Source organism: Mangrovimonas sp. CR14 (assembly GCF_011764015.1).
GTDB classification, from domain to species: Bacteria; Bacteroidota; Bacteroidia; order Flavobacteriales; family Flavobacteriaceae; genus Mangrovimonas; species Mangrovimonas futianensis.
On the sequence record NZ_JAAFZY010000001.1, the window covers coordinates 634387 to 745142 of the forward strand.

Sequence of the window (110756 nt, forward strand, 5' to 3'; positions counted from 1 at the left end):
AAGGTGAGGTTGTTATGTTTGTAAACCGAAGAAAGTCCTACCAAACTTGCTTGGGTTTCTTCATATTGATCAGTTGCAGATGGGGTAGAATAAAAACCATTGGCACCAAATTTACGCTCCTGAAATGTTGCAATGAGATCAATAGGCATATGGTTCTTGTTGAAGCTACTTTTGATAAAATAGTTCTGGTTGTCATAATCGGTATTGTAGCGATATCCTTCAGAAGTGTTTCTGGAATAGTGCACCAAATGAGAGGTGTTCTGTAAATTACTGCTCACCGTAACTTCTGCATTTTTTTGACCAAAAGAGCCACCTTGAACTCCTAATTTTACCTGGTTTTCCAAAGCTTTTTTAGTAACAATGTTTACTGCACCAGTAAAAGCATTTTGACCAAAAACTCTGGCTGCCGGTCCTTTTATAATTTCTATGCGTTCTATGACATCTAAAGGTAAGATAAGGTTCATGGTATGATGACCTGTTTGAGCGTCTTCCAGTTTTATTCCATCTATTAAAAGAAGGGTTTGGTCAAAACTCCCACCTCTAATGTATAAATCAGCTTGGGAACCGGCGGTACCTCTACGTCTTATATCGACCCCGGCTACCTGCTGCAATAAATCTACTACGTTGGTAGCGGCACTTTTTTGGATCATTTCCGAGTTGATGACGGTGATGGTTCTAGAATTTTCTTTAAATGGAAGTTCAATTCTGGAAGAGATAATCACCACTGAGTCTAAATCTTGTTGAGGGAAATCCTGAGCTTGTGTCAAGAAGATACCTGCGAGAAAACTAGCTAAGAGGAGATTTAATTTCATTGTATATTTCATTAGGGATTTTTAAAAAACGATGCAAAATTCGTAATTTTCCGGATTAGTAAGCTAGTCCAGTTTTAAATCAATGAATAGTCCGGATTTAGATCGAGTAAAACAATTAATACAAGTCGATAAATCGGCTACCCAGGCCGTTTATGTTCAAATTTCCCAACAAATAATCAATGCTATACAAAGGGGATATATTACTAAAGGTACAAAACTTCCGGGTACACGGGTGTTTTCCAAAGCTTTAAATATACATAGGAACACGGCTGTGGCTGTTTACAATGAATTGGCAGCGCAAGGATGGGTAGAAATCTTGGCAAATAAAGGATCTTTTGTATTGGTTCCAGAAAGGAAGAAAGAAGCGATTGTAGCACATGGATTTCAAGTAGATCAAATCAATAGGTATCCCGATAAAACAGGTTTTCCATTTCAAGCTTCTTTTCATTTGGCTTCTACCAGAGAATATTCAGAAGCAAAAATTAGTATCAATGATGGTCAGCCAGATTTGAGATTGCATCCTACCCATCAGTTTTCTAGATGGTACAATTCGACTTTAAAACGTAGAAACTTGCCGAGTAAATGGCATCAAAATGAGGACTCCTTCTATTTTAATTATGAGACTCAGTTGTGTAACTTTTTGAATGCTACTCGTGGGTTCAATATGAAGCCTCAAAATTTGATTAGTACCAGAAGTACCGAAATGAGCTTGTATGTGGTCTCTCAATTGCTTTTGAAAAAAAGGGATGTGGTTTTGGTAGGTGATTTAAGTAACTATTCTGCCAATAGAATCTTTCAACAAGTAGGTGCCAATGTAAAAATAATTCCGGTTGATCAAGATGGTTTGGATGTCAATTATATAAGAACCCATTTTATCAAGAAATCTATTAGGTGTGTCTATATAAATCCGCAAAGGCATTATCCCTCCAATCAAACATTAAGTGCTGAAAGGCGTCTGCAGCTTTTGGAGTTGGCCAAAGAATATCAATTTGCCATCATTGAAGATGATTTTGATTATGATTTTCAGTATGAAGGGTCTCCTATGTTGCCTTTAGCAAGCTCTGATACACACGGAATGGTAATTTATTTGGGCAAGTTTGGTCAATCTTTATTTCCGAGTTTTCAAACCGGTTTTGTAGTGGCTCCTAAAAACTTGATTTCTGAGGCTAAAAATTATTTGGAGTTACTAGATGCCCAAGGCGATATGATTCAGCAACAAATGCTATCTGCGCTTATCTATGAAGGTGAAATCCACCGCTATTTAAAAAAGAATGTGTTGCTTTATAAACAGCGACTGGAGGTTTTATGCAACCAATTAGATTTTCATTTTGGAGATATTTTAAAATGGGAAAAACCAACTGGTGGACTTGCGATTTGGCTCCAATTTACTAAGCCAATTTCCTTGGTTCGTTTTACAGAAGAGAGTGTCAAGGAAAATGTCTTTCTTCCCAAAACTATTTTATATCAAGATAAGCATACTTGTGCCATCCGTTTTGGGTTTGGTCACCTTAACGAAACAGAAATAGAGTACGTTATAGATAGCTTGAAAAGCGCCTATTTAAGGACAGTAAAATCTCACTAGGCTGAGAATATTATTGAATGAAATCAAATTGTGGAATGCTTGAAGTTTGTATTATATTTAGCAGATAAATAAACGCTTTCATGATTCATCTTTCTTCCTTAGACTTTGTTATAATTGCTTTGTTCTTTGCATTTTCTATCCTAATTGGTATTGTAGTCTCCAAAAAATCAGGGGAAAATAGCTCTGAGTTTTTTCTTTCTGGACGAAACATGCCGTGGTGGCTGTTGGGGGTATCTATGGTAGCAACAACCTTTGCAGCTGATACACCTGGATTGGTTACTGAATTAGTGAGAACCAATGGAGTTTCTGGAAACTGGGTTTGGTGGGCTCTGTTGCTTACAGGAATGCTCACTGTTTTCTTTTATGCCAAACTATGGCGAAAGTCTGGAATTACTACGGATTTAGAATTTTATGAATTGCGGTATTCCGGGAAACCAGCTAGTTTTTTAAGAGGATTTCGAGCTATTTATTTGGGGGTTATTTTTAATATAATCACCATGGCAGGTGTTTGTTTGGCCGGCTCTAAAATTGCCAATATTTTATTGGGATTATCCCAACAAGAAACGCTGCTATATTCTTCAATTATAGTGGTGATTTATTCCTCGTTAGGAGGTTTAAAGGGGGTATTGATTACAGATTTCTTTCAATTTCTTTTGGCCATGGTTGGGTCTGTTTGGGCCACAATTTATATTGTTAATCTACCTGAGATTGGTGGAATGGGAGAACTTTTGCAACATGAAAATGTTTCAGGAAAACTTAATATTCTTCCAGACTTCTCCAATACTGAAACATTAATAACGTTGTTTATCATCCCATTTGCGGTGCAATGGTGGAGTACTTGGTATCCCGGAGCAGAACCCGGAGGTGGTGGATATATTGCACAACGTATGTTAGCTGCTAAGGATGAAAAGCACGCCACTTGGGCGACTCTGTTTTTTAATTTTGCCCATTATGCTTTACGTCCGTGGCCATGGATTCTAGTAGGTTTGGCTTCGTTGGTTGTGTTCCCTTCCTTAGAAAGTATTGGAGTCGCCTTTCCCGGTTTGCATGAGGATATGCACGGTCATGATGTGGCCTATGCGGCTATGATGACTTATTTGCCTGCTGGCTTAATCGGTTTGGTGATTACCTCTCTCGCAGCCGCTTTTATGAGTACGATTTCCACACAATTGAATTGGGGTAGTTCCTATATTGTTAACGACTTTTATGGAAGATTTATAAATGAAGGTGCTAGCGAAAAGCAGAAAGTGCTTGTCGGAAGAATTTCAACAGTCCTTTTGATGGTTTGTGCTGCTTTATTCTCCTTTTATATCAAATCAGCTAAAGACGTTTTTGATCTGTTGCTTCAAATAGGAGCGGGGACTGGACTGTTGTTTATTCTCAGATGGTTTTGGAAACAAATTAATCCGTACAGCGAGATTGCCGCCATGGTGATTTCATTCATTATTGCGGTAGTGTTTTTTGTTAATGGAAAATTGGAACAACCTTGGTTTGAGTTACAAGGCTATATGCAACTGATTATTGGTGTGGTCTTAACAACTATTGGGTGGATTGTTGTGACCTTAATGACCCCGCGAAGTAATCAAGAAACACTTGACCATTTTGAAAATGTAGCCTTTGGTAATGAAAGTAAATTCAAAAATATTGGTTATAAGATATTAGCTTTCTTTCTTGGTGTCATAGGAACTTATAGCGTGTTGTTTGCTACTGGTTATTATATTTATGGGAAAACCTTGGCAGCATTCTTATTGACTGTTGTAGCAATCATATGTGCCTTTGTTTTGAAAAGAATTTGGAACAAGGTTCTTGATGAGGTTGAATAGATTTAAGAAATGTACTTTATTTCTTTAGTAAATTTGAAATGGTCCATATCAATAAATTTATTATCACCTTTGTTTGTGGCATCCAAAACATCAGCAGATAGGGTTTCTGCAATCTGAATAGCCACATCAAAGGCCTCGATTTTATCTTGTGTGGAATAGGCCTCAATCTTTTGGTTTCTGCTGTGAAATAAGTTCAATTTAATTATGTCTTGATTTCTACTAGATTGGGCAGAGACTGCTCTCATAGTTACTGTTTCTGTTGTGGCAAATACAGAGACATAGTCTATTTCTGGTAAGTCCTGCCAATTTCCAAAACTGAGACCTAAAAAGGAGGTGATATTGCGATATTTTTTTGAATTTAAATCGATTTCAGTGCCTTGTCGCTTGAGGGTTTGGAAAACCAAGACTAATGGCACAATGGCTAATATCCCAAATAGAAGTATAAATAGTGGGATATTAATAAGAAAGGTGACTCCTAAGATGGTTTTCCAAAGGGGTACTTTTTGGATAAATTTAATGGTTGGGGACATGGCTAGTTGATTTGTTTGGTTCTGGCTAAAATAAAAAAACCGTAAAGAAAAACTTTACGGTTTTAAAAATTATAGCGAAATAAAGCTTACTCGACTAGAATAATGGCTTTATTATCTTTCATTTCTAAAGTTCCAGAGTTAATTTTAAGTTTTAAAAGTTTGTCTTCTGGTACCAAAGACCCATGCAGTTCATCATAAACCAATTTACTATCGGAATGCGTATGAATTTTAATGGTTCCTTCTTTCAATAACGACACAATAGGTGCGTGGTTATTTAACATTTGAAACTCTCCCATAGCTCCAGGCACAACTACAGAATCAACTTCTGAACTGAAAATGGTGGCTTCTGGTGATACAATTTCTAAATACATAGTTTCTTAGTATTTAGTAATCAGTAATTAGTAATTAGTGGATTAAAGCCAACTGCATACGGCATACTGCTTACTGTTTTACGCTTCCGCTAACATTTTCTCTCCAGCTTCAATAGCATCTTCAATAGTTCCTTTAAGGTTGAAAGCTGCTTCAGGTAGGTGATCTAATGCACCGTCCATAATCATGTTGAAACCTTTGATGGTATCTTTAATATCTACCAAAACTCCAGGAATACCAGTAAACTGCTCAGCTACGTGGAAAGGTTGTGATAAGAAACGTTGTACACGTCTTGCTCTTGATACGGCCAATTTATCTTCTTCAGATAATTCTTCCATACCTAAGATGGCAATAATGTCTTGTAATTCTTTATAGCGTTGTAATAACTCTTTTACTCTTTGTGCACAGTCATAGTGCTCTTTTCCTAAAATGTCTGCAGTCAAAATTCTAGAAGTAGAATCTAACGGGTCTACCGCTGGATAAATACCAAGCTCAGCAATTTTACGAGACAATACGGTTGTAGCATCCAAGTGGGCAAACGTTGTTGCAGGCGCGGGATCCGTTAAGTCATCCGCAGGTACATAAACCGCTTGTACTGATGTAATAGAGCCTCTTTTGGTAGAAGTAATACGCTCTTGCATCGCACCCATTTCTGTTGCTAAAGTTGGTTGGTAACCTACCGCAGATGGCATACGACCTAGAAGTGCAGATACCTCGGAACCAGCCTGTGTAAAACGGAAGATGTTATCAACGAAGAAAAGTACGTCTTTTCCTTGTCCGTCTCCAGCTCCATCACGGAAATACTCAGCAATGGTCAAACCAGATAAAGCAACACGTGCACGTGCTCCTGGTGGCTCATTCATCTGTCCGAATACGAAAGTCGCTTTAGAGTCTTTCATAACGGCTTTATCTACTTTTTGAAGATCCCATCCTCCGGCTTCCATAGAATGGATGAAGTCATCACCATACTTGATAATTCCAGACTCAAGCATCTCTCTTAAAAGGTCATTTCCTTCACGAGTTCTTTCACCTACACCAGCAAATACTGATAAACCACCGTGACCTTTTGCAATATTGTTAATCAACTCCTGAATCAATACCGTTTTACCTACACCGGCACCACCAAATAATCCAATTTTACCTCCTTTTGCATAAGGCTCGATCAAATCGATTACTTTAATACCTGTAAATAAAACTTCGGTAGAAGTTGATAAATCTTCAAACTTAGGGGCTTCCCTGTGAATTGGAAGTCCGTTGTCTCCAGTTTTTGGTAAGTTTCCTAATCCGTCGATGGCATCACCCATTACGTTGAAAAGACGTCCGTAAACATCGTCTCCAATTGGCATTTGGATAGGAGATCCTGTTGCAATAACTTCAGTCCCTCTACTCAAACCATCGGTAGAGTCCATCGCAATAGTACGAACAGTATCCTCACCAATGTGAGATTGAACTTCAAGTACTAATGTGGAACCGTCTGGTCTGCTAATTTCTAATGAATCATAAATCTTTGGAAGTGCAGTCTCAGAACCAAATTCAACATCGATAACTGGACCTACAATTTGTGCAACTTTACCTGTAACTTTTGACATTACTTATGTATTTAATATTATGCAATTTAATTGAATGAAAACGCCTCTGGTTTTCGCGCTGCAAAGATATGTTTTTTAATTTAATATAAAATATGTTTTTAGGGTTTTTGGCTTCAAAAAAAAACGCCCACTTTTAAGGGGCGCTTTTTTTTATGCAATGTGTTGGATTACTGAATGTAAACTCCTGTAAAATCTACTGGATTAACCCCTTGAATATTCGATCCGTATTTGGCGTTTATCACTTCCAAAATTTTGTTTGCAATTACCGAATAACCTCTTGGAGATGGGTGAATTCCATCTAAAGAAAAGGTTCCTCCAGTCACGTAATCTGCAGTCATAAATGCACTTCCAGCTTGATATCCAGTGTTGGCCACTTCTGTAAAAAAGCTATTGACATCAAAAAATGCCAAATCGTTGGTCATCGCTGCATTTTCAATGATATTGTTAAAGGCCGAAATAGCATTGTTGACATCTTCTTGTTCTTCTGGTAAAAGGACCCATTGGTCATCCATGGCATAGGTAATTCCTTCTAAGGAAAACATGCCTGCCAATTGTTGGGCGGAGGCAGCTGGAATACCATTATTAATCAATTGGGTGGCCAAAGCGGTTGCCGATGCCATATTTGGAGTTCCAATAACTGAACTGCTCGTTAAGACAACTAAGTCTTCAGCAGTGGCTTGTCTACATTGTCCGTACTGTTGCCCTAAAATATTTGCGATAAGTGGCGCTGCTTCTGGAGGTAAACCAAATTGACCAATAAAAGCAGGAAAAGTAGGACTGCTGTTCAACGCAAATTCAATAGAGGCTGAAATATCTGTTAAATTTTCATCTTTGATGACAATGGCACTTGCTGCATTTTCATTGAATATAATGGCTCTTTCTGGTTCGCCTAATGCAGTGAAAACACCATTTAAAGCGCCAAAGATCATATTTAGAGTCGGTATTTGCGGACCAAAATCTGGATTGGTTGGGTCTAATGGCGCATATGGCACGGTATTGAAATATGGGGTAGAAGTCACATCAGGAATATTCATAATGACCCCTTCTGCACCTCCTGAAACCATGGTTTGAACCAAGCCATTGTATACTTGGGCAAAGACATTGGAGTTAGTAATATCATTAGAAGCATAGGTCGATGGGTCTAAATTCCCAGTCACATTATGATCTGTCCCAGACCCACCAGATGCTGCGTAACCCAAAACGTCATTATTTCCTATCCAAAGAGAGAAAAAGGTTGGATTCATAGCCATGGCATCAGCTATAACAGTCGTGTTTGGTGATGTTGCCATTCTCACAAAATAAGGATTAGCAGCTCCAACAGCTAAATTGGCAAGGTTCCCATAGCCAGGAGCTACCAAGTGGTATGTTTTGGCTCCAGGAACTCCCATGTTGTTGAATGGACCGTTTAAAATATTTGATACTTCAGTAGAAGGCGTACCGCTAACCACTGAAGGTGTTTGTGTAGCGATATCGAAAAACATTCTAGGAGAAGCAATCGGATTTCCTCCTAGTAAAAGACCTCCAATGTCGTCATTCATATAGGGTTGTGTAAAATCTCCTCCTCCAGCCAAGGCAAATTGACCAGCCAATAGGTTTGGGAAGGATACCTCTTGTCCCATAGCAAAAAGGGCATTGTCAGAGTATCCTGCTGTTAGTGAATTTCCAACACTTACAAAGGTTGAAAAGTCTGCCGATCCACTACTGTATTGAATGTCCGGATTCCCTTCTACAACCTCATTGTTGACAGGGTCTGAAAGAGCGTCTATGTCGCTGTCACAGGCATAAAGTGCTAGTGAAGCAGTTAGAATTAAAGAAATATATTTAATTTTCATAACCAGTTTTTTTAATTGTTGAATGTCCAAGAAATGTAATAAAGAGCTCCTACTGCTCCGGAACCTGGAGCACTTACATATTCATAGCCCAAAATGTTGGAGCCTCCTAATTTAAAAGTTGATTTGATACTTGGAATGGTATAATTAATTTGGGCATCAACGGTACTTCTAGCGGGTAAATATGCATCAGCAAAGGATGATTGCCATAGGTAGGTGTCATTCCATCTCCAATTCACATTAAAACCAAAATTTTTAAACAATTCGTTGTGACCTAGACTTGCTTTGACTTTATGTTCAGGGGTATTGAAGGATGTTTCAAATCCTGGGTCGCTTGCTTCATCAAAATCCAATTTGGCATAGGTATAGTTGACACCAAAATTAAACCCATTCCATACTTTGGTATTAAACCCAATAGAGGCACCATAAGAATTGATATCTGCCGTTGAATTTGTATAGGTTTGGTAAGCTTGGTAGTCACCATTTTGTAATGCTAATAAGGATAAACCATTATCTCCAGCTTGTCCGTATAAAGGAGTTAGAACCGTTTTATTAGAAATAAAATCTTCATATTGGTTATAGTAAACACTCAAATCAATATTGACGCGTTCTACAATACCACGATACCCCACTTCATAAGCGGTCACTTTCTCCGGTTTAACTAGACCCACATTAATAGCTGTTGGATTACCAGCATTAACAGATGCCAAGTCAAATGCATTAGAATAAGCATCACCTCCATTCAACTGTACATTTGGAGCTCCTACTATGGCAGCACCGTTCGTACTTAAAGGTGCGCTTGTAGCTGTATATCTGTCTAGATTCGATGGAGAAGAACCGACCAATATGGCACGACCTGCATTTAAACCAATAAATAAATCTTGAGTTGTTGGATTTCTAAATCCTGTTTGGTAAGAAGCGCGAATGTTGTGCTTTTCAGCTTCATCTGCAGCATAAACAAAAGACACTCTTGGAGAGAAGAAACCATCGAAAAATTCTGATTTGTCATAACGAACAGACCCAGTGAATTTTAATCGGTCACTTAATAATTTTTTCTGAAGTTGAACATAGGCTCCATATTCATTATAATCAATAGAACCATCATAGTCTGTGTAGATAGTACCTCCAGAATTCAAGGAATATTGTCTGTAAGAACCTCCAACCATGATGTCAACTACATTAATTAAATGACTTAAATTGTAATTGGCATCCACGTGGTAAATTTTGGAGTTGTCCTTAAACTTGGCACCAGTTTCTAGGTTAGGATCAGAAGTAACTCTGTCGAAAGTATTGTTAAATGCATCCGTTCCAGGTATCAATCTTCCAGTATCTGCGGCAGAACGTGCTGCAAGGTGTGCTGCCGCTTCTTGTTCTGAAGTTGGGTCAAATATACCTTGTCCCGCTAGATATCCCAAATAGGCACCAGCATAATCGGTGAACCATTGGGTATCTCCTTTCCATGCTCTGTTCATATTAATCGCTGCAAAACGAGAATCATATGAATTACCAGCCTTTTCCGCGGTAGTGTATCCTCTTACAAAAAAGTTCTTGTTTCTTATTTCCAACTTATGTTGTTGCATTAAGAAATCTTTGATGGAATATCTATTGGCTCCTTGATAGATGGTGCTTCCTCGCCCTATTTTGGAATTCCATATGATTTCGAAATCATTTTCCCAAGGTCTATAATATAGTCCAAAGTCAGCCTTTAAACTTTCAGCATCGTAATTCATTAAATCTACTTCGTTATAACCAGTCCTTGATACCATTGAAGAACCATAATTAGTTGCTACTGGTATTGGCAGTGCTCCAGCAGCAATTTCATCAAAATTTAAAGTAGTGGATACTTCATCGCCGTATACATTTAATCCGTCATATCCAGGATCATTTCTGTTCCAACCTGGATTGTTGAAGTCTCTATAATCTGTAGCATACCATTCCGTACCATTTAAAAATGATAAAGATGCTTTAGCTGCAAATTTTTCACTGAATTTATAAGCAGCTCTTATTCCTACGTCAACATATGTATTATCCCCGGCATTTTGACTAGAAGTCATCCCTGTTTTGCCATAAACACTAATACCAGAATGCTCAAAAGGATTCTTACTGGTCATGAACATGATACCATTGAAAGCATTTGCTCCATATAGTGCAGAAGAGGCACCAGGCAATAATTCAACGGAATTAACATCTAATTCTGACATCCCCAATAGATTCCCAATCGGGAAGTTCAAGGCTGGCGATGAATTATCCATGCCATCCACCAATTGCATAAATCTTGAATTGGCAAACGTGGCAAATCCTCTAGCATTTACCGATTTAAAAGTTAAACTATTGGTGTTTATGTCAATACCTTTTAAATTTTCTACAGAATCATAGAAGGATGCCGACGCTGTATTCTTGATTTCCGTGAGATCCATTCTTTCGATGGTCACTGGGGATTCCCTTATTCTTTCGGGAGTCCTTGATGCAGAAATAACAACTTCATCCAAAGAAGTTCCTTCTTCAAGGATAAAATTGACTTCCTGACTATTTTGTGTGATTTCCATGGTTTCAGAAGTGAATCCTACGCTACTTGCTTGGATTGTAAACGGAGGGTCCTGTTCTACTGAAAAGGTAAAACGACCGTCAAAATCGGTTGCCGTTCCTTGAGACCTTCCCATTACCACTACATTTGCTCCAGGTATGGGTTGTCCATTATTGTCCGTAACCGATCCTGAAATTGTTGTTTGAGAATATGTTGTAAAACATAGTAACAACAAAAACATCGATAGAATTGATTTCATTTGTGAGTCTTGGTTTTTGATTAATTCGATTAGCAATATATATAAATATGGGGCAAAATAATGCATTTTTCTCAAAAAAGTATGCATGCATAGTAAATTTTCTCAAAAAAGATATGTTAAATTTGATTATTTACTATTTGATAGGCCTTTAAAATAAAAAAATCCCGAAGAATTCGGGATTTTATATAATTGAAAATCAGTAAGTTATTCAACTGTGACTGACTTGGCTAAATTTCTTGGCTGGTCAACATTTTTTCCAAGCATAACTGCTATGTGATAAGATAAAAGTTGCAATGGAATAGTTGTTACCAATGGCGAAAGGAATTCTGATGTTTCTGGAACCTCGATAACATGATCTGCTAATTCCTTTACGTGAACATCCCCTTCAGTAACAATACCAATTATTTTCCCTTTTCGAGATTTGATTTCCTGAATGTTACTTACAATTTTTTCGTAATGCCCCTTTTTAGTAGCAATAACCACAACGGGCATGTGCTCATCGATCAATGCAATAGGACCGTGTTTCATTTCCGCAGCTGGATAACCTTCGGCATGGATGTATGAAATTTCCTTAAGTTTTAAGGCGCCCTCTAAAGCTACTGGAAAATTAAAACCTCTTCCTAAATACAAGAAATTTCTAGAGTCTTTATATATATCTGCAATGGTTTTTACTAAATCGTCTGATGTCAAAGCTTTTTCCACTTTAGAAGGAATGCCTTCCAGCTCAAATAGATAGCGCCTAAAGTCACTGCTCGATATGGTGCCCTTAGCTCTAGCTAATCTTAAAGCCATTAAACTTAAGACGGTAATTTGGGTCGTAAATGCTTTAGTAGAGGCTACCCCAATTTCAGGACCAGCATGAGTGTATGCTCCAGCGTTCGTCTCTCTGGCAATAGAAGAGCCCACCACATTACACACGCCAAAAACAAAGGCTCCTTTAGATTTGGCCAATTTAATGGCTGCTAGGGTATCTGCTGTTTCTCCAGATTGCGAAATAGCGATAATTAAATCTTTTTCTGATATGACCGGGTTGCGATACCTAAACTCAGAGGCATATTCAACCTCTACTGGAATTCTAGCTAAATCTTCAAAAATATATTCAGCTACAATACCCGCATGCCAAGAGGTTCCACAGGCCACTATGATGATTCTTTCGGCATTGAGGAATTTTTTCATGTTGTCCTCAACTCCTGCCATTTTTATAATGGCCTCATCGGTCAAAAGTCGCCCTCTAAAGGTATCTAAGATAGCACTTGGTTGCTCGTAGATTTCTTTGAGCATAAAATGCTCATAGCCTCCTTTTTCAATTTGCTCCAAATTCATTTGAAGTTCTTGAACATAGGGATCTACTAGGCTATCATCTTTTATTTTGCGTACTTTTATTTCTTTACCTAAACGTACAATAGCCATTTCTTCGTCTTCAAGATAAATGGCATTTTTGGTATACTCTAGGAAAGGAGAGGCATCACTAGCAATAAAAAATTCGTTGTCTCCAATTCCGACAGCCAATGGACTTCCAAGTCTGGCAATAACGATTTCTTCTGGTCTGTTTTTGTCAAAAACAGCAATGGCATAGGCACCAACAACTTGGTTAAGGGCTGTTTGAACAGCTTTTCCTAGTTTGACATTTTCTTGCTTCTTAACATCTTCAATTAGGTTTACCAAAACTTCTGTGTCAGTATCTGACTTAAAGTGGTATCCTCTTGAAATCAATTCCTTTTTAAGGGACTCATAATTTTCAATTATCCCGTTATGAATGATGACTAAATCACCAGAATTTGAATAATGTGGATGGGCATTAACATCATTGGGTTCCCCGTGGGTTGCCCATCTAGTGTGCCCTATCGCTAATTTTCCTGTACTTGGGATTTCTTTTGAAACACGATCTTCTAAATCAACTACTTTACCTTTGGTTTTACAGACGTTTAAATCGGTACCATCAAATAAAGCAATACCAGCACTGTCATAACCTCGGTATTCCAATCGCTTCAAGCCTTCCATGACTATGGGGTAAGCTTCACGGTGTCCTAAGTAACCAACAATTCCACACATAGATTTTTAATTTTGATCTGGTTCTGAATAAAATATTTCTAATTCTACCCTTTTATCATCAGGTACGTTTGAATTACCACCATGCAAAATAGTTCCTTTCGGGGATAGAACTGTTCCAGGAGAAATTTCTTTTACCTCTTCCCCATTTTTTATTTCAGAATTTAAAACACTATTCCTATTAACGCCATTTATGACTTCTGGAGCATATAGGATATTCGTAGTGACCATCAAGCCAAGGCTGAAATTAGTTGAATCACGAAGTAGAATATTATTTAGGTGTTCAGTAATCCTTAACTTATATCGATAACCTCTACCATTTTCATCTTTCTCCAAAATGGTAGAATGATAAACTTTTGAATAAAGAGGTGAATTAGCAACAGCTGAAGTGAGATCGTAATTATAATCTATTACAGGTATATTATTTTTTAGGTCATAGAGAATTACCCGCTCTGGCTCTTGAGATTCCTCTTGCGCAAAAACGGCATCTTGATCTACATAGAACACCATGTTGGCCTCATTAATAAGTCTGGTAGGGTTGCCATTATCATCCTTAAAGGAGCTAATAAAATCATCATATACCGCCTCATCTTTGAATAGGTCAATGATTGCAACTGAGCCTTCTCCTCCTTTTAAAAATAACTGCTCGTCACCATTGAATTCATCTGCATTGGCATCGGCATTTTCAATCAGGGTATTTGAGGGATCATTTTTAATAATGGATACTCGGTTACCAGAAAATGACATTTCAAAAATATCCTGATCTCTTACAGTGTCTTCTTCATCATTGGTGTAATATAAATTAACACTAGCGCTTGAAGCTTCAAAATTCAACATGAAATAGCTTCCTTGACCATTCACTGGCTCTACTTTAAAGTATAAACCTCTGAAGAAATTGGTAAAATTATTTCTATTGCTCAACTCTGGCTGAAAAGGAGCTTCTGTATCTGGCTCTTGTGGTTGTGGAGGAAAAAACAATTCCTGCCAAAATGAATCTGGTTGTTCGTTTAATTTTAGCCTTAAACTTGGAGCAATTCTTCTATCTTCAATATATGTAGGCAGACCATCGTCGTCATATATAATCTCACCGTTATCATCTCTTTCATAATCTCCCAGGCTTATGGCGTTTGGGTTAATTGTGAAATTCTCATTAACATAAAGTAATTCACCTTCGTTATTACCATTGTCAAAAGCACTTAAATCAGAATAGTAGAGTTGTTCTACCACTGGTTCTGATGCTTGGTCGTAATCACTTAAAAAATAATTAGACCTGTAAACTGACAATTTCATTGGCGCTTCGTTAAAGATTGAATCCAATTCATAGATTGAATTTCCTTCCGAGTCAGTACCAGTGACATTTGAAAAATAAGGAATGGTTACTACAATCGAGTCAAAAACAGGTTCGGTACCCCAATCTGGATTGTAGCTATCAGGTATAATTTGGGTAACCACATGGGTTGTGGTTTGCCCAAAGACAGGATCATCATAAATTCCTAAGCTGTTGGCAGGTAATCCAGATGTTTGCACTGCGTTGAGCATCTTGTTATACGTTGCAATAGGATATCTAACACTAGAAGTGTTGAAATTATGGTTTCCTTGCAAGTCACTATCTGACGATATAAATTCTTTTTTACAACCTGTTAAAAGGAGTGAAAATATAGCAAATGCACCAACTGTTTTTAATAGATTCATGTTTCTTTTCATAGAGGTTTTAGGGGTAAAACGTTTAACCTAGCAATTCATTGTAAAACTCGGTATAAGCATCTGAAAAATCATCAAATGGTTTAAAATCCAATACCGGTTTGTTGGAGTTGGTTAAGTAGTTTTCCAATTCATCAGGGATGACTTCAGAACCTACAATTAAGGCATCAGAATTGTCTATGGCTACCTTCATTAAGTTGTTGTAGGTTGGTTCTTCCAAGGTATTGACCATGGCATCACTGATATTGTCAAATTTAATTTTCCCAGACATGCCTTTATTCAATGTACCATCAAAGCTCTGTCCGTAAATAGAAGTTACTATTTTACTTTCGTTAAATAAGGGTTCGTCTTGATAGTATTCTTTTAGATAAAGAGGCAATAAAGAAGCTAGCCATCCGTGTACATGAATAATGTCTGGAGACCAATTTAATTTCTTAACCGTTTCAATAACACCTTTTGCAAAAAATATGGCGCGCTCATCGTTGTCTGGAAAGAGATTACCTTCTTCGTCGGTTAATGTTGCTTTTCTTTTGAAATATTCGTCGTTGTCAATAAAGTAAACCTGAATACGTTCCTTTGGGATGGAGGCTACTTTAATGATAAGTGGCATATCTAAATCATTTATGACCAAATTAATCCCTGAAAGTCTAATCACCTCGTGTAGTTGGTGTCTTCTTTCATTAATATTACCATATCTTGGCATAAAAATCCTAATTTGCCCACCTTGTTGGTTTACCATCCTTGGGGCTTCAAACGACATGGAAGAGATTTCGGTTTCGGGTAAATAAGGCACTACTTCAGATGATACATACAATATCCTCTTATCTTTCATAAACTTGTAAGTTTTTGGCAATTCAGAATAAAAAACATGCGAAATTACAAAATTTTATGCAGATTCCCTTTAAAATATTAATTTTGCGCCCGTTAATTTTTTACTAAATATGCCGATTTTCAAGGATAAGAAAAGTTTGCAGAAGGTTATTCATGCCTACAAGTCTAAAGGAAGTAAAATAGGTTTAGTGCCTACTATGGGGGCTTTACACGAGGCCCATCTGTGCCTAGTTAGGGAAGCTTTGAATGATAATGATTGGGTGGTGGTGAGTATTTTTGTGAACCCAACCCAGTTTGATAAAAAGGAGGATTTGGATAATTATCCACAAACTTTGGAGCAGGATGTTACTTTGTTAAAGGAGGTTTCCCAAGATATTTTGGTTTTCGCACCATCTGTTGAGGATATGTACGAAGGAAACACGGTGGCAGAGCATTTTGATTTTGGCGGTTTAGAACACGAAATGGAGGGTAAATTCAGGACTGGCCATTTTGATGGTGTGGGAACCATTGTAAAGCGCTTGTTTGAAATCGTTGAACCAGATGTCGCCTATTTTGGAAAGAAGGATTATCAGCAGTTACGGATTATTGAGAAAATGGTCGAAAAGCATCAGATTCCCGTATTGATTAAGGGTTGTGAAATTCACAGAGAGCCCAATGGATTGGCGATGAGTTCCAGAAATATGAGGCTTACTCCAGATCAACGAGAAAAGGCTTCTGTAATCTATAAGATCTTGAATACTGCCAAAGAAAAGTTTGGCACAAAAAGTGCTAATAAAATTACGGAGTGGGTTGAAAAACAGTTAGCTAAGCATGCCATGTTTCAATTGGAATATTTTACTATTGCTGATTCGGAAACCTTAAAACCAATTCAAAGAAAGTCTAAAAACAAACATTACAGAGCGTTTATAGCGGTATACGCTGATAAAATAAGATTGATTGATAATATCGCTTTAAATTAATTACCTTTGCCACATGCAAGTACACGTAGTAAAATCTAAGATTCACAGGGTAAAATGTACAGGTGCAGACCTAAATTACATTGGGAGTATCACTATTGATGAAGACCTAATGGAGGCTGCTAACATTATCCAAGGTGAGAAGGTTCAAATAGTGAACAATGATAATGGAGAACGATTAGAAACTTATGTGATTCCTGGACCAAGAAATAGCGGAGAAATTACATTGAATGGAGCGGCAGCAAGGAAAGTATCGGTTGGAGATACTTTAATCCTAATATGCTATGCCATTATGGAATTTGAGGAGGCCAAAACGTTTCAGCCTGCTCTTGTTTTTCCGGATGAAAGCACCAATTTATTGAAATAATTTGAGCTCCACATTAAAGAAATATTCAAAAATCATACTCCCAATTTTATTGGGAGTTTTTTTAATGTGGTTTTCACTGCAGCAAGTGTCCTTCCATGAATTGTTGGGATACTTTAAAAATGCCAATTATACTTGGGTTGGTTTAGGAGTTCTTTTTGGGATATTAAGTCATTTATCAAGAGCCTATCGATGGAAATACCTATTAGAGCCTTTGGGTTACAGAGTAGATTTTTGGAATAGTGTGATGTCTGTATTTTCAGGATATTTAATTAACTATACCATTCCTAGAGCGGGTGAAGTTGCTAGAGCCTCCTTACTTACCACTTATGAAGAGGTGGAATTTGAAAAGGTTTTTGGGACCATTGTGGCTGAAAGAATGGCCGATTTACTTATGATGGTTGTAGTCATATCGATGACCCTCTTCATTCAATTTGATTTTATTTCCAGTTTTTTTATGGGTAAGATTCAAAGTCAAAATTTGGGTATTGGTTTGGTTTTGTTGCTTTTAGCATTTGGAGCGTTCGCTTTTCTAGTTTTTAAAAGTTCTTCCAAATGGGCTATTAAAATAAAGCACTTCGTTAATGGTTTGGTTCAAGGGGTTCTAAGTATTACAAGAATGGAAAATAAATGGGCTTTTATGGGGCATACCGTATTTATTTGGGTGATGTATATACTCATGTTTTATGTAGTAACCTTTGCAGTTGATGAATTGCGAGGTGTCACTCTAGGTATGGCTTTGTTAGGTTTCATTTCTGCTAGTTTTAGTATTGCAGCAACCAATGCGGGCATAGGTGCTTACCCATTAGCTGTATTTGCAGCTTTTTCCCTTTATGGGCTGGCAAAAGCTCCTAGTTTGGCATTTGGTTGGATCACCTGGGCCTCCCAAACTTTTATGTTGGTGCTTTTGGGTGGATTGTCTCTAATCTTATTGCCAATTTATAACCGATTGAAAAATAACTGATTCCGAAACATTTTTATTTTAAAACCTACTTCAAATTTGCTATCTTGCCATAAGGTACGAACTTAACCCCTATTCATGAAAAGATTTATCTGCCTCACTTTTGTTCTGCTTTTATTTCAGTCGTTGACTGCCCAAGTTATTTATGAGCCTTTCAATTCGGCCAAATTAGGGCGTAATTGTGAAATTAAAATCCAATTACCTCGCGGATACGATTCCGAAGAGAAAATTGAATATCCATTGATTGTGGTTCTTGATGGAGACTACTTGTTTGAGCCAGTAATAGGTAATGTAGATTATCAGTCTTATTGGGACGATATGCCTGGTTGTATCGTGGTAGGGATTAATCAAGATCAAACACGTACCGATGACTTTTCGGTTACAGAGGAGAATTATTTTCCATCGATGGATGGGGCTAAGTTTTTTGAATTTGTAGGACAGGAATTGGTGCCCTATATCAATGATACGTATCACGCATCTGATTTTAGAATCATAGTAGGTCATGATTTGAGCGCCAACTTTTTGAATTTTTATTTGTTCAAGGAATTGCCTCTGTTTAGAGCTTATGTATCTTTAAGTCCAGACTTGTCACCTATGATGGTTGAAAGGTTGGGAGAAAAGATGCCAGCTGTCCAGACAGATACATTTTACTATTTGGCTACTGGAGAAGAAGATGCCTCTGCTTTAAAAGAAGGAATTGAGTCTTGTAATGCAGTTTTATCTGCCGTCGAAAACCCTAAATTTCATTACCGTTTTGATAATTTTGAAGCCACAAACCATTATTCATTGGTGGGGTTGGCATTGCCAAAAGCCATTAGTCAAATATTTAATTTATACAAGCCTATTACTAAAAAGGAATATCAAGAAGACATCCTTACATATGAAGGGTCGCCTTATGATTATCTTGTTAAAAAATATGAAAGTATTGAATCTTTCTACGGATTCAAGAAAAAGCTGATTGAAAATGATATTCGAGCTATAGCAGCTGCTTCTAATAAAAAGGATGATATTGAATCTCTTGAAAATTTGGCTAAATGGGCAAAAAAGGAATACCCAGATTCTATGATTAGTTCGTACTATATGGGTATGTGGCATGAAAAGGCTGGCGATTTGAAACGTGCCTTACATAGCTACCAAAGTGGTTTGCTTCTTCAATCATCCCAGTTTATTGATAAGGATATGTTGCTTGAAAAGATGTACGAAATTAAGGGCGAGAATTAATCAATATTGTATTTCGTCGAAAAAATTTAGCATTTTAACTAATAAGTAGTATGTTTACGTCGCAATCTAACTCTACTTATCATGAAAAAAGCTTTAATCCTAACACTAGCTTTAACCATTATTGGTGTTACTTTCGCCCAAACATCTACCAAAGTTTTTGAGTCTTCTAAGCTGAATTCTAAAAGAACACTTAAAATTCATTTGCCAAAGAATTATGACCCAAGCTCAAATTTGAAATATCCTTTGGTTTTTGTATTTGACGCAGATTACCTGTTTGAGCCAGTAGTGGGACAAACCAAGTTTCAATCTTACTTTGATGAAATGCCAGGTTCCATTATTGTTGGTGTAGTTCAAGGAAATGAAAGAGTTTATGACAGTTTTTTTGATGATGTAACTGGATTACCATTAGAGTCTGGGGCTCGTTTTTTTGAATTTGTTGGACAGGAATTGATTCCGTATTTGGATTCTAAATATAAAACAAGTGATTTTAGAGTGGCTGTTGGTCACAACATTATGGGGAACTTCATCAACTCCTTTATGTTAAAAGACAAGCCCTTGTTCCATGCCTATGTGAATTTAAGTCCAGATTTGAAAGGGTCTATGGGAGACAATATCGTTCATAGATTATCTAATGCAAGAAGTGAATTTTTCTATTATATGGCTACGAGTACAGATGATAAGCGCATGTTGCATGAGACTATCATGGAAACTAATGGAAAGATCAAACAAATAGAAAATACCAATGTCACCTATTATTTTGATGAATTTAAAGACGAATCCCATTATACTTTAGTAACGGGAGCTATTTCTAGGGCTTTTGACAAAATATTTGAATTGTATAAGCCATTGCAAGAAAAGGAGTTAAAGGAAAAAGTGCTTCCTTATGAAGGTACTTTAGATAAATATTTAGTGGATCGATACAAAAAGATTGAAGACCGTTTTGGAATCGTTAAACCTATTGCTGAGGAAGAGTTTCAAAAAGTAGTAGCTGTGGCTGAAGAACGTGAAGACTTGGAATCCTTGGAAAAATTAGGAAAATTGGCCAATAAGGAATATCCAGAATCCATGTTAGGTGATTATTATCTGGCGCAGCATGCAGAGAAAATTGGGAAACCTAAAAAAGCAGTTAAATTTTATGAAGAAGCTCTGTTATTAGATGCGACAACCAGTATCACTTATGAAGATGTTTCTTTAAAATTACAGGAGATTAAGGCCACTCTAGAAGAACAGGATATTGAAGATCCAGACTTGGAAGGAGAGGGCGCTGAAATCTTGACAGAAGAGCTAACAGAAGGGGTAGCTGTCGAAGGTAGCACTGAAGATTAAAATTCTCAAGTTACTCCACAATAATCCATAAATATCGCTTATTTTTAGTCCAAATTTTATTTTGTGGCTAAAGTCAAAACAACCTTTTTTTGTCAAAATTGTGGTAGTCAGTTTTCCAAATGGCAAGGGCAGTGTACTACTTGTAAACAATGGAACACCATTGTGGAAGAAGTCGTTCAAAAATCTGAAAAAAGCGATTGGAAATCTTCTACATCTTCATCCGCAAAACGCGTTTCAAAGCCGTTAAAAATTGCAGAAATTGATTCAACAGAAGAATCAAGGTGGAACACTTTAAACCAGGAGTTCAACCGGGTTCTTGGTGGCGGTTTGGTTCCTGGGTCTTTAACGTTACTTGGAGGGGAGCCTGGAATTGGAAAGAGTACACTTCTCTTACAAATTGCCTTAAAACTTCCTTTTAAAACCCTTTATGTTTCTGGGGAAGAGAGTCAAAAGCAAATAAAAATGCGTGCCGAACGAATCAATCCTCAAAACACAACCTGTTTGGTACTTACAGAAACAAACACCCAAAACATTTTTAGGCAAATTGAGACGGTGGAACCAGATATTGTGGTCATTGATTCGATTCAAACCTTACATAGTGATTTTATAGAATCTTCTGCGGGTAGTATTTCTCAGATTAAGGAATGTACGGCTGAATTGATCAAGTTTGCAAAAGAAACGGCAACTCCGGTTATATTGATTGGGCACATTACAAAGGATGGAACAATTGCTGGTCCGAAAATATTGGAACATATGGTAGATACGGTTCTTCAATTTGAAGGTGATAGAAACCATGTGTTTAGAATCCTAAGGGCACATAAAAACCGATTTGGCTCAACTAATGAATTAGGCATTTATGAAATGTTGGGTTCCGGCCTAAGGGAAGTGAATAATCCAAGTGAGATTCTTATTTCTGAAAAAGATGATGAGTTGAGCGGTCATGCTATTGCAGCAACTTTGGAAGGAATGAGGCCTTTGATGATTGAGGTACAGGCCTTGGTTAGTACCGCTGTATATGGCACGCCACAACGTTCTGCAACTGGATTTAATGCAAAGCGTCTCAATATGCTTTTGGCGGTATTAGAGAAACGTGCCGGCTTTAGGTTGGGTGCTAAAGATGTGTTCTTGAATATCACTGGAGGTATTACGGTAGATGACCCTGCTATTGATTTGGCAGTAGTGGCATCAATTTTATCGTCAAATGAAGATGTCTCTATACCACAAGACTATTGTTTTGCAGCGGAAGTAGGCTTATCTGGTGAAATTAGACCCGTTCAGAGAGTGGAGCAACGCATCTTGGAAGCAGAGAAGTTGGGCTTTTCTACTATTTTCATCTCAAAATTCAACAAGCTATCTTTAAAACACACCAAGATTAAAATTCAATTGATTGCCAAAATAGAAGATTTGGTTGGATGGTTGGTTTAATTCCTTAGAACTTTAATATTCATCTTAAATCATTTATATTTAGGGAGATATTGTTTTATATTATGAAAAGAACACTTTTGCCTCTAGTTTTTCTTGGCGTCTTTATTTCCTTAAGTTTTATTTTCTATCCTATTGACGGGTATGAAACGACTGGTATTAAACGATTATACCAAATTCAAAAGTTTAAAGAGGATAGTATTCCATATAAACGTATTCCGCCAGGGGCTTATAAAAATTTGGCAGATATTAAATTGAATCTAACTAACATAAAGGAAGATAGTGTTGATTTGATATTGGTGGAGAATAAAGATTTTGAAAGTCGGGTCAATAAGCTATTTCCTAGTGGGAAATATTCAGCCGCTGTACTGGATATGTCTGATCCCGAGAACCTCAAATATGCGGCTTATAAGGAGAATGTGGGATATCAGCCCGGTAGTGTAGGTAAGATAGCTGTTTTAAATGCTGTGTTTTATCAACTGGGGAAATTATGTCCAGATTCTTGGGAGGATAGGGTTCGTTATTTGAAAAACAGGAATGTGTCGTCTCGATATTGGGGTACTGGTGACCATCATACCATACCAGTTTATGATATAGAAAAAGATAAATTGGTTAAGAGAAAAGTACAGGCAAGTGATGTCTTTTCTTTATATGAATGGTTGGACCATATGGTATCTGTAAGTAACAATGGCGCCGCTAGTGTAATGTACCGCGAAGCAATGTTAATGGCTGCTTTTGAAGAATATTATTTTACGTTGACTGAGGAAGAGGCTGAAAATTATTTTAAGGAAACACCTCGAGATTCATTAACCAATTTGGCAAATATGGTGGTTAATGAACCATTAAGAGAATTGGGTATTAGTGAAGATGAATGGCGCTTGGGAGGTATGTTTACCAGAGCTGCAGAAAAATATGTTGGCCGAAAGGGAGGAAGCATAGGGACGCCACAAGGCTTGATGAAATATTTAGTCAAATTAGAACAGGGTAAAGTAGTTGACGCGCAATCAAGTTTGGAGATTAAGCGTTTACTTTATTTGACAGACCGACGTATTAGGTATGCGAGATCACCTAAATTGGATAGCGCCGCTGTTTATTTTAAATCGGGAAGTTTTTATAAATGTGATAGGGAAAAAGATCCAAATTGTAAGCAATACGCTGGCAATGTCTACAATTATATGAATTCAGTTATCATTGTCGAACACGATGATGGTACCAAGTATATAGTTTGTTTAATGACCAATGTTCTCAACAAAAATTCGGCAGGAGCTCACATGTATTTAGCTGGAAAAATTGACGATTTGATTACTAAAGATCATTTGGATAGTATGCCCTCCGAACTTGATGTAGATTATAGGGATGATGAAGATCAAGGTGATGGTTAAGCAGAATTGGCAAACTGTTTCATAGTTTCAGCTGCATAGATTCTTATGGCTCTATTGGTGTGTTTTTGCATGTCTGAAACTTCCGATGAAAGAGTGGATAAATTTAGAACTTTTATCAAGTGTAAAACTTCTAACTTAACACGATTATCTCTTTTCTTGAGTAAAAGTTTGAGGTAGGCCATCTCTGGAACAATATTGATTTTTAAAGGGACATGCTTCAATTCTTGCTCTTCAACAATATAATATTCCACTAATGGTAAAATTCTATTGCTTAGTTGACTTTGTAATAAATTGTCCAAGAATTCCAAAGCGTTGATTCGTGCTTCCTTTGTTTCACTCAGAATACCCGAGTAGCTCACATTCATATCTGCCTCTTCGTAGAGAATGCTCAATAGTTTGAAAATGCAAAGAAAGCTTTGATCTAATTGTTTTTCCAAAAGGTCCTTTAAACTTTCCTGAGCGATTTTTATTTCGAATTGGTCGTCATCTTCCTGGTGCTGAATATCTTGTGATTTCAACACGTAAATTATGGAACTTAAAACATCCAAAGTTTCCTTGGCAAACTCACATTCCCTTATTATTGATTTTTTGAAAGATCTACGGTTGAAAATGAGATTCTCGTTTTTTGATTTTAATTTTACCAATGCTTTTGAAGCTTCAAGTCTGATATAAACATCCTCGTTTTTAAGTAACCTGGATAGCATTTGCACTGAGTTTTGTGTTTCAAATGCCCCGATTATTTTTGGAATAAATCGCTTGATTTCATCATCTAAATTAATTTCATCATCTATATGTAGTAAGCGAGTTGAAATATCGGGGCCATAAGTTTTTAAAGCTTTTATGGCTTGATTTCTGAAAGCTTTTTCCTTTAAAAATGGGGTTAATAACGGAATGTAATCTTTTTCCAATGTAATAGCAGCTGCTTTAATGGCACGTTTTACGATATACTTACTTTTGTTGTATAAATGAATATTGATGAATGGGTAATATTTTTGAATGCCAGAATAGGCTATGGTTTCCAATAGTTCTGCAACTTCCACTTTATTAGAAAATCCATCGGGAGCACTTAATTCTTGGACCCAATCTGAAATTCGTGATTCCAAATGATATTTTTTAGCCAATTTTTTGTTTTGTGATGTTTCCTTGGCTAAACAAAGTAATGCTGCCCTCGCTATTCTTGGGTCATGATGGTTTAAAAATTGATCAAAAAATGCTGTTTTACTTTTATAAGAGAAATCCAATAAATATTCAAGGGCATAATAAATTACTTCTGGGTCTGGTTCCTTTAATAGTGCTTCAATCTTTTCTTTAGATACGTCCGATTTAAAATGATGTAATTGCCGAATTACAGCTTTTTTAATTTTGTTTGAAGGGTGTTTTAACAACTGAATTATTTCTGGTCTGAGTGCCGAAATTTTATAGGGGCTTAATCTTCCCAATAAATCAATTATTTCCTTTGGGGTAGCTGAAATAAAAACTTTTCTAGCATATGCCAATGTAGAAGCTTTATTATGCTTCTTTTCTTCATGATGATCATAGTTCAAGTTGCGTTGGATATTGAGTCTAAAGGAATTAAAATAAGTCTCCCGGAGTTTATAGATTAGAATAATCCAAAGGAGGGAGAAGAACACTACCAATAAGGTGAGATGGAAGGACTCTAATTTTAGTTTCCTAACCATTATAAAAAGCATAAGACCAGCAAAACCTGTTGCCATACTATCAACGGCCACATCTATAAAAGATTTCGCTTGATTTTTAATTTGGAAGGGTATCGGCATGATTGATAATTCCGTTGCCGCTTTATTTAAACTTTGTTTAAAACTACCATCAATACCTTTGATTAATATTAAAACCCATAATTCTGGAATGGCAATGAGAAGCAAACTTCCTAATGCGATGCCCAATGGTAGGATTAATAGGGATGAAGATACGCCTAGTCTACTAAGTAATTTATTGGTTAAAAACAATTGAGTCCCTAAGGCTATGACATTGAAGGTAGAAAACCAAAACCCAAAAAATGAGGCAAGTTTATCTGGGTCTGTAATGGACTTTTGGGCCAAATCACTAAACTGGAAATCTACTATTTTGGCAACAATCACGCCCAGTCCAGTAATAAGGGCTAAATATGATAAATGCTTTGATTTTAAAACAATTTTAAATGCTGATTCATGTGATGAAGTTTCAACTTGTATTCGCTGTTTTTTAGTGAATTCATTTAGTTTTTTAACCCTCCAATGCCAGATTTGTTGAATAACTGGGATGCAGCACAAAATAAAGAAGGACGCCAATAGGATGGCATCTCCGTTACTATATCGAGAAACAATAATACTTGTAAGATAACCACCAAAAATACCACCGGCTATAGCTCCCGCTCCTATAAAACCAAAAAGGCGTTTTGCTTCTCTTGCATTAAAAACCAAATTGGCTAACATCCAAAATTGAGAAGTAGCAATCACGGCAAATAGAGCAACACCTACATAATAGATATACAAATAGTATTCCCCTAAGTTTCCAGAGTTCATGATTAAATAGAGGGAGATAAACCCTAAGCTAAAGAAAATTAGGGTTGTAGTAATTACCTTGTTCAATGAGAATCTAACAACAGCACGATTGTAAAAGTAGGTGATACAAGTAGCAATCACGGCCACTAAAATATATCCCAAGGGCAAGTGTTCGGCTCCCAATTTTGACAAGAACAAAGCATTAACAGTGGGTTTTACGATTAATAAAACGGTAATTATTAAAAAGATATAAAGCTGCATTAGGAATGAAATGCGAATTTCTCCGTCTCGCAGCCCAAATGTTTTGTTGATTAAGGCTCTTATCAAAATGTAAGAATGATTATTCACTTAATATTAAGCATTCTAAATCAATGCGTATAGGGAATTAACAAAATTTAAACTTTCTAAGGAGGGGTGTTTTTGGGTTTGTTAGCAAATGAAACCGTTTAATCAGCGTCAGTCATTCTAAAATCCCATATTTTATCAGCTTATTTCTCTAAAAATCATTAATTTCGCACGTCGATTTGAATACATGTAACAATGAGTAAGAAATTCCCTGAATATAAAGGCCTTGACTTGCCAAATGTGGCTAGTGAAATCCTTGATTATTGGAAAGAAAATAACATATTCGAAAAGAGTGTCACCACACGAGAAAACGCTAAGCCATTTGTGTTTTTTGAGGGTCCACCGTCAGCTAATGGCTTGCCTGGTGTTCACCATGTTTTGGCACGAGCTATCAAAGATATATTCCCTCGATACAAAACCATGAAGGGATTCCAAGTAAAGCGTAAAGCTGGTTGGGATACACATGGTTTGCCTATTGAGTTGGGTGTTGAAAAGGAGCTGGGAATTACTAAAGAGGATATCGGTAAAACCATTTCTGTTGAGGATTATAATGCTGCCTGTAGAAAAGCTGTAATGCGTTATACTGATGTTTGGAATGACCTTACAGAAAAAATGGGGTATTGGGTTGATATGGATGATCCATACATCACCTATGAGCCTAAGTATATGGAAAGTGTTTGGTGGTTGTTGAAGCAGATTTATGACAAGAACTTATTGTATAAAGGCTATACCATTCAACCCTATTCGCCAAAGGCAGGAACGGGTCTAAGTTCACACGAATTAAACCAGCCAGGAACCTATCAGGATGTTACTGATACAACAGTAGTGGCTCAATTTAAAGCTAAACCAGAAAGCTTACCTGATTTTCTTCAGGGAGAAGGGGACATTCATTTCTTAGCATGGACTACAACACCTTGGACGTTACCAAGTAATACAGCTTTAACTGTAGGGCCAAAAATAGATTATGTATTGGTCGAAAGTTTTAACCAATATACTTTTGAGCCAATAAAGGTGGTTTTAGGGAAGCCTTTAGTTAACAAGCAGTTCTCTGGTAAGTTTTTTGAGGCTGAATCGGCCGAAGATATTGCCAATTATACCCAAGAGGATAAAAAGATTCCTTTCCGCATTCTTAAAGAATTTAAAGGGAGTGATTTGGTAGGAATCAAATATGAGCAATTGTTGGCCTATGCCCTACCTTTTGAAAACCCAGAAAATGCGTTTAGGGTAATTTCTGGAGATTTCGTAACTACTGAGGATGGTACTGGAATTGTGCATACGGCACCTACTTTTGGTGCAGATGATGCCTTAGTAGCCAAACAGGCGACCCCAGAAGTGCCTCCTATGTTGGTCAAGGATGAAAACGACAATTTAGTTCCGTTGGTGGATTTACAGGGTAAATTCCGTCCTGAAATGGGTGAATTTGCTGGTCAATATGTGAAGAACGAGTATTATGCAGATGGAGAGGCGCCAGAAAAATCTGTTGATGTTGAGTTGGCCATCAAATTGAAAATTGAAAATAAAGCCTTTAAGGTTGAAAAATATAAGCACAGTTACCCGAATTGTTGGAGAACAGATAAACCAATTTTGTATTATCCATTAGATTCTTGGTTTATCAAGGTGACTGATGTGAAAGAACGTATGGTAGCCTTAAACAATACCATTAACTGGAAACCTAAGGCTACAGGTACAGGGCGTTTTGGAAATTGGTTAGCCAATGCCAATGATTGGAACCTGTCGCGTTCGCGTTATTGGGGTATTCCTTTGCCTATTTGGAGAACTGAAGATGGAAGAGAAGAATTGTGTATAGGTTCGGTTGAAGAATTAAAGTCGGAAATGACCAACGCAATCGAAGCGGGGGTTCTGGGTCAAGATATTTTTGCCGACTTTGAAGTGGGGAATATGACTGATGACAATTATGACAAATTAGATTTACATAAAAATATTGTTGATCAGATTACTTTGGTGTCCCCTTCAGGGAAACCGATGAAAAGAGAAAGTGACTTGATTGATGTTTGGTTTGATTCTGGTTCCATGCCATATGCACAGTGGCATTATCCGTTTGAGAATAAAGAGAAAATAGATGGTCATACTTCTTATCCGGCTGATTTTATTGCCGAAGGAGTTGATCAAACCAGAGGTTGGTTCTATACATTACATGCTATTGGAACTATGGTGTTTGATTCGGTAGCTTATAAAAATGTGGTATCAAACGGACTCGTTCTTGATAAAAACGGACAGAAAATGTCCAAGCGTTTGGGGAATGCCGTTGATCCTTTTGAAACACTTTCCACTTACGGGGCAGATGCTACCCGTTGGTATATGATTAGTAATGCCAACCCGTGGGACAATCTTAAATTTGATATAGAAGGAATTGAAGAGGTGAAACGTAAGTTCTTTGGAACCCTTTATAACACCTATTCGTTCTTTTCTTTATATACCAATTTAGACAATTTTACTTATAGTGAGGCGGATTTGCCTTTGGAAGAACGCCCAGAACTGGATCGATGGATTTTATCGGAATTGCATACTTTAATTCAAAAAGTGGATGCGTTTTATGCCGATTATGAGCCTACCAAAGCGGCTAGAGCTATTTCAGATTTTACTCAGGAATACCTGAGTAATTGGTATGTAAGGTTAAGTAGAAGGCGCTTCTGGAAAGGAGATTATGAAACAGATAAGATCTCTGCTTACCAGACACTTTATACTTGTATGGTGACTTTGGCTAAGTTGGGAGCTCCTATTGCTCCATTCTTTATGGATAAGCTATATCAAGACTTGAATGGTGTGACCCAAAAGGAACCATTTGAAAGTGTACATTTAGCGGAGTTTCCACAGTTTGATGAGATGTTTGTTGACAAGGAATTGGAACGCAAAATGGAAGCTGCACAAACTATTTCTTCATTGGTACTTTCTTTAAGAGCCAAAGAGAAAATCAAGGTACGTCAACCATTGCAAAAGATTATGGTTCCCATAGATAACCAACAACAAAAAGAAGAAATCTTGGCAGTTGGGGATTTGATTAAAAGAGAAGTTAATATCAAAGAAATAGACCTTCTAGAAGATGCTTCTGATATTTTGGTTAAGAATATCAAGCCAAACTTTAAAGCTTTGGGGCCTAAATATGGTAAGGATATGAAGTCTATAGCGGCTAAAGTGGCTCAATTTAATGCGGATGACATCAAAAAAATAGAGCAAAATGGCGAAATTGACGTTGATATTAACGGAAAAAATATTACTTTAGGCAGCGATGATTTTGAAATAACGTCACAAGATATTGAGGGTTGGTTGGTTGCCAACGAGGGTTCATTAACCGTTGCCCTTGATGTTACCATTAATGAAGATTTACGTGAAGAAGGTATTGCCCGTGAGTTGGTAAACCGAATCCAAAACCTCCGTAAAGATTCAGGATTTGAAGTAACCGATCGTATTGATGTTTCCCTGCAATGGGAAGAAAACATTGAAAAGGCAGTCGCTTCAAATATGGAATATATAAAAGAAGAAACACTAACTGAAGAACTTGAAATTTTAGATCAAGTGAATGATGGTATAGAAATTGCTTTCGACGAAATAAATACCAAGTTGTTCATACAAAAACATTAAGATTATGTCAGTAGATGCAAACGTAAGATACTCAGATAAGGATTTAGCAGAATTCAAAGCCATAATACAAGAGAAAATTGAAAAGGCCAAACATGATTTGGAGCTGATTAAGAGCGCTTATATGAATGATTTGAATAATGGTACAGATGATACGTCTCCAACATTTAAAGCCTTTGAAGAGGGAAGCGAAACCATGAGTAAGGAAGCCAACTCCCAATTGGCCATTCGTCAAGAGAAGTTTATTAGAGACTTAAAGAATGCCTTGATTCGAATTGAAAACAAGACCTATGGTATTTGTCGTGTTACTGGAAAACTAATAAGCAAAGAACGCTTGAAATTGGTACCTCATGCAACTTTAAGCATTGAAGCCAAAAACATGCAATAAAAAATATATTTAAAAGATCTAAAGCGCTTCAAATTTATATTGAAGCGCTTTTTATTTTATGAAGATTCATGTTAGCTGTTTTTTAATGTTTTTGGGAACTCTATTTGCGTTCTCTCAAAAGGTCACGCATAAATCCTTTGATGACGATTTGGTGGCATTTTTGCAAATAGATTGCGACCAGTGTTTTCGAATAAACTTGGAAACCACCAAACAAGATAGGATAGAAATTCAAATGGCTGTTGAGGGGGAATATAATGAACAGGTCATTTTGTTGACGGAATCGAATTTGGATAGCTTAAAGATTTCTACGGCATTCCAACCTATCTTTAAAGCTCCAGACGATAAATTGGCAGCTCATAAAGCTCTTTCTATTGTTTTACACGTTAAGGTTCCCAACGAAAAAGTTGTATCTGTAAGAAGTGATTTGGCCTCAATTATGGTAAGAGGGCAATATCATAAGCTAAGAGTAGAATTAAAGCAGGGGCATTTTGATGGCTGGTTGCACCACCCTAATATTACAGTGCATACCCTTCAAGGTGACATAAATTTAGTGACCGATCAAGGAAATGCCCACCTCATTTCCAAAAATGGAAGCGTCTCTAAAGAAACTTTAGGTCCGGGTTCTAATGATATTGAGTTGAGGACTATTAACGGAAACATTCGGTTGCGTAAAACTGAAGAATAATTTTCTATTTTTGCTATTCAAATACGCTGCATGTCCTTAAAAAAATCCCTTGTTTTTATCATTCTTATTTTATTGGTAGACCAGATTAGTAAAATATATATAAAGACCCATTTTGTCTTAGGGGAAGATGTAGCAATTTTCAAATGGTTTAAGATTTATTTTGTGGAAAATGATGGGATGGCGTGGGGGACCAAAATAAGTGATTTTATTCCTTTTATGTCCGATCGGGTAGCCAAGTTATCCTTAACCATTTTTAGAATTGTTGCCATTTTAGGTATAGGCTATTGGCTTTATGATGTTACCAGAAAAAGGACTTCTAAAATTATGATTTTGGCGGTGGCCTTAATATTTGCAGGGGCATTGGGTAATATTCTGGATTCCGTTTTTTATGGAATTTTGTTTAGTGATAGTTATGGCCAAGTAGCTACGTTTTTACCACAAGAGGGAGGCTATGAATCCATGTTTCATGGGAAGGTGGTTGATATGCTTTATTTTCCTATTTGGAAAGGTTATTTGCCAGAATGGATTCCTTATTATGGCGGTCAATTCTTTACATTTTTTGAGCCTGTTTTTAATGTAGCCGATGTAGCCATCAGCACAGGTTTTGGGATGCTAATTGTATTTAACCGACAGGCTTTTTCAAAGAATTAAATTCTTTAAAAAAAACTACTTTTTTATATGTAGTCCTTTCTGCTTCCATAGGGGAGGTGTGTGGTTTATTTTTAAGGACAAGACATCAAAACAGTTTCTGTTTTGATATTTAGGCAAAAGCAAGGGAAACTCTTGAGGCTTTCCAAAACTTGGTGATAATGTTTATATTTGACCCCAAAATAAACCATTCACATCTCTTTAGCCTAAATATTGCCCCATGATAAAACAAAACTACTTATTCTGGTTTTTAATGCTATTTATTTTATTTTCTTGTTCTTCTAATGACGAACAAGGAAGTTCTCAAAATCAAAATAGAGCTTTATGGGGTGTATGGGGTCATGTTGCACTTTCAATAGAGGGAGGGGATCCAATTACTTTATATTGCCCTTTGATACTTTCTGTAGGAGCGACAGATTTTCAAGAAATGCGATATTACAATGATGCCTGTGAGTCTTTAGATAGAACCATAGGTACTTACGTTTTTGAAAATTCTCTTATCACCTTTCAGGAAACAGACGGCCCATCCTATACCTATACAGTCATATCGCTAACAGACAATGAGATGATAACACAAAACATAGATCCTTATAGTGATGAAGTCATGGAGCATACTTGGGAAAAACTAGATGACATTTAAAACTAGGCTGAATTTCATCAAATAAAGTAAAAAATACGTAGAACTACGTACATTCAGGAGAATGTAAAATTGTTAGTTTTGTCATCCCAAAGATTTTTGATCTTACCTATGAATACCCACGCTAGCACCTAACATTGTTGGGTGCTAGGGGTAATCTAATTGTTACCTCCTTAATAATTGATTTAACTAAATTAATTTTTTTAAAAAGCATATACCTTATTCGGGGTAACGCAATAATCCAAATTGATATCATTCGCAAATCGTTCTGCAATATGGTCTTCAGGCTCAAAAAAGGACAGTCCTATTTTTATGGTGTCAGGTCCGCAATCTGCAAGAAATCGATCGTAAAACCCTTTGCCATAGCCTATTCTATGCCCTTGTTTGTCAAATGCCATTAAAGGAACGAAGACAACCTCTAAGTTGGAAGAAGGAATAGGAATTCCGTCAACAGGCTCTGGTATGTTATAGGAATTTTTTTTAAGAACTGTGGCATCTGTCAATAAGTAATGAGTCATGGTTCCTGTTTCAAAATCACTTTTGGAAAGGACGATGTTTTTGTCTTTTCCCGAGAGAATATGAATGATATCGTCAGTATGAACTTCTTTTTGTTCAACTATGGATAGGAAAATGTGATAAAAGCTGTGATTCCAAATATCCATGGTCAACAGTCTATTGGCTATTTGAAGGCTAAGGTTCAGGATATCATCTTCACTTAGGGTATTTCGTTTGGCCTTGTAGGCTTTCCTCAATTCCTGTTTGGTCATTTTAATTTGGTAGTAATATGAAACAAAGCATCTCCTTGGTAAACGATAGGGGATTCATTCACATTGATAATGTATCCCGAATTAAAGGCCTTGACGGGATGTATAAATTTTCCGTAAGGATCTGTTATGTGACCTAAAACATCCCCTTTGGATACCAAGCTATTGACAGTGATGATAGCCTTGAACATGCCAGAAAAATTGGCTCTTTGCCACCTGCTTGTCAAAATGAAAACGGGCTTCTTCCTTGGGCGTGTTACTTTGAATTTAGTTGACAGCATGTCCAAATGCTTTAGCGTACGCTTAATTCCCTCTACAGCTGTCGCTGATATTTGAGGGTCTATATGGTTAGATTTACCTCCCTCAAACAACAACATTGGGATGCCTAACTTGCTGGTCACATTTCGAAATGATTTCTTGATGTTTTTGGAGTATAGCACAAATGGCGCATTAAAAACCTGAGCCAAATGGTCTAATTCGGGGTCGTTTTTGACAATTCTGATTTGTGGTGCATTAAAGCGGCCTGCTCCCCCTGTATGGAAGTCCATAATGAAATCAACATCAGGGATGACTTCATTCACTAATTTATAAGCCACCCTGCTCGCTAATGAGCCCTTTTTAGTGCCAGGAAATACACGGTTCAAATCACGGCCATCGGGAAATTCCCTAGTTAGGTTAATAAACCCAAACACATTAATTACTGGTAAGCAAATAATAGTTCCTCGTTTGGGTTTGTTAATGCCTAAGGAAATAATTTGTCTTACAATTTCAACTCCATTAACTTCATCACCATGTAAACCGCCTGTAATCAAAACAACAGGTCCGGGTTTTTTAGAGCGTTCAATAATCACAGGGACATCCACACTGGAAGAGGTATGCAAATTGGCCACATCAAAGCGCAATTCACATCGTTCGCCTTCACGAATCTCCTTTCCTAAGACATGAATGGATTTTTTCTGTGAGTCGGTCATTATTTGTTTCTTTCTATGTAGGTAAGGATAGCTCTAGCAATGTTACGTCCCGTAGCCTTTTCTATGCCTTCTAAACCAGGAGTTGAATTGACTTCTAGTAAGAGAGGACCTCTAGCAGATTGTAGCATATCCACCCCACAAACAGGCAATTTCAATGCTCTTGCCGCTCCCATGGCTAATTTTAGTTCTGAATCACTTAGCTTTATCAAGGAAGCTGATCCGCCACGATGTAAATTGGAGCGAAATTCACCTTCTTTACTCTGTCTTTTCATAGCGCCTACTACTTGACCATCAACCACCAGCGCTCTTAAGTCAGCCCCTTTCGCTTCCTTAATGAATTCCTGAACGATAACCCTAGCTTGCAAACCATTAAAGGCTTCTAATACAGATTCGGCTGCATTTTTGGTTTCAGCCAAAACCACGCCCAATCCTTGGGTACCTTCCAGAAGCTTAATAATAACGGGTGTTCCGCCTACATGTTCAATGACTTCCTCAACATCTCGTGAATAGTTGGTGAAAACCGTTTTAGGCATACCAATCCCGGCTTTACTTAGGCGTTGTAGGCTTCTTAGTTTATCTCGAGAGCGAATGATAGCATCAGAAGTGGCTGTTGTAAAAACTCCCATCATTTCAAATTGCCTTACAACGGCGCAACCGTAGAAGGTAACCGATGTTCCAATTCTGGGGATGATGGCATCCACATAATCCAGATATCTGTTTTTGTAATAGATGGTGGGTTTTTCCTTTTCGATAATAATATCGCATTTCAAAGGGTCGATCACTTCTACTTCGTGACCTCTTTTAAAGCCTTCTTCAATTAGGCGTTCTGTTGAATACAGGTTGGTGTTTCTAGACAGAATGACAATGTTCATGGGCACATTGGTTTTGGGATAGGTTTTGTTGACTTACATCAACCAAAAATTTTTTGTTTAAAAATTGCCTTCCAAGCAAAACGGGAAACTTCATATCATCCCGCGTGCTTAAAGTTAAATTAATTGTATAGGTTTTACCAAATAATATGATACTGGATTTTACTTTAAATCGATTTTCCTTAAATCCATTACTGCTTTTTACATCCGTTTTAGAGTAGGAATCAAATATTACTTGTTTCCCACTAAAGTTGGGGTGGCCAGCACTGTAAAAGGTGCAGTAAAGCTTTTGGTCCTTTTCTTCAATTTGCGAACAATGGATAGCAGAAGTGTAAGCTCCTGTATCAATTTTTACATCCACTTGAAACAATCCTAGCTTAGGGAAGTCTGCTACGTCTGTCCTACCAATTATTTTCTTCTCCATCTCTTAGGGTTTTAAAAAGTGGCACAATGTAAGGAATATGATGCTTCAAAAAGCTTAAATTTACATTAAATTTCAATGCATTGATAGATATATCTGTAACTTTGGGAAAATGGCCGACACATCGCTCGAAATTCAATTGAAAACGCTTCCGGATTTACCGGGAGTTTACCAATATTTTGATAAGGACGGTAAGATTCTTTACGTGGGAAAGGCTAAAAACCTAAAGAAACGGGTTTCTTCCTATTTCAACAAACATCATGATTATGGCAAGACAAGAGTACTTGTCAAAAAGATTGCCAACATTAAGCATATTGTTGTTGACACGGAAACCGATGCGCTTTTGTTGGAAAACAATCTCATCAAAAAGTATCAGCCACGGTATAATGTCATGCTCAAGGATGACAAATCCTACCCATGGATTTGTGTTAAAAAAGAGCGATTTCCAAGAGTTTTTAGTACTAGAAGGGTCATCAGGGATGGTAGTGAGTATTTTGGTCCTTATACCAGTATGAAAACCGTTTCCACTTTGTTGGAGTTGATTCGAGGACTTTTTCTGTTACGCACGTGCAATTATGACCTTTCCCAAGATAAAATTGAGGCAGATAAATATAAAGTTTGCTTAGAGTATCATTTGGACAATTGCAAGGGACCTTGTGAAGGTTTGGAAACTGAAGTGGCTTATCATGAAAATATTAACTCGATAAAAGAAATTTTAAAGGGGAACTTTAAAGATTCTCTGAATCAGTTTAAGTCTCAGATGAAAGCCTATGCCGAGGAAATGCGTTTTGAGGAAGCGCAAAAAATAAAGGAAAAAATAGAAGTGCTAGAAAATTACCAATCTAAATCTACTATTGTAAATCCGAAAATTAGCAATGTAGATGTCTTTTCCATTGTGAGCGATGAGAGCTTTGGGTATGTAAATTTTTTGCAATTGTCTTATGGCTCCATCATTAGATCTCATACACTTGAAATCAAGAAAAAACTTGAGGAAACTGACCATGAGTTGTTGGAGTTAGCCATCACAGAACTAAGACAGCGGTTTCATTCCAAATCAAAAGAGATATATGTGCCATTTGATGTTGAAGTGGGAGGAGGAATAAAAATAACAGTCCCCAAGTTGGGTGATAAAAAACACCTTTTGGATTTATCTACCCGCAATGCTAAATACTATCGATTGGAACGATTAAAACAGGTGAAGATTACAGATCCAGATAGACACGCCAATCGCATTATGGCCCAAATGAAGGCTGACTTAAGATTAAAAAGAGAACCTAGGCATATTGAGTGTTTTGATAATAGTAACATTCAAGGAACGAATCCTGTGGCTGCATGTGTGGTATTCAAGGATGGTAAGCCTAGTAAAAAAGATTATAGACATTTCAATATAAAAACAGTTGAAGGACCCGATGATTTTGCTTCTATGGAAGAGGTTGTATATCGCCGTTACAAACGTTTGCTTGAAGAAGAGCAACCCTTACCACAATTGATCATAATTGATGGGGGCAAGGGACAATTGTCCTCGGCTTTAAAGAGCTTGGATGTTTTGGGTTTGAGAGGTAAGATTGCGATAATCGGAATTGCTAAACGTTTGGAAGAATTATTTTATCCAAATGACCCAATTCCCTTATATTTAGATAAGAAAAGTGAAACCTTAAAAGTCATCCAGCAACTTAGGAATGAAGCACATCGATTTGGGATTGAACACCATCGGAATAGACGAAGCAAAACAGCATTGAATACCGAGTTAGAAACCATTCCCGGTGTAGGAGAAAAAACCATAGTTGAGTTATTAAAAAAGTTTAAGTCGGTAAGAAGGATATCCCACGCGAAATTGGATGAGTTGGAAGCTGTAGTTGGGAAATCCAGAGCTGAAAAAATATATAAATACTATCATAATTAATGAAAAGCCCCATTGTTTTTCTGTTGCTTTTGTTATTCGTAACATCTTCTGCTTTTTCACAGGCTAGAACTGATGATGAGGTCAAGGTGGGACTCGTTTTAAGTGGTGGTGGAGCCAAGGGGTTGGCACATATAGGTGCTCTTAAGGTTATAGATAGCTTGGGGATTCGGATTGATTATGTAGCTGGAACTAGTATGGGAGCTATTGTTGGTGCCTTATATGCTTCTGGTTATTCAGGAAAAGCTCTAGACTCCATTTTTCGGGATGTCGATTTTGATAAAATTATAAATGATGAGTTACCTCGGGCATCTAAAACATTCTACGAGCGGGACAACTCAGAGAAATATGCCATTACCCTTCCCTTTGATAATTATAAAATCAACTTACCATCAGCTCTATCAAGAGGGCAAAATACGTTGAGTTTATTGTCACAGTTGACATTGCACACCTGTGATGTTGATCAATTTGATCAATTGGATATTCCTTTTTTCTGTGTGGCTACCAACGTAGAAACTGGGGAGCCGGTGATTTTAGATAAAGGCAGTTTACCACTATCTATTGCGGCAAGTGGCGCTTTCCCGTCATTATTTCAACCCGTCATTATTGATGATCAAGTTTTGATTGATGGAGGGGTGGTCAATAATTATCCCATTGATGAGCTGAAAGCCAAAGGTATGGATGTGATTATAGGGGTAGATGTACAAGACGGTTTGGCTGATAGAGACCAATTAAAATCAGCCTTGTCCATTCTTTTGCAAATCAATAATTATCGTACCATCAATGACATGAAGGGAAAGATTGGACGGACTGATATATATATCAAACCAGATATTGAAGACTTTACCGTCATGTCTTTTGACGATGGGAATGAAATTATAACACAAGGGGAAATTGCAGCCAAAAAACTGGCAGATACACTTAGTCATTTGGCTGGAAAGCAAACAAAAAAACCAAGAGAAAGATTAACGATAAAACCCATTGATAGTTTGCGAATCAACTCCATTATTGTTTCTGGTACTGAAAAATATACAAGTAGCTATGTCATTGGTAAATTAAAATTCAAGGCTCAGAGCGAAATTTCTTATGAAGATTTGGTGACAGGCGTTAATAATTTGGCAGCCACAAATAACTTCCAGAGTGTGATTAACCGCTTAAAGTCGTCCAAATATCAAAAAGGCTATGATTTGTATATTCATGTAAAAGAAAGTCAGCTTAAAACCTATCTCAGATTCGGGTTGCATTATGATGAATTGTACAAATCAGCGGCTTTGTTGAATGTTACCAGGAAATCGGTTTTGTTTAAGAATGATATTGCCACCTTGGATGTAGGCTTAGGAGATAATATTAGGTACAATTTTGAATACTTTATTGATAAAGGATTTTATTGGAGTATCGGATTAAAGTCTAGGTTTAATCAATTCCAAAAGAATGTTTCATCTCGGTTGATAGATCCTTATCAAGCAGTTCAGCCCTTCAATAGTATCAATAAGTTTGATGTAGAGTTACAGGATTTTACAAATCAGTTTTATTTTCAAACCTTGTTTCGCCGTGATTTTGCCCTCATTTTAGGAGCAGAACATAAACATTTAAAAATTCACTCAGAGACTGTGGCCTCTGGAGATGATGAAGGAGAGACCCTATTTGAGAATAGTAATTATTTGAGTGTATTTGGGAAGTTGAAATTGGATACTTTCGATAACAAATACTTCCCTAATCAAGGTTTTTATGTGGATGGGGATTTTCACCTGTATTTGTATTCATCTGATTTTAATGGTGATTTCACCGAATATTCCATCGCTAAGGGAACCTTTGGATATGCTAAGAATATCACTAAAAACTTTACCGGGAATATTTCATTTCAAGGAGGGTTTCGTATAGGTGAAAATGAAAATCCGTATCTCGATTTTGTACTTGGGGGTTATGGAAACGACTTTATCAATAATTTTGAAGCATTCTATGGCTATGATTTCATGAGTATTCCAGGTGATAGTTATATCAAAGGGCTAGTAACCTTGGATTATGAGATTTTCAAAAAGAACCACATCAATGTATCGGCCAACTTCGCCAATGTAGGCGATAACATTTTCACGAATGGAGAATGGGTAACTACTCCAAACTTTTCTGGCTATGCTCTAGGCTATTCCTTGGAAACCTTTATTGGCCCCATTGAGGCAAAAATGACTTACTCACCAGAACTTAAAGAGAGTATTTGGTTTTTCAATGTGGGATTTTGGTTCTAATTATTCATTATTTGTGATTTTTTTTGTCATATTTGCAAAATATGAAGCTTTTTTGGACCTATTTGTTACTTCATCTACATTTTCTTATCAAGAGAAATCCTGAATAAGGCTACATATTTTGTATCTTTAGAAGCCTAAAAATTTAGGTGAAATCATTAATTTTTTAATTTAAATTTTAAAGCATGCCTTTATATCATAAACTGGGAAAAATTCCTCCCAAAAGACATACACAATTCCGTAAGGAAGACGGTAGCCTGTATTATGAGCAACTCTTTGGTACGATTGGTTTTGATGGGATGTACTCCAATATGTATCATGAACAACGACCAACTCAGGTTAAGGAAATCAGAAATCAATACAATGTTTCTCCTAAAGTTGCCAAGGCCAACAACATGCAATCCTATCGTTTTAGGGGCTTTCAAGTGCCACCAGAAAATGATTATTTAGAAAGTAGAAAAACGGTTTTGACTAATAGTGATTGCAGTATTATTTTAGCAGCACCTAAAAAATCCACAGAGGATTATTTTTATAAAAACACTGATGCAGACGAATTAATTTTTGTCCACAAAGGCACAGGAAAGTTGAGAACCCATTTGGGGAATTTAGACTTTAAATATGGGGATTATCTATTAATCCCAAGGGGTATTATTTACAAAATTGATTTTGATACAGAAGATAACCGATTGTTTATAGTGGAGTCAAGAAGGCCTATCTATACCCCAAAAAGATATCGCAATTGGTTTGGGCAGTTATTAGAACATTCTCCTTTCTGTGAGAGAGATATTAGAAAGCCGGAAGAATTGGAAACTTACAATGAAAGTGGTGAGTTTTTAATCAAAGTGAAAAAGCAGGATGATATTTTTGACATGATTTATGCTTCTCATCCATTTGATGTTGTAGGTTACGATGGCTATAATTTTCCTTATGCTTTCTCGATTCATGATTTTGAACCGATAACTGGGCGCATTCACCAACCGCCACCAGTGCATCAAACCTTTGAGACTGATGCTTTTGTAGTTTGTAGTTTTGTGCCACGTTTGTATGACTATCATCCTGATAGCATACCAGCACCCTATAACCATAGCAATATAGATAGTGATGAGGTGTTGTATTATGTGGACGGCGACTTTATGAGTAGAAATGATATTGAAGCAGGTCATATTTCATTGCATCCTGCTGGTATTCCTCATGGACCACATCCTGGAGCTACAGAAAGAAGTATTGGGAAGGAGAAAACAGAAGAATTGGCCGTTATGGTAGACACCTTCAAACCTTTACAAGTTACCGAAGAAGCATTAAAAATAGCAGACGAAGATTATTTTAAATCTTGGTTGGAATAACCTTAATAAAAAGCAAAATGAGCAAAGAAATTAAATCAGTAGACTACGGTCTAGAAAAAATATTTGAGGGGGCAGAAGACTTCTTGCCTTTATTAGGAACCGATTATGTAGAATTCTATGTGGGAAATGCTAAACAAGCGGCTCACTTTTACAAAACGGCGTTTGGCTTTCAATCTTACGCTTATAAAGGATTAGAAACTGGTAGTAAGGAGACTGTCTCTTATGTATTGAAGCAAGACAAGATTAGATTGGTGCTAACAACGCCATTAAATTCAAAACATCCTATCAACGAGCATATCGTTAAGCATGGTGATGGTGTTAAAGTGGTGGCTCTTTGGGTGGAGGATGCTAAATCTGCCTGGGAGGAAACAACTTCACGTGGCGCAAAATCATACATGGCGCCACAGGTAGAAACGGATGAGTTTGGAGAAGTGGTGCGTGCAGGGATTTATACATATGGAGAGACCATCCATATGTTTGTGGAACGTAAAAACTATAATGGTCAATTTTTGCCCGGTTTTGTTAAATGGGAGTCCGATTACAATCCAGCTCCTGTAGGGTTAAAGTATATTGACCACATGGTAGGAAATGTAGGTTGGGGAGAAATGAATACGTGGGTGAAATGGTATGAAGATGTCATGGGATTCGTTAATTTCCTTTCGTTTGATGACAAACAAATCCATACGGAGTATTCTGCCTTAATGAGTAAGGTGATGAGTAATGGTAATGGACGAATCAAATTCCCAATCAATGAACCGGCCGAAGGTAAAAAGCGTTCACAAATTGAGGAATATTTAGATTTTTATGAGGGAGCAGGAGTTCAGCACATTGCTGTAGCAACTGATGATATCATCAGTACGGTTTCTGATTTAAGATCAAGAGGAGTTGAATTTTTATCTATTCCGCCAGAAGAGTATTACAGAGCAGTACCTGGAAGATTGGAAGAATTTAGCCATGAATTGCGTGAAGATATTGAAACCTTAAAAAGTTTAGGTATTATGATAGATGCCGATGAAGAAGGTTATTTGTTGCAAATTTTCACCAAGCCAGTTGAAGATAGACCAACCTTGTTTTTTGAAATCATTCAAAGAATGGGAGCTCGAGGTTTTGGAGCTGGAAACTTCAAAGCTCTTTTTGAATCCATTGAAAGAGAGCAAGAAAAGAGAGGAACTCTATAATGCAGAATATTAATTCTTTCTTAAATAACTCCTTCAATTATATTGAGGGAGTTGTTGTTTTATAACTTTGGAATGGTAATTGTCATTTAATTGCAACATAAATTTGAATGAATAAAAATTACATTTGTACCTAACAGTTATGAAGAATCTTATATCTATTGCCCTATTTTTACTAATAATGCCTAAATCCTGGGCACAAACTGAAAGCGCCTTTGATACAGGAGAATGGTTTCGTTTTGAAATGAGTTATAGTGGTTTTTTTAAAGCAGGAGAAGCCACATTAAAAGTGAATAATGGCTCCTACAATGGAAAACCAGTTTACCACGTGGTTGGAAAGGGATGGACGACCGGTGCTATCAAGTGGTTTTTCAAAGTAGAGGATTTGTATGAGAGTTATTTTGATAAAGAGCACATGCGTCCCTATAGATTTATCAGAAAGATTGATGAAGGGGGGCATACCAAGAACATTGAAATCACCTTTGATCATGAACAAAATAAAGCGCTTGTAAATAATATTAAGCATAGCCGTAAGGCAGAATTTGATACCAAGCCAAACATTCAAGATATGGTGTCTACCTTTTACTATTTAAGGAATAATTTGGATGTCGATGACCTGAATGTTGGGGATGAGGTGTTTGTTAATATGTTCTTTGATGAAGAGAATTATGGATTTAAAATAAGATATTTAGGGTCAGAAAATATAAAAACACCTTTTGGAAAGGTAAATGCACTAAAGTTTCGTCCATATGTTATGGCGGGGAGGGTGTTTAAGGAAGAGGAAAGCTTAACGCTGTGGGTGTCAAACGATCAAAACAGGATACCGTTACGTGTCAAAGCTGATTTGGCGGTTGGTTCTTTGCGTGCCGAATTGAATGCCTTCAGAGGATTGAAATACCCATTTAAAATAATTGTTGAAAACTAACTAATGGAAACTAAAAAAAATATAACCAGCCAATTAGAAGAGAAATATAAAAATTTGGGTCAGGATGTAGATGCCCATTTGGAAGGATTGCTTTATGGGAAACTCATTAATTATTGGGATTACATTCAGACAGATGCCCTTTTAAACTTGCAAGTGCAACGTACTGTTCTTCCAGATGAGATGGTTTTTATAATGTATCATCAAATCAATGAACTCCTATTTAAAATGATTTTATGGGAAATTGATCAAGTAGCCAAGGAACCAAATATTTCTGCCGAGTTATTTACCGAAAAACTGATGAGAATCAGTAGGTATTTTGATATGCTGACTTCGTCCTTTAATATCATGAAAGATGGGATGGAAGTGGAGCAGTACAATAAATTTAGACATACCTTAACCCCTGCTAGTGGTTTCCAAAGTGCCCAGTACCGTAAAATAGAATTTGCATCTACTGAATTGATTAATCTGATAGACCACAGGTTTAGGGAAACCATAGATAGAAATACCTCATTTGAATACGCTTTGGAGCATTTATATTGGCAAGCAGCAGGTAAGGACTACAAAACAGGCAAAAAAAGTTATACATTAACAGCTTTTGAAGAGAAATACAAAGATGAATTTATTAGATTTGCGGAATTCTATAATACACATAACCTCTGGACTAAGTTTAAAGAGCTTCCAGACAGTGTTAAAGAAGACAAGAGTTTAATCGATGCGATGCGTCATTATGACCAAACTGTTAATATCAAATGGGTCATGGCGCACTATAATACGGCCAACCATTATTTAAACATTGGTGGTAAAACAGCAGAAGCCACAGGTGGAAGCGAATGGGTCAAGTATATGCATCCCAAATATCAAAGAAGAATATTTTTTCCGGATTTATGGACCAAAGAAGAATTGAAGCACTGGGGAGAAAATGTCTAACTTTTTTAACTGCCGCCTTACTGGTTACTAGTTGCGGTAAAAAGAAAGAGTCTCTCCCTGTTGAGGAAACCGAAGAAATAGCCATTGTGGAACCCGAAGACACTTTTGAGTTTGGGTTCAATCTTAATGATTATATTGTTAAAAGGGATACTGTCCGTTCGGGAGACAGCTTTGGCGTTATTATGGAACGCAATAGATTAGGCTATCCTAAAATCTTTCAAATCGCTGAGGGAGCCAAATCCAGTTTCGATATCACCAAGCTGCAAATAGGGAAGCCCTATACTTTACTTTGCTCTAAAGACACCTTGCAGGAGCCAAAATGTTTTATTTATCAGCCTAATAAAGAAGAGTATGTGGTGGTGAATTTCCAAGATTCCATTCATGCCTACACAAATAGAAAGCCTGTCACCTATGTTGAAAAGGAAGTCGCCGGGGTTATAACTAGTAGCATTTCTGAAACCTTGGAAGATTTAGGAATCAGTCCTAGGCTGACTTTTAAATTGGCCGATGACATTTATGCTTGGACCATTGACTTTAGAAGACTACAAAAGGGAGATCGCTTCAAGGTTATTTACACGGATAAGTATATTGATGATTCCATTTATGCAGGAATTGCCGATGTAAAAGCTGCATTTTTTGAACACAATGGCGAACCTTTTTATGCCTTTGAGTATGAGACAGACAGTATTAAAGGGCTTTCTGATTACTTCAATGAAGAAGCAAATAATTTACGACGAGCCTTCCTAAAAGCTCCAGTAGAATATAAGAGAATTTCCTCACGTTATAACCTAAGACGTCGTATTGCTCTTTATGGCAATAAAATTCGTCCGCATAAAGGGACAGACTTTGCTGCCGATATAGGAACTCCTATTCGAGCCACTGCCAACGGTACGGTTATCAAATCGGCTTATACGAGAGGAAACGGAAATTACGTCAAAATCAAACATAACGCGACCTATAGCACCCAATACCTGCACATGAAAAAGCAAAATGTGAAAGTTGGGCAATTTGTGAAGCAGGGAGATGTGATTGGCTGGGTAGGAATGACAGGAAACACCTCTGGGCCGCATGTTTGCTATAGATTTTGGAAAAATGGGGTTCAGGTGGATCCCTTTAGACAAAAGCTTCCTGCAGCTGAACCTATTGCAGATAGCTTGAAAACTTCTTATTTGGCTTTTATACAGCCTTTGAAAGAGCAATTGGATCGCATTCCGTTCAAAGAAGTTCCCGCAGAGGAAGACGTTCTTTTTGAAAACTCAGATGAAAATTTAATCAGTCAGGCACATTAATAAATGGCATTACCTAAAATAAACCCAACCGAAACCAAAGCTTGGTCTAAGCTGTCAAGTCATTTTGAAACCGTAAAAGGATTACATCTTAAAGAGCTCTTTGCAGAAGACGCAGCGAGAGCCTCAAAAATGACAATTCAATGGGAGGATTTTTATGTTGATTATTCCAAAAATCGAATCACAGAGGAAACTTTTTCTTTGTTGATGGAATTAGCTGATGAGGTTAAACTCAAAGAGGCCATGAACGCCTATTTTTCGGGAGAGGAAATTAATGAGACTGAAAAACGCGCTGTTTTGCATACGGCCTTAAGAGCGAAACAAACCGATGAGGTTTTTGTTGATGGTAATAATGTCATGCCAGAGGTTTTCGCCGTTAAGGATCAAATAAAGAAATTTTCTGATGATGTAATTTCAGGAAATAGAAAAGGCCATTCAGGTAAAGCATTTACAGATGTGGTTAATATTGGTATTGGTGGTTCAGATTTAGGACCAGCAATGGTTGTAGAAGCCTTATCCTTTTATCAAAACCATTTAACAACCCATTTTGTGAGTAATGTTGATGGTGATCATGTGAATGAAGTAATTAAGCACCTGGATCCAGAAACGACTCTATTTGTAATTGTTTCTAAAACATTTACAACCCAAGAAACGATATCCAATGCAACAACCATAAGAAATTGGTTTTTGCTGACTCAACCAGAAGAAGCTGTAGCAGATCATTTTGTAGCTGTATCTACCAATATCGAAAAAGTTCAAGAGTTTGGTATTGCTGAGAGTAATATTTTCCCAATGTGGGATTGGGTAGGTGGACGTTTTTCACTTTGGAGTGCCGTGGGCCTATCTATCAGTCTATCTGTAGGTTTTGAACATTTCGATGCGTTGCTTTCTGGAGCAAATAAGATGGATGAACATTTTAAAACCACGCCTTTTGAAGATAACATTCCGGTTGTTCTTGGTCTTTTAACAGTATGGTATAATAATTTCTTTGGTTCTGAAAGTGAAGCAGTCATTCCTTATACTCAATATTTGAATCAATTTGCTACTTACCTACAGCAAGGTATTATGGAGAGTAACGGGAAATATATAGACAGAAATGGCCAAAAGGTGAATTATCAAACTGGGACTGTTATTTGGGGAGAACCTGGAACCAATGCGCAACATGCCTTTTTTCAATTAATTCATCAAGGGACTAAGTTAATTCCGGCTGATTTTATTGGATTTGTAAACGCCCTTCATGGTGACCAGGACCACCAGGAAAAACTTATTTCCAATTTTATTGCGCAAACAGAAGCCCTAATGAACGGTAAAACTTCTGAAGAGGTTTTACAGGAATTTAAGGCAAAAAATGAGAGTCTAGATGCTGTTAATGAGCTGTTTCCTTTCAAAGTTTTTGAAGGAAATAAGCCGACTACTACCTTATTTATTAACAAATTAACCCCAGAGAGCCTTGGAAAACTGATTGCTTTGTATGAACATCGCATCTTTGTACAAGGTGTTATTTGGAATATTTTTAGTTACGATCAATTTGGAGTTGAATTAGGTAAACAATTGGCTAACAATGTTTTAAAAGATTTAAAATCACAAGATGTTGGAGCTCATGACCCGTCAACTTCAGGTTTAATCAATCACTTCAAGAAAACCCTTAATTAATTGTTAATTAAACTGTTGACTTTTTTATAAATTTCATCAGTGTTTTGCCCAATTTATCTATAATTTAATCAGGCATTTAGTTAAATATTTAATATGCATGCATAATTAACTATTTCATAATGTTTGAACTATTTAGTTATGTAATTTTGCGAAAAAATTTAGAAACCAATTTCTCAATTAACATGAAGAACATTACTAGATTAATTTTTCTTGTAGGAGCCATTATGTTTTCAGCTTTTACATTTGCTCAAACAACAATTACGGGAACCATCATGGATGCCGAAATGAATGCTCCCCTACCAGGTGCAAACATTGTGGAGAAAGGGACCTCCAATGGAGTCTCATCAAATTTTGACGGAAATTTCACTTTGACTACCAGTGCAGCTTCAGGAGAGGTGGTTATTTCTTTTGTCGGTTATGGCAAGGTGACATTAAGTTTTAATGGAAATACAAATTTAGGTACTATTATCTTATCTCCTGATAACACCCTTGAAGAGGTTGTTATTGTAGGAACAGGAGTTATTGACTTGGTAAAAGACAGACAGACTCCAGTAGCTGTGTCTACTATTAAGGCCAAGGAAATTCAACAAAAAATCGGAACTCAAGACATTACTGCTACGTTGGTAAATACACCTTCAGTATATGTTGCAGGTCAATCTGGAGGTTATGGAGACTCCAGAATGAGTGTTCGTGGTTTTGACCAAACTAACACAGCATTCCTTATTAATGGACAGCCAATAAATGCCATGGAAGATGGAATCGTTTATTGGTCAAACTGGTCTGGTATGAGTGATGTTGCTAATGCCATTCAGATTCAAAGAGGTTTAGGGTCTTCAAAATTAGCTATTTCTTCTGTTGGGGGAACTGTCAACTTTGTAACTAAAGCTACTTCTAAAAACCAAGGAGGATTTGTTCAAGGAGTTGTTGCTAACAACGACTTTATGAAGTCAACCGTTTCCTATAACACAGGTAAAATGGAAAATGGTTTAGGAGTCAGTGCCTTAATGACCTACTGGAGAGGTGGCGGATACAATATGGGTACCCGTGGTGAAGGTCAAACCTATTTCTTTTCAATAGGTTATGAGCCAAACGAGAAGCATAATTTTAACTTTTTAATTACTGGAGCTCCTCAATGGCATGACCAAAACTTTTCTAAAGCCATAAGTGATTATTTAGATTATGGTAGAAAATACAACAATAACTACGGTTATTTGAACGGGGAGTACATGACTGAAAGAAGAAACTTTTATCATAAACCTGTTGCTAACTTAAACTGGGACTGGACTATTAGTGAAAAAACTAGTTTGTCAACAGTAGTTTATGCCTCTTGGGGCCGTGGAGGAGGAACTGGAAACTACGGTTCTCGAGTTAGAACAGAAGATGGTAAAGTAGATTTTGATGCCATTATGCAAAATAACAACTTAGCAAATGGTGAGGGTATGTTTGGTAATGGAACTTATTTAATACGTTCTTCAATGAACAACCATAGCTGGTATGGTATGGTTACCAACTTAAACCAAAAATTAAGTGAAACTTTGACCTTAAATGTTGGAGCTGACCTAAGAACTTATTATGGGACTCACTACAGACAGGTTGAAAATTTCTTAGGTTTAAACAGCTGGACAGAAAGTAGAAGCTTGTATGATGACACTCATAACAGGGTGACAGATCCAGTTTTCAACACAGTTACTGAGTCTTTTGCCGCAAACCCTTGGACTGCTACGTTTAATACAATGGGTGAAGATCAAAGAATTGATTATGATAATAGTGAGCGTATTTCTTATGGTGGATTATTTGGACAATTGGAATATGTGAACGATCAACTTTCAGCATTCTTCCAAGGTTCTATTTCAACTCAATCACATCAAAGATTTGATAGATACGATTACTTACCTGAATTTGAGGAATCTGAAAAGGTGAATAATACGGGTTATAATGTTAAAGCTGGAGCTAATTATAACCTAAATGATAATCACTCAATCTTTTTTAATGCAGGTTACTACAGTCGTCAACCTTACCATGAAAACATCTATTTGAACTTCACTAACCGTGTAAATCCATTTACTGAAAACGAAAAGATATTAGGTCTTGAAGTTGGTTATAAGTTAAGATCTCAATTTATTGATGCTAACATTAATGCATACCGCACCAATTGGAAAGATAGAGTTCAAACTGTATCTTATACAGATGATGCTGGAGATTTGTTTTATGACGTAAACAATGGTGTGGAGCAATTACACACTGGTGTTGAATTGGATTTTGTTGCTAAGCCACTTTCAAATTTAAATATTACTGGATTTGCTTCTTTCGGTAATTGGGAGTATGTAGGTGAAGTATTAGTGCAAACTTTTAACGACAACCAAGAATTACAAGGTCAAGAAGTTGAGGATATCGATGGAGGTAAAGTAGGTGATGCTGCCCAATTTACAGTTGGAGCTGGATTTGTTTATAGATTATGTGATAGCTTTTCAATTGACTCAGATTGGAGAATGTATAATGACTTATACAGCAATGTAGTAACTAAAGATAATTTGGAACTTCCATCCTATGATTTAGTTGATTTGGGTATGACTTATACAATGAATGTTGGAAAAAGTAATAATTCCATAGTATTCAGAGGAAATATCAATAACTTGTTTGATGAGGTTTATATTTCTGAGCTTTCTACAGCTAATGAAGCAGAAGCTGGTGATGAGACTTATAAAGGAATCAATGTTAGCAATAGAGGATATTTCGGTTTAGGTAGAACTTGGAATGTAAGCATGAGATTTAATTTCTAGTCTTTTATATAATAGGATAAAAAACCTCTTCATTTTGAAGAGGTTTTTTTATACATTTTAATTAGTATTTTTGTTTTCTCATCTTAAACAGTTAAACACATGTATGACATTGTACAAAATTTACATTCCTATTGGGCTTATTTGGTATTGACCGTATTAACGGTTGCCGTAGTAAACAGTATTATAAAGGCTCTAGGAGACAGAGAATATAAAGCTCTTGATTTTAGAATTTCATTGTTCACCTTAATCGTTTCCCATATTCAGTTATTGATTGGGTTAGTGCTTTATATTGTGTCACCACGCTTAAGTATGTTTAGCGAGCTAGGTATGGGAGGTGTTATGAAAAACGCATTGTTAAGATTATATTTGGTGGAGCATCCTTTGGTTAATATCATTGCTATTGTGCTGATAACTATGGGTTACTCAAAACATAAAAAGAAATTGGTTTCTAAGTCCAAATTCAACACGGTTGCCATCTTTTATTTATTCGCTTTGATTCTACTTTTATCCAGAATTCCTTGGGATGTTTGGATGGCTTAACAAATAAAAAAGTCGCCTTTAAGGCGACTTTTTTATTAACTGTAAGGATGATTTTTATTCCGATATTTCTTTAATCACATAGACATATACGGGGAAGTGATCACTAAAACCATCAGTGAATCCACCATCTGCAAAGCTCCTTAAAGGATATCCTTTATACCTTCCATACTTACCTACCAAGTAGTTCTTATTGTAAATACCTGCTTGATAAAATTTAAAGGTTGAAAAGTCTTTGTCTAATAAAGGCTTTGAGATTAAAATTTGATCAAACAAGCTCCAAGCGTCTCTGTAGGCTGTTGTACCTAGTCCTTTTCGATAAAAGCTCTCATAGGGGTTGTAAATGCCTTTAAACTCTACCTTATCTCGGTCTTTTTCGGCATTTAGCACTTTTTTGACACTTTCATTTGTTGGGTCGTCATTCAAGTCGCCCATCAGGAAAATTTTAGCATAGGGATCATCGGTTTGCAACGAATCAATAATCTTTTTACTCAATTTGGCAGCCGCAACACGTTTTGGTCGGCTTCTAGCTTCACCACCACTTCTAGAAGGCCAGTGATTAACTAGTACATGAATCATGTCACCTTCTAGAGTCCCACTGACCAATAGTTGGTCACGAGTATAAACACGCTTTCGGGAATTGTCATCATAGATTTTCAATTCGTGAGAGCTTGTATGTAAAGGAGTGAAAAACTTTTTTTGGTAAAGCATAGCTACATCAATTCCTCTAGCATCTGGAGAGTCATAGTGTATAATACCGTAATCTCTTCCTAAAAGAAGGGGGTCATTGATCAAGTCTTCAATAACTTGTCTGTTTTCAACTTCAGATATTCCAATAATTACCGGAGAGTTATGGGTGTCATCCAAACCGATATCTGATAGTACTCTAGCCATGTTGTGGACTTTCTTTTTGTATACCGTCTCAATATCACCTTTCATTTCCATGATTGGACTGGCTTCATCAAATTTTGAAGTGTCATTAATGGTGTCAAACAGGTTTTCAAGATTGTAGAATGCAATGGTATGAATTTTATAAGTCTTTTTTTCTTGAGCACTAAGTTGGCTTGTTCCAATGGCCAAAAAAAGGCAGTGAAATAGGATAATGTGTAATTTCATCTAATCAATAAGTTAACTTTAGGTTACCAAAATACAATTGTCGGGCCAAATGTAGATATTTATCATAAATAATGTAAATTTGGGCGCTTTAATTAATTATTACTTAACGCATAAGAAGTTATTAATCTTAAATTCTAACATGAAAAAACGCTTATTGATTTTTTTAGCGGGATTTTTTTCATTGGCCTTTACTTTTGCTCAAAGCACCTTGATAAAAGGTAGTGTAAAGGATGCAGCAACCAATGAACCTCTTCCCGAAGTTACCATTACCATTGAAGAAACAGGACAACAAACCCAAACTGATGCGAAAGGGGAGTTTGTTTTTTCACAAAATGTCCCATTAGGTGAGCAAATGCTTAGGCTCACAAAAAACGGGTATGCTCCCAAAAGGTACCCTATTGTAGTAAATGAAGGAAGTATCGTAGATATTTCTGATATGATTTTAGATATCGACGTCACAGATACGGTCGATTTATTTACCATTACTTTATCTGATGACGAACTAAACAATGATACCAGCGGTGCCGATAACATATCAGGTTTATTGCAATCATCCCAAGATGTGTATCAGCGAACGGCAGCCTTTGAATTCAGCTCTTCGTTTTTTAGGGTTCGAGGTATGGATTCTGAGAACGGTAGTGTTTTGATCAATGGGATTGAAATGAATAAATTATATGATGGCAGACCCCAATGGAGTAATTGGGGAGGTTTAAATGATGTGCTTAGGAATCAGGAATTAACCACTGGTCTTCAGCCTTCAGATTATAATTTTGGTGGATTTATAGGTACAAATAACCTTAATGTTAGAGCCTCGAGATATCGTCAAGGTGGTCGTGTAACCTACTCTTCATCAAACCGCAGTTATACGAATAGGGTAATCGGTAGTTATGCTACTGGAGAACTAAATGGAGGTTGGTCTATGGTGTTTGCCGTAGGTAGACGTTGGGGTAATGAAGGCTTCCAAGACGCCACCCTTTATGATGCTAATTCTTTCTTTACCTCTATAGAAAAGAAACTAGGAGATAAGCATTCTATAAATTTTACGTCTATGTACGCCCCAAACAGAAGGGGGAAATCATCTCCAAACACACAGGAGGTATATGATTTAAGAGGAATTAAATACAATGAATACTGGGGTTGGCAAGATGGAGATAAGAGAAACTCTCGTATCAAGACGATTGAAGAGCCCATCTTTATGTTGAACCATTATTGGGATATCACTGAGAAAACCAAATTAAATACGAACATAGGTTACCAATTTGGAAAAATTGGTAATAGCCGTTTAGACTGGAATGGTTCAAGACTGAATGATGCTGGAGTAGCTGTAGGAGGTGGTTCTAACCCAAGTCCGGCTTATTACCAAAAGCTTCCTAGTTTCTGGTTAGGATTGGATGATGGTCCTAATTATGAAAATGCCTATTTGTATGGACAGGATTTTATAAATGACGGTCAGATAAATTGGACGGATATGTACCAACATAATTTAGAAAATGTGGGTGGCCATTCTACGTATATTCTTTACGAAGACAGAACGGATGATTCTCAATTTACAGCAAATACTATTTTAAGTTCAGAAATTAACCAAAACATCCTTTTAAATGGAGGGTTGACTTATAAAAAATTGAAATCAGAAAATTTTGCTGAAGTTCTTGATCTATTAGGAGGTAATAGCTATCTGGATGTAGATACGTTTGAATCTGATCCAGACAGACAGCAAAGTGACATGAACAATCCATTTCGTACTGTAGGTGTTGGAGATAAATTTAGATATAATTATAATCTCCATGCTGATATTATTTCTGCATATGCTCAAGCCAAATTTAAATATAACAGAGTTGATTTTTATGTGGCAGGAAATGTTGGTAAAACCAATTATTACAGAGAAGGTTTGTATAGAAATGGTTCCAATGCAGAAAACTCTTTCGGAAAAAGTGAAGAACTCGATTTTACTGGTTTAGGAGCTAAAGCAGGATTCACCTTTAAAATTTCAGGTAAGCATTTGATAAATGCTAATGCGGGATATCAAGCTAAAGCGCCTAATTTGAGAAACACTTTTTCAAATTCTAGGGTGAACAATAATATTATCCCAAATATAACAGAAGAGAAAATTACAGCCTTTGATGCAAGCTATGTCTATAGATCACCTATAATAAATGCAAAGCTTACAGGTTACTACAACAAAATAGAAGATGCCAATGAGGTCTCTTTTTATTATGCTGATGGGGTCATCGGATTTGATGATGTAGCAGAGTTTGTTAGCGAAACTTTACAAGGTGTAGATAAAAGATATTTGGGTGCAGAATTAGGGATTGAGGCACAAGTTTTACCAACCTTGAAATTGAAAGGGGTCGCCGCTTTAGGTAATTTTACCTATGACAATAATCCCAATCTTATTTTGTCTTCCAATGATAGGGATGTAGTTGTAGGACAATCAAATCTTAAAGATTACAAATTGGCAAGTGGTCCTCAAACGGCAGCCTCATTAGGATTTGAATATCGCGACCCAGATTACTGGTGGTTTGGAGCTACCGTAAATTATTTTACCAATACCTATGTAGATGTTGCTCCTTTAACAAGAACCAGAAACTTTTATTTAAATCCAGTTGATGAAATTCCTTTTGATGATTATGACCAAGAAGTGGCTAGAGAATTGTTAAGACAAGAGGAATTTGAAGACTATTTTACCGTAAATTTAATAGGAGGGAAATCTTGGAAGATAGATGACTATTACATTGGTTTCTTTGCTAGTGTTAACAACCTTTTGGACGAAGTCTACAAGACTGGAGGGTTTGAACAAGGCAGAAACGCAAACTATAGAGAACTATTGGCAGATGAAAGTAGGGATACACCTATTTTTGGTTCCAAATATTGGTATGGTAGGGGAGCTACCTACTTTGTAAACGTATACTTTAGATTCTAAAAAAAAATGATTATGAAAAATATAACTTCAAGCTTTATGAAAACAACCAAATTATTTAGTTTGATGTCTATCATGGCTCTAACTGTGTTGACATCTTGCGTAAATGACGATGATTATAGCATCCCCAACGTTGGAGATGCTCAAGAGCCTAATATTTCTGCAACCACAACGATTTCTATTGTGAAAAGTATGTACGATTCCAGTACTGATGCTATTGTAGATTTTGATGAACAAGGAACCGATTTAGTTTTAGAAGGGTATGTTATTTCTAATGACGAGGCTGGTAACTTCTATAAAACTTTGATTATTCAGGATGAACCTGAAAATCCAGTAGCAGGTATTCAAATTGATATCGATGATCCTACGTTATATGATTTATACAAGCCTGGGCGTAAGGTTTATGTGAAATTAAACGGATTAGGTATGGAGAATCAAAATGGGGTCCTTCATATAGGGACCATTAACGGGACAAGCGTAGAAAGAATTCCTGCCGTTACTTATACTGATTATATCATTCGCTCTACAGAAGTTGCAGAAATCGTTCCTAAAGTAATCACTCCAGGTGCTTATACCGACGCCAATTTAAATCTATTGGTACAAATTGACGATATGCAATTAAGAAGCGAGGAGGTAGGTTTACCATATGCTAATGCTGATGACACTTACACGGTAAATAGATATTTAAAGAATTGTGGAGATGATTCTCAAATCATTATTAGAAACAGTGGATTTGCTGCTTTCAAAAGTCAGTTGTTCCCAACAGGAAGAGGAACCGTAACGGCTGTTTTCAGTAAATATAATAGCGATTATCAGTTGTTCATTAGAGATACTGATGATGTAGCCTTTGATGGTGAGCGCTGCGATCCTTTGTTTGAAGAGTTTTTTGAAACAGGATTCACAACTTGGACAGCTTATAATGTCATTGGGTCTCAAGTTTGGATTCCAAATTCTTATGGGAACCCAGGTTATTGTGCTGCTATGTCAGGTTTTAGTGGTGGTAATCATGAAAATGAAGATTGGTTAATCTCTCCTGCTATTGATTTGACTGGAGTAACCGAGGCTATTCTTAATTTTCAAACTGCTAAAAACTACAATGGAAATTTATTAGAGGTTTATATGGCAACCAATTACTCTGGAGGAGATCCTAATACAGATGGTGATTGGACGCCTCTATCTGCTACCTTATCAGCAGGAAGTTGGAGCTGGACTGATTCTGGTGACATTGATGTTTCTGCTGCGGCTGGAGGTAATTTATATATTGCTTTTAAATACACATCAACAACTTCAGCTTCTTCTACTTGGGAAGTTGATAACGTAAAAGTTTTTGTTCCATAAGGAATGATTCTTAAAAGAATAAAAAAAGTCCGATTAAACAATCGGGCTTTTTTTATTTATGAAGTATAAGATAAACCGGAAAATGATCACTATAGCCCCCTTTGTATTTGGTGCCTACATAGGTTCGAAAAGGTTCTCCTTTAAAAGGTCCTCTAAATAATTTTAGGAAGTCTTCATCAAAAATATCAGCCTTTAAGTAGGTCAACGTTCCTGGTATTCTTTCAAAGAAAGACGTACTCAAAATAATTTGATCAAATAAATCCCAAACAAAGTCATGTCGTGTGGTGCCGCGACTCTTACTATAAACTTGTTCCATAGGATTGAACAAATCCTGATTGTTTACTAAATTTTTGATGCTTTCTGTATCGGGGTTATCATTGAAATCTCCCAAAATGATAAATTTGGCTTCAGGTTCTTCATACAAAATCGTCTCCATTATTTCCATTACCTTATTGGAAGCTGCCATTCTTTTGATATTGGATTCTTCAAGACCTTCACGTCGGGATGGCCAATGATTCACAATAACATGTACTTTTTCACCATCAAATAGACCCGATACATGTAGGATATCTCGAGTATAATCTTTTTCCCCATCTACATTGAATATGTCAAGTGCATGTCTGGAGGCTTTTAGTTTATGGAATACCTTTTTATTATACAATAAGGCCACGTCAATGCCACGTTCATCTGGAGAATCAAAATGAACAAAATCATAATGAATGTGAGCCAAGTGTTGGGAGCTAATTAAATCTCTTAACACTAATTCATTCTCCACTTCAGATAAACCTACCAACGCAGGAGGGAATCCAGTTTCGTTCTCACCTATCTGGGAAATAGCAAATCCTAATTTTCTAAGCTTGTTCAGATACCTTTTAAACGTCCATTTTTTAACCGAATCAGGAAGAAATTCATTGTCTTGGGTCAGTTCATCATCATAGGTGTCAAAAAGGTTTTCAAGGTTATAAAAGGCAACGGTATATTGTTTTTTATTGTGAAATGAAGGCATGTCCCTTTGATTGCAAAATGGTTGTACTTATAAAGATACAGATATATCAGTGGGCAATTTTAAAAAATTTGATTTAATCCTTGTAACTTTGTCGTATATTAATGATATATGCTAGAAAAGAAGGACATAGACTTAGAAAAGGCCGTTTTGATTGGTATCGTAAACCAAGAACAGGATGAGGCCAAGTCCAAGGAGTATTTAGATGAATTGGAGTTTTTAACTTATACCGCTGGCGGAGAAGTTGTAAAACGGTTTACACAAAAATTGGAGATGCCCAATCCAAAGACTTTTATTGGGAAGGGTAAGATGGAAGAGGTGCAGGAATTTATTCAGGAGAATGAAGTGGGAACTGCCATTTTTGATGATGAATTATCTCCAGCACAGGAAAGGAACATCAGCAAGATGCTTAATTGCAAAGTGTTGGATAGGACCAATTTAATATTGGATATTTTTGCCCAAAGAGCCCAAACCAGTTATGCTAGAACTCAGGTAGAATTAGCGCAATGTGAGTATCTGCTTCCTAGATTAAAAGGAATGTGGACACACTTGGAACGTCAAAAAGGGGGGATTGGTATGCGTGGTCCTGGTGAAACGGAAATTGAGACAGATAGACGTATTGTAAGGGACAAAATATCACTTTTAAAGGAGAAGATTAAAACCATTGATAAGCAGATGGCTGTTCAAAGGGGGAATCGCGGACAAATGGTTCGTGTGGCGTTGGTAGGATATACCAACGTTGGGAAATCGACCTTAATGAACGTCATAAGTAAGAGTGAAGTGTTTGCAGAGAACAAATTGTTTGCCACCTTGGATACAACGGTTAGGAAAGTCGTTATAGGAAACCTACCATTTTTGTTAAGTGATACTGTTGGATTTATTAGAAAGCTGCCAACTCAGTTGGTAGAGTCTTTTAAAAGTACCTTGGATGAGGTTCGGGAGGCTGATTTACTGCTTCATGTGGTAGATATTTCACACCCTAATTTTGAAGAACATATTGAATCTGTGAATAAGATTCTTGGTGAAATAGAAAGTATTGATAAACCAACGATAATGGTTTTCAATAAAATTGATGCCTATGAGCCTGAGCCTTATGATAAGGAAGACTTAATGACTGAAAGAACCAAAGCGAATTATTCCTTAGATGAATGGAAAAAAACGTGGATGGGTAGAATAGGAGACAATGCTTTGTTTATCTCGGCACTGAATCGAAATAATCTAGAGGATTTTAGAGCTAAGGTGTATAATGAAGTAAGGAAAATACATATTACCAGATTTCCATACAACCATTTTTTATATCCCGATTACAACGAATTTACTGAATAAAAAAAACACGCCAATTGGCGTGTTTTTTTATTTAAACTCTTTCTTTTAGAAGGAATAGCTAATCCCGAAAGTAGAGTAATATTGAATTTTGTTATCTACGTTGTCAAAATCAGGAACAGGCTCTCCAGACTCTACGGTCCAATTATCTAAGGCGTAGTTAACTGCCTCTTGCTTGTTACCTCTTAGGCCGATTTCAAAACCTACCCCAATGCCTTTCCAAATGGAATAGCTAGCCGAGTTAATCCACGTCCAATTGGATAAATCTGAACTCTTGTAACTTTGAAAAGCGGAAAGGTTTGACATGAACTTAAATTTATTCATCGTTCTGGTATAATTGGCCACAATTTTAGCACCTAAAGATGAATCAAAAATGGCATCATTATCTGCAAAAACGAAGTTATAGTTTATTGGATGTACCACAACGACTAAATTGGATATAGGTGTCCAAGTAACACCAACCCCTAAATCCAAATACCCTGGATCGTTAAAATTGTTTAAAAGAGTTGTTCTGTATTCCCCTAAGGTAGATGCTGCTAGCTTTGAAGACAGCTTGTAGCCAAATAGTGAGGTAACGTTAAAAACATCTACAGCTTCTCTCCATCCTTCTTCATCGGTTGGGTCATCTTTGTCATCAAATTTCACCCAGCCTAAATTAAGGTTGGCTTGGTTGTACCAAAAATATTTTTCTCGATCCAATTTGGCGTGCGGGTTAAAGGTAATATTGATATTCCCTGACGCATTATTCGGTGATCCTTGGGCATACCAATTACTAAATTCTGACCAACTCCCACCTATGGTACCAAGTGCACCAAACTTCCAACCTGGAAATTTGTCAATCTGGGATTGTAAATCATCGACTTTTGACTGTAAGGCGTCAATGGAGTCTTGTTTTGAGGCTTTTTCAGCTTTAAGTTCTTCTAAGGTTTGGGCATTTGCTGCAATCGAAAAACACAGCAAAGAAAATGATAGTAATAGCTTTTTCATAAATATATATTATATGTAATAAATGATGGTTCAAAAATAACCATTTTTGCCTAATGGCTCTAAATAAAGTACTTAGATTATTTTTTGTATAAAGGAACAGTGGAACAAGCTTCACCAAACATTAAAGATTTAGCCACTGGTTGCAATTTGGAAATTAAAAGTGTGTAAGCCGAATCGGGTATGGGTTTGTCAGAGCATCCTTTAATGATGACTGGTTTGTCTGCAAACTCATCCAATTCCAATTCATTGATGACTTCTTGAAAAATAACGGTTTCCAATAATTCAAGGCTGCCCACCACTATTTTTTTAGCAAATGGTTGCAGTTTGGTGGTCAATAGAAGATAGGCCCAAGATGGAATAATGGCATCTGCCGAACAGCTAAGTGCCACGTATGCGTCCTGATATTGGCTCCAATCGTGAGCTTCTACAAAAGTCCTAAAATCTTTTTCTTTTAGAATGATTTCTTGAAACAACCAGTCTTTAATATCAAATAAAATCCTGTTGCCTTTTGGATAGAATTCCTCCAAATCCAAAGTTTTAAGTTTGCTGTTTGCTACGCGATTAACAATTTCTCCTGACATGGTACAAAGTTACATAAATTACTTATAGCCTTCCGCTTGCAATGTAAACAGTTCGGCATACAGTTTTTGATTCGTCATCAATTCCTCGTGAGTGCCTATTTCTAATACTTTACCCTCTTCTAGAACCAGAATGCGATCAGCTTGTCTTACTGTGCTGAATCTATGGGAAATGATGATGCTGGTTTTTCCTTTCGTCAATCCGATAAAGCGTTCAAAAACATCACTCTCTGCTCTAGCATCTAATGCGGAGGTAGGTTCGTCTAAAATCATAACCTTGGCATCTTTCATATAGGCTCTGGCTAAGGCTACTTTCTGCCACTGTCCTCCAGATAATTCCATACCACTTACAAATCGTTTTCCTAATTGTTGATTATATCCATCTACTAGGGAATCAACCACTTCATTAGCTAAGCTTAATAGTGCTGCATTCTCTATTTTATTTTGGTTTTCTAGTTCCTCAATATCACCTATGGCAATGTTTTCTTTGAGCGTAAATTCATATTTGAAAAAGTCCTGAAAGATCACGCCAAAATACTCTTGGTAATCTGCTTTTTTGAAACGGTTGATGTTTATTCCATCTAGCAAGATTTCTCCAGAGGTAGGTTCGTAGAATCTCAAAAGTAATTTGATCAAAGTCGTTTTTCCAGCGCCATTCTGGCCTACGAAGGCAAGTTTTTCTCCTGCTTTGAGTTGGAAGTCCATGCCCTTTAAAATTTCGATTTCCGATTCGGGGTATGAAAAATGAACGTTTCTGAATTCGAATCCGCTTTCTATTTTTTGGGGAAGAGGCATGTCTTCTTCAGTCGTTGAAGAAATTGAAATATCAATGAAATCAAAATAATCCTTAAGGTATAGGGCGCTTTCTGATATTCTTGTAAATCGAGAGAAGAAATCTTGAAGGTTCTTGGTTAATCTATTGAAAGACCCTGAAAGAAAGGTCAATTCACCCAGAGTGATGACCCCTGAAAGCACTCTGTAGATAATAAATACATAGGCTGTATAATAACTTAGCGACCCTAAAACATTAAATAAAAAGCCGTAAGAAGAGCGTTTGATGGCGAGTTTTCTATTCAGTTTGTAGTATAAATGGGAAAGTTTTGAAAAACGATTAACCAGAAAATCTGTAAGTCCAAAGAGTTTGATTTCTTTGGCCGTTTTGTCATTGGCTCCAATGTATCTCAAATAGTCCAATTCACGGCGCTCTGAAGTCCAACTTCTAGCTAAGGAATATTGTTGCTGACTAAATTTAACTTCATTGATAAATGAGGGAATAATACTTAAAACCAAAAGGATGATTAATAAAGGCTCAAAATAAATCAAACCAGCCACTAAGGATATGATGGAAATCAATCCTTGAGCTTGTCCCAAAACATTTGACATCAATCCAACCCTGCCTGTGGTTTGCGTTCTGGCTCGTTCCAGTTTGTCATAGAATTCAGAGTTTTCTAAAAGACTGATATCTACTTGATGTGTTTTTTTAATGATTTTGACCGAGGTGGCAATATTGTATTCGTCCCCTAAAAGACCATCGGTTAGGGAAATGGCACGACTAATCAGGTCCGAAAGGATGACCAGAATAAACTCGATAACCACATAAGTCCAGAGTTGACTATAATCTGTAATTTCAAGATTGGTTTGGGTGACAATTTCGTCAATAATCAGTTTGCCTACCCAAAGGATAATAACGGGTAATAATGCTCCTATTAACCGGCAAACCGCTGTCCATAAAAACAATCCTTTGTTTACATTCCAGATTTCTTTGAAGAACCTTGGAATGTAAGCTAAGGCGTTAAAAGACGATTTTAAATTGGTTTTTTGATCCTCTTGTAAAGATTTTGGTATATGTCTGGGCATTCAAAGAATGATATTAAAGCATCCCTAGCTCTAATTTTGCTTCTTCACTCATTAAATCTTGGCTCCAAGGTGGGTCAAAAGTGATTTCTACCTCGGCAGTATTAACCTGATCTAATGATTTTATTTTTTCCTCCACTTCCATGGGTAATGTTTCTGCAACTGGGCAGTTGGGAGTGGTTAAGGTCATCAGGATTTTAACGTCATAATCTTCATTGACAAAGACATCATAAATTAATCCCAATTCATATATGTCTACTGGAATTTCAGGGTCAAAAATAGTTTTTAAAACCTTGACTATCTGTTCTCCAAGAGCATTTGTATCTATAGTGGAATCGCTCATACTTAACTTAATTGTGTTTGGTATGCAATAGCATACATTTTCAGTTGTTTTATCATACTAACCAAACCGTTGGCCCTAGTGGGAGAGAGGTGCTCTTTTAATCCAATTTCATCAATAAATTCAGTATCCGCTTCAATGATGTCTTTTGGATTTTGATTTGAGAAAACCCTAATGAGTATGGCAATAATTCCCTTGGTAATGATGGCGTCGCTATCTGCTGTAAACAAAACTTTGTCTTCTTTCAGTTCAGCGTTTACCCACACTCTACTTTGACAGCCTTTTATCAAGTGGTCTTCCGTTTTAAATTTTTCATCTATAAGCGGAAGCGATTTTCCCAAATCTATCATATATTGATAACGCTCTTCCCAATCATCAAACATGGAAAACTCTTCAATAATATCTTGTTGAATATTTTTAATGCTCACGACCAATTGTTTTGTGCAAAAATACAACTTGAAACATACCTAATTGAATAAATTAGGGTTTTTCAACAAACGATAACATTTCATTAACTAAATCGGCAATTTCTTCTGGAGGATTTCCGTGGTCAAAAGTGGGAGTTTGAAAGGTTTTTCCATTCTTGGTTATTTTCAAGGTAGCAAGGAGTGCTCCATCAAATTGATGATTCTTAGAAGGAACCTCAAGGTTTTTTAATTTTTCTAATTCCAATTTATTGGCTTTTTCTAAAATGGAGGATAAAGCCTCCAAATTAAGTTCTTTAGTGGATGGAAGCCCTCCCCTTGTTTTTTGATAACTAATCGAATTGTCATTCAAGGTCACTTTCAAAAAGGAGCCTCTTGTTATAGCTGAATATTCTAGAATGTAAGGGTTTTGTGTCATTGTTTTTTGATTGGAAACCTTAATTTGATTGGCTATAATAAGGGTTTTGTTATCCTCATCTTTTAGGTATAAGGTGTTATTCTTGAATTCATAATTTTTTACCTGATCCAATAATTTCAGGAAATGATCTTCAACTTTCATCCCTTCTCCTGGGCAGAGTTTTTTGGTTGTTGCTAATGGACCAAAATTCAACTTTTTGTCTGATGTCTTATAATTGCCCGTAAACCTGTTGCATCCCGCAAAACCAGAAACCATTTTGTTTTCATCATTAAACTCCATAGTTAGTTTTGAAGGTAATGTGGTTAAACCATCAATAGTTGAAATTTCATAAGTTCCGCTAATCATGGTAGCAGTTTCCTTGGCGCTTCCACAAGCATTGAAAATAAGTGAAAAGCATATGATATAAAGAAGTTTCATTAGTATCTTTTTAGTGTTACAAAACTAATATTACAAAAAAGAAGCCAAACTGAATGTGAAAGCTATGGTAAATAAAAAAGCGCTCTATTTTGAGCGCTTTTAATATTTATGAGAAGAATCTTAGTTTCCTGCCAATGAAGCTCTAGCTCCACCAGACTCAAACAAAGCTCTCATTCTAGTATTTTGACCATTCGTAAACATATACATACAATCATCATAGACATAATCCATGTAGTTCATAGTCATATCTGCTGTTTGACAATTTACGGTTGGATAAGAAGGACAACCATAGTTAGGTCCATTTGATGGAGGTGTGTCCTGTACAAAATCATCTTGCTTACATTGACCATCACCCCAGATATGACGTAAGTTTAACCAGTGACCTACTTCGTGGGTAGCTGTTCTACCATGACCATAAACGCCTCCAGCAGCATTTTCGCCAAAGAAATCAGTTCCAATTACAACACCATCAGTTGAAGAAGGTCCTCCAGGAAATTGAGCGTAACCTAAAATTCCGCCACCAATTTCACATACCCAAATATTTAAATAGGTAGAAGGATCTGTTACATCTATTCCTCCTTGACTACTGTGCTTCATAGCATCATTAGTTCCCCAAGAGGATTGGGTGCTTACAACTCTATTTACAGTGTGAAGTGTAAAAGAAATTCCACAATCAGCTACAGCTCCAGAAAATTCAGAAGGTACGCCACTTGTGTTTGAGTTGTTATTGTTGAAATCCTCATTTAAAACAGCTATTTGCGAGTTGATCTGTTGAGTTGTCACTTGATTAGAATATTGCTCTATGATATTCACTACAACTGGGATGCTTACTGGATCTGTGAAGCCTGGATCTGGATCAGTACCGCCGCCGTTGTTTCCACCTCCATTACCGTTTCCATTTCCTGCGCCATCTGGCTTTTTAGCAGCTATTGCAGCTCTTAAATTGTATTCTATATCATACATTGTTTGTTCTAAACCTGGATTCTCATTTAATAAGCGGTTTAGGTTTACCATGGAATGGCAGGATTTCTGTCCAGAGGCTACACGTGATTGCTCATCAATATCAGCATCGGTGTAAAGATAGAAGTCACTCATGTCAACTTTAGCCTGTTGATCAGTGTTCATAGTTTCTTTGGAGTCATTACTACATGAAGTAGCAAAAATCATGGCCAAGGCGGCCATACTTAAAATTACTTTTTTCATATGATTCTATAAATTTTTGAATTAAGTGAATCGGAAGATATAAAAAACAGATTACTATCTAAAAAAAATGTTAAAAAATAATAGAAATTTCGATGAATGACCTGAAATTTTCACGTTTAGATCAAAAAAAAGACACTTATTTTAAGTGTCTTTTTTACAAATAATATGGAGGTGTTTTTCTTTAGATGCATATTTTAACACCGCCTGCAAGACCACCATGATGTACGGTAATGACCAGCGTGTCTCCTGATCCAAAATCTTCAAATGCGGTGGCTAAATTTCCTTCTACACAGGACTGCGTATAACAGTTACTACCAATTTGACTTGTTCCTGAAGGGCAATTCCATGCCTCAAGCGCGTCAAACGAAGTATATTCACCATTTCTTTCAAAATATTCAAAATCCCTAATAGTTATTTTTTGGTCATCTACTAGTATCTTATAAGTGGCCATGAGTAAAAACTCGTCCTCTTCAATTGCTCTTTCAAGATCATTATTAATTTCTCCTATTTTTGTTAGGGCTTGTTGCTTATCAAGAATATTAAATTCAAATATTTCTTCTCCAGAAATCTTTAAGTTTGGAAGCGATATATTATCTAATTTTGGGAGTTTATCTGTGTTTGAATTTTCATTTTCACTACACGAGAAAAGAGTTAGAATAAAAAAAACTAATACAAATGTTTTTTGATAAAGTCTCATGGCTTTTGGGTTTATAGGTTATTGAACCTTAAATAAATAAATATCAAAAAATCCAAAAGAAAATAGATTAATTTTATTCTTGATTTATCACGACAGCATCATCTGAGCTTTTTTTACCCCCTCGACCAGTTGGTCAATTTCTTCAAACGTATTGTAGAAAGAAAAGGACGCTCTAACCGTTCCAGGGATTTTGAAATAGTCCATAATCGGTTGGGCACAATGGTGTCCTGTGCGAACAGCGATTCCCATTTTATCTAAGATGGTTCCTACATCATAAGGATGGATTCCTACCAGGTTAAATGAAATTACCGATGTTTTATGGTGTGAAGTACCATATATTTTAAGACCATCAATTTCCAAAAGCTTTTCAGTTGCATAAACCAAAAGTTCATGTTCGTAAGCCTCTATATTTTCTAAACCTATATGATTTAAATAATCTATAGCAGCACCAAAAGCAATGCCACCACAAATGTTTGGCGTTCCAGCTTCAAATTTATGGGGCAGATCTGCATAGGTGGTTTTCTCAAAAGTAACTTCAGCAATCATCTCACCACCGCCTTGATAAGGAGGTAATTTTTTTAACCAAGTTTCCTTGCCATAAAGCATGCCTACACCTGTTGGCCCACACATTTTATGGGCAGAAGCCACATAGAAATCTACATCCAGAGCTTGTACATCAACTTGAATATGGGGACAGGCTTGGGCGCCATCTACCAATACCGCTGCTCCAACTTCGTGTGCCTTTTGAATGATATGTTCAATAGGATTGATAGTTCCTAAGGCATTGGATATATGATTTACAAATACCAATTTGGTTTTATCAGTAAGTAAGTTTTCAAATTGTTCAATGACCAATTCACCTTCATTGTTCATTGGGATGACCTTAAGAATAGCTCCTGTGCGTTCACAAAGCATTTGCCATGGTACAATGTTACTGTGATGCTCTAAGGCTGAAACTAGGATTTCGTCTCCCGATTTTAACAAAGCAGAAAACCCATTGGCAACCAAATTAATACCATGGGTAGTTCCAGAAGTCATAATGATTTCAAAAGCATGTTTGGCATTAAAATGCTTTTGTATGGTGTGTCTGGCTTGTTCGTATTTATCGGTAGCTTCTTGACTTAATGCATGAACGCCTCTATGAATGTTGGCATTATAGGAGCTGTAATAATCTACAATACAATCAATGACCTGTTGCGGTGTTTGCGAGGTCGCTGCATTATCAAAATACACCAATGGTTTATCATTGACTTTTCTTGAAAGAATGGGGAAATCTTTTCTTATGTCCTGAATGTCTAGGGCCATAAATTTATTTTATAAATCAAACCCAATATTCACCCCAAGCTTTTTTGCTATGAGTTTGGTGATTCTTCTTTTAATTTCGTTGATTTTGACAGATTCCAATACCGTGTTACTAAAAGCAAACATCAAAAGTGCTCTTGCCTCTTTTTCTGGAATTCCACGAGATTTCAAGTAGAATAGCGCTTCTTCATCTAACTGACCAATAGTACAACCGTGAGAACATTTTACATCATCAGCAAAAATCTCAAGTTGTGGTTTGGTGTTAATTGTAGCTTTGTCATCTGCCAAAATGTTATTATTGGCTTGGTAGGCATTTGTTTTTTGCGCTTCTTTTTCAACAATCACTTTCCCGTTGAAAACACCTGTAGATCGATCCCCAAAAATTCCTTTGTAATCCTGGTGGCTTTCACAATTAGGCTCTATGTGATGAACAAGGGTATTGTGATCTACATGTTGCTTGTCTCCAATAATGGTAATTCCCTTTAAGGTAGAATCGATTCGTTCCCCGTGTTGGTAGAAATTAAGATTATTTCTCGTTACGTTTCCGCCAAAAGAAAACGTGTGAACTGAGGCAATACTTTCTTGTTTTTGTTTGATAAAAGTGTTATCAATTAAAGACGCATTCAGATTATCGTTCTGAATTTTATAATAGTCAACAATAGCTCTCTTATTGGTAAAAATTTCAGTAACACTGTTAGTCAAAACAGGGTTGTCTGTTAAGCTTTGGTGTCTTTCGATGATTTGAACATGCGAATTTTCATCTACAACAATTAAGTTGCGAGGTTGTAACATCAAAGAAGCTTCAGAACCTGTAGAGAAATGAACTATTTGTATTGGTTTTTGAACCAGTTTGTTTTTAGGAATATGAATAAAAGCGCCTTCTGTAGCAAATGCCGTATTCAATGAGGTCAAACTTTCTTTATTGGCCGCTTTGTTGAAATAGTTTTCAATCATGATGCGGTACTTAGGTTTTGATAGTGCTGCCGACATAAGGCAGACATCCATTCCCTCGTGTGTGGTTTGGGACAAATGGGACGAATATTTCCCGTCAATAAAGATGATTTTGAAGGTATCAATATCATGAATCAAATAAGGCTTGATCGCATGATACTCAACGGCAGTCTCTTGCTTTGGGAATAAACTGTAATTGTGTTTTAAAACACTGTTGAGTGAGGTATATTTCCAAGCTTCTTGTTTTTTTGTTGGAAACCCTTGTTGTTCAAAATTCTTGATGGCCTCATTTCTTATCTCGTGAAGAGGAGAGCTGTCTTCCAAATAATCTTCGACAGCAAAAAATGAGGACACTAATTTATCTTTTAAATCCATTTGTATAAGTTGCAATGTTAAAAAGTTTGAAAGCTAAAATTTGGTCTATTTTCTGCTTCAACTTCTTGACGTTTTACGTTTTTCATCAGTGCTATGCACCTACTTCTTCCTTAATCCAATCGTAACCTTTGGCTTCTAACTCATGAGCCAATTCTTTGGAACCAGATTTTACGATTTTTCCATTGTAAAGAACATGTACAAAATCTGGCACTATGTAGTCTAATAATCTTTGGTAGTGTGTAATCACGATAACCGCATTGTCCTTACTCTTAAGTTTGTTAACGCCATTGGCAACAATACGAAGTGCATCGATATCCAATCCAGAATCGGTTTCATCCAAAATAGCCAATTTGGGCTCTAGCATAGCCATTTGGAAAATCTCATTACGTTTCTTTTCACCACCCGAGAAACCTTCATTTAAAGAGCGCGATAGGAACTTTCTGTCTATTTCCAAAAGTTCTGCTTTTTCGCGAATTTTTTTAAGCATTTCGTTTGCTGGCATTTCTTCTAAACCTTGAGCTTTACGGGTTTCATTGATTGCCGTTTTCATGAAATTGGTAACTGATACACCTGGGATTTCAACTGGGTACTGAAAGGATAAAAAGATGCCTTTGTGGGCACGTTCATCAGCTCCCAATTCATCCATAGGCTCATCATTCAATAAAATCTCACCTTCTTCTACTTCATAATCTTCCTTACCTGCAATTACAGATGCTAGGGTACTTTTACCGGACCCATTAGGCCCCATAATAGCATGAACCTCTCCAGGTTTAACCTCTAGATTGATTCCCTTTAAAATATCCTTGCCTTCAATGCTGGCGTGTAAGTTTTTTATCTTTAACATACGCTTTTATTCTCCTAATTTTATGACATTGTTTGTGCTTTCAGTGGGCTTACTTACACCTAATATTTCTACAATTTCTACACGGTAATCCCAACCTTCTTCTCCCTCTGGTTTCGGAATGATTTTTCCTTTAATAGAAACGGGAACCATGTCTGTATCTTCTTTTTTATAGGGTTTTACCATATCATCCAACTCGTGCATTTTTTCGTTGATGATTACTCCATAAATTTCTTGAGACGTTTGTAATACAGCTGCATCAGCCAAATAAACAAACTCTCCTTTCAATTCCTTTAAGTCTGTTGAATCGCTTGCTTGTTTCGTGTCATTTTTACAAGCTGAAATAGCAGTGAACATCAATAAAAACAAAAGTTTTTTCATATGATTTACAATTATGATTATCCTACCGAACCTTCAAGGCTGATTTCAAGTAATTTTTGAGCTTCTACGGCAAATTCCATAGGGAGTTTGTTTAATACTTCCTTACTGAATCCATTCACAATTAAGGCAATGGCCTTTTCTGTGTCAATACCTCTCTGGTTGCAATAAAAAATTTGGTCTTCTCCAATTTTACTTGTGGTAGCTTCATGTTCTACCTGAGCAGTTTTGTTTTTTGCTTCGATGTAAGGAAACGTATGTGCCCCACATTCATTACCCATTAATAAACTATCACATTGTGAAAAGTTCCTTGCATTTTCTGCTCTAGAATTAATTTGTACCAAACCGCGGTAACTGTTCTGGGATTTTCCAGCCGAAATACCTTTTGATATAATCGTAGATTTGGTGTTTTTCCCAAGGTGAACCATTTTGGTTCCAGTATCAGCTTGTTGAAAGTTGTTGGTCACGGCAATGGAGTAAAATTCACCTACCGAATTGTTACCTTTTAAAACACAACTAGGATATTTCCATGTTACGGCACTACCTGTTTCTACTTGAGTCCAGGAGATTTTTGCATTTTTCTCGCACAATCCTCTTTTGGTCACAAAGTTGAAAACACCACCTTTTCCTTCGCTATTTCCAGGGTACCAGTTTTGAACGGTTGAATACTTAATCTCCGCATCATCCAAGGCAATCAATTCTACAACAGCAGCATGTAATTGATTTTCGTCTCTCATAGGTGCAGTACAACCCTCAAGGTAACTTACATAACTTCCTTCGTCTGCAATTACCAAGGTTCTTTCAAACTGTCCTGTTCCAGCTTGATTGATTCGGAAATAGGTAGAAAGTTCCATAGGACATCTTACTCCTTTAGGAATGTAGCAAAAACTACCATCACTAAATACAGCACTGTTCAAGGCAGCATAAAAATTGTCCTTTTGAGGTACAACAGTTCCAATGTATTTTTTAACCAATTCTGGATGCTCTTGAATGGCCTCTGAAATGGAACAGAATATGATGCCTTTTTCAGCAAGCGTTTTCTTGAAAGTAGTCGCGACAGAAACTGAATCCATAACCACATCTACTGCTACACCTGTCAGTTTTTTTTGTTCATCTAAAGAAATACCAAGTTTGTTGAAGGTTTCCAATAATTCAGGATCTACTTCATCCAAACTTTCATATTTAGGCTTTTTATTGGGAGCTGAATAATAGGAGATGGCTTGAAAATCTGGTTTTTTATAGGTTACATTGGCCCATTCGGGTTCCTCCATTTGAGTCCAAGCGCGGTAGGATTCCAATCGCCATTCCGTCATCCATTCAGGTTCGTTCTTCTTTTTTGAAATGGCACGAACTATCTCCTCGTTTAAACCTATAGGAAGCGTGTCAGATTCTATATCGGTATAAAATCCATACTCGTATTCCTTGGTTTTTAATTCTTCTCTTAAGTCGTCTTCAGTATATTTAGCCATAATGTCTCGCTTCAAAAACTATAGTGAAAAAGATTCACCACAACCGCAGGTTCTGTTGGCATTAGGATTGTTGAACACAAATCCACTTCCGTTTAGGCCTCCAGAGTAATCTAAGGTTGTTCCTATAAGGTACAAAAAACTCTTCTTGTCAACAATGATTCTCACACCATTATCTTCAAAGACCTTATCGTCCTCCAGTTGTTCTTTATCAAATTTTAAATCATATGATAACCCAGAACAACCACCACTTTTAACTCCTACGCGCACAAAATCTGCCGAAGAGTCAAATCCATCTTCAGTCATCAATTCAACGACTTTTTTTCTAGCTGTATCAGATACTTTTATCATAGTTATTTAGAAAATTTCCAAATTGGATGCAAATATACAATATAAGTAGGGTTTTACCTCATAACCTAACATTATATTAGCAAATAGGTTAATAGGCAATCATTATAGTGGGATTCATTCCCTTATTTCTGAAATACTACCGTTGTAAGTGATGGGATCGCGATGGGAACTACTTACGTACATAGTGGCAGATCCTTTACCACTTATGGTTAAATTAATCTGATAATTTTCAGATTTTTCATGGGCCTTAAACTTGATGATGATCCTTTGCTTTTTGTCGTTAAATTCTGTTTCAAAAGAAGTGTCTGTTGACTCAAAACGAATGCCTTCATTAGTAGACCCTGCCATTCTTACAATTCCAAAGTAGGGCAATCTAGCGGTAACGGTATCTTGTTTAACTATTAACTCATTATAGTTTGTAGTAAGGTCAACCCTTCGGCCATTTCTGGTATTTAACCATTGTCCTGTAAACTGAAACTCACCCGATTTCACCAATTTTTTGGTTTGCTCATAGGCAAGCTCTTTTGCTTGTTGTTTCAATTCTTTTTTTGTTTGACTAAATGCTTTAAATGCTGGGTTAGCACAAAGAAAACAAAACAGTAATACCCAATGTTTCATACCAATGTTAATACAGTTTCTAAGATTAACAAGTTACAAAAAAATGAAAGAATTGATTTGAAATTTAAGGAATGAAATCTGGGTTGTTAAGGAAGGTTGGGTCTGATAATGATAGTAAAAAAGCTTTGAGGTCCGCTTTGTCTTGTTCGGTTAATTGCACTCCGCCTTGGTTTACTGTTTTCATAAGTGGATCTACAGTAGGTGAATTTTGAAGACCTTCACTATAGTGATTGATTACTTCATCTAAGGTTGCAAACCTGCCATCGTGCATATAGGGCGCCGTGTAGGCTAAATTTCTGAGTGAGGGTGTTTTGAATTTGCCATTATCGGCAGGATCTCCTGTGATGTCCCCCAAGCCATTATCTGAGAATGTACTGTCTAATGCGTTATTGTGAAAAGCGTTATCAGTCCATAATGGATTGTTTGGATTTCCGTGGCAATGAAAGCAGTCGCCTCGGTCTTCATCCATAAAAACAGCTAAACCATTTTGTTCTTGTGGCGTCAAGCTGGCTGTGCCTAGAAAGTAATTGTCAAATTTTGAGTTGGCAGAAATAAGTGTTCTTTCAAATTGGGCTAAGGCTTTGGTTGCCAAGTTACGGGAGATGGGTGCGTTTCCAAAAGCGGCTTGAAATAACTCGGGGTACTCAGGGTGGTTAATTAATCTGTCTACAACTGTCTCCCATGTATTTGCCATTTCAGTAGGGTCTTCAACTGGTAGGGAGGCTTGATGTTCCAAACCGAAGGAGCGCCCATCCCAAAAAAAATGTTCATCAAAATTCCAAGCCAAATTAAATAACGGCATGGAATTTCTGATTCCTAAATCGCCGTTGACTCCCGTGCTGAAGGTGTTGCTATCTGTAAAACTGTTTTGTGGCATATGGCAGCTTGCGCAAGCTTGTGAAAAATCTAGGGATAGAATTGGGTCAAAGAACAATTTTTTTCCCAAGGCAATGCCTTCTTCCGTTTGTGGATTGTCTGCAGGGATTATAGGATCAATTAATTGATTTTCAAAAATTTGAGGGATGTTCAAGGGTGATGGTGTTGGGCCGGCAGGGATGTCAACATATTCCTCTGAAGAATCATTGGAGCATCCTAAAATGATATAACCTAACAATAATAGCTTGTAAAAAGTTTTCAAGTCAACCTATTTAATTAGTTACCTGTCCTATACTAAATGCAGTGGCTGCATTTTGTTGCATCATTTTTTGGGCATCATAATTTGGCATGAGGGAACTACTATATTGATTTAGGTCCCAAAGGTTAGGGTTTTTGAAAAGTTCGGCCAAATTGAATTGAATTTCGATTTCTGTATTATGGGAAATGAAAATGCTATTTGTAAACTCAAAATTGACAAAGTTTTGCTCAAACTCTGTATCACTTAGTTTAGCCGTCCCATGGTGATAATTGTAAGGGCTCGCAATAGTGGTGTCTACGTTAAACATACCATCCATTTGTAAAAAATGATAGCCACCACCTAGCATTTGAGGCCAATTCCATGATACTGAATTCAATTCCGGATAAGCGCCGTCAATATTGTCCATTTCGTTGAATCCATAAACAAATTTAAGAGTATAGAGGCCTTCTGGTAAAGAGCCCTCGGGACTAAAAAGCGACGTACTGGGGTCTGAAAGATCTACTAATTGGTAATCGTTCAAGATGAAAATATCACCGTCTGCATTTTCAAAAACTATTTTCGAAATCAAATATCTAAGATTAGAAATATTTAAGGTTTCGCCATGAGCATTAGTGAATTGGGTGGTTATTAAATCATCAATGCTTACATCGGTTCCATCCCAATTTTGAGTAAACCTAAATGTAGGAGTTGCCAGATTTGATAGATCAAGGTTATCATCCTTGTCTTCAAAGCAAGAAATTAATAGAAGGCACAGGCAAAAGCTTAATAATCTTTTCATTTGGTTTTTAAAATTAACAAATCTGTAAATCCTTTGTTTTCGGGTATGTCATAATCTGAACTACTTGATTCACCGACAGCAATAATTCTGCCATCATTTAGTTTTACGGCATCATAAAAGTAATCAATTTGTGAACCGCCAATGGACCAAGACTTTAAAACAAGGCCTTCTGGATCTATTTCCATTAACCAAGCGTCATTTTGTCCATTGTTGGTGCTTAAATCACCATTAATGCTCCTTGAACTACCTGAAATAATATAGGTGTTAGAGGTAGTTTTAAAAACAGATCTTCCTGCATCAAACCCTGTACCTCCAAACGATTTTTCCCACATGATATTGCCTTCGGAGCTTATTTTAACAAGCCAAAGATCGGCTGCGCCATGATTTGATGAAACATCTTCATCTTGACTTCTCGTATCGCCCACAATCAAATAGGCACCATCAGTAGTTTTGGTGATGTTTCGAGCTTCATCAATTTCAGATCCGCCAAGTGATTTTTCCCAAATAATGTCGCCATTGGTTTTTGAAATTTTAATGACCCAAAAATCATAGGTCCCCTTATTGCTTGAAATATCTATATCATTACTGTCTGATGAGCCAACCAGAATAAAGGCATTATCATCTGTTTCTACCATGTCATAGGGAGTGTCTGTAAAAGAGCCTCCATAATATTTGCTCCATTCTATATCTCCAAGAGAATTTAGTTTCAAGCCCCAATAATCACCTCCAGCATGCTGTACTTTATTTGTGTTTCCAGCACCTCCCGATGCTGTTACATCCAAGATTCCAGAAATAAAAAGACCACCATCTGTAGTTTCAATAACCGAAAGACCAGTGTCTGTACCAGAGTAGCCAAAAGAATGCTCCCAAAGGATACTGCCCTGAGAATCTAATTTAACCAGCCAATAGTCTTGCAATCCTGCATTTTCGGAAACATCTAAATCACTACTTGATGAATGACCAATAATGGCGTAACCACCATCTGTGGTTTGAATGATTCCATTACCACGGTCATCGCCACTTCCGCCATAAGTTTTGGACCATTCCAACAGGTCAAGGGCATTAAATTTCAACACCCAAAAATCAAAACCTTCTTCGTTCTTGTCTTGAATGTCTCCATCAGCACTTTGGGTATGTCCTAGAATAGCATAACCACCATCCAATGTAGGAATAATGGATTGTCCACTTTCATTTTTTGAGCCCCCCAAGGTTGTAATCTCCAAAGTCTCTTCTAGCACTGGGTCTATCGAAGCTGAATTTTCTTCGGAACACCCAAGGAGAATAAAACTAAGAAGTATAAGAAGTATGGGTAGACCAATTTGCTTCATTTTTTGCTTATTGATGTTTTACAATGAAAAGACCACGATCAATATCGCTTATAATGATGTTACCACTATTGAAAAAGGGGTAAACATTCCATGCTCCATGAAAACCTGTATTATCGTTTTCTGGGTAGGTATCAAAAAATCCTACTTCCGTCATGGATTGTGAGCCTATTCCAGAAATGTCAACAAATCTCACCCCAGCATTGTAATTGGCCAAATAAAACATATTGCCGTTAACATACCCGTTGTGATCTATAGCAGCCGTTGGGCCAAAATAATCGAAGTATAGGTTTGGATTGTCTAAATCTGTGAAATCAAAAATGAGTGTTCTGGTGTTATTCCCGTAGCTCATTTCGTCCATTTCATCTCCAAGTACAAAATAGGTCATGTCGTCAGTAAACCATCCTTGATGCGTATATCCAATGTTGTTGTAAGTTACGGTAGAAATAATGGTTGGGTTTGATTTATCTGTTACATCAACAAGCACCACATTATCTGCATTGCTGCCGATTAAAATTTCATGATTTTGGTAGTCTTGGTCTGGACCATTATAAGATACGACTTGAGCGTCATGTGAATAGCCGTCCCCAGAAAAGCCACCTTCACCTATTGGATTTAAAGGATTTTGAATATTAATAAAATGTGGTCCTCCCGATAAATTGGGCGCATTGGAACCTACGATATAGGCATAACCACTTTCTTCGTTGATTACAATATTGTGAGCTGAACCAAATCCAGAATAATGAGCATCTTCCGTGAATTGTACAGGAGGATTTTCAACATCTCTCAACTTTGTTAAGTCAAACACTTGCATTCCATGGTTTGCTGCTTCACTTACAATAAAGGCATAATTGTTATAAACTTTTACGTCTCTCCAGGAGCTTGTAGAAGATGCTGTTGCCAGCCTTCCTAATAATATAGGTTCTGAAGGGTTTGAAATATCAACAAAAGCGGTGCCATGTGTTGAGCATACGAGAGCGTATTCTTTCCCTGAGATAGGGTCTGTCCAACCCCAAGAGTCATTTCCCTCGGCATTTAAAGCGCCGGCTAACATTTCTATGCTAATATGAGCCATCAAATCATAGGAATTGCAAGGATAAATATCTGCAAATCCATTCTCACAAGGGAATTGTGCGTCATTATTAGATGACGGTGGATTTTCAGGGTTTTCAGGATTTTCAATGGGATTTTCGTCAATAGGGGTTTGATCATTCAGGGGTTCAATGTCATCTTCGTTACAACTAATGAACATGAAAGTGGCACATAACACAGTAGCGATTAAATGGGCTCTTTTCATTTGGGTAAAGCTTTGTTTTTAAATCAGGAGGAAAGATACAAAGCTTTTTCAAATTAGGATAGGTTCTTATATATTCTATTCCAATTAGGTAGTCAAAATCAATATTTTGCATGTTTTCGTGGATTAATTAATCGTAGGGTTTTAATTTTGCAGTATGATTGAAGATAAAAACCAAAGTAAAACAGATTTGGGGCAATTAGGAGAATTTGGATTAATTGACCATTTGACCAAACATTTTGAAATTAAGAATAAATCGTCTATCAAAGGAATTGGGGATGATGCTGCTGTTCTAGATTTTGATAAGAAACAAGTGGTAGTAAGTACCGATATGTTGGTAGAAGGGGTTCATTTTGATCTGGCCTATATGCCTTTGAAACATCTAGGATATAAGGCAGTTATGGTTAACTTGAGCGATATTTATGCCATGAATGCCAAGGCAACTCAGATTACAGTATCGCTTGCTGTTTCCAATAGATTCCCGTTAGAGGCATTAGAGGCGTTATATGCTGGAATTGAAACTGCAGCTAAAATATACAATGTAGATGTCATTGGAGGCGATACAACCTCCTCAACGACAGGATTGATTCTTTCTGTTACTGCTATTGGAGAAGTAGATTCGAAAGATGTGGTTTATAGAAAAGGTGCAAAACCTAATGATTTAATTGTTGTTACCGGAGATTTGGGAGGGGCTTATATGGGACTTCAGGTATTGGAACGAGAAAAGGAAGTGTTTAAAGTGAATCCTCAAAGTCAACCCGATTTAGAACCTTATACATATATCATTGAAAGACAATTGAAACCTGAGGCTAGAAAGGATGTGATTGAGTTATTCAAGTCCTTAGATGTAAAGCCAACTTCAATGATTGATGTGAGTGATGGCTTGTCTTCAGAGACCATGCACCTATGTAAACAAAGCAATGTAGGTTGTGAGCTTTATGAAAACAAAATCCCATTAGATCCGCAAGTTATTTCAACATGCGAAGAGTTTGATATTGATAGTACCACCATAGCGCTCAATGGAGGCGAGGATTATGAGCTTTTGTTTACAATTGATCAAGGTGATTACCCTAAAATTAAAGGAAATCCCAATTTTACTGTTGTTGGTTTTATCAAAGAAAAGGAAGCTGGGATGCAATTAATCACTCGGGGAGGAACGAGCATTGAATTAAAAGCCCAGGGTTGGAATTCTTTTTAGATTTAAGCCGTTAAGCAACGTCGCTTTTTCGCCTTCTTTTTTTTGTGGACATCATTCAAAATGGAATTGATTTCACGGTATTTATCTGTTAATGGCCTGAGATGGCCATTTTCACCGGTGGTCATTTCCTTTTTGCAATGAATGCACTTAAATTCTTTAACATGGGTGGTCACTTCTTTGGTCACTCTGAATTCATGGCCAGCGAAGGAGCAAATAAAATTCTTCATAGCTATACTTTGTTCATAGGACGTGACAAAGTATATAAAAAAAAATCGAAAATTAGAATAAATCGACTAGCAAATTTGGGTTGAAAAGGTTTTTTCTTTTAAACGTAGAAGACGTTTGCTATACATTTCCTCTAGTAAATTATTGATTTCCCTATATTTAGGTGTTAAAATAGTAAGGTTTCCATTGCTATTTGTGGTTAGTTGCTTTTTACAACATTTACAGGTGTATTCGTTGACGTGTTGTGTTACTTTTTTAGACACTTCATAATGATGTCCAAACAAATCACAATACATTCTCGTAATGGAAAATGAACGGTTGGTGTTGACATTTTTATTCATGGCTGTTAGATTTAGTGTCCTAACTTAGGAAAAAATGTCTTTAAAATAGTCAAAACGCATTTAAAAATCGATGAAATGCACCATAAAGTCAGATAAATCTTCCAAATTCTCTATGTAACTCATGTGTCCACCGCTTAATTCCAAAATCTCAACATCCGAATTTTCAAAGAGTTGACGTGTTGATTTTGGATTCATTACAGGGTCATGTTGACCAATAACAATCATTTTCTTGCATTCTAATGATTTAAAAAAGTCAGTGCGGCTAGGTCTTATTTTCATCCCTTCCAATGCGGCTATTATTCCTTGAACGGGCGTTTTTAAGGCCTGTTTTTTAATTTGGAAAATCTCGTTTTGGAAGCGTTCCCTGTTCTCTGGAGCAAATAAATTGGCTACAGACATGCCAACAAACGTCTGTTGGTTATGTTTAACTGCCTTAATAGCTCGATCTCTATTCTGCTTTTTTTCTTCTGAATCTGGTTCTGAAGTTGAATTCACCAACCCTATGCCGTTAACTTTGGAAGGGAATAATTCTGAAAAAGCCAAAGAAACATAGCCTCCCATAGAATGTCCAATAATTACTACGTCCTTAATGTTTAAATGATTTAATAAAGCATTTATAGACTTGGCCATATCTTCCATGGTATGGATATAGCCCAAGCAAGGGGTCTTACCGTGACCGAATAAGTCAATAGCTATCACACGATGTGTTTTGGAAATAACCAATGCAATTTCTTTCCATATCGTAAGGTCTTCCAAGAAACCATGCAGTAGCACGACAGTTTTTCCTTCACCGTTATCCGTATAGTTTATAGCGACATTCTTATAATTATAAATCATCTAAGAGGGTTATAATGCAAAGATAAAGGGTGTTATATTAATTGAGTTGTTTAAAATTAAGATTTTAAATTTTTAATTACTGAAAAGGCGCGATCTACCAAATCGTCTTCAACCAAAACGGTAAATTCGTTGGTAGTAGAAACGACTTCGTATAAAGATATGCCCTCCCAAGCGAGTCTTTTAAATATTTGATAATACAAACCGGGTATTCTTGAATTGTTGACTGGGAGGTTAATGCTAATGGCAGACAAGTTTTTATTGAGACCTATTTGTTTTTCATTTTTAAAACAACTCATTATTTTTTCTGATTGGGAGCTGGAAATAATGATATTGCTTTCTAAGATACCTCTTGTAAAGGCATAGAAAATATTTGGAGAATTATCTATTTGCTCTAAAATTTTTGAATGACTATTTATTAGGGATGGTGAATTCTGAAATGTGAAATCGCTGAGGTCAGAACGTACCGTAATGTCTCCAAGGCTTTTCATAGCTTGTTTCAATTTTGGGGTTGTTCCAATGTTAGAAGGCGCATGATACCTTCTAAGTGCCATCATAATGGCTCCCGATTTGATGTTTTTTTTAAGCATGCTTTCTACTTGGGGTTTTAATTCCTCTGCTAAAGCAGAAAAGTTTACGATATTTCTATGGAGCGCTTCTTCCAAAAAGGGTTGGTTAGCCAAAATTTCTTCCACACAAGATGCTGTTGTTTTCATTTTGTTAAATAATTAACATTATGTGCAAAATTAGACTAAATTTTTTATTTATAATGTTTATTAGGAGTTCGATGAATAATTTAGCGCCATTAAATTACTAGAAACCATGTTGGTACTTAAATTTGGAGGAACGTCTGTTGGGTCTGTTGAGAACATGTCCCATGTTAAAGACATCATTAATGATGGACAGCAAAAAGTGGTTGTACTGTCTGCTATGTCTGGCACAACCAATGCGCTGGTTGAAATTTCAAATGCATTAAAAGGTGGGAATTCTTCATTAGCACTTTCACTTATCGATGCTTTAAGATCCAAATACATCGAAGTTATTTCTCATTTGTTTGAAGATGAGATGTTGGCTGTAGAAAGCGAACAATACGTTCGTTGGATTTTTAAAAACATTCAAGACTGTGCCCAAGAATTTTATACAGAGAGATCCTATAATCAAATTGTGGCTCAAGGAGAATTCCTTTCGACCTTTTTGTTTAGTAGGTTTTTACAACAGGAAGGAATCAATGCTCAATTAATTTCGGCGTTGGATTTCATGAGAATCGATAGAACCAATGAGCCTGACATGTTTTATATCAAACAAAATTTGAATAGAATTTTGACTGAAACGGAACCGGCCGATATCTATATTACACAAGGATTTATTTGTTTGGATGCTGAGGGTTATGTAGCGAACCTACAACGTGGCGGAAGTGATTATACTGCAACTATTATTGGTGCGGCAATTAAGGCTACAGAAGTTCAAATTTGGACAGATATTGATGGATTCCATAATAATGACCCTAGACATGTGCCTGACACACATGCCATTTCCAATTTGTCATTTGATGAAGCAGCTGAGCTCGCCTATTTCGGGGCTAAAATCTTGCATCCCCAAACAGTGATGCCAGTTCGTGATCTGGATATTCCAGTCAGGCTAAAAAATACCATGGAACCAAAAGCGTATGGTACATTGATTACCAATGAAATTCATGGAGAAGGTATAAAAGCTATTGCGGCCAAAGATGATATCACGGCTATTAAAATCAAATCTGGTAGAATGCTTTTAGCTCATGGGTTTTTGAAAAAAGTTTTTGAGGTTTTTGAGAAATATGAAACCTCTATTGACATGATAACTACATCAGAAATCGCTGTGTCACTAACGATTGATGATATCACCTATATACGTGAAATTGTAGAAGAACTTAGTAAGTTAGGTTCTGTTGAAGTAGATAGTTATAGAACTATTGTTTGTTTGGTAGGAAATAATATCGTGTATCACCCAGATACCCCTAAATTATTCCAAATCATGCAGGATGTCAACGTGAGAATGATAGCTTACGGAGGAAGTAACAACAACATATCCCTTTTAATCAATACAAGCGATAAATTAGAGACCTTAAGGAAACTAAATCGTTATGTATTTGAACCTGAATTAGTATAGGTTCTGAATTAAGTGAAAAAAAAGGATGGTTTTTAAACCATCCTTTTTTGATTTATGAATTCATCAAGGCTTCGATTTCTTCGACCTCAATTGGAATATTCTTCATAAGGTTTAAGGGCTCTCCTTTTTCTTGGACAACGACATCGTCCTCTAGACGAATTCCAAACCCTTCATCAGGGATATAAATTCCTGGTTCTACGGTGAAAACCATATTGGCTTTCATAGGTTCGGTTAAAATACCATAATCATGTGTGTCTAATCCCATGTGGTGACTGGTCCCATGCATGAAGTACTTCTTGTAAGCAGGCCAATCAGGGTTCTCATTTTGAACATCTGCCTTATCCAGCAATCCAAGTCCCAAAAGTTCAGAGGTCATAATTTTTCCAACTTCTACATGGTAATCGGCCCATAATGTTCCTGGTACCAATAATTTGGTTGCCTCATCCTTTACTCTCAAAACCGCATTGTAAACGGCTTTTTGTCTGTCAGTGAATTTTCCATTGACAGGGATGGTTCTGCTTAGGTCACTTGAATAATTGGCATATTCAGCAGCCGTATCAAATAGAATTAAATCACCATTCTGGCATTGCTTATTATTTTCTATATAATGCAAAACATTGGCATTGTTTCCAGATGCAATAATGGGTGTATAGGCAAAACCTTTGGATCGGTTTCTTAAAAATTCATGCATCATTTCTGCCTCAATTTCATACTCCCAAACCCCTGGTTTAACAAAACCTAAAATTCTTCTAAAAGCCTTTTCTGTAATATCACAGGCTTCTTGAATCAAAGCGATTTCTACAGGATCTTTTACAGAACGCAACCTTTGTAAAATAGGATTGCTTTTAGCTTCAGAATGGGCAGGGAACTTTTCTTTTAACCATTTATTGAATCGGTCCTCACGTGTTTGAGTTTCAATACTAGCTCTGTAGTGCTCATTAGTATTGATGTAAACCGTTTCACTTTGAGACATTAGTTCTTTAAAAATTCTCTCAAATTCTGAAAGCCAATAAACCGTTTTGATGCCCGAGGTTTCAAGCGCTTTTTCCTTGGTTAATTTTTCACCTTCCCAAACAGCAATATGATCATTAGTTTCTCTTAAAAATAAAATTTCACGGTGATTTTCTTTGGGGCAATCTGGAAATAAAACCAAGATGCTTTCTTCTTGATCAACGCCGCTTAAGTAAAAAATATTACGATCTTGTTGAAATGGCATGGTGCTATCCGCACCTATGGGATAAATATCATTAGAGTTGAAAACCGCCAAACTGTTTGGTTTCATCTCAGATGTGAATTTTTTACGATTTCGAACGAAAAGCTGACTGTCTATAGGTAAGTATTTCATTTTTTAATTATTTTTTCCAAAGGTACTTAAACGCTTAATGTCATAAAAAAAATGGAAGCCAAACTTATCTTAAGGCCTTATGTTTTTTCAAGATTCAAGATTTATAATTGCTAATTGTTTAAAATCATTCTAAATACTTATTTAAAGTGACATAGATTTTCCTAAATTGTAGCGGTAGTATATCTTTGTGGGTATTTAAATTAAACTACAAAAATGAGCGGAATCTTTCATTCTTCGATCGGAAGAAAATTTGCCATGGCTCTCTCGGCTTTCTTCCTAATGATTTTCTTATTACTACATTTTTCTGTAAACTTAGTTTCCGTATTCAGTGAAGATGCCTTCAATCAAGCATCCCATTTTATGGGTACAAATCCATTGGTGCAGTTCTTAATGCAGCCAATCTTGATTTTAGGTGTTATTTTTCACTTTGTAATGGGCTTTGTTTTGGAGTTAAGAAACAAAAATGCACGTAGCATTAGTTACGCCAAGAACAATGGTGGGGCAAATTCTACTTGGATGAGCCGTAATATGATTTATAGCGGATTGGCAATTCTTGCCTTTTTGGTGCTTCACTTTATTGATTTCTGGTTGCCAGAGATTAATACGAAGTTCATTCAGGGAGATATTTCTGGTCTCAATATTGATGGCAATTTTAGATATTACGAAGAGCTAGTTCATAAGTTTGAAAACCCATTACGAGTTGGAGCTTATGTGATTGCTTTTGTGTTCTTGTGCCTACACTTGTTGCACGGATTTATGTCGGCTTTCCAATCAGTTGGAGCTAATAATAAATACACAAAAGCGTTACAAGGATTTGGAAAGGCGTATGCCATTATTCTTCCAGTAGGATTTATTTTCATCGCATTATTCCATCATTTTAGTCACTAAAAAATTCTAATATGGCTTTAGATTCAAAAGTACCAAAGGGGCCCATTAAAGATAAGTGGACCACTTATAAAGATAAAATCAATTTAGTTAACCCAGCAAACAAGCGTCATATTGATGTGATTGTGGTTGGAACAGGATTGGCAGGTGGTTCCGCCGCTGCAACCTTGGCAGAATTAGGGTATAATGTAAAAGCATTTGCTTATCAAGATTCACCACGTCGTGCGCACTCCATTGCGGCACAAGGGGGGATTAATGCTGCTAAAAATTACCAAGGTGATGGTGATTCAACTTACAGGTTGTTTTATGATACTGTAAAAGGAGGAGATTATCGTTCTCGTGAGGCTAATGTATATCGTTTGGCTGAAGTATCTGCTAACATTATCGACCAGTGTGTGGCCCAAGGGGTTCCATTTGCTCGTGATTATGGCGGACTTTTAGATAACCGTTCATTTGGTGGTGTTTTGGTATCTCGTACCTTTTATGCCAAAGGTCAAACTGGTCAGCAGCTTTTATTAGGTGCCTATTCAGCGATGAACCGACAAATTGCTCGTGGTAAGATTGAAATGTATAACCGCCATGAAATGTTGGATGTTGTTGTTGTTGATGGAAAGGCTAGAGGAATTATTGCCCGTAATTTGGTGACTGGAGAAATTGAAAGACATTCAGCGCATGCTGTTGTGATAGCCTCAGGGGGTTATGGAAATGTTTATTTCCTATCCACCAATGCTATGGGAAGTAACGCCACTGCAGCTTGGAAAATACATAAAAAAGGCGCTTATTTCGCTAACCCATGTTATACACAAATACACCCAACTTGTATTCCACGTTCAGGAGACTACCAGTCTAAATTGACTTTGATGTCTGAGTCCCTTCGTAATGATGGACGTATCTGGGTACCTAAACACATGGACGATGTTATGGCTATTCGTGAAGGTCGTAAAAAGCCAACCGATTTATCCGAAGACGAAAGAGATTACTACTTAGAGCGTCGTTATCCGGCGTTTGGAAACTTAGTACCTCGTGACGTAGCTTCCCGTGCTGCTAAAGAGCGTTGTGATGCTGGTTATGGTGTAAATGCAACTGGAGAAGCTGTTTATTTGGATTTTGCTTCAGCTATCGAGCGCTACGGTAAGGAGCAGGCTAAAATTCACAATATTAAAGATGCTTCTAAAGCAAAAATTACCGAGCTAGGAGAAAAAATCGTTGAAGCGAAATACGGGAACTTATTCCAGATGTATGAGAAAATCGTTGATGAGAATCCATACAAAACGCCAATGATGATTTATCCAGCTACCCACTATACTATGGGTGGTGTTTGGGTTGATTACAACTTGATGACTACCATTCCAGGATGTTATTGCATTGGGGAAGCGAACTTCTCAGATCACGGTGCAAACAGACTAGGAGCCTCAGCTTTGATGCAAGGTTTGGCCGATGGTTACTTTGTATTGCCATACACTATTGGAGATTATTTGGCGGATGACATTCGTACAGGAAAAATTTCAACGGAAACCAAAGAATTTGATGAAGCTGAAAAAGCGGTTAAAGATCGCATCGATTTCTTCATTAATAACAATGGAACCAAATCTGTAGACCATTTCCACAAGCGACTAGGAAAAGTGATGTGGGATAAAGTTGGAATGGCTAGAAACGAACAAGGTTTAAAAGAAGCTATGGCTGAGATTAAGCAAATTCGTGAGGAATTCTGGAAAGAGGTCAAAGTGCCTGGAGGTGCTAGTGAAATGAATCCGGAATTGGAAAAAGCAGGACGTGTGGCCGACTTTTTGGAACTAGGTGAATTATTCGCTAAGGATGCCTTAATGAGAGAAGAGTCTTGTGGAGGTCACTTTAGAGAAGAGTCTGTTGAAGAAAGTGGTGAGCAAAAAGGAGAAGCTAAACGTAATGACCAAGATTTTGCTTTTGTAGCAGCTTGGGAATATAAAGGAGAGCCTGCTGATGCCGTTTTACACAAAGAACAATTGGAATTTAAAGATATTGAACTAAAACAACGTTCATACAAATAAGATAGACATTATGAATTTAACACTTAAAATTTGGAGACAGAAAGACTCAAATACTAAGGGTCAAATGGTCGATTATAAAGTTAATGATATTTCAGAACACATGTCTTTTCTTGAAATGATGGATGTTTTGAACGAGCAATTGGTAAACTCAGGTGAAGAGCCTGTCGCATTTGACCATGATTGCCGTGAAGGAATTTGCGGTATGTGTTCGCTTTATATCAATGGGGAGGCACATGGACCAGATCGTGGTGTAACAACCTGTCAATTGCATATGCGTATGTTTAATGATGGCGATACTATTACCATCGAGCCATGGAGAGCTACAGCATTTCCAGTAATTAAAGACTTGGTTGTTGACAGAACAGCTTTTGAGCGTATTCAACAAGCGGGAGGATATATTTCAGTAAATACCTCTGGTAACACTCAGGATGCCAATGCGATTCCTATTTCAAAGGAAGCGGCAGATGAGGCTATGGATGCCGCTACCTGTATTGGTTGTGGTGCTTGTGTGGCAAGTTGTAAAAACTCGAGTGCTATGTTATTTGTTGGAGCCAAAGTATCTCAATATGCGTTGTTACCACAAGGCCAAGTTGAAGCTACAGAACGTGTATTAAACATGGTTAAACAGATGGATGAAGAAGGATTCGGAAACTGTACAAATACTGGAGCATGTGAAGTGGAATGTCCAAAAGGAATTTCTTTAGAGAATATTGCACGTATGAACCGGGAGTATTTAAAGGCTTCCTTGAAAGGCTAATATTTAGATTTAAAATATTACAGAAATATGAATTCTCCCAAGTGAAAGCTTGGGAGTTTTTGTCTATAGTCAACAGATGACCTCATGAAAGACCCAAATAACTTTTATCAACAGCAATTAAAAATCCATCAGCAAAGCGTTGAAACACTCAACAAACAAATGTATGTTTTGAGTATGTTGAGGTTAACCGTGTTTTTATTGACCGTTGCAGGGGTTTATTTCTTTTTTGAAAACTTGCCATTGGCAGGCGTAATTTTCTTGGTTGGAAGCACTTTGTTCGGTTTGCTTCTTTTAAAGTACATGCGCATTAAAAGAAAGCGGAATCTTCACAAGGCTCTTGTAGGAATTAATGAGGAAGAATTGGAAATAGGTAAAGGCAAATTTCATCATCGGGATCAAGGAATACGCTTTAATGATGACTTTCATGAGTATGCCTATGACATAGATTTATTTGGTAAGGGATCCTTTTTTCAATTTATTAACCGAACACGTCTGGAAGAGGGAAGTGAAACCCTAGCTCATTTGTTAAAAGCTAATGATGTTGAGAATATTATTTCCAAACAACAGGCGATTCAGGAATTAGATAAGAAGGCTGAATGGCGACAGGAATTTGCAGCCATCGCCTCTTTAATTAAGGTTGAGGTTCCTGCCAACCAAATTTTAAAATGGTTAAAGGAGCATCAAAGCTTTGTACCAGCCATGATGAGGTGGTTTCCAACTGTTTTTGCGTTGGGCTCTATAAGTTTACTTGTTTGGTCGGCTTATGATTATAGCCATTTGACTTTTTTTGGATATTGGTTAATGTTAGGACTAGGGATTACAGGGAAATATTTGAAGAAAATAAATGTCTTAGCTTCCAATTCTGATAAGGTAAAGGAAACTTTTAGGCAGTATGCATTGCTTCTAAATAAGATAGAAAATGAATCTTTTTCATCTGAAATGCTTCTGGCCAAACAACAGCAAATTCAAAGCCACCAAGAAAAGGCTTCGGCTATTTTTAGTCAATTTTCCAAACACTTGGATGCCTTAGATAATCGAAATAACATGATAGGCGCCATTTTTGGAAATGGATTGTTTTTGACCGATCTTAAAAATAGTTATAAGATTGAAAAATGGATTCATCAATATCACCAAACAGTGGCTCATTGGTTTGAAGCGGTAACGTTTTTTGACGCTTATAATTCCTTAGGAAATTTTGCTTTCAATCATCCAAGTTATGTGTATCCAGAGATTGTAGATAATAGGTCTTGTATTAAGGCTGAGGCTCTTGGTCATCCTTTATTGCTAGCGCAGAAACGCGTTGATAGCGATCTTGAAATAAATCAGGAACAATTTTTTATAGTCACTGGTGCTAACATGGCTGGGAAGAGTACCTTTTTAAGAACCGTTTCACTTCATATCGTAATGGCCAATATGGGTTTGCCAGTTTGTGCCAAATCTAGCCAGTACCATCCGGTTAAATTGATAACCAGTATGCGAACCAGTGATTCTTTAACCGATGATAGTTCCTATTTCTTTTCCGAACTTACTAGATTGAAGTTTATTGTGGATGCCATTAAAGAGCAGCCCTATTTTATTATCCTGGATGAAATTTTGAAAGGGACCAATAGTACTGATAAGGCTATTGGCTCTAAAAAGTTTGTTGAGAAATTGGTGGCTTCAGATGCTACTGGTATTATCGCAACACATGACCTTAGCTTGTGTGAGATTGAAAAGGATTTGGAGCCGGTTAAAAACTATTATTTTGATGCCCAAATCATCAATGAAGAACTCTTTTTTGATTACAAACTGAAAAAGGGAATCTGTCAAAATATGAACGCCAGTTTTTTATTGAAGAAGATGGAGATTGTGTAGTTTTATAGAAAAGGCTAAATTTAATTTTGAACCACTTATTATGAAATTAATTATTAGGGGCTTTTTATTTTTTATTGGCTTCACAGCAATATCTTATTCTCAATCTAATTCCAAAAAAATTGCGAATTATATTTGTTTAACTCCTACTATGCTGGATCAGCAAATGGCTCAAAAAAAATATGAGTTAGACTTGCCCGAAAATTGGTGTGCTTACCTAGGTTTTCACGATATCTTATCTTTTTCACCTAAAACTGTATTTAGATTAGATGAAAACTATTACCAAAATTACCTAACAGTGGCTTGCTATGATAACGCGACTTATAAAAGTAATGATGTTGAGGAATCTTTGAAAAAACATGTTTTCGGCTTAAATGGAGGCTCCATTTATAATCCGAAAATTTCTTCAGCGGAACATGGTATTTATGGTAAATATTATATTATCTATCAAAATTCTATTCAGCAAGGTGAAAAAGTAGTTAGGTTGAAGGTTTTATTTAATTATCTTGGACAAGATTATATTCTGAGTTACCAAGTTTTAAGTTCTAATTTTGATAAAAGTTTAGACGATATAAATGCTATAATAGATTCCTTTAAAATTAAAGAATAGCAGGCTCCTCTTATTCTTGCCAGAAATTGTAAGAGTATTTTAAATGTATGGTTATGTCGAATGATTATCTTCAAGTTTGTCTTATTCAATCCCACCTTTTTTGGGAAAATCCTGCTGCCAACCGTGAGCAATTCTCTAAAAAGATAGCCGTAGTTTCAGAACAAGTCGATTTGGTAGTGCTTCCAGAAATGTTTTCTACGGGGTTTAGTATGCAGGCCAAAAAATTGGCCGAATCTATGGCTGGGGAAACGGTAAATTGGCTGGTATATCAAGCCAAGGCTCATCAGATAGCGTTAACTGGAAGTTTAATCATACAAGAGGACAATCAATTTTTCAATCGTCTCTTTTTTGTGTTTCCAGATGGAACATTTCAAACCTATGACAAGCGGCACACTTTTACCTTGGCTGGTGAAGACCGTGTTTATAAAGCTGGTAGTGAAAAGTTACTTGTAGATTATAAAGGGTGGAAAATTTGTCCGCTTATTTGTTATGATCTTCGCTTTCCTGTATTTGCTAGAAATACCGAAGATTATGATTTGCTTCTCTATGTCGCCAATTGGCCCAAATTAAGAATAGATGCTTGGGATACCTTGCTTAAAGCTCGTGCCATAGAAAATATGAGTTATTGTATAGGTGTCAACCGTGTTGGGTTAGATGGTAACGGTTATGAATATTCAGGGCATTCTGCTGCTTTTGATGCTTTGGGACGTAAAATTTCGATCCAAAATAAGGAAACAGAATGGATGGATGTCGTTTCCTTAAGAAAGGAACATATTATCACTAATCGTAATAAACTAGGTTTTTTAAGGGATAGAGATCGGTTTAGTTTGTTATGATAAAATCTTCAATGTTTTCCCAGTTGGCATTGGCTTCAAGAATATCCGAAGAATAAATAATTCGTTCGGGCTGCTGCCTTTTTAGAACATTTCCAGAGTCATATTTACCATTTTTATTGGTGTCATAAATCACTCTAATTCTATAATTTCCGGTATCGATATTAGTGAAGTCAATAGGTTCTTCTTTTTCACTATACTGTTCATATTTGACTTCCCCTTTATCATTTGTTAATTGAACAATCACAGGATATTGTGCATTTTTTAAATTGATTCTTGCATTGCCATAGTCAGATAGCTTTTTGGTGCTGATAGTGTATTTTAAACTGTCGTTTGTATCGCCAAAAAAGTCTGTAAATGCCTGTGGCAAAACATTTACTTCATATTTATTGCTTTGAGTTTTCTCAAAATTAAAAACCAAGTGGTTTAATAAAGTATCCAGTTTGGTTTTAAAGGGAACATCTAAGGAGTCCTTATCCATGATACTTATGTTATCCTCTTTAATTTCATAAAAGGGTGTGCTAGCTGATAGAATGAAATCTTCATTGAAGTTAAGTGTGGATTTGCTTTCATTCTTAATGGTTAACGTATCTCTCGGTTGTTCACTAATTTTAACTGTGAAATCTTCTTCATAATCTTTATTCCTAACCTTGAAAATAAGGGAGTCTACTTCCAATCGCGGTTTGTACCAATAGTCTAAGGTATCTGTAGTGGCATTTTTTGTGATTCGATAAGAATAATCTTCAGGAACATCAGATTGCACCAGTATCTCCATGTTTTCGTAATCCCCTTTGTATCCAAATGCAATACGTTCCCCAGAAACCAAACGAGGTCTAATAACTTTGGGGTCTAGTTGCTCTTTAAATAATTTAAGATCATAGAGAGCCGAATCATTTGGAATTGTAATTGGTGTTGGATGAAAAGCAATTTTATCTGTTGCCTGCTGGAATTTATTATCTTGATTGGCATCTTTCATGGCAAACAACATGTATTGTCCAGGCTTAATATTTTCTATAGTAAACTGGGTAAGGCTATCCAAGCTGTTGGTAATATATCTGGGTTGCTCCTTAAATATGATAGAATCGGTGTAGGTACTATCCATTTCATAAAGCATGACAGAAACAAAGTTGTCTGGTTTAATCAATTCGGCGTCCAGAATATTTCCAGAAACTGTTAGGGAATCAATGTAATCTCCTGTTGAAAAAACATAACGGAAGTAGGGATACGGATTTTCTTCGTTATTGTCAACAATACTATTGCCAAAATTGAAGGCATAGGTAGTATTGGGAGCCAAAGTGTCTTTGATATTTATCCTAATAAACTTACTAGCACCGCCCAAAGGTGTTATATCTGGTTTTGTGTCCATGGGAGGGGAAATAATAAGCTGCTTTTGTATGTTTTTGATCTTTACATACTCATCAAAATATATGGTAATGACATCCCCTGAAAAATTGGTTGAGAAATTTTCTGGTTCAGATTTTACAATAATGGGTGGATCTTCATCTTTTGGACCGCCTTGTGGTCTTCCTCTATTGGCACAGTTTACTAATATTAATCCAGCAATTATTGAATAAATAAGGTTTTTGAACAGTTGATTCATTCCTCTTTTAAAAATTTACACAAAGAAACAACTAATTTGTTATTAACGAAATTACTATTGGGCTATTGCCATGGAAGCAAGACTAATTTTAACATTTTTTGCTTGAGTTAGTACATTGAAGCATGCCTCCATAGTGGCCCCAGTGGTAATAACATCATCAACTAACAATAGGTGTTTGTTCGCGATTTTTTCATGATTTTGAAGTTTGAAGATTTCTGTATTGTTCCACCTGGCCCATCGGTTTTTTCCCACTTGTGATTGTGTGTTGGTAACTTTGATTAAGATTTCGTCCATGTATTCTGCATCTAATTCACTGGCAAGTTCTTTTGCGAATCCTGCCACTTGGTTATACCCTCGTTTCTTTAGTTTGTTTTTGTGCAAAGGTACTGGGATGACCATGTCAATCGCTCGGTAAGCCTCATGTTCCTTTAACTCGGCACCCAGCCAGGAGCCTAACATATAGCTCACTTGTTCTTGGTTTTTATATTTAAGATTGTGTATTAATTGTTGGGTGAGTCCCTTTTTCTCAAATAAGAGTAGAGAGGTAGCATGTTTAATGGGGATTCTTCCATAAAATATCTTTGTGACTTCATTTTCTGAATCATGGGGATGATTTAAAACTGGTAAATCATGTCGGCAATTGGTGCAAAGATGTAGTTCGTGATCACTCAGGGCCTCATGACATGCCAAACATACTTTTGGAAAGAACAAATCGATAATATATGTGAGGTATTTCAGCATACCTTAAAGATAAATATTACTTTTTTAACTGCTTTATTAAAGAATATGTGCTGTTTGTAGAGTTTTATCAATTATTTTTTCAGTTTATCGATAAAAATTATTTTAAATCCTCTTTCTTGTTAGATTCGCGAAATAATCCCGAAGTAATGATAGTTAACCCTCAATTATTTAACTATAGATTAATTATCGGTGCATTAGCGATAGCAATTGTTGTATTAGGGTCTTATAGTTTTTCCACTTATCAAACCTTAAAAAATCATCAAGATTTTTTAGAGCAGGAAACCCATTTGGTTCAAAATGAATTGTCTCAAATGATTCAAAGCTATGACGAGGTAAAGACAGACAACAAGGAGCTAAACCAAGAATTAAAGGATTCAAAAACCAGAATGGAACTGGCATTAGATTCTTTAAACCTTATGAAAGCTGATGCGTCTTTATTATCTAAGTACAAAAGTCAATTAGCGATTCTTAATAGCGAAAGAACGCGACTATTTAATAAAATAAAATCTATTCAGGTTGAGAACGACCTGCTACAAACTCAGGTTGATTCTGTTTCAAATGAATTGGTATCAAAAGTTTCCTATATAAAAGATTTGGAACTTGAGAATCATTATTTGACAACCACCCTAAGTAAGGTTGAAGCACTGTCTGCTGATAATGTGCATGCCGAAGCCTTAAATTCCCTGAATTTCGGAACGATAACAACGACCAATAAATTAAACAAACTTGACCATATAGAAGTTTGTGCTACTCTTTTAAGTAACAAATTAACTCCTATAGGGAACAAAGAGATTTATGTTCAAATTTTAAATCCACAGAATGAAGTTGTGGAACCTAGAGGGTCTATATCTAATAAAACAAACACCTTGACATATAGTGGTAAAACAACCATCCAAAACATCAGTGATGAAATGGATGTTTGTACCAAAATCAATATCAATTCGAAGGCTAATTTAACTGCTGGCGTTTACAAAATCTTTATTTTCCAGGACATGCTACCATTAGGAGCTACTGAAATGGAACTTAATTAACTAACTCATTTATATTTTTAAGGAAACCGTTCCATTAGTTGGAGCGGTTTTTTAATTTTGCCATATGACAAATCAAGACGATCAATTTAAGAAGGTTATATCACACGCTAAGGAATACGGTTATGTGTTTCAAAGTAGTGAAATTTACGATGGGCTAAGTGCGGTTTACGATTACGCCCAAAATGGTGTAGAATTAAAGAAAAACATACGTGATTATTGGTGGAAGGCCATGGTGCAAATGCACGATAACATTGTTGGTATTGATGCTGCTATTTTTATGCACCCAACCACATGGAAGGCTTCTGGTCACGTCGATGCGTTTAATGATCCGTTAATTGATAATAAAGACTCCAAAAAGCGCTACAGGGCTGATGTCTTGGTAGAGGACTATGTGGGGAAATTGGATGCTAAAATTGAAAAGGAAGTTAAAAAAGCTGAAAAGCGCTTTGGAGATGCCTTTGACAAAGATCAGTTTTTGGCAACCAATCCTAGGGTTTTAAAATACAAGGAAGAAGGAGAGGCTATTTTAAAGCGTTTGGGTAAATCTTTGGAAAATGAAGATTTAGCTGATGTGAAAGCGCTTATTGAGGAACTGGATATTGCAGATCCACTAACCGGGAGTAAAAACTGGACCGATGTCAAACAGTTTAATTTGATGTTTGGAACCAAGTTGGGAGCTTCTGCAGAAAATGCCATGGATTTATACCTAAGACCAGAAACGGCACAAGGTATTTTTGTAAATTTCCTAAACGTTCAAAAAACGGGACGTATGAAAATTCCTTTTGGAATCGCCCAAACAGGAAAGGCCTTCAGAAATGAAATCGTTGCCAGACAGTTTATTTTTAGAATGCGTGAGTTTGAACAGATGGAAATGCAGTTTTTTATCAAACCGGGAACGCAGCAAGAATGGTATGGCTACTGGAAAGAAACCAGATACAAATGGCACCAATCATTAGGGATGGGTGCTGATAACTATCGTTTCCACGACCATGAGAAATTGGCTCATTATGCCGATGCGGCTTGTGATATTGAATTCAAATTCCCATTCGGATTTAAAGAATTGGAAGGAATCCATTCTAGAACAGATTTTGATTTGAGTCAGCACGAGAAGTTTTCAGGTAAAAAATTACAATATTTTGACCACGAAGAAAATAGAAGTTATGTGCCTTATGTACTAGAAACATCCATTGGTTTAGATCGTATGTTCTTGGCGGTATTCTCAAATTCTTTGGTAGAAGAAGAACTTGAAAATAACACCACCAGAACCGTTTTAAAAATACCAGCGGTGTTAGCGCCAACTAAGGCAGCCGTATTGCCTTTGGTTAAAAAGGATGGTCTTCCTGACATCGCCAAACAAATTGTAGATGATTTGAAGTGGGATTTCAATGTGGATTATGATGAAAAAGATGCTGTAGGTCGTCGCTACCGTCGTCAAGATGCTGTTGGTACGCCATTCTGTATTACCGTAGACCACGATACTTTAGAAGATAACACTGTGACTATTCGTCATCGCGATTCTATGGAGCAAAAGCGCGTTAAGATTTCAGCACTTCGCGATATCATCAAAAAAGAGGTGGATGTCAAGGAATGGTTGATGAAAATGTAATTGGGCTAAATGAACAAACAGAAAGTTATTCGATTTTTGGGGATCCTGTTGATGGTTTTTGGGGTTACCTTTTTAGATTACGACCAACCTGCTTTCTCTGAAAATGCCAAAGCTTACATAGCGCTAATATTAGGAGCTGTTATCGTTTTGATAATTTCCTTTAACAGTTATAAAAAATAATAAAAGCCCAAGTTTTAACTTGGGCTTTTATTATTCCTTAATGCCCATGCCCCGAGTCTCCTTCATTATCCAAAAGGGAGGTTCCCTTTATTAAAATATCTTTTCCTTTCAATTTATCGGGATTAAGAATCTCAGTGGTTTGTTCGTTGGTTTCACCCAATGGCACTTCTGTTTTTTCAAAATAGTAGGCCGTTTCGGTGGTTTCTGCCAAGGTTAGAACATAGGCTTCATTCTCAGTTTTTATGATAGCTTCATTGGGCAATCCTTTAGCTGTTTTTTGGCTAACTGAAATATAAGCTTCTACATACATCCCAACAATAAAGTTGGCCTCCTCTTTATTCAAATGTCCGTGTACTTGCACCCGTCTTGTATTTTCATCAATGGTAGTGCCTACCAAATGTACTTCTGCTGTATAAATATCATTGGAAGCTTCGGGTATTTTAAATTGTATGGTTTGTCCCTTTTTAATTTTCATGATGTCTTTTTCAAAAACCGATAATTCCAAATGAATGTGGTCTGTATCCACAATTTCCATTACAATGTCAGCTGGCGAAACATAATTCCCATTGCTAATGTTTACCTTGGAAACACTCCCAGAAATAGGCGCATAGAGATTAATGGATTTGGATATGTGTCCTTCTTCAACCGATTTAGGACTGAGGTTCATCATTTCCAATTTCTTTTTTAGACCATTGTAATGGGCCAGATTGCTTTTATAGTTGCTTTCGGCTTGCAGATAATTTTTTTGCGAGGTAATGTTTTCATCAAACAACGTTTTTTGTCGCTCATACTCACTCTTTAAAAAAGTTAACTTTTCTGCTGCCTCCAGATATTGCTGTTGTATTTCAACATATTCAGTGTTTTCTAGTGTGACCAATAATTGTCCTTTTTTTACCAAGTCACCCACAAGAAGAGGTGTTTTAGTGACATATCCTCCCATAAAAGTGGTGATATTAGATTTGTTGTGTGGGGGCACATCAATCATTCCGTTTACTTGAACCGTTTCCTGAAAATGGTATTCAGAAAGTTGGCCCAAGGCCATAGACTCTCCTTGAAATTGCTCTCGGGTAATTTCTAGCTCGTGGCTAGATTCATTTGATTCTGCAACTGTTGCTTCTTCAGAATTGCTTTTGCAGGAAACAACAAAAAGTAATAAAAGAAGGCTATATAGATATTTCATGATTATAGAATTAAAAAGTTAAGTTGAATGACGGTTTGGTTGTATAAATTAAGATTTTGAAGGTATTCCAATTCGATGTCCTTGGCAGTTTCTATACTTTGAATGTATTGAAAGAAGTCAATTTCACCTTCTTTAAAGGTTCTTTGTGCTGTTGAAATGATTTCTTCTGAAAGTGTTTTTCCTTGTGATTCATAGTAGGAAATTGCCTCCTCATATTGTTTGAGGGTGGCCAACAAACTTTGTTGTTTGCTTTTCAGGATTTGCTGATAGTTTTGTTGCTCATAGGATATACGGTCTACTGCAATTTTGCTGGCCTTTATTTTTGATGCTTGTCCCGAAAACAAAATGGGTATTTTAACTCCAAATTGATATCCTATCAAATTTCCATTGAGTTGACTATTGGTCCCTTGAAAATATTCGGCACTTAAATCAGGTAGTAAATCTTGTTTTTCTTTCACTTCCAATGCCTGAAAGTATATTTTGGAAGATTCAAAAAAGTGAAGCCCCGGATTCGTGTCAAGTCCTAAAGTATTTACTTCCAATCTGGTTAGAATTTCATCATCAATTTCAAAATCCAAGCTGTCTAATTGTATCACTTTTTTTAGAGTTTCCTTAGATTTTGCAACTTCCTGTTGAGCTTGTTTAAATACCGTTTCAATCTGTTTTTGCTTGGATTGAGCGGTTATCATTTCCAAATAATTGGTTTCTCCCAGTTCAAACCTTCGTTTGGCAGATTTGGAGAAATTTTGGTATAAGCTATCCAGAAATTGGTAGGTGTCGGCTTTTCTTTTTGAATATTTCAATTGGTAAAAAGCAGTATAAACTTCTTTGGTTAACTGAAGCGTCTTAAGCTCGTGTGCTGATTGTTGCCTGTTGTATTGTGCTTGATTTACTTTCTTGTCAGCAAAATATACGGTTGGAAATTTAAAATCCTGAGAAATACCCCAAACCTTTAGAGGCTCATTATTTATGGCCAAATTGTTTTCGTCATAGTGATAATAAAGCGCCGTTTTATCAAAATTGAAGGCTGATCCAATTAGCGCTTTACTTTCTTCGGTCTGTGCTTGGGAGGCTTTTAACTCGTTGTTATTCTCTATAGCCAATGCTACGGCTTCCTCGATACTTAAAGGTTGTTGTTGAGCTTGCATTTGGAACCCGACCAAGATTACAACCACCGTAACAATGGATTTCTTTTTAAAACGCACTTTTCGGGGTTTATCAAACCAAGCGTAAAGAACGGGTAAGACGACTAAGGTTAAAAGGGTGGCAGTAATTAAACCTCCAATGACGACGGTAGCCAAAGGTCTTTGAACCTCGGCACCTGCATTGGTAGAAATAGCCATAGGAAGGAAACCAAGAGCTGCAGCACCCGCAGTTAAAAGAACAGGTCTTAACCGCTCAGAGGTTCCTTGTTTGATGAGGTCCTCAATGGTCGCAAAATCACCTTTCTTTTTGAGTTCTTTAAAATGCTCAATGAGTACAATTCCGTTTAGAACAGCGATCCCGAAAAGAGCAATAAAACCAACGCCTGCCGAAATACTGAAAGGTAAATCTCTTAGCCAAAGTAATAGGATACCACCAACCGCTGATAATGGGATGGCCGAGTAGATCATTAAGGCATCCTTAATCGATTTGAAGGCAAAATGCAGCATGATGAAAATAAGAACCAGTGCAAGTGGTACGGCAATCATCAATCTGTTTTTAGCTTGTTGGAGATTTTCAAATTGACCTCCATAGGTAATGTTGTATCCTACTGGAAGACTGAGTTCCTTTTTAAGGATGTTTTGAATATCATCGACCACCGATTGTAAATCCCGATTTCTAACATTAACACCAACTACAATGCGTCTTTTTGTGTCATCTCTCGAGATTTGTGCCGGTCCTGTAGTGTATTCAATATTGGCTAATTCATTTAAAGGAATTTTGGTGTTATTAGGGCCATCTACATAAAGTGTCTTTAAGTTGTTGATATCCTTACGGTATTTGGAATCTAAACGCATTACCAAGTCAAATCTCTTTTCGCCTTCAAATATGCTTCCGGCTGTTTTACCAGCAAATCCCATAGATACGATATCATTTAAATCGGAAATGTTAAGTCCGTAGCGTGCAATTTTATCTCGGTTATAAGTAACGGTCATTTGTGGTAGTCCTGCTACTTTTTCAACAATAATATCCGAGGCACCTTCTACATTTTGAATCAGATTTTTTATTTGGTTGGCTTTATTAGCCAAAATCTCCAAATCGGCTCCAAAGACTTTAATGGCAACATCGGCTCTAACTCCAGTAATAAGCTCATTGAAGCGCATTTCTATGGGTTGGGTGAATTCGACGTCCATTCCTGGGATAACTGATAATGCTTCTTTAAACTTATTGGCCAATTCATCTTTGGTTTCTGCAGATACCCATTGGTCCTTGGGTTTTAATTTGATGATAACATCACTTTGTTCCATTGACATGGGATCAGTGGGAACCTCTGCGGCGCCTATCCGACTAACGACTTGGTCCACCTCTGGAAATTTTTTGATGAGGATATTTTCAATTTTAGTAGTAATCTCTATGGTTTTATCTAGTGAGGTTCCCGTTTTTAAAACAGGTTGAATCACAAAATCACCTTCATCTAAAGTGGGCACAAATTCTCCTCCCATGCTGCTGAAGATCCAAATACTTGCAAGCAACAACGCGGCAGACATACCAATAACATATTTTTTATGGTTGAGTGCCCAATTGATTACAGGTTGGTATTTCTTGTTCAAAAAGGCGATAAGTCGCTTGGAGAGGTTGTTTTTCTTTTCCTTTGCAGGTTTTAAGGCTAAGGAAGAAATTACTGGCACATAGGTTAAACATAGGATCATGGCGCCAATTAAGGCAAAACTAAAGGTGAGAGCCATGGGTTTAAACATTTTTCCTTCAACACCACTGAGTGACAATATAGGGATGAAAACGATTAAAATAATAAGCTGACCAAATATGGCTGAATTCATCATTTTGGTAGCACTCTTTTTAGTGATGGCATCAATGGCAGATTGTTTTTCGACTTTTGTTAAGGTCTGGAGCTTGTCAGCATTACTTGAAATTTGGAAAGCTATAAACTCAACAATGATGACAGCGCCATCAATGATAATTCCAAAATCGATAGCTCCCAGGCTCATTAAATTGGCATCCACGCCAAATACATTCATTAAGGTTATGGCAAACAATAAACTTAAAGGAATCACCGAAGCGACAACCAAGCCCGACCTTAAATTTCCAAGAAGAAGAACCACTACAAAAATGACAATCAAAGAACCTAAAATGAGGTTTTCAGATACGGTAAAGGTTGTTTTGCCAATAAGTTCACTACGCTCTAAAAAACCATTAATGTAAACACCTTCGGGTAAGGTACTTTCGATGGATGCTATACGTTCTTTGACCGCTTCAATGACTTGCTTGGAATTTCCATCTTTCAGCATCATGATTTGTCCAAGTACTTTTTCTCCCTGACCATTTCCTGTGATAGCACCAAAGCGAATAGCGCTCCCATAACCTACTGTCGCAACATCTCTAATATAAAGGGGGACACCATCGTTTTTGACCACGATGTTTTTAATGTCATTTAAGGATTTTGCTAAACCCTCGCCTCTGATGAAATAGGCTTGATCTGATTTTTCAATATAACCACCACCCGCAACACTATTATTTTTTTCCAAGGCGTCATAAACCTCAGAGATGGAGATATTCATAGCCGCTAATTTCTGCGGATTGATGCTAACTTCATATTGTTTCAAGTAGCCGCCCCAAGTGTTGATTTCAACAACGCCAGGAATACCTGACAATTGACGTTTTACTATCCAGTCTTGGATGGTACGCAGTTGGGTTGTTGAGTAGGAACCTTTGTAATCAGGTTTGACATCTAAGGTGTATTGGTAAATTTCTCCAAGACCTGTGGTAATGGGCCCCATTTCTGGAGTTCCAAATCCTTGTGGGATTTTTTCGGTGGCAGATTTTATTTTCTCGGCCAAAAGCTGTCGTGGTAAATAGGTGCCCAGATCGTCGTCAAAGACTACTGTTACCACTGAGAGTCCGAATTTGGATACCGATCTAATTTCCTTGACTCCGGGTAGGTTGGCCATTTCCAACTCTACGGGGTAAGTGATAAATTGTTCAACGTCTTGGGTGGATAGGTTTCTGGATGTGGTGATAACTTGAACTTGGTTATTGGTAATATCAGGAACCGCACCAATGGAAATTTGGGTTAAAGAATAAAGTCCAAGGCCAAATATTCCAGCTGTAAATAAGAGGATGATGAGCTTGTTTTTTAAGCTCAGTTTGATGATGTTTTCTAACATAATTCTTTTAGATAATTAAATAAATATGACCCATGTCGCCTTGTGGATGGGCGCTGGTCTATCATTTCTAAGGAAGAATTATGCTGTTTTGGGCGGCTGCAAAAGGGGGTATTTTTCAAAAATAGAGTGTGATTCCTTGTAAAAAAAGTTGCAAGGAATCTCTACGAATTCTATTTGATCAAATTCGATATTTGAATTTTCAAACGTAAAGACTGGACTTAAATGGGAGCACATTTGATGTTCATGCTGGAACGGGAGATCCTCATGTTGGTGGTCCCCTTGGTGCTCCTCTCTAGAGTTGCCATAATGTTCTGCGATAAACTGAAGAAAACTGTCTCCATAGGCCTGTTTGTGGAATTCGGCATGTTCAAAAAAAGTGTCCAAATGAACCAAATCTCGTACTTCAAAACTGATGCTTTGAAACAGGATTAAAAAGGCATAGGTTATGGATAACAATTTTTGCATACCACACAAAAATACTATTTTTTTGAAAAGAAATGATGTAACAAACGTTACATTGCTTAAAAATAAGCCTTTAACTGTACGGTCCCCGTATGGATTACCTGACTAGTTTCACTTTTACGTCCCATATAGTTCAAGTTTAAATCCAAGTATTGGGTGATTTTCTTTTGTGCCAATAAACTCCATGTTAAATTTCTTCCAGGTTGCAAGCCTTCCATCATTTGATAGGAAACAGGCGTATTGGCATTTCCTGAAAAATCATTAGAAATGTAATTGAATTCTCCATTTATAGCGGCACTTTGTGTGTCGGCAAACGAGAAGGATACACCATAGTTTTGTTGTTTCAGGGTTTCAAAATCACCAATGGTATTTTCTTTCTGATTGTTTTTGTAAAAAATGTCAAATCGCGTATTGTCATTTAGTAGGTAGGAAAGCTTAGGGAATAATAAGGTTTCATCAATATTGAAATTTTTACTTGCATAATTTTCACTTGAAGACTCTGTGTTATTAAAATAGGATTCCACATTTAGTAGCCAACTTTCTGCAAATTTGTGATTAAATTGAAGTTTGTGGCTAACAAGTGAGTTTTCAATTTGTCCTATGGTGAGCGTGTTTTTGGTCCGGTTTTGTAAATAGGTATAACTGCTTGTAAAGTGTTGTTTGCCCCGATTAAAGAAGAAAATGTTTCTGAAATTGGATTGCAGCCCCAATTCGTTTTCCAAATCGTCTTTAAATGGATTTAAGTTGAAGCTACTTCCTTCCCTCAAGTGTTTTCTATCAACTAAGTAGGAAGTTTGGTTGTAAAATTGAGCCAAGAATTTTTGTAAGTGATTATCCGAAACAGACCATTGTTGAAAGTTCATAGTTAGGTTGGCACTTAGTCTGTTTTGATGGGTCTTCAGATAGATTTGATTGGGAAGTAACACTCTAATATACTTTCCCTGATCTTGAAATTGAGCAATTTCAAACTCTTCCAGTTCCTGAATGCCATTGTTGTTGTAATCTATCCAAGTGTAATTTCCTTGGCCTGGTTCAACTTCCACATAAGTGAAATCCTGTTGAGGTAAGGTTCCTGAGTTGGTTTCGTAAACTGTATTTAAAAGGAAAATTTGATTGAAAAACTTTTGACTGTATTGGATTCTGGAGTTTAATGAATTTTCATCCTCGTAATTTGGGTCTTCTTGCTTCAAGGTCCTGTAATTGATATATGCAGCAAGATTGGTGTTTTGGTTGTTGATTAATCTTGAGTCAATATAGTAAGTGTTGGAAGTATTGACCCTTTGAAGTTCTCCAGCCCTTAAGCTATCATTTACTCGAAACTTATAGCCTATTTCAGCAAAGACATTGGTGCTATCGCCAACCCCGGTAAATACTTCGGCTGATTGATATCTTTGACTTAGTGCCGTATAGTTTCCCGTTAATTTTTCCTTTTGCTCATTGTCTTCCATGGCTAATTTAGTCCCGGCCCATCCTTTCTTCAGACTATAGGTTAAAACATTGTAGCTCCTCAAGAAAGTCGATTCGTTAGTGTTTGAATTCGCATTTAAAAAACTGGACAAAGACCTTATTTGCCATTTGTTTAAATGAAAATTGACATTGTAGAGATGTCTACTTCCATTAAAGTTTTCAGAATAATTTAAGTATTCAAATCTATAAGTTGCTTGCCCTTTCTGATGATGAAATAAATTAAACCCAGACTTAGCTAATGTTTGATTGCCTAGTTCAGTTGCAAGTAGCGGGGTTGATGAGGTGCCTAAATTCCAATCGCGATTAAACTCGGCATTGTAAATTCTTTGTATGGATTGAAAATTTTGATGAATGTAATCGGTATCAATGAAAAGATCCAAATTCCACAAACTGTCCTTTTTTATCACATTTTGATTCCATGCTAACTTTCCTGCAAATCCGTCGTTGTCATCATTGTCCAAACTAGAAAACAAATTCTCATCACTTTTACTTCCAGCCAGTTCAAACGAGATATCTGTTTTGGAAATAGGTTTGTAGTGGCCGTTTACAACACCTATTTGGAGCTTAGTGGGGGCTATAAGTTGAATGATGGGAGCATAATTTCCTTGTGGGACACCACCGATTGGTTCAACATATTCATAGATAGTGTTGATGGCATTGGTGCTGCTAATGATGTAATCTCCTTGATTATCTCCTACTTGGGTAAATTTGACACTGTAAAGTTCATCATCGGGATTGTTTGAAAACACAAATATCTCAATACCATTCAGGATGTCTATTCGGTAAAGAATTCTATTTTCATTATAGCTCTCGGGAACTGCAGAAGGGGCTACCATCAAGTTTGTGTCGTCTCCTGCTTGTGAGAGTGTTTCCACTTGATCTGGAGATAAGTTTTGCTGCAGTGAGTTGTTTTTGGAATCGTTCTCACTGTAAATGGAAGCGCCTATTTGTAGTTTTTCGCTTTCATATTGGCCTCCGCCATAAACAACCAGTCTGGAATAGTTTCTTTCGCTGTATTGATAGTCTACCGTGACACGCATTTCGGAGGTTACTGGAAAAGTGGAATTGAAAATGATTTCTCCAGCATTGTAATCGATAATGTAATCTTTGTTTTCGCCCCTTTGTAAGGGTACACCGTTAACATATACAATTTCACTACCAGATACGATTAACACATATAATTCTTGGTTGGGGCCTTTAAGTTTATATGGACCTTGATTTCCTTCTTGGGTATTAAACTGGCTGGTTGTGAACTGACCTCTTACCAAAGCTCCAGAGGCAAATAATTGTGTTTGCGATTCGGGATGATTTAAAGTAGCTCCTAGGGCGAGACCTTGTACTCTTTTGGTGAAATTAGCAAAATAGGATTGGGTATTGGTTAAATCAATGTCTCCTGCTCGTATTTTCCAGTTATCACTGAATAATTCTATAAAGACTTGATCAAATTCATCCAAACGCTGGGAATATCCACTTTCCTGAAGGGGAATATTAGCATCTTGAATTGAGGCTCTTAAGGATACCTTGTCGCTTAGTTTACCTGTTATCTGCAAATCCAATTCACTGTTTAAAACCGAGTTTTGATTGTTCCCAATGACGACTCCTCTTGAAATACTACCCGAGGTGCTCAAACCATCAAAAGGAGTGAAGACTTCCTTTTTACTAGGTTGTTGCAGTTTATACAAACGGTTGAGGTTTTCATTGCTTTCAACAATGATGTTTTCATCCAATTGCTTGTAAGTTTTGGTTAAAAATTCAGGGTATTTTAAGTAGCTTATTATTATGGTGTCAGTATCTATTTTTTTTTTGAAGGTCAATAAAGACTTTGAGAAATCTACTAGGTAATGGGATTCATCAATATAGGAGCTGTCTTTTGTTTTGATGGAGAAAAAGCTGGGGTTGATACTAACGCTATCAATAAGAATACTATCTCTTGTAGCTACCTTTTTTGACCTGAAGTTAGAATCCAGATTTTGGCCAAAGGAAGCCATTCCAAGCAAAAGGAGTAGGCATGTTAGCGTTAGTTTCATCAAATAGTAAACAGAATATTTTTCAAATTATTTTGTTAATAGCTTTTGAAAAAAAGGTATTGGCTTCTCTGTGGTAAATGTAACGCATTATTTATTTTAGCTAAAATTCAAAAAGGACTTCATGAAAATCATTTCTTATAATGTAAATGGTATAAGAGCAGCAATAAACAAAGGATTTCTAGATTGGTTGAAATTAGCCAATCCCGATGTCATATGCATCCAAGAAATCAAGGCTATGAAGGAGCAGGTAGATGTTGAAGCTATTGAAGAAGCAGGTTACAAATACCATTATTGGTTTTCGGCCAAAAAGAAGGGATATAGTGGTGTTGCAGTTTTTAGCAAGGTGAAACCAAATCATGTAGAGTATGGCACTGGAATAGAATCCATGGATGATGAAGGCAGAAATCTCCGCGTTGATTTTGATGGGTTTTCGGTAATGAGTTTGTATTTACCATCAGGAACCAATATTCAAAGATTAGATCATAAGTTAGAGTATATGGCCATGTTTCAAGACTATGTTGATCAATTAAAGAAGAAGATACCTAACCTGATTATCTGTGGCGATTACAATATTTGTCATGAAGCTATAGATATACACGACCCTGTGAGAAATGCTAAGGTATCTGGTTTTTTGCCCGTCGAGCGAGAATGGATAGGTGGGTTTATTGATAGCGGTTTCATAGATTCATTCAGATTTTTTAATAAAGAGCCGCACCATTATAGTTGGTGGAGTTATAGAGCAAACGCTAGAGCCAATAATAAAGGATGGCGCATTGATTATTGTATGGTGTCAGAGCCTTTGAAAGACCAAATGCAACGTGCGGTCATTTTGCCAGAGGCAATGCATAGCGATCATTGTCCTATTTTAGTTGAAGTTAAATCCTAAATTCTTATTAGAGTTCATGAAAAGTCGATTCCTTTTAATTCTTACCGCCATTGTTTTTGTTTCCTGTGTTTCTCCTAAAGTATATAAGGACTTAGAGAGTAAGTACAACGCGCTTCAAGAAGACCATCAAAACTTAAAGAAAAGTTATGATGATTTATTGGCTGAGAAAAACCAAGCACAAAATGAACTGAATTCGGTATTGGCGGATTATGAAAAGTCTCAATCAGACCAGAGCAAATTGTCGGGAGAATTGGCTGCCTTAAAGTCCAATTATAACAATCTAAAGAATTCTTATGATGCTTTGGAAGAAAATAGTTCTTCGGCTTTGGCTGAAAATGCACAAAAAAACAGAGAATTATTGGCGAAATTGGAAGCTAAAGAACAGGCTTTGGCAGCAGAAAGCGCCAGACTTGAAACATTAAGAAGAGAATTAGAAGAGCGATCTAATAGGGTTGCAGAATTAGAAGGAGTCATAGCTGCTAAAGATGCCGCAATGACACAATTAAAGGATGCCATCTCGAGAGCCTTAACAGATTTTGAAGGTAAGGGTTTAACCATAGAGCAAAGAGACGGTAAGGTTTATGTATCTATGGAAAACAAACTGTTGTTTGAATCTGGAAGTTGGGCGGTTGGTGCTTCAGGGCGTCAAGCAGTGAAACAATTGGGAACAGTATTGGCCGATAATCCTGAGATTGCTGTGCTAATTGAAGGGCACACAGATAATGTGCCTTATTCAGGTGGTGGAAACCTGCAAGGAAATTGGGATCTTTCTGCTAAAAGAGCCACGGCTATTGTTCAATTGTTAATGGAGAACCCTCGAATAAAACCTGATAATTTAACGGCCGCCGGTAGAGGGGAGTTTTTGCCCATTGCATCTAACGATTCTGCAGAAGGAAAAGCAAGAAATAGAAGAATCGAGGTGATTTTAACACCAAAGCTCGATGAGATTTCAAAGATTTTGAAGGAAATATAGCAAAAGAGATTCCTACAACCAACATATCCTTTTTCTTGAAAGAAAATAAATGCTTACTGGAAGATTTGAAGCAATATTATCGGTTTCATAGTTTTAGGTTGTTGTTTTTCTTCAAAGTGAATTTTTTTACCATTTTTTACGGTCTTAGCTTCTCTCGCACTTTATCGAAAAAAAAAGCTTTTTGTCTATTTAATAGGATGAGCCCAATTTATGAGTTTCTTTTTTTATAATTTTTGGCTCTCAAAATTCTTATAAATTCTAATTAGAATAAAAGAATTACTTGGATGTCGTAAGACGAGAAAGAAAAAAACAACTAACTTATTTAATTTATGAAGAAAACTACATTCCTTCTACTGCTGGCTTTCATGTTGTCAATTTGGCACGTAAAGTCGCAAGTGATGATAGGGTCGGGTACAATCGAGACAGCGAATACCCCTTTCGAGCCCTTCTATGGTTACACGTACTCTCAGTCCATTTATTTGGCTGACGAAATCAATGCATCCGGAGAAATTACCGGTTTGCAATGGTATTACAGCGGAACATCAGATTTAGCTGACAATCAAGAATTGGTTATTTATATGGCTGAATCTACAACTTCATCCTTTCCATCTACTGCAGATTGGGAGCCATTTGCAAATTTCACTCAGGTATATTCTGGTGGAATTACAGTAGAAGCTGGGGTAAATGGTTGGGTTCAGATTGTATTTGATACGCCGTTCACCTATTCAGGTACCGATAATTTGATTATTGCGGTTGATGAGAATATGCCATCATATGATTCTTCGGGAGACGATTTTTACAATACGGATATGGGGACATCAAGATCCATCGTTTATTATAATGATGGTACTAATCCAGACCCTGCCAGTCCACCTTCAGATTGGTCTACCTCCACATCAACTTTAGTTCCAAACATTATACTAGATGGTATTACACAGGCTTGTCCTAATCCTTCTGATTTAGCAGTTAACTCTTCTGGGTTGGATAGTGCAGAATTAGCTTGGACTGAAAATGGAGATGCTACTTCTTGGAATATTGAATTGGTTGAGGCTGGAACAACTCCAACAGGAACAGGAAATTACACAGCAGATGCTAATCCATTTACTGCTACAGGTCTTACTTCTGGTACAAGCTATGAATATTACGTTCAAGCCGATTGTGGAGCTGAGCAAAGTGGATGGATAGGACCTTTCTCATTTGATACGCAGTTATGTGATGTGACTGAGCAGTGTGAGTATACATTTGTAATGACCGATTCATTTGGAGATGGTTGGAATGGAAACACTATGACCATTTCACAAAATGGCGTAGATGTAGAAACAATTACTTTATCTTCAGGTTCTTCAGGAGAAGCTCAAGTAACCTTATGTGACGGTCAACCTTTTGAACTATTTTGGAATACTGGTGGATCTTGGGCTGGAGAAGTTGGAGTAGTTATCCAAGCCTTTGGTGAAGACTTATTTACAATGCCAAGTGGTTCTGGTTCTTTACAAGGAACAACTATATATTCTGGAACTGTAAACTGTACACCACCGAGTTGTGCAATTCCTACAGATCTTACTGCAGATAATATTACGGCTTTTACAGCAGAATTAAGCTGGACAGATAATAACACTGGTGTTTCTTCTTGGAACATCGAAGTTGTTGAAGCCGGAACAACTCCAACTGGTGTGGCAACCGACGTTGCAGACACCAATACAGCTTTTGAGGTAAGTGGTTTATCTGCCATAACAGAATATGCTTATTATGTTCAAGCAAACTGTGGAGATGAAGATGGGTTAAGCAACTGGGCAGGACCTTTCTTCTTTACAACAGAATGTGCTGTATTTATTCCTCCTTACTTACAAGAGTTTAATTCCTTCATCCCAGATTGTTGGGCCGAAGCTGACAATGGTGATCCAACTACTGGACCAACAGATTTTATAGATACTTGGACTTGGGCTGAAGGTGGATTTGCTAACGTTGGTTGGGCAGGTGCTTATAGAATTAACCTTTATGGAACAGGAAAAAGCGATTGGGTAATTTCTCCTGAATTTAACTTAGATGGAGGTCCTTGGCAATTAGAATGGGATTTTGCCATTATGCAAGGATTTGGAACTGATACTGCTGGAATTTTAGGTTCTGATGATCAAGTTCAACTTTTAATAACTACTGATGGTGGTACTTCTTGGACACCTATTGAAGAGTGGGATAATACATCTACTGTTCCAGTGGGAGGTGACCATTTTATATACAGTTTAGAAGCTTACACAGGTGTGGTTCAATTTGCAGTTTGGGCTTCAGAAGGCGAAGTGGCAGATTTTGCTGATGCAAGTGTGAGTTTTGATAATTTTGAAATTGTAGAAATTCCTGCTTGTCCACAGCCTACTTCATTGACTGTAGAATTAGTTGATATGACAACAGCCATTTTAGAGTGGACTGAGAATGGAACTGCAACATCTTGGAATATCGAGATCGTAAATGTGGATCTTGGTGAAACACCAGATGGTACTCCAGATTACACGGGAGTTACAAACCCATACACTGTTATGGATTTAGATCCAGATACGAATTATGAGTATTACGTTCAAGCCGATTGTGGTGCTGATGATGGAACAAGTACTTGGAGTGGTCCAAGAGACTTCTATACTGGATATTGTATTTCTGAACCAACAAGTAATGATGGTCAAGGAGTTACCAATGTGCAAATAGAAACGTCTAATTACCCTAGTTTTGGTGATGTGACCTATGAAGATCATACAGATGGAACAGTTCAAAACTTATTCCAAGGTTGGGAAACAACCGTTATTGTAAGTTTCGCTACAGGATTTACATATAATACAAATATTTGGATTGATTTAAATGATGATTTAGTGTTTGATAATGACACCGAGTTGTTTTTCCAAGGAGAATCTGAATTTACAAATCCAACAACTTTAGAGTGTATTTTTACATTGCCTGTTGATGCAAATCCAGGTTTACACAGAATGCGTATTGGTACGGCGGATTTTGGTCAGACAAATCCAAATCCATGTTTTAATGGATCCTTTGGTGTTACTTTAGACTTTACAGTAAATATTGTAGAGCCTACATGTGAACTTCAGGAAGCTACTTTCGCATTGGTTGATGACTGTGCTAACGGAGATCAATTCTTAATCGACGTGACTTTGGTTTCTATGGGAGATGCTACATCAATTACTATAGGTAGCGATTATGATGATGCAACAGTAGAAGCTACAGAAGCTGGAACTTATCAAATTGGACCTTTCCCGTTTGATACAACTGTTATCGCTTATGCAATTAATACGAATGACTCAAACTGTTTAATTAACAGTACACCATTCTTACAATTGGCTTGTCCTCCAGACAATGATAATTGTGATGCAGCTATAGAAGCCGGGGTGAATGAAACATTTGTTTGTGATATTGTTACTCCAGGAGTTATGACAGGTGCAACTCCTTCAGGTGCCCCTGCAGGATGTGCTGGAGCTAATGATGATGATGTTTGGTTCTTCTTCGAGGCTACAGATCCTAACCTTATTGTTTCTATAAACAATATAGTTGGAGATGAAACCAACCTGGACATGGCCCTTTATTCAGGTACATGTGGTGATTTTACTGAATTAGCTTGTACTACAACTACATCAGCTATTGTAAATGACCTTGTGATTGGAGAAACTTACTATGTAAGAGTGTTTACAACAAATCAAGGGGTTTATGAATCTACATTTGATTTATGTATCAGACCTATTCCAGGTCCAGTTCAAACAGATACAACAACTTACACTTATGAAGAATTGGTAACTGACGTGCTTATTGATTCACCATGTGCAGATGTATCAAACATCACTTATTCTGGTCAAGAAGGTATTGGTTATTTCTATACTGAAACTCCAGGGTTTGCCTTTGAAGATGGTATTGTATTGGTTAGTGGAAATGCTGACTCTCCAAATTTAACCGGTCCTAATGGAGCTGGTCCAAGTCTTCAAAACAGTGGTGGTCAAGATCAAGATTTGTTTGATTACATTCAAGCAACCGGAATTGACCCAAGTTTATTCAGTTATAATGATTCAGCAGTTTTAGAATTTGATTTTGTTCCATATGTGGACGAATTTTCTTTCAATTTCTTATTTGCTTCAGAAGAGTATGGAACATACCAATGTTCTTTCTCAGATGCCTTTGCATTTTTCTTGACGAATACAGAAACTGGAATTACTGAAAACTTGGCGGTAGTACCTGGTACAGGTGATCCAATTTCGGTACTAACAATTAGAGATCAAGCTTATAACGCTGGTTGTGGATCTGTAAATGCTGAGTATTTTGATAGTTATTTTGGAAATAATGGTGTAGATCCATTAGCGGCTCCAATTAACTTTAATGGTATGACCATTCCGATGGCGGCTACTTCTATAGTCGAAATTGGAGTTACTTACCACATTAAATTAGTAGTAGCTGATAGAAATGACTCTATTTTAGATTCTGCTGTATTTATCCAAGGTGGAAGTTTAAGTTTAGGTGAGATTGACTTAGGGGTCGATATTACTATTGCAGATGGTACAGCACTATGTCAAGGTGAACCTGTCGTTCTAGATACTGGACTTGAAGGGGCTTACCACACATGGTATCAAGACTTCGTAGAGATTTCAGGTGAAAATACTTCTGTTCTTACAGTTACTGAACCTGGAAATTATTATGTGCAAGTTGGGGAATCGGCGCAGTGTTCGGTTGCTGATGATATCAATGTTGAATTCTTGCCATTACCAGAGTTTGTAACTGAGGCGGTTCCACTTGAGGAATGTTCTGGTGAGGACTTCACAGAATTTGATTTGACTCAAAATGCTGAAAGTATTTTGGATGGAGCTCAGGATCCAAGTGAATTTACATTTGCTTATTATACAACTGAGCAAGATGCCATCGATCAAACAAACCCAATTTTAGATCCAACAGCCTATGTTAACGTTTCCAGCCCACAAACTATTTATGTTGGCGCTGTAAATACTACGACGGGATGTTATGACTCTACTTCTTTTGAGATTTCTATCAATGCATTGCCAGAGCCTGTTCAGCCAGATGATATGTTTAGTTGTGCTGATATGGATGGATATGCAACATTCGATTTAGAAACTCAAACAGATGTAATCACAGGAGGTCAAACAGGTTACCTAGTAACTTATCATGAGTCAATGGCTGATGCAGATGGTGCAATGAATGCGTTAACATCACCATTTGAAACAATGCCTCCTCAAACTATCTACGTTAGAGTAGAGGATGAAATGACAGGATGTTATGCGACTACCACGTTTGTAGTAGACCAATATCCATTTGAGGATGCCTCTTTCTCTTATGATGAAGAATTTATCATGTGTTCTGAAACAGGTATGGCTATCACTGCTACTGCAGGAGGTAACTTTGCCATCGTGGAGCCAGCAAATACAACAGCTGTTATTGATCCTGATACAGGTATGATTACAGGAGCTGGTAGTGGTGCTACTTATGTAGTGTCTTATACTACGACAGGGCCATGTCCTCAAACTACAACAGTTACGGTTGAAATGGACACTTGTATCTTCCCAGAGGTAGTAACACCAAACGGAGACGGTAGCAACGACAGTTTCGACTTGACCGGATTTGGGGTTAACAGTCTTGAGATCTTCAACCGATACGGTACGAAGGTATACAGTTTCACCGGGGCTTAC

87 protein-coding genes (1 of these 87 running past the window's edge) are annotated in these 110756 nt (G+C 36.9%); 41 read left to right on the forward strand and 46 right to left on the reverse strand.

Annotated features, from left to right (window positions below; all coding sequences use genetic code 11):
- Nucleotides 1–824, reverse strand: partial view of a TonB-dependent siderophore receptor gene (locus GZ212_RS02795; protein ID WP_166957072.1) — the 5' portion only. Its footprint begins 1003 nt before the window's first position; only the first 824 of its 1827 coding nucleotides appear in the window; its start codon is at nucleotides 822–824; its stop codon lies beyond the left edge, outside the window.
- A gap of 70 nt (nucleotides 825–894) precedes the next feature.
- Between GZ212_RS02795 and GZ212_RS02800 the strand changes: the two genes are divergently transcribed.
- Entirely contained in the window at nucleotides 895–2394 is a 1500-nt protein-coding gene (locus GZ212_RS02800; RefSeq protein WP_166957074.1) for a PLP-dependent aminotransferase family protein, read from the forward strand.
- Nucleotides 2395–2474: 80 nt separating this feature from the next.
- Nucleotides 2475–4217 carry a sodium:solute symporter family protein gene (locus tag GZ212_RS02805; RefSeq protein ID WP_206080366.1) on the forward strand — a complete coding sequence of 581 codons (1743 nt, stop codon included), beginning with the start codon at nucleotides 2475–2477 and terminating at the stop codon, nucleotides 4215–4217.
- Between the two features lie 2 nt (nucleotides 4218–4219).
- Here the strand turns inward: GZ212_RS02805 and GZ212_RS02810 are convergent, their stop codons facing one another.
- The 8 genes from GZ212_RS02810 to GZ212_RS02845 all read right to left on the reverse strand — a co-directional run bounded on the left by GZ212_RS02810 (nucleotide 4220) and on the right by GZ212_RS02845 (nucleotide 15899).
- Nucleotides 4220–4747: a hypothetical protein gene (locus GZ212_RS02810; RefSeq protein WP_166957076.1), complete on the reverse strand. Its 528-nt coding sequence runs from the start codon at nucleotides 4745–4747 to the stop codon at nucleotides 4220–4222.
- A gap of 86 nt (nucleotides 4748–4833) precedes the next feature.
- Nucleotides 4834–5118, reverse strand: coding sequence for a F0F1 ATP synthase subunit epsilon (locus GZ212_RS02815; RefSeq protein WP_053970970.1), 285 nt, complete (start codon nucleotides 5116–5118; stop codon nucleotides 4834–4836).
- Between the two features lie 78 nt (nucleotides 5119–5196).
- Nucleotides 5197–6705 carry a F0F1 ATP synthase subunit beta gene (gene atpD, locus GZ212_RS02820; protein ID WP_053970971.1) on the reverse strand — a complete coding sequence of 503 codons (1509 nt, stop codon included), beginning with the start codon at nucleotides 6703–6705 and terminating at the stop codon, nucleotides 5197–5199.
- Between the two features lie 167 nt (nucleotides 6706–6872).
- Nucleotides 6873–8537 carry an SGNH/GDSL hydrolase family protein gene (locus GZ212_RS02825; protein WP_166957078.1) on the reverse strand — a complete coding sequence of 555 codons (1665 nt, stop codon included), beginning with the start codon at nucleotides 8535–8537 and terminating at the stop codon, nucleotides 6873–6875.
- Between the two features lie 11 nt (nucleotides 8538–8548).
- Entirely contained in the window at nucleotides 8549–11317 is a 2769-nt protein-coding gene (locus tag GZ212_RS02830) for a TonB-dependent receptor (RefSeq protein ID WP_166957080.1), read from the reverse strand.
- A 204-nt stretch (nucleotides 11318–11521) separates the two neighbouring features.
- The gene (gene glmS / locus GZ212_RS02835; RefSeq protein WP_166957082.1) at nucleotides 11522–13369 is read right to left on the reverse strand and encodes a glutamine--fructose-6-phosphate transaminase (isomerizing); all 1848 of its coding nucleotides are present in this window, start codon (nucleotides 13367–13369) and stop codon (nucleotides 11522–11524) included.
- A gap of 6 nt (nucleotides 13370–13375) precedes the next feature.
- Nucleotides 13376–15070, reverse strand: a complete 1695-nt coding sequence (locus tag GZ212_RS02840) for a DUF4270 domain-containing protein (RefSeq protein ID WP_166957084.1) — start codon at nucleotides 15068–15070, stop codon at nucleotides 13376–13378.
- A 22-nt stretch (nucleotides 15071–15092) separates the two neighbouring features.
- Nucleotides 15093–15899, reverse strand: coding sequence for a glycogen/starch synthase (locus GZ212_RS02845; RefSeq protein WP_053970974.1), 807 nt, complete (start codon nucleotides 15897–15899; stop codon nucleotides 15093–15095).
- Nucleotides 15900–16008: 109 nt separating this feature from the next.
- On the opposite strand from GZ212_RS02845, the gene panC reads away from it, so the two are divergent.
- The 7 genes from panC (at nucleotide 16009) to GZ212_RS02880 (ending at nucleotide 23530) form a co-directional block, all read left to right on the forward strand.
- The gene (panC, locus tag GZ212_RS02850; protein WP_166957086.1) at nucleotides 16009–16857 is read left to right on the forward strand and encodes a pantoate--beta-alanine ligase; all 849 of its coding nucleotides are present in this window, start codon (nucleotides 16009–16011) and stop codon (nucleotides 16855–16857) included.
- A gap of 13 nt (nucleotides 16858–16870) precedes the next feature.
- Nucleotides 16871–17221: an aspartate 1-decarboxylase gene (gene panD / locus GZ212_RS02855; protein WP_166957088.1), complete on the forward strand. Its 351-nt coding sequence runs from the start codon at nucleotides 16871–16873 to the stop codon at nucleotides 17219–17221.
- A gap of 1 nt (nucleotide 17222) precedes the next feature.
- A complete protein-coding gene (locus GZ212_RS02860) occupies nucleotides 17223–18182 on the forward strand; it encodes a lysylphosphatidylglycerol synthase transmembrane domain-containing protein (protein ID WP_166957090.1) in 960 nt (319 codons plus the stop codon).
- Between the two features lie 75 nt (nucleotides 18183–18257).
- Entirely contained in the window at nucleotides 18258–19400 is a 1143-nt protein-coding gene (locus GZ212_RS02865) for an alpha/beta hydrolase (protein ID WP_166957092.1), read from the forward strand.
- 81 nt (nucleotides 19401–19481) lie between these two features.
- Nucleotides 19482–20726 (forward strand): alpha/beta hydrolase, encoded by a 1245-nt coding sequence (locus GZ212_RS02870; RefSeq protein WP_166957094.1) that lies wholly within the window; start codon nucleotides 19482–19484, stop codon nucleotides 20724–20726.
- A gap of 63 nt (nucleotides 20727–20789) precedes the next feature.
- Nucleotides 20790–22151: a DNA repair protein RadA gene (gene radA, locus GZ212_RS02875; protein ID WP_166957096.1), complete on the forward strand. Its 1362-nt coding sequence runs from the start codon at nucleotides 20790–20792 to the stop codon at nucleotides 22149–22151.
- Between the two features lie 62 nt (nucleotides 22152–22213).
- Nucleotides 22214–23530, forward strand: a complete 1317-nt coding sequence (locus tag GZ212_RS02880) for a serine hydrolase (protein WP_166957098.1) — start codon at nucleotides 22214–22216, stop codon at nucleotides 23528–23530.
- Here the strand turns inward: GZ212_RS02880 and GZ212_RS02885 are convergent.
- Complete coding sequence (locus tag GZ212_RS02885) at nucleotides 23527–26358, reverse strand: MFS transporter (protein ID WP_166957279.1); 2832 nt, start codon at nucleotides 26356–26358, stop codon at nucleotides 23527–23529. The genes GZ212_RS02880 and GZ212_RS02885 overlap by 4 nt on opposite strands.
- 213 nt (nucleotides 26359–26571) lie before the next feature.
- On the opposite strand from GZ212_RS02885, the gene ileS reads away from it, so the two are divergent.
- The 5 genes from ileS to GZ212_RS02910 all read left to right on the forward strand — a co-directional run bounded on the left by ileS (nucleotide 26572) and on the right by GZ212_RS02910 (nucleotide 32334).
- Complete coding sequence (gene ileS, locus GZ212_RS02890; protein ID WP_166957100.1) at nucleotides 26572–29976, forward strand: isoleucine--tRNA ligase; 3405 nt, start codon at nucleotides 26572–26574, stop codon at nucleotides 29974–29976.
- Between the two features lie 4 nt (nucleotides 29977–29980).
- Nucleotides 29981–30361 (forward strand): TraR/DksA C4-type zinc finger protein, encoded by a 381-nt coding sequence (locus GZ212_RS02895; RefSeq protein WP_053970983.1) that lies wholly within the window; start codon nucleotides 29981–29983, stop codon nucleotides 30359–30361.
- 58 nt (nucleotides 30362–30419) lie between these two features.
- Nucleotides 30420–31046 (forward strand): hypothetical protein, encoded by a 627-nt coding sequence (locus tag GZ212_RS02900; RefSeq protein ID WP_166957102.1) that lies wholly within the window; start codon nucleotides 30420–30422, stop codon nucleotides 31044–31046.
- 30 nt (nucleotides 31047–31076) lie between these two features.
- Nucleotides 31077–31697, forward strand: a complete 621-nt coding sequence (locus GZ212_RS02905) for a lipoprotein signal peptidase (protein ID WP_166957104.1) — start codon at nucleotides 31077–31079, stop codon at nucleotides 31695–31697.
- Nucleotides 31698–31914: 217 nt separating this feature from the next.
- Nucleotides 31915–32334: a lipocalin family protein gene (locus tag GZ212_RS02910; RefSeq protein WP_166957106.1), complete on the forward strand. Its 420-nt coding sequence runs from the start codon at nucleotides 31915–31917 to the stop codon at nucleotides 32332–32334.
- A gap of 200 nt (nucleotides 32335–32534) precedes the next feature.
- Here the strand turns inward: GZ212_RS02910 and GZ212_RS02915 are convergent, their stop codons facing one another.
- Genes GZ212_RS02915 through GZ212_RS02930 form a run of 4 tightly spaced genes read right to left on the reverse strand, consistent with a single transcriptional unit; the run spans nucleotide 32535 to nucleotide 35359 of the window.
- Nucleotides 32535–33098, reverse strand: coding sequence for a 5-formyltetrahydrofolate cyclo-ligase (locus tag GZ212_RS02915; RefSeq protein WP_166957108.1), 564 nt, complete (start codon nucleotides 33096–33098; stop codon nucleotides 32535–32537).
- Nucleotides 33095–34066, reverse strand: coding sequence for a succinylglutamate desuccinylase/aspartoacylase family protein (locus GZ212_RS02920; protein WP_166957110.1), 972 nt, complete (start codon nucleotides 34064–34066; stop codon nucleotides 33095–33097). The genes GZ212_RS02915 and GZ212_RS02920 overlap by 4 nt, the downstream gene beginning before the upstream one ends.
- Entirely contained in the window at nucleotides 34066–34938 is an 873-nt protein-coding gene (rimK, locus tag GZ212_RS02925) for a 30S ribosomal protein S6--L-glutamate ligase (RefSeq protein ID WP_053970989.1), read from the reverse strand. Before rimK ends, GZ212_RS02920 begins: the two co-directional genes overlap by 1 nt.
- On the reverse strand, nucleotides 34916–35359 hold the full coding sequence (locus GZ212_RS02930; RefSeq protein ID WP_053970990.1) for a RimK/LysX family protein: 444 nt from the start codon (nucleotides 35357–35359) through the stop codon (nucleotides 34916–34918). The genes rimK and GZ212_RS02930 overlap by 23 nt, the downstream gene beginning before the upstream one ends.
- A gap of 109 nt (nucleotides 35360–35468) precedes the next feature.
- Between GZ212_RS02930 and uvrC the strand changes: the two genes are divergently transcribed.
- The 10 genes from uvrC to GZ212_RS02980 all read left to right on the forward strand — a co-directional run bounded on the left by uvrC (nucleotide 35469) and on the right by GZ212_RS02980 (nucleotide 50125).
- The gene (uvrC, locus tag GZ212_RS02935) at nucleotides 35469–37259 is read left to right on the forward strand and encodes an excinuclease ABC subunit UvrC (protein ID WP_166957112.1); all 1791 of its coding nucleotides are present in this window, start codon (nucleotides 35469–35471) and stop codon (nucleotides 37257–37259) included.
- On the forward strand, nucleotides 37259–39499 hold the full coding sequence (locus tag GZ212_RS02940; RefSeq protein ID WP_166957114.1) for a patatin-like phospholipase family protein: 2241 nt from the start codon (nucleotides 37259–37261) through the stop codon (nucleotides 39497–39499). Before uvrC ends, GZ212_RS02940 begins: the two co-directional genes overlap by 1 nt.
- A 182-nt stretch (nucleotides 39500–39681) precedes the next feature.
- On the forward strand, nucleotides 39682–40839 hold the full coding sequence (locus GZ212_RS02945) for a homogentisate 1,2-dioxygenase (protein WP_166957116.1): 1158 nt from the start codon (nucleotides 39682–39684) through the stop codon (nucleotides 40837–40839).
- A 17-nt stretch (nucleotides 40840–40856) separates the two neighbouring features.
- Nucleotides 40857–42017: a 4-hydroxyphenylpyruvate dioxygenase gene (gene hppD / locus GZ212_RS02950; protein ID WP_166957118.1), complete on the forward strand. Its 1161-nt coding sequence runs from the start codon at nucleotides 40857–40859 to the stop codon at nucleotides 42015–42017.
- A gap of 139 nt (nucleotides 42018–42156) precedes the next feature.
- Entirely contained in the window at nucleotides 42157–42939 is a 783-nt protein-coding gene (locus GZ212_RS02955) for a DUF3108 domain-containing protein (RefSeq protein ID WP_166957120.1), read from the forward strand.
- Between the two features lie 3 nt (nucleotides 42940–42942).
- Nucleotides 42943–43866: a tryptophan 2,3-dioxygenase family protein gene (locus GZ212_RS02960; RefSeq protein WP_166957122.1), complete on the forward strand. Its 924-nt coding sequence runs from the start codon at nucleotides 42943–42945 to the stop codon at nucleotides 43864–43866.
- The gene (locus GZ212_RS02965) at nucleotides 43824–45155 is read left to right on the forward strand and encodes a peptidoglycan DD-metalloendopeptidase family protein (protein WP_166957124.1); all 1332 of its coding nucleotides are present in this window, start codon (nucleotides 43824–43826) and stop codon (nucleotides 45153–45155) included. Before GZ212_RS02960 ends, GZ212_RS02965 begins: the two co-directional genes overlap by 43 nt.
- A gap of 3 nt (nucleotides 45156–45158) precedes the next feature.
- Nucleotides 45159–46805 (forward strand): glucose-6-phosphate isomerase, encoded by a 1647-nt coding sequence (pgi, locus tag GZ212_RS02970; RefSeq protein WP_166957126.1) that lies wholly within the window; start codon nucleotides 45159–45161, stop codon nucleotides 46803–46805.
- A gap of 182 nt (nucleotides 46806–46987) precedes the next feature.
- The gene (locus tag GZ212_RS02975) at nucleotides 46988–49585 is read left to right on the forward strand and encodes a TonB-dependent receptor domain-containing protein (RefSeq protein WP_166957128.1); all 2598 of its coding nucleotides are present in this window, start codon (nucleotides 46988–46990) and stop codon (nucleotides 49583–49585) included.
- Nucleotides 49586–49684: 99 nt separating this feature from the next.
- Nucleotides 49685–50125: a hypothetical protein gene (locus GZ212_RS02980; RefSeq protein ID WP_166957130.1), complete on the forward strand. Its 441-nt coding sequence runs from the start codon at nucleotides 49685–49687 to the stop codon at nucleotides 50123–50125.
- 54 nt (nucleotides 50126–50179) lie between these two features.
- Here GZ212_RS02980 and GZ212_RS02985 read toward each other — a convergent pair whose 3' ends face one another.
- Complete coding sequence (locus tag GZ212_RS02985) at nucleotides 50180–51238, reverse strand: endonuclease/exonuclease/phosphatase family protein (protein ID WP_166957132.1); 1059 nt, start codon at nucleotides 51236–51238, stop codon at nucleotides 50180–50182.
- A 139-nt stretch (nucleotides 51239–51377) separates the two neighbouring features.
- Between GZ212_RS02985 and GZ212_RS02990 the strand changes: the two genes are divergently transcribed.
- Together GZ212_RS02990 and GZ212_RS02995 are read left to right on the forward strand one after the other, a co-directional pair.
- Nucleotides 51378–54158 carry a TonB-dependent receptor gene (locus GZ212_RS02990; protein WP_166957134.1) on the forward strand — a complete coding sequence of 927 codons (2781 nt, stop codon included), beginning with the start codon at nucleotides 51378–51380 and terminating at the stop codon, nucleotides 54156–54158.
- Between the two features lie 12 nt (nucleotides 54159–54170).
- Nucleotides 54171–55493, forward strand: a complete 1323-nt coding sequence (locus GZ212_RS02995) for a DUF5689 domain-containing protein (protein WP_166957136.1) — start codon at nucleotides 54171–54173, stop codon at nucleotides 55491–55493.
- Between the two features lie 52 nt (nucleotides 55494–55545).
- Here the strand turns inward: GZ212_RS02995 and GZ212_RS03000 are convergent, their stop codons facing one another.
- Entirely contained in the window at nucleotides 55546–56499 is a 954-nt protein-coding gene (locus tag GZ212_RS03000) for an endonuclease (RefSeq protein WP_166957138.1), read from the reverse strand.
- Nucleotides 56500–56607: 108 nt separating this feature from the next.
- Here GZ212_RS03000 and hflX point away from each other — a divergent pair, with 108 nt between their 5' ends.
- Nucleotides 56608–57822: a GTPase HflX gene (gene hflX, locus GZ212_RS03005; RefSeq protein WP_166957140.1), complete on the forward strand. Its 1215-nt coding sequence runs from the start codon at nucleotides 56608–56610 to the stop codon at nucleotides 57820–57822.
- Nucleotides 57823–57867: 45 nt separating this feature from the next.
- On the opposite strand, the gene GZ212_RS03010 is transcribed toward hflX, so the two are convergent.
- The 19 genes from GZ212_RS03010 to GZ212_RS03100 form a co-directional block, all read right to left on the reverse strand.
- Entirely contained in the window at nucleotides 57868–58806 is a 939-nt protein-coding gene (locus GZ212_RS03010) for a DUF3078 domain-containing protein (RefSeq protein WP_053971004.1), read from the reverse strand.
- Between the two features lie 77 nt (nucleotides 58807–58883).
- Entirely contained in the window at nucleotides 58884–59387 is a 504-nt protein-coding gene (locus tag GZ212_RS03015) for a DUF2480 family protein (protein WP_166957142.1), read from the reverse strand.
- Nucleotides 59388–59405: 18 nt separating this feature from the next.
- Nucleotides 59406–61241: an ABC transporter ATP-binding protein gene (locus tag GZ212_RS03020; protein WP_166957143.1), complete on the reverse strand. Its 1836-nt coding sequence runs from the start codon at nucleotides 61239–61241 to the stop codon at nucleotides 59406–59408.
- 13 nt (nucleotides 61242–61254) lie between these two features.
- Nucleotides 61255–61581: a DUF59 domain-containing protein gene (locus GZ212_RS03025; RefSeq protein WP_166957145.1), complete on the reverse strand. Its 327-nt coding sequence runs from the start codon at nucleotides 61579–61581 to the stop codon at nucleotides 61255–61257.
- A gap of 2 nt (nucleotides 61582–61583) precedes the next feature.
- Nucleotides 61584–62006 (reverse strand): SufE family protein, encoded by a 423-nt coding sequence (locus GZ212_RS03030; RefSeq protein WP_166957147.1) that lies wholly within the window; start codon nucleotides 62004–62006, stop codon nucleotides 61584–61586.
- Between the two features lie 52 nt (nucleotides 62007–62058).
- Nucleotides 62059–62838: an META domain-containing protein gene (locus GZ212_RS03035; protein WP_166957149.1), complete on the reverse strand. Its 780-nt coding sequence runs from the start codon at nucleotides 62836–62838 to the stop codon at nucleotides 62059–62061.
- Nucleotides 62839–62958: 120 nt separating this feature from the next.
- Entirely contained in the window at nucleotides 62959–64041 is a 1083-nt protein-coding gene (locus GZ212_RS03040; RefSeq protein ID WP_166957151.1) for a zinc metalloprotease, read from the reverse strand.
- A 181-nt stretch (nucleotides 64042–64222) separates the two neighbouring features.
- Nucleotides 64223–64738 (reverse strand): hypothetical protein, encoded by a 516-nt coding sequence (locus tag GZ212_RS03045; RefSeq protein WP_166957153.1) that lies wholly within the window; start codon nucleotides 64736–64738, stop codon nucleotides 64223–64225.
- 87 nt (nucleotides 64739–64825) lie between these two features.
- Nucleotides 64826–66043: an aminotransferase class V-fold PLP-dependent enzyme gene (locus GZ212_RS03050; RefSeq protein WP_166957155.1), complete on the reverse strand. Its 1218-nt coding sequence runs from the start codon at nucleotides 66041–66043 to the stop codon at nucleotides 64826–64828.
- Between the two features lie 9 nt (nucleotides 66044–66052).
- Entirely contained in the window at nucleotides 66053–67366 is a 1314-nt protein-coding gene (gene sufD, locus GZ212_RS03055) for a Fe-S cluster assembly protein SufD (protein ID WP_166957157.1), read from the reverse strand.
- 91 nt (nucleotides 67367–67457) lie between these two features.
- Nucleotides 67458–68210, reverse strand: a complete 753-nt coding sequence (gene sufC, locus GZ212_RS03060; protein ID WP_053971013.1) for a Fe-S cluster assembly ATPase SufC — start codon at nucleotides 68208–68210, stop codon at nucleotides 67458–67460.
- A gap of 6 nt (nucleotides 68211–68216) precedes the next feature.
- Nucleotides 68217–68588 carry a hypothetical protein gene (locus tag GZ212_RS03065; RefSeq protein WP_166957159.1) on the reverse strand — a complete coding sequence of 124 codons (372 nt, stop codon included), beginning with the start codon at nucleotides 68586–68588 and terminating at the stop codon, nucleotides 68217–68219.
- 17 nt (nucleotides 68589–68605) lie between these two features.
- Entirely contained in the window at nucleotides 68606–70054 is a 1449-nt protein-coding gene (gene sufB, locus GZ212_RS03070) for a Fe-S cluster assembly protein SufB (RefSeq protein ID WP_166957161.1), read from the reverse strand.
- Between the two features lie 18 nt (nucleotides 70055–70072).
- Nucleotides 70073–70402 carry an iron-sulfur cluster assembly accessory protein gene (locus GZ212_RS03075; protein WP_053971016.1) on the reverse strand — a complete coding sequence of 110 codons (330 nt, stop codon included), beginning with the start codon at nucleotides 70400–70402 and terminating at the stop codon, nucleotides 70073–70075.
- 114 nt (nucleotides 70403–70516) lie between these two features.
- Nucleotides 70517–70942: a DUF4251 domain-containing protein gene (locus tag GZ212_RS03080; RefSeq protein WP_206080367.1), complete on the reverse strand. Its 426-nt coding sequence runs from the start codon at nucleotides 70940–70942 to the stop codon at nucleotides 70517–70519.
- A gap of 142 nt (nucleotides 70943–71084) precedes the next feature.
- Nucleotides 71085–72158: a cytochrome-c peroxidase gene (locus GZ212_RS03085; protein ID WP_166957165.1), complete on the reverse strand. Its 1074-nt coding sequence runs from the start codon at nucleotides 72156–72158 to the stop codon at nucleotides 71085–71087.
- Nucleotides 72159–72168: 10 nt separating this feature from the next.
- Nucleotides 72169–72933, reverse strand: coding sequence for an MbnP family protein (locus tag GZ212_RS03090; RefSeq protein WP_166957167.1), 765 nt, complete (start codon nucleotides 72931–72933; stop codon nucleotides 72169–72171).
- Nucleotides 72930–74261, reverse strand: a complete 1332-nt coding sequence (locus GZ212_RS03095; RefSeq protein WP_166957169.1) for a hypothetical protein — start codon at nucleotides 74259–74261, stop codon at nucleotides 72930–72932. Before GZ212_RS03095 ends, GZ212_RS03090 begins: the two co-directional genes overlap by 4 nt.
- A gap of 7 nt (nucleotides 74262–74268) precedes the next feature.
- Nucleotides 74269–75555 carry a choice-of-anchor B family protein gene (locus tag GZ212_RS03100; protein ID WP_166957171.1) on the reverse strand — a complete coding sequence of 429 codons (1287 nt, stop codon included), beginning with the start codon at nucleotides 75553–75555 and terminating at the stop codon, nucleotides 74269–74271.
- Nucleotides 75556–75709: 154 nt separating this feature from the next.
- Between GZ212_RS03100 and thiL the strand changes: the two genes are divergently transcribed.
- The gene (thiL, locus tag GZ212_RS03105) at nucleotides 75710–76750 is read left to right on the forward strand and encodes a thiamine-phosphate kinase (protein ID WP_166957172.1); all 1041 of its coding nucleotides are present in this window, start codon (nucleotides 75710–75712) and stop codon (nucleotides 76748–76750) included.
- Nucleotides 76751–76752: 2 nt separating this feature from the next.
- Here the strand turns inward: thiL and GZ212_RS03110 are convergent, their stop codons facing one another.
- From GZ212_RS03110 to GZ212_RS03125, 4 genes are all read right to left on the reverse strand, one after another.
- The gene (locus GZ212_RS03110) at nucleotides 76753–76977 is read right to left on the reverse strand and encodes a hypothetical protein (RefSeq protein ID WP_166957173.1); all 225 of its coding nucleotides are present in this window, start codon (nucleotides 76975–76977) and stop codon (nucleotides 76753–76755) included.
- 66 nt (nucleotides 76978–77043) lie between these two features.
- Nucleotides 77044–77316, reverse strand: a complete 273-nt coding sequence (locus GZ212_RS03115) for a hypothetical protein (RefSeq protein ID WP_053971023.1) — start codon at nucleotides 77314–77316, stop codon at nucleotides 77044–77046.
- A 60-nt stretch (nucleotides 77317–77376) separates the two neighbouring features.
- Nucleotides 77377–78153, reverse strand: a complete 777-nt coding sequence (locus GZ212_RS03120) for an alpha/beta fold hydrolase (protein WP_166957174.1) — start codon at nucleotides 78151–78153, stop codon at nucleotides 77377–77379.
- A 56-nt stretch (nucleotides 78154–78209) separates the two neighbouring features.
- Nucleotides 78210–78866, reverse strand: coding sequence for a hypothetical protein (locus GZ212_RS03125; RefSeq protein WP_053971025.1), 657 nt, complete (start codon nucleotides 78864–78866; stop codon nucleotides 78210–78212).
- Nucleotides 78867–78972: 106 nt separating this feature from the next.
- On the opposite strand from GZ212_RS03125, the gene GZ212_RS03130 reads away from it, so the two are divergent.
- Entirely contained in the window at nucleotides 78973–80295 is a 1323-nt protein-coding gene (locus GZ212_RS03130; RefSeq protein ID WP_166957175.1) for an aspartate kinase, read from the forward strand.
- Nucleotides 80296–80347: 52 nt separating this feature from the next.
- Here the strand turns inward: GZ212_RS03130 and GZ212_RS03135 are convergent, their stop codons facing one another.
- Nucleotides 80348–81640: an aminopeptidase P family protein gene (locus tag GZ212_RS03135; RefSeq protein ID WP_166957176.1), complete on the reverse strand. Its 1293-nt coding sequence runs from the start codon at nucleotides 81638–81640 to the stop codon at nucleotides 80348–80350.
- A gap of 213 nt (nucleotides 81641–81853) precedes the next feature.
- Here GZ212_RS03135 and GZ212_RS03140 point away from each other — a divergent pair, with 213 nt between their 5' ends.
- The 6 genes from GZ212_RS03140 to GZ212_RS03165 all read left to right on the forward strand — a co-directional run bounded on the left by GZ212_RS03140 (nucleotide 81854) and on the right by GZ212_RS03165 (nucleotide 88606).
- Nucleotides 81854–82528: a succinate dehydrogenase cytochrome b subunit gene (locus GZ212_RS03140; RefSeq protein WP_053971028.1), complete on the forward strand. Its 675-nt coding sequence runs from the start codon at nucleotides 81854–81856 to the stop codon at nucleotides 82526–82528.
- Between the two features lie 11 nt (nucleotides 82529–82539).
- A complete protein-coding gene (locus GZ212_RS03145) occupies nucleotides 82540–84552 on the forward strand; it encodes a fumarate reductase/succinate dehydrogenase flavoprotein subunit (RefSeq protein ID WP_053971029.1) in 2013 nt (670 codons plus the stop codon).
- 1 nt (nucleotide 84553) lies between these two features.
- Entirely contained in the window at nucleotides 84554–85309 is a 756-nt protein-coding gene (locus GZ212_RS03150) for a succinate dehydrogenase/fumarate reductase iron-sulfur subunit (RefSeq protein ID WP_157492083.1), read from the forward strand.
- A gap of 84 nt (nucleotides 85310–85393) precedes the next feature.
- On the forward strand, nucleotides 85394–87163 hold the full coding sequence (locus GZ212_RS03155; protein ID WP_166957177.1) for a DNA mismatch repair protein MutS: 1770 nt from the start codon (nucleotides 85394–85396) through the stop codon (nucleotides 87161–87163).
- Nucleotides 87164–87203: 40 nt separating this feature from the next.
- On the forward strand, nucleotides 87204–87770 hold the full coding sequence (locus GZ212_RS03160) for a hypothetical protein (RefSeq protein ID WP_166957179.1): 567 nt from the start codon (nucleotides 87204–87206) through the stop codon (nucleotides 87768–87770).
- A gap of 53 nt (nucleotides 87771–87823) precedes the next feature.
- Nucleotides 87824–88606 carry an amidohydrolase gene (locus GZ212_RS03165; RefSeq protein WP_166957181.1) on the forward strand — a complete coding sequence of 261 codons (783 nt, stop codon included), beginning with the start codon at nucleotides 87824–87826 and terminating at the stop codon, nucleotides 88604–88606.
- On the opposite strand, the gene GZ212_RS03170 is transcribed toward GZ212_RS03165, so the two are convergent.
- Nucleotides 88593–90203 (reverse strand): Ig-like domain-containing protein, encoded by a 1611-nt coding sequence (locus tag GZ212_RS03170; RefSeq protein WP_166957183.1) that lies wholly within the window; start codon nucleotides 90201–90203, stop codon nucleotides 88593–88595. The genes GZ212_RS03165 and GZ212_RS03170 overlap by 14 nt on opposite strands.
- Before the next feature lie 54 nt (nucleotides 90204–90257).
- Complete coding sequence (locus GZ212_RS03175) at nucleotides 90258–90944, reverse strand: ComF family protein (protein WP_166957185.1); 687 nt, start codon at nucleotides 90942–90944, stop codon at nucleotides 90258–90260.
- Between the two features lie 146 nt (nucleotides 90945–91090).
- Between GZ212_RS03175 and GZ212_RS03180 the strand changes: the two genes are divergently transcribed.
- The 3 genes from GZ212_RS03180 (at nucleotide 91091) to GZ212_RS03190 (ending at nucleotide 93761) form a co-directional block, all read left to right on the forward strand.
- Nucleotides 91091–91975 carry a hypothetical protein gene (locus GZ212_RS03180; protein ID WP_166957187.1) on the forward strand — a complete coding sequence of 295 codons (885 nt, stop codon included), beginning with the start codon at nucleotides 91091–91093 and terminating at the stop codon, nucleotides 91973–91975.
- 64 nt (nucleotides 91976–92039) lie between these two features.
- Entirely contained in the window at nucleotides 92040–93581 is a 1542-nt protein-coding gene (locus tag GZ212_RS03185; RefSeq protein ID WP_166957189.1) for a glycine--tRNA ligase, read from the forward strand.
- 9 nt (nucleotides 93582–93590) lie between these two features.
- A complete protein-coding gene (locus GZ212_RS03190; protein WP_166957191.1) occupies nucleotides 93591–93761 on the forward strand; it encodes a hypothetical protein in 171 nt (56 codons plus the stop codon).
- Nucleotides 93762–93798: 37 nt separating this feature from the next.
- On the opposite strand, the gene GZ212_RS03195 is transcribed toward GZ212_RS03190, so the two are convergent.
- The 4 genes from GZ212_RS03195 to GZ212_RS03210 all read right to left on the reverse strand — a co-directional run bounded on the left by GZ212_RS03195 (nucleotide 93799) and on the right by GZ212_RS03210 (nucleotide 103222).
- On the reverse strand, nucleotides 93799–94941 hold the full coding sequence (locus GZ212_RS03195) for an efflux RND transporter periplasmic adaptor subunit (RefSeq protein ID WP_166957193.1): 1143 nt from the start codon (nucleotides 94939–94941) through the stop codon (nucleotides 93799–93801).
- Nucleotides 94942–94943: 2 nt separating this feature from the next.
- Nucleotides 94944–99266 carry a CusA/CzcA family heavy metal efflux RND transporter gene (locus GZ212_RS03200; RefSeq protein WP_166957195.1) on the reverse strand — a complete coding sequence of 1441 codons (4323 nt, stop codon included), beginning with the start codon at nucleotides 99264–99266 and terminating at the stop codon, nucleotides 94944–94946.
- A 78-nt stretch (nucleotides 99267–99344) separates the two neighbouring features.
- Nucleotides 99345–99731 carry a hypothetical protein gene (locus tag GZ212_RS03205; protein WP_166957197.1) on the reverse strand — a complete coding sequence of 129 codons (387 nt, stop codon included), beginning with the start codon at nucleotides 99729–99731 and terminating at the stop codon, nucleotides 99345–99347.
- Between the two features lie 56 nt (nucleotides 99732–99787).
- Nucleotides 99788–103222, reverse strand: a complete 3435-nt coding sequence (locus GZ212_RS03210; protein ID WP_166957199.1) for a DUF2460 domain-containing protein — start codon at nucleotides 103220–103222, stop codon at nucleotides 99788–99790.
- A gap of 121 nt (nucleotides 103223–103343) precedes the next feature.
- Here GZ212_RS03210 and GZ212_RS03215 point away from each other — a divergent pair, with 121 nt between their 5' ends.
- The 3 genes from GZ212_RS03215 to GZ212_RS03225 form a co-directional block, all read left to right on the forward strand.
- Nucleotides 103344–104108: an exodeoxyribonuclease III gene (locus tag GZ212_RS03215; RefSeq protein WP_166957201.1), complete on the forward strand. Its 765-nt coding sequence runs from the start codon at nucleotides 103344–103346 to the stop codon at nucleotides 104106–104108.
- Nucleotides 104109–104124: 16 nt separating this feature from the next.
- A complete protein-coding gene (locus GZ212_RS03220; protein ID WP_166957203.1) occupies nucleotides 104125–105081 on the forward strand; it encodes an OmpA family protein in 957 nt (318 codons plus the stop codon).
- 329 nt (nucleotides 105082–105410) lie between these two features.
- Nucleotides 105411–110756 (forward strand): choice-of-anchor L domain-containing protein (locus GZ212_RS03225; protein ID WP_166957205.1); only part of this gene is annotated, 5346 nt, incomplete at its 3' end.

Excerpts from the sequence above, each read along its gene's own strand:
- GZ212_RS02815 (WP_053970970.1), bottom strand. The coding sequence starts at position 5,118 with ATGTATTTAGAAATTGTATCACCAGAAGCCACCATTTTCAGTTCAGAA.
- GZ212_RS02960 (WP_166957122.1), top strand. The coding sequence starts at position 42,943 with ATGGAAACTAAAAAAAATATAACCAGCCAATTAGAAGAGAAATATAAA.
- GZ212_RS03115 (WP_053971023.1), bottom strand. The coding sequence starts at position 77,316 with ATGAATAAAAATGTCAACACCAACCGTTCATTTTCCATTACGAGAATG.
- GZ212_RS03145 (WP_053971029.1), top strand. The coding sequence starts at position 82,540 with ATGGCTTTAGATTCAAAAGTACCAAAGGGGCCCATTAAAGATAAGTGG.
- GZ212_RS03215 (WP_166957201.1), top strand. The coding sequence starts at position 103,344 with ATGAAAATCATTTCTTATAATGTAAATGGTATAAGAGCAGCAATAAAC.
- GZ212_RS03090 (WP_166957167.1), bottom strand. The coding sequence starts at position 72,933 with ATGAAAAGATTATTAAGCTTTTGCCTGTGCCTTCTATTAATTTCTTGC.
- GZ212_RS03180 (WP_166957187.1), top strand. The coding sequence starts at position 91,091 with ATGATAGTTAACCCTCAATTATTTAACTATAGATTAATTATCGGTGCA.
- GZ212_RS02910 (WP_166957106.1), top strand. The coding sequence starts at position 31,915 with ATGATAAAACAAAACTACTTATTCTGGTTTTTAATGCTATTTATTTTA.
- GZ212_RS03155 (WP_166957177.1), top strand. The coding sequence starts at position 85,394 with ATGAAAGACCCAAATAACTTTTATCAACAGCAATTAAAAATCCATCAG.
- GZ212_RS02895 (WP_053970983.1), top strand. The coding sequence starts at position 29,981 with ATGTCAGTAGATGCAAACGTAAGATACTCAGATAAGGATTTAGCAGAA.
- GZ212_RS03130 (WP_166957175.1), top strand. The coding sequence starts at position 78,973 with ATGTTGGTACTTAAATTTGGAGGAACGTCTGTTGGGTCTGTTGAGAAC.
- GZ212_RS03075 (WP_053971016.1), bottom strand. The coding sequence starts at position 70,402 with ATGATAAAAGTATCTGATACAGCTAGAAAAAAAGTCGTTGAATTGATG.
- GZ212_RS03135 (WP_166957176.1), bottom strand. The coding sequence starts at position 81,640 with ATGAAATACTTACCTATAGACAGTCAGCTTTTCGTTCGAAATCGTAAA.
- uvrC (WP_166957112.1), top strand. The coding sequence starts at position 35,469 with ATGGCCGACACATCGCTCGAAATTCAATTGAAAACGCTTCCGGATTTA.
- GZ212_RS02800 (WP_166957074.1), top strand. The coding sequence starts at position 895 with ATGAATAGTCCGGATTTAGATCGAGTAAAACAATTAATACAAGTCGAT.
- GZ212_RS03110 (WP_166957173.1), bottom strand. The coding sequence starts at position 76,977 with ATGAAGAATTTTATTTGCTCCTTCGCTGGCCATGAATTCAGAGTGACC.
- GZ212_RS03015 (WP_166957142.1), bottom strand. The coding sequence starts at position 59,387 with ATGTCAGGAGAAATTGTTAATCGCGTAGCAAACAGCAAACTTAAAACT.
- rimK (WP_053970989.1), bottom strand. The coding sequence starts at position 34,938 with ATGAACATTGTCATTCTGTCTAGAAACACCAACCTGTATTCAACAGAA.
- GZ212_RS02955 (WP_166957120.1), top strand. The coding sequence starts at position 42,157 with ATGAAGAATCTTATATCTATTGCCCTATTTTTACTAATAATGCCTAAA.
- GZ212_RS03025 (WP_166957145.1), bottom strand. The coding sequence starts at position 61,581 with ATGAGCGATTCCACTATAGATACAAATGCTCTTGGAGAACAGATAGTC.
- GZ212_RS03200 (WP_166957195.1), bottom strand. The coding sequence starts at position 99,266 with ATGTTAGAAAACATCATCAAACTGAGCTTAAAAAACAAGCTCATCATC.
- thiL (WP_166957172.1), top strand. The coding sequence starts at position 75,710 with ATGATTGAAGATAAAAACCAAAGTAAAACAGATTTGGGGCAATTAGGA.
- GZ212_RS03220 (WP_166957203.1), top strand. The coding sequence starts at position 104,125 with ATGAAAAGTCGATTCCTTTTAATTCTTACCGCCATTGTTTTTGTTTCC.
- GZ212_RS03050 (WP_166957155.1), bottom strand. The coding sequence starts at position 66,043 with ATGGCCCTAGACATTCAGGACATAAGAAAAGATTTCCCCATTCTTTCA.
- panC (WP_166957086.1), top strand. The coding sequence starts at position 16,009 with ATGCCGATTTTCAAGGATAAGAAAAGTTTGCAGAAGGTTATTCATGCC.
- sufD (WP_166957157.1), bottom strand. The coding sequence starts at position 67,366 with ATGGATTTAAAAGATAAATTAGTGTCCTCATTTTTTGCTGTCGAAGAT.
- GZ212_RS03170 (WP_166957183.1), bottom strand. The coding sequence starts at position 90,203 with ATGAATCAACTGTTCAAAAACCTTATTTATTCAATAATTGCTGGATTA.
- GZ212_RS03165 (WP_166957181.1), top strand. The coding sequence starts at position 87,824 with ATGTCGAATGATTATCTTCAAGTTTGTCTTATTCAATCCCACCTTTTT.
- GZ212_RS03010 (WP_053971004.1), bottom strand. The coding sequence starts at position 58,806 with ATGAAAAAGCTATTACTATCATTTTCTTTGCTGTGTTTTTCGATTGCA.
- GZ212_RS03175 (WP_166957185.1), bottom strand. The coding sequence starts at position 90,944 with ATGCTGAAATACCTCACATATATTATCGATTTGTTCTTTCCAAAAGTA.
- GZ212_RS02930 (WP_053970990.1), bottom strand. The coding sequence starts at position 35,359 with ATGGAGAAGAAAATAATTGGTAGGACAGACGTAGCAGACTTCCCTAAG.
- GZ212_RS02845 (WP_053970974.1), bottom strand. The coding sequence starts at position 15,899 with ATGAAAGATAAGAGGATATTGTATGTATCATCTGAAGTAGTGCCTTAT.
- GZ212_RS02920 (WP_166957110.1), bottom strand. The coding sequence starts at position 34,066 with ATGACCGACTCACAGAAAAAATCCATTCATGTCTTAGGAAAGGAGATT.
- GZ212_RS02945 (WP_166957116.1), top strand. The coding sequence starts at position 39,682 with ATGCCTTTATATCATAAACTGGGAAAAATTCCTCCCAAAAGACATACA.
- GZ212_RS03190 (WP_166957191.1), top strand. The coding sequence starts at position 93,591 with ATGAACAAACAGAAAGTTATTCGATTTTTGGGGATCCTGTTGATGGTT.
- GZ212_RS02965 (WP_166957124.1), top strand. The coding sequence starts at position 43,824 with ATGGACCAAAGAAGAATTGAAGCACTGGGGAGAAAATGTCTAACTTTT.
- GZ212_RS03140 (WP_053971028.1), top strand. The coding sequence starts at position 81,854 with ATGAGCGGAATCTTTCATTCTTCGATCGGAAGAAAATTTGCCATGGCT.
- GZ212_RS03040 (WP_166957151.1), bottom strand. The coding sequence starts at position 64,041 with ATGAAAAAAGTAATTTTAAGTATGGCCGCCTTGGCCATGATTTTTGCT.
- GZ212_RS02865 (WP_166957092.1), top strand. The coding sequence starts at position 18,258 with ATGAAAAGATTTATCTGCCTCACTTTTGTTCTGCTTTTATTTCAGTCG.
- GZ212_RS02990 (WP_166957134.1), top strand. The coding sequence starts at position 51,378 with ATGAAAAAACGCTTATTGATTTTTTTAGCGGGATTTTTTTCATTGGCC.
- GZ212_RS02940 (WP_166957114.1), top strand. The coding sequence starts at position 37,259 with ATGAAAAGCCCCATTGTTTTTCTGTTGCTTTTGTTATTCGTAACATCT.
- GZ212_RS03125 (WP_053971025.1), bottom strand. The coding sequence starts at position 78,866 with ATGAAAACAACAGCATCTTGTGTGGAAGAAATTTTGGCTAACCAACCC.
- GZ212_RS02995 (WP_166957136.1), top strand. The coding sequence starts at position 54,171 with ATGAAAAATATAACTTCAAGCTTTATGAAAACAACCAAATTATTTAGT.
- GZ212_RS02805 (WP_206080366.1), top strand. The coding sequence starts at position 2,475 with ATGATTCATCTTTCTTCCTTAGACTTTGTTATAATTGCTTTGTTCTTT.
- GZ212_RS02870 (WP_166957094.1), top strand. The coding sequence starts at position 19,482 with ATGAAAAAAGCTTTAATCCTAACACTAGCTTTAACCATTATTGGTGTT.
- GZ212_RS02915 (WP_166957108.1), bottom strand. The coding sequence starts at position 33,098 with ATGACCAAACAGGAATTGAGGAAAGCCTACAAGGCCAAACGAAATACC.
- GZ212_RS03045 (WP_166957153.1), bottom strand. The coding sequence starts at position 64,738 with ATGAGACTTTATCAAAAAACATTTGTATTAGTTTTTTTTATTCTAACT.
- GZ212_RS02825 (WP_166957078.1), bottom strand. The coding sequence starts at position 8,537 with ATGAAAATTAAATATATTTCTTTAATTCTAACTGCTTCACTAGCACTT.
- GZ212_RS03065 (WP_166957159.1), bottom strand. The coding sequence starts at position 68,588 with ATGAAAAAACTTTTGTTTTTATTGATGTTCACTGCTATTTCAGCTTGT.
- GZ212_RS02905 (WP_166957104.1), top strand. The coding sequence starts at position 31,077 with ATGTCCTTAAAAAAATCCCTTGTTTTTATCATTCTTATTTTATTGGTA.
- pgi (WP_166957126.1), top strand. The coding sequence starts at position 45,159 with ATGGCATTACCTAAAATAAACCCAACCGAAACCAAAGCTTGGTCTAAG.
- atpD (WP_053970971.1), bottom strand. The coding sequence starts at position 6,705 with ATGTCAAAAGTTACAGGTAAAGTTGCACAAATTGTAGGTCCAGTTATC.
- GZ212_RS03120 (WP_166957174.1), bottom strand. The coding sequence starts at position 78,153 with ATGATTTATAATTATAAGAATGTCGCTATAAACTATACGGATAACGGT.
- GZ212_RS03185 (WP_166957189.1), top strand. The coding sequence starts at position 92,040 with ATGACAAATCAAGACGATCAATTTAAGAAGGTTATATCACACGCTAAG.
- glmS (WP_166957082.1), bottom strand. The coding sequence starts at position 13,369 with ATGTGTGGAATTGTTGGTTACTTAGGACACCGTGAAGCTTACCCCATA.
- GZ212_RS03205 (WP_166957197.1), bottom strand. The coding sequence starts at position 99,731 with ATGCAAAAATTGTTATCCATAACCTATGCCTTTTTAATCCTGTTTCAA.
- GZ212_RS02810 (WP_166957076.1), bottom strand. The coding sequence starts at position 4,747 with ATGTCCCCAACCATTAAATTTATCCAAAAAGTACCCCTTTGGAAAACC.
- GZ212_RS02980 (WP_166957130.1), top strand. The coding sequence starts at position 49,685 with ATGTATGACATTGTACAAAATTTACATTCCTATTGGGCTTATTTGGTA.
- GZ212_RS02840 (WP_166957084.1), bottom strand. The coding sequence starts at position 15,070 with ATGAAAAGAAACATGAATCTATTAAAAACAGTTGGTGCATTTGCTATA.
- sufC (WP_053971013.1), bottom strand. The coding sequence starts at position 68,210 with ATGTTAAAGATAAAAAACTTACACGCCAGCATTGAAGGCAAGGATATT.
- ileS (WP_166957100.1), top strand. The coding sequence starts at position 26,572 with ATGAGTAAGAAATTCCCTGAATATAAAGGCCTTGACTTGCCAAATGTG.
- GZ212_RS03195 (WP_166957193.1), bottom strand. The coding sequence starts at position 94,941 with ATGAAATATCTATATAGCCTTCTTTTATTACTTTTTGTTGTTTCCTGC.
- GZ212_RS03095 (WP_166957169.1), bottom strand. The coding sequence starts at position 74,261 with ATGAAGCAAATTGGTCTACCCATACTTCTTATACTTCTTAGTTTTATT.
- hppD (WP_166957118.1), top strand. The coding sequence starts at position 40,857 with ATGAGCAAAGAAATTAAATCAGTAGACTACGGTCTAGAAAAAATATTT.
- hflX (WP_166957140.1), top strand. The coding sequence starts at position 56,608 with ATGCTAGAAAAGAAGGACATAGACTTAGAAAAGGCCGTTTTGATTGGT.
- GZ212_RS02830 (WP_166957080.1), bottom strand. The coding sequence starts at position 11,317 with ATGAAATCAATTCTATCGATGTTTTTGTTGTTACTATGTTTTACAACA.
- GZ212_RS03020 (WP_166957143.1), bottom strand. The coding sequence starts at position 61,241 with ATGCCCAGACATATACCAAAATCTTTACAAGAGGATCAAAAAACCAAT.
- sufB (WP_166957161.1), bottom strand. The coding sequence starts at position 70,054 with ATGGCTAAATATACTGAAGACGACTTAAGAGAAGAATTAAAAACCAAG.
- GZ212_RS03000 (WP_166957138.1), bottom strand. The coding sequence starts at position 56,499 with ATGCCTTCATTTCACAATAAAAAACAATATACCGTTGCCTTTTATAAC.
- GZ212_RS02985 (WP_166957132.1), bottom strand. The coding sequence starts at position 51,238 with ATGAAATTACACATTATCCTATTTCACTGCCTTTTTTTGGCCATTGGA.
- GZ212_RS02900 (WP_166957102.1), top strand. The coding sequence starts at position 30,420 with ATGAAGATTCATGTTAGCTGTTTTTTAATGTTTTTGGGAACTCTATTT.
- GZ212_RS02975 (WP_166957128.1), top strand. The coding sequence starts at position 46,988 with ATGAAGAACATTACTAGATTAATTTTTCTTGTAGGAGCCATTATGTTT.
- GZ212_RS03035 (WP_166957149.1), bottom strand. The coding sequence starts at position 62,838 with ATGAAACTTCTTTATATCATATGCTTTTCACTTATTTTCAATGCTTGT.
- GZ212_RS03160 (WP_166957179.1), top strand. The coding sequence starts at position 87,204 with ATGAAATTAATTATTAGGGGCTTTTTATTTTTTATTGGCTTCACAGCA.
- GZ212_RS03210 (WP_166957199.1), bottom strand. The coding sequence starts at position 103,222 with ATGAAACTAACGCTAACATGCCTACTCCTTTTGCTTGGAATGGCTTCC.
- GZ212_RS02880 (WP_166957098.1), top strand. The coding sequence starts at position 22,214 with ATGAAAAGAACACTTTTGCCTCTAGTTTTTCTTGGCGTCTTTATTTCC.
- GZ212_RS03100 (WP_166957171.1), bottom strand. The coding sequence starts at position 75,555 with ATGAAAAGAGCCCATTTAATCGCTACTGTGTTATGTGCCACTTTCATG.
- panD (WP_166957088.1), top strand. The coding sequence starts at position 16,871 with ATGCAAGTACACGTAGTAAAATCTAAGATTCACAGGGTAAAATGTACA.